Source organism: Symbiopectobacterium purcellii (assembly GCF_019797845.1).
GTDB lineage: Bacteria > Pseudomonadota > Gammaproteobacteria > Enterobacterales > Enterobacteriaceae > Symbiopectobacterium > Symbiopectobacterium purcellii.
This window is the reverse complement of record NZ_CP081864.1, coordinates 4,489,566-4,602,457: the sequence shown is the minus strand read 5'-3', so window position 1 is coordinate 4,602,457 and position 112,892 is coordinate 4,489,566. Positions and strand designations below refer to the sequence as shown.

Below are 112,892 nucleotides of genomic sequence, written 5' to 3'. Positions count from 1 at the left end.
CTGCGGCGTGATATAGGTAATGTAATCCTCCATGGAACGCACCACAGAATCCATCACGGCTTCACGCGAGTGACCGCGTTCGTTGATATCGCGCACCAGCTTTTGAATCCATTCCAGATTGACGATGGGAACCACACCGACCAGTAGGTCAACGTGCTGGGCAACATCGTACTGGTCAGTGACCACGGCACCGTGCAGCCCCTCATAAAACAGCATATCGGTAGGATGCTGCATCGGCTCCCACGGGGTAAAGGTGCCGGGCACCTGATTGTAGGGGATCGCCTCATCATAGATGTGCAGGTATTTGCGCGTTTTTCCGGTACCGTTGCGGCCATATTCGATAAACGCCTGCTCAAGCAGGCTGAAATCATTGGCCTCTGGGCCGAAATAGCTGATATGGCGGCCCAAATCTTTCGCTTTGCGAATCGCCATGTCCATCTCTGGCCGGGTATAACGGTGAAAGCTATCGCCTTCCAGTGAAGCGGCTTTTATCTGCAACTGCTGGAAGATCTTCCTGAACGCGAGGCTGGTCGTGGTGGTGCCTGCTCCACTGGAGCCGGTAACGGCAATGATCGGGTGTTGTTGCGACATGCGGTTGCACTCCGTCGGATTAGGCATTTGGCTAACATGGTTCTCACTGTATAACAGACCCGGTGACGCAAGACGACCCCCCGCACGTCAGGAAACGGTGATTTATCACGCTACGGCGTATTTTCATTTAGCTGGGTGCGAGGCATGATATTCAGCGTTTCATGCAGCTCTGACCACACCAGCACCACATCACCGGAGGCAAGCTGGCGGCGTATATCCCTGACTTTTTCCTCCAGTGAGCGCTCCTGTTCGCCGTAATCCGTGCCTTCACGTAACACAAAGGACTCAATGATATTTTGCAGGGTATCGCTATCAAGCTGCTGCCAGGGAATCATCATGCTATTGCCTCTGCGGTGTCCGCCGATAAAAAGCGCGTGAACCAGTCCGGAATGCGTTGTTCCAGCCACATTTCCGGTTTCAGTAATGTACCGCCGACAAACCCGACGTGTCCGCCGTGCGCTGTCAGTTGGTATTCGATAGTGTCGGGCAGGTGGCTGATGTTTGGGATCACCTCGGGTGTCATGAAAGGATCGTCCTGCGCATGGATGATAAGCGTTGGCGTGCGAATGGTGGGCAGCAACGCCAGTGCACTGCACTGATGGTAGTAGTCGGCAGCATCCTGAAAACCATGAATACGGGCGGTGATCGCATCATCAAACTCACGCAATCCCTTGATACGTTGCAACTGTGCCGGAATAATCGGTAACGAACCCGGGTAGCGCGCCAGCTTACGCCGGGCATTCTGTTTCAACTGTCCTACCAGATAACGCTGATAAATACGTGAAAAACCCTGTTCGATTCTGCGGCTACAGGCGTCGAGATGAAACGGCGCGGAGACAATCGCTGCAGCGCAGAGCAACCGGGCTTCTTCCCATTTAGCCAGCAGGCAAGCCAGCATATTGCCGCCCAGAGAAATGCCAATGGCAGCGGTTGGCACGTCGCCTAGCGTATCTCGCATCCAGCGTAGCAGATAGCTGCCATCGTCCGTTTCACCCGAATGGTAGATACGATTCAGACGGTTGGGACGGCCGCTGCAGCCGCGAAAATGCATAATCACCGCCAGCCAGCCTTGTTGACGGCACGCTTGCAACAAACCGTGCGCATAGGGACTGTGAAAGCTGCCTTCCAGACCGTGAAACAGCACCACGCGGGGTTTATGGCATGCGCCTTGCGGCGCTTCGCTCCAAGCCAGATCGACAAAATCGCCGTCAGGCAGATCGAGTTGTTGCCACACTGGCTGCAAGCGAGCACGACGGCGAATCAGGCGCGGCAACAGCGTTTGTACATGCGGGTTATCAGCCCCGCGTAACGGGCGAAATGTTGAGGACTGCATGGGAATCGGAACGACCTCGGGAAATAATTGTGCGATATTCATCACACTGCGCTAACCTGCTTGCGCCGCTCAGCGAGCATTGCGGTGTAACAGACGGGCTAACGCTCAGTCAGGTCAATAAATCATACCGTAACGGTGGGGACAAGGGGCAGTCAAGACGTGGAACAGGGCTTATTTTTATCGATGTTGGCGTTTCTCTGGGTGGCGGCGATCACGCCTGGCCCGAATAACATGCTGTTGACAACCTCCGGTGCGAACTTCGGCTTTATGCGATCGCTGTGGCTGATGGTGGGTATCATGCTCGGCATGCAGAGCATTTTACTGCTGGTGGCATTTGGTGTGGGCGGCATGATCCTGCTCTATCCTGCGTTGCACCTGATACTGAAAGTGCTCGGTAGTCTCTATTTGCTGTGGCTGGCGTGGAAAATTGCGACAGCGGCCTATGAACGGCTGGAAGCGAGCGCACCACCGCCGCAGCCGCTGCGACTGTATCAAGGCTGGCTGCTTCAATTTCTCAATCCCAAAGCCTGGCTGATGGCGCTGGGTTCAGTCGCCAGTTTCAGTCTGGCGGGCAGCGGCTATAACCACTCGGTGCTGCTGATAAGTTTTGGCATTGTGTTGGTTAATCTGATTTCTGGCGTTATTTGGCTGGGCTTCGGTACGGCGATTGGCCGTTTGTTGCGTAGCCGCAAAGCATGGGTGATTTTTAACGTCTCGATGGGCGTGCTTACCGCGGCCTGTGTACTGCTGATCTGGCACTGACGGGCTTGTTTTTCAATGTGAGTATCGCGAAGGTTTCGTGCGCGTAAACCAGCCTCTTTTTCTGCAACTGTTGCAGTGTGCGCCCGACACGGGGCGGCTCAATCGCCGTCGCCCCGTGACCCCTGGCTTGTCGCGAGAAATCACGCCGCTGCGCGGTGCCTTCGGCGTTCGTGCCCACTGTTCGGACCGCCTGCGACGCGTTCCTGACGCGGCGCAGGCTTTCGCGACATCCATGTCGCTCATCCGGCGGTCACGTCCACCTGAGCGTAATTTTTTACGCGCAGGAAATACAAAAAACCAAAAGGCGAAAACTAAACCCGCGCCATTTTTTCTGAGAATATCTTTACTACCCCTCATTCAGCATCTGTTCTAGCTGCTCTTGTGCGTCCAGCCAGGCCATTTCTGCCTCCTCCTGTTCGCCTTTGAGTGTGGCCTGCTGTTGCAGACATCCCGTCAGTTCAGCTTTGCGGCTTTGGTCGTACAGTTCGCTGTCTGATAAACGCGCTTCGACTTTTGCCAACGCCTCGGCGAGTTTCTCCATCTGCTGCTCATACTGAGCAATCTTTTTACGCAACGGCTGGGTTTGAGTGCGCAGCTCTGCTTCGCGCCGCTTTTGGTCCTTGCGCGCCTGTGCGTTGTTGGTTGAGGTGGGCTTATCGATGGATTCAGCGGCGCTGTTTTGGCGCTGCACGTCCGTCAGCCATTGCTGGTAATCCTCCAGATCGCCATCAAACGGCTCCACTTTGCGATCGTGCACCAGATAGAGATCGTCCGTGGTGGATCGGATCAGGTGTCGATCGTGGGAGACCACCACCAGCGCACCTTCGAAATCGATCAACGCTTCTGTCAGTGCCTGGCGCATGTCCAAATCGAGGTGGTTGGTCGGTTCATCGAGCAACAGCAGGTTAGGGCGTTGCCACACGACCAGTGCCAGTACCAGGCGGGCTTTTTCGCCACCCGAGAAACGCTCGGTCACTTCCGTCACTTTATCGCCTTGAAAACCGAAGCCGCCGAGATAATCGCGCAGTTGCTGCTCGGTTTCCCGTTCTGCCAAACGGACGAGGTGTTGCAACGGAGATTCATCCGCACGCAGAAACTCAAGCTGATGCTGGGCAAAATAGCCAAGTTTTACGCCCTTCGCCAGCCCGATTTCGCCGTGCAACGGGGCCAGTTCACCCGCTAACAGCTTGATCAACGTAGATTTACCGGCACCGTTGTGCCCTAGCAGACCAATGCGTGAGCCTGGCACCAGGTTGAGCTTGATGGATTCAAGAATCAGTTTGTCACCGTAGCCTGCGCTCACCTTCTCCATGCGCAGCAGCGGATTCGGCAGCGATTCTGGCGCGCGGAAACTGAAGCGGAACGGATTGTCGACGTGTGCCGGGGCGATAAGCTCCATGCGTTCTAGCATTTTAATCCGGCTTTGCGCCTGCTTGGCTTTGGTGGCCTGTGCACGGAAGCGGTCAATATAGTGTTGCAAGTGCGCCACGCGCTCTTGCTGGTGTTCATACAAAGCCTGCTGTTGTGCCAAACGTGTAGCGCGCTGACGTTCGAACGAGGAGTAGTTACCGGTGTATTCGAACAGCGTCTCTTGCTCAATGTGCAGGATCTTGTTAACGATAGGATCGAGGAAGTCGCGATCGTGGGAGATTAGCACCAGCGTGCCCGGATAGCTTTTCAGCCATTTCTCCAGCCAGATCACCGCGTCCAGATCGAGGTGGTTGGTCGGTTCGTCGAGCAGCAGCAGATCGGAACGGCAAATCAGTGCCTGGGCCAGGTTAAGGCGCATGCGCCATCCGCCGGAAAAATCACGTACCGGCTGCTGTAATTGGGTCTGGGTAAAGCCAAGTCCATCGAGCAAGCTGGCGGCACGCGCAGGAATGCTCCAGGCTTGAATCGCATCCAGTTTGCCGTGTGCACGGGCGATGGCATTACCATCGTTAATGTCGTTGGCGTGCTGAAGTTCAACTTCTAACTGGCGAAATTCACGATCGCCGTCAATAACATAGTCAATGGCAGGCACATCCAGCGCGGGCGTTTCCTGATTGACCCAGGCCAATGCCCAGTTACTCGGAAACATGGCGCTGCCGCCATCGGCACTCATCTCGCCTTTTAACAACGAGAGTAGCGTGGATTTGCCGCAGCCGTTTTTACCGACTAACCCGACCTTTTGGCCTGGATTGATGGTGGCGCTGGCGTTATCAAGCAAGACGCGCACGCCGCGCCGAATTTGCAAAGCGGAGAAAACAATCATAAAGCGTCACATCTTCAGAGTATGTTAAATTATCACGGTTATCTCGGGACCGCGAACGTCCTGTTTGTCGTATCGTTATCGCGCAGCATGGTAGCGGAAAACCGCGCTCATGACGACGCTTTGGAGGGGAATGATGTCGCAGCCACCGAAGATTTTGCTGCAACCGGCGCATCAGTTAGCCCATGTTACCGTACACGATCTGTACGCTCACTATCCGGACTTTTTTCTTGATATTCACTACGAGCAACAGTTGCTGCGCGAACATCAGGTGATTGTGTTTCAGCATCCACTCTATACCTACAGCTGTCCGGCGCTGCTAAAGGAGTGGTTTGATCGCGTGCTGTCACGCGGGTTTGCTAATGGCATTGGCGGTAATGCGCTGGCAGGTAAATATTGGCGTTCGGTGATCACCACGGGTGAGCCGGAAGAGAGCTATCACCTGGAGGGCAATAACCGCTACACCATGGAAGACGTGCTGCGTCCGTTTGAAATGACGGCGGCCATGTGTCGTATGCATTGGCTACCGCCGCTGATGGTCTATTGGGCGCGCAGACTGCCTGCCGATGTGCTGGCAAGCTATGCCGAAGCGTATAGCGAGTGGCTGGCGTCCCCGTTACCCAAAATGGAGGGTGAGTGATGGAGAGTTCCCCCCTGTTGAGTGCGGGTATTCTATTTTTATTTGTCGCGGTGTTGATGGTGCCCATTGCCAGTCGGTTGGGTATTGGTGCGGTATTGGGGTATTTGATTGCGGGTATCGCCATTGGTCCTTGGGGACTGGGCTTTATCCGCGATGTTGACGCTATCCTGCATTTCTCCGAGCTTGGCGTGGTGTTCCTGATGTTTATCATCGGGCTGGAGCTGAATCCGCAAAAGTTATGGACACTGCGGCGCTCCATTTTCGGGATTGGTGCCGCGCAGGTTGGGCTGAGTGCGGCGGTACTTGGCGGCTTGCTCTACCTGACCGGCTTTTCCTGGCAGTCGGCGCTAATTGGTGGCGTTGGGTTGGCGATGTCTTCCACCGCGATGGCGCTGCAACTGATGCGCGAGAAGGGAATGAACCGCAGCGAATCCGGTCAGTTGGGTTTCGCGGTGCTGCTGTTTCAGGACTTGGCGGTTATCCCCGCTTTGGCGCTGGTGCCGGTGTTGGCCGGTGTGCAGGGCGAAGTGACTGACTGGAAAGATGTTGCCATCAAGGTCGCGGCCTTTATCGGTATGTTGATCGGTGGACGCTATCTGGTGCGTCCGCTGTTCCGCTTTATCGCCGCTTCCGGCGTACGTGAGGTATTTACCGCGGCGGCGCTGCTGTTGGTGCTTGGCTCTGCGGTTTTTATGGATGCGCTGGGTTTCTCCATGGCACTGGGCACCTTTATCGCAGGCGTGTTGCTGGCGGAGAGTGAGTATCGCCACGAACTGGAAATTTCCATCGAGCCTTTTAAAGGGCTGCTGCTCGGGCTGTTTTTTATCTCCGTCGGCATGGCGCTCGATCTGGGCGTGCTGTTTACACACATCGATGAAGTGTTGCTGGGGGTCTTCCTTCTGGTCACGGTGAAGGGGGTTGTGCTGTACGTATTGGCACGGGTGAACCGGATGCGGCGCTCTGAACGGCTTCAGTTTGCCGGAGTGCTCAGCCAGGGCGGGGAGTTTGCCTTTGTACTGTTTTCTGCGGCAGCGGCGCACAAGGTGCTACAGGGTGAACAGCTCCCGTTGCTACTGGTCACGGTAACCCTCTCTATGATGACCACACCGCTGCTGATGCAGGGGATAGATCGCATTCTGGCGCACCGTTATAACGCCACGGAAGAACATGACGAAAAGCCCTATGTGCAAGATGATGAGCCGCAGGTGATTATTGTCGGGTTTGGACGTTTTGGGCAGGTGATAGGGCGTTTGCTGATGGCAAACAAAATGCGCATCACGGTACTTGAACGTGATATCAGCGCCGTCAGTTTGATGCGCAGCTATGGTTACAAAGTATACTACGGTGATGCCACTGAACTGGAACTGCTGCGGGCGGCTGGTGCTGAACAGGCGCGCGCGATTGTGGTGACCTGCAATGACCCGGAAGACACCATGGCCATTGTGCACCTGTGCCAAAAGCATTTTCCCAATCTGGAAATTCTGGCGCGGGCCCGCGGACGCGTTGAAGCCCATGAATTATTGCAGTCTGGTGTCAAACATTTCGCGCGTGAAACCTTTTCGAGTGCACTGGAGTTGGGGCGTAAAAAGTTGACGTCGGTGGGGATGCACCCTCATCAGGCTTACCGGGCACAGCAACATTTTCGGCGTTTGGATATGCGTATGCTGCGTGAATTGATGCCGATACGTCAGGGCGATGCCGATGTGGCGCAGGTTTCGCGCGTCAAGGAGGCACGACGGGAGCTGGAAGACATTTTCCAACGCGAAATGCAGCATGAGCGCCGTCGTCTGGATGACTGGGATGAGTACGAATAGCACGCACCGCGTGCAGCGAGGGAGGCAAGATGCAACGTAAACGGTTTATCGCGGGTGCTGTGTGTCCTCAGTGTCAGGCGCAGGATACGCTGGCCGTGGGGCAGGAAGATCAGGAAGATGTGGTCACCTGCGTCAAATGCGGCTATCGTCAGCGCCAGTCCGATCCACCGCCTGCTGCGCCAGAGCGGCAGGATGAGCATATCATCGGCATTTTTCATCCTGATTGATCGTTGGGTCATTTTTTTATCCCAGACGGTACATGGGGATTTTTTTCAGCTACAATTTGCGCCAGTTTTGATTTCCAACGGTAGGAGATGTCATGAAAGTTGCAAAAGATCTGGTGGTCAGCCTGGCCTACCAGGTACGTACAGAAGATGGTGTATTGGTTGATGAGTCTCCGGTGAGCGCGCCGTTGGACTACCTGCACGGTCAAGGTTCCCTGATTTCTGGTCTGGAAAAAGCGCTTGAAGGCCGCGAAGTGGGTGAGAAGTTTGACGTTGCTGTTGGCTCTAACGACGCCTACGGCGAGTACGACGAAAACCTGGTGCAACGCGTGCCGAAAGACGTCTTTATGGGCGTTGATGAACTGCAAGTGGGCATGCGCTTCCTGGCTGACACCGATCAGGGTCAGGTGCCGGTTGAGCTCACCGAAGTGGAAGATGACCACGTAGTGGTTGACGGTAACCACATGCTGGCAGGCCAAAACCTGAAGTTCAACGTGGAAGTGGTTGCTATCCGTGAAGCAACGGAAGAAGAACTGGCTCACGGCCATGTTCACGGCGAGCACGATCATCACCATGAGCACGGTGACGGTTGCTGTGGCGGTCATGGTCACGACCACGATCACGAACACGGTAAAGGCGGCTGCGGCGGTCACGGCGGCTGCGGTTGCCATTGATGTTCGGCGTATGCCTGTGAGGCGAAACCTCACCGTTAAAAACCCGGAGCGCCAGGCGCGGCCGGGTTTTTTTTCGTGCAATAATCCGCGCCATTAACGCTGAACGTGTTGATTTTACCCGTCTTTCATCGAGTTGTTTTCGTATCACGCTTTCCTGCTTTTCTCCCAACTAGGGATGTTCATCACATAACCGGTTAAAAGCCTCGAGGGGCTTATTGACACTTATCGGTGCTTTGGCGAACAATATGAAAACGTTCCCGATAACGTTATATTAATAAAATACACCCTAGAACATCCAGGAAATAGAACCTTTAACATGATCAACATGAATATCGAGTTACGTGGCCTGAACCCTACATTCTTCACGCCCCTTCATCGTGATGCTGAACTGCCGCGCGTTGGCTAATGGCATGCAGAGCCGCTGCGCAAGCGTATCGCGGCTAACACACTATCCTTGTTGGAGAACAAACTATGTCAACGCATGACATGAGTGCCGGTGTGATCAATGCAAACGCCAGTACTGTCACCGCTAGCGGGACATCCAATGCCGAATTGGTCGCCCGTCTTGAACGGATGCCGATCACGCGCCAACTGCTGACCATCCGCGTGGTGGTCGGTCTTTCTACCTTTTTTGATGCTTACACCGTACTGGCTATCGCCTTCGCCATGCCACAGCTCGCCGCGGAATGGGGGCTGAGTGCAGCAGATATCGGCCTGATTATTGCTGCCAGCTATGTTGGGCAACTGTTTGGTGCCGTTTTCTTCGGCTCTCTGGCCGAGAAAATCGGGCGTTTGGGTGTGTTGAAGATCACCATCATCCTGTTTGTGATCATGGATGCGGCCTGTCTGTTTGCCTGGAGTGGGCTGTCAATGATGGTCTTCCGCTTTTTACAAGGGGTGGGGATTGGTGCGGAAGTGCCCGTGGCAAGCTCCTATATCAATGAGTTTGTTGGTGCCAAAAAGCGTGGGCGTTTCTTCCTACTGTACGAGGTGATTTTCCCTATCGGTATGATGTTTGCGGGAATTGCAGGGTATTTTCTGGTCCCTGTTTATGGCTGGAAAGCCATGTTCATCGTCGGCCTTATCCCGTCAATAATCACCGTTCCCCTGCGTTGGTTAATGCCTGAATCGCCACGTTGGTTAGCCTCGAAAGGCCGTCTGGCCGAAGCCGATAAAGTGGTGAGTAAGCTGGAGAATGAGGTGCTACGTCGCGGAGGAACGTTACCCGAACCGGTTATTCGCACTGTAGAGAAAAAAACCGTCGCCAGTGAAGGGTGGCGTGAGCTGTTTACCGGTATCTACCGCAAGCGCACTTTCACCATTTGGGCGCTGTGGGTGTGTGGCTATATGATCAACAATGGTCTGGTGACCTGGCTGCCTACGCTCTACAAAAGTGTATTCGGCTTACCGATTCAAACGGCACTGGCTTACGGTTGGACGACATCGGCGTTTGGGGTGTTAGCCTCGATCGTTTGTGCATTGTCGATTGATAAAGTTGGGCGCAAAGCCTGGTATGCCATTGCCTTTCTGCTGGCGATTGTGCCACTGGTTACCCTAACGGTACTGGGCGCAACCAATCCGTTGCAAATTGTGGTATGTGCCACGGCGGCTTACGCCATATTGCAAACAATTACCTTCTCGCTTTATCTCTATTCTTCAGAGCTTTACCCAACTCGGTTGCGTGCGATTGGTACCGGTTTGGGCAGCGCCTGGCTGCGCGCCGGTTCTGCCGTGGGGCCGATCCTGGTTGGGTTTATTGTCGGCAACTTTGGTATTCGCTATGTGTTTATTGCTTTCGCGCTGATTGCCCTGATAGGAGCAGTAGTAACAATGCGTTATGCCATTGAAACAAAAGGCCAAGTGTTGGAGGAATTGTCACCGTAGCCGAAGGCGGGCGGATGAATTCCGAATTGGCGCTCGGAATATGCGTAGCCTGTGCTGCGCATGTTCCAGCAAGCTGTGCGCACTGTGTTTCACCGTTGAGGTATAAAATGAAATTAGCAAGTTTTAGGGTCGGCCAGAAAGAAACCTATGGTCTAAAGGTAGAAAAGGGGATTGTCGATTTAGGCAAAAGGTTAGGCGCGCGCTATCCCGATCTGCGGACATTGATTGAAGACGAGGGTATTGCGGATGCCCGACGTTTTTTGCAGGCCAAACCAGACTATCAAGAAGATGATGTGGTATTTCTTCCGGTGATACATAATCCAAGAAAAATTTTCTGTGTCGGAATGAACTATGCGGAGAAACGTGCCGAGTTTGGTGAAATGAATTCGGCCCCTACGTTATTTATTCGCTTTCCAGATTCTCAGGTCGGGCATAATTGCGATGTGGAAAAACCCGCCCAGTCAAACGAATTTGACTACGAAGGGGAATTGGCTGTCATCATCGGGAAACGAGGTAAGGAAATTTCAGCCTCTACCGCCTTCTCATATATTGCCGGATACAGTTGCTATATGGATGGCTCCGTACGAGACTGGCAGCATACCTGGTTTACCGCCGGTAAAAACTGGCAACATACCGGTGCATTTGGTCCTTGGCTGGTGACGAGCGATGACGTGCCGGAACCACAAAACCTGCATATAGAAACCCGGCTTAATGGCAACAGAGTGCAGAATGATACCACTGCCAGTATGATCCACCCCATTGAAGCGTTGATTGAATATATCAGCACTTTCAGCGAACTATCTCCCGGCGATGTCATTATTACAGGTTCTCCCGGTGGCGTGGGGAAAAAACGCACACCGCCGCTGTTTTTGCATGAAGGCGATATCGTTGAAGTTGAAATTGAACATATTGGCTGTTTGCATAACTGCATTACCACCCGAAAACGGGCTTGCAGCGCAGCGTAACGTCGCTCATTAAAAAACGATATTACTATTATTCTTAGCCGGATAAATACGGTGACATGCCTGTTATCCGGTTTGTCTCTTTTAGCTCGTATTCATCTTATGCATCGGTGACGGAAGACATTATTATCAGGATGAAAGAATGCGTGCGCTTTGGGAAAGAATGCTTCAAATCAGTATCGCAAAGAAACTTTATGGCGGTTTTTGTATTGTATTATCATTACTCATTTTCGCAGTGATCTTCAGTGCATTCCGTTTTTCTGAGATTCGTGATTTATATACCAAGACGGCATTGATCTCCGAGATAAACCACTATCTCGATCAGTCAAAAATTGCCCGAGTGAAACTCTTTTATACGTTGGATGCAGAGAACGCCAACAATATGATGAAATATGTTTCCCAGATAATTGCGCAGCAGGAAAAAGCACGCCAATTGCGTTGGCAAGAAAGCGATGTACAGCATTTCCAACGCCTGAGCGAACAACTGACGCAATATCAACATGAACTGGAGGAGATCGCGCTCGCCGTGTCTGCGTTGCGTGGACAGAAGCAGGCCGTTCCCGCCGGGGAGAGCATACAGAATACCGCACAGTGGCAACGCCTCAAGGCGGCCGATACGCAGTCCATTAAAACGGGGTTTGCTGTTACCGATACCCTTAGCCGTATCGCGAGCCAGCTTGATGAGAAAAACCAGCATGTTATCAACCGCTCAGTCGCGGAAATCGTTGTTATCGGGATTTGCGCCGTTTTGCTGGGAATGTTGATCGCCGTATCGGTGACTCGCCTGATAGCGCGATCGATACGCGGCAACCTTGAACTGGCGCAGCGCATTGCACAAGGCGATCTCTCTGTCGTGGTAGGCCAGGTTCGTCGTGACGAACTGGGGATGCTGACGCATGCCATGATGGAGATGACGCAAAAGCTGTGTGGGTTGATGGTGGACATTCGAGACAGTGCGCATCAGGTGGCGACGGCCTCTTCTGCCATTGCCGACGGTAACCGTCATTTGTCCTCACGTACCGATCAACAAGCAGCCGCAATGGTGGAAACCGCTGCCAGTATGGAAGAGTTGACCGCGACGGTGACCAACAATGCGGATAACGCGCGGCACGCTGGACAACTGGCGCGTCAGGCATCGGGCAACGCCAACCGCGGTGGTGAGATCATTAAGCAGGTGGTGACAACGATGTCGGATATTACCGGTAGCTCGCGAAAAATCGCGGATATCACGTCGGTTATCAACAGCATTGCTTTTCAAACCAACATATTGGCGCTCAATGCAGCGGTGGAAGCGGCACGGGCCGGAGAACAGGGACGTGGTTTTGCCGTGGTCGCCAGTGAAGTGCGTAATTTGGCGCAGCGCAGTTCACAAGCGGCCAGAGAGATTGAAGCCTTGATTGCAGAGTCAGTGACACGGGTGGATGAAGGTTCTGTGTTGGTAGAAAAAGCGGGGAGTGCCATGCATGACATTGTGACGTCAATTGGCGCTGTCGATCGCATCATGAACGATATTTCGGTGGCGTCAGACGAGCAGAGTCGCGGTATTGCGCAAATTGGTGATGCCGTGACGGACATGGATCGTACCATTCAGGAAAATGCAACGATGGTCAGTGATTCCACCTCAGCGGCTTTAGCGTTGGAAGCGCAGGTCGCACGGCTTGCCTCGTTGATTGCTGTATTCCGTTTGCCTGGGAATGATAGTTGCGAGCCAGAAACCGCACAGCGGCCGGCCCGTTTTGCGGCTTTGCCCGTTCAGGTAACGCAGGGCGAGTGGGTGTAACTCACCCCAAGCGCCTACATTAGCGGGCTGTGTTGGCCCGCTAATGCATCAGTGATTACCTGAGCGGTGCGCTGGAACTGCGTGGAATAAGGCTTGGCATCACGCGCCGGATGGTATCGACGGGTTCGGTGCCCGCCAGTAGCAATTCAACAGCAATCGAGGCAACGTGGTCGAACGGAATATGCACCGACGTGAGCGGAACCGGCAAACGGGCGGACAGCGGAATATCGTTATAGCCGACCAGTGATAACTCCTGGCCGATTGCCAGTCCCAATCGATGGGCCGCCGCCATAACGCCGAAGGCCAAATCGTCGTTGATGGCGAAAATGGCCGTGGGCCTGTGTGCTCCACTCAGCAGCGCCATCCCTTCACTTTCCCCTGACTCAATGTTGAAACCAGATTCCCGAATCCAGGCGGGATTGGGAGTGAGTCCGGCCTCGCGCATTGCGCGATGGAATCCTTCCCGGCTATAGGTCGCACCGGAAGAAAAGCTGGGTCCCGCGACCATACCGATATTGCGGTGCCCGAGATCGATAAGATGTCGGGTTGCCAGATAACCCCCCTGTTCATCGTCACCAATGGCAGAGCGGCTGACACCGTCGGTACGCAGCGCCAGAACGTGAGCAACATTTTGCTGACGCAGTTCCGCCGGCAAATGGTCATCCAGTCGGCTGGTGGCCAGAATCAGTCCATCAACGCGTCGATCGAGCAGGGAGGCTGCCGCCTGTTTTTCTTGCACCGGATCGTCGCCACAGGTCGCAACAATCGCGAAATAACCGTAGCGTTCTGCTACGCGGCAGATAGCCTCATACAACAGCGCCATCACCATATCGCTCAGCCGCGGCACCAGTACGCCGATGGTGCCCGTGCCGCCACGACGCAGGCTGGAGGCCATGATGTCGCGCCGGTAACCCAATTCTTGTGCAACCTGACGTACACGTTCCGCCGCTTTGCTGCGTGACGGAGGTAAACGTTCATCCAGAACGCGGGAAACGGTGGAAACGCTCACCCCGGCTGCCGTGGCGACATCCTGTAAGGTGACGGGTTTGCTTCCCAACTTACGGCTTGAACCGTTGGGCGGAAAGGTATTAGGGTCCATGTAATCCCTTGATTTTTATTTTTAAAAAAAGGCACAGTGTGTTGCCAATAACAGCCGCGCGGCGTTTACGAATTTATTATGTAATGGTTCCCAGGCTTTGGCTACACCTCGGAATTTTAAATCTGCGCCGCGGCAGAATAATCAGGGATTACTATGCAAAAGCATACAATAATGCGCAACATCTACGTTTGATTGCGCTAACAAGCGTGGGGAGTTGGATGCCGTTGAGATCGATAATACGCCCGCCGTTCAGGGTATGAAGGCGGGCGTACCCGTCATGTCAGCGTCAGTGTGGTGGTATTAGCCAACGAATGACAGCTCAGCAGCGCGAATAGCGGCGTTGATTTCTTCTTCCGCACCGGGTTCCAATGGCAGCAGCGGAGAACGCACTGTCGCGTGGTCCAGAATGCCACGCGCTACCAGCGCATGCTTCAGCGCTACCGTTCCTTCCATGTGCGAGCCACGGTGATACACGCTTTTGGTCACGGGCAGCAGGCGGTCATGGATCTCACGGGCTTTTTTGTAATCCTTCGCCTTGCCAGCTTTGATCATCTCTACCAGCAGCTCCGGCGCAATGTTGCCATAGCCCACCAGGAAACCGTCTACATCAAAGGCCGTCGAGAGCAGATATTCGTCATGGCAGCTCAGGATTTGCAGGTCCGGACGTTCACGACGGATTACCGGGATCTCAGTGTCCCAGCGACGCATATTGCGCACGCCGTTCTTCATGGCAAACACACCGGGTTGAGCGGAAATCTCCAGCAATGTTTCCAGGTTATAGGTGCACTTGGTGGCATCGGGATACTGGAACTGGATCAGCGGAAGGCCGCTTTCTTCATAGACCTGACGGTATTTATCCTGCGGTGCCCCTTTCTGATAGCCAAAACGCAGCCAGCCGTGAGAAGGATACAGCAGGCCCGCAGAGGCCCCCGCACTGATGGCGCGTTTGGCTTCTTCGGCTGCCACTTCTGTGCCTTCGAGCGTGATACCCGCGATGATTGGAATGGCACCGTTCACTGATTCCGCGAACGCTTCAATCACTTTCATCTGCTCGCTCTGAGACATAAAGGTGCCTTCACCGGCGTGGCCCAATACGGTCAGACTTTTAACGCCATCGATGCTGGCAAGCCAGGCACCCAGTTTTTTACACGCGGCGTAATCAACGGAACCATCGCGGTTGAAAGGTGTAACGGGGGCAGGGTTCAGGCCACGTAAATCGATATTAATTTTGGTCATGATGTTCTCTTTTAGTGTCATCGGAAAAATGAAAAGAACAATTAATAACGTTATCGGGAACGTTTGCATTTTTGGTTTTTCTAAAGGGACTGTCAAGAGCGATTTGCTATCAGGATTTTTGACTAACGGTAAGGGGTTTTCAGTTTAGATGATTAAAATCAATTTGTTATTTGTTATTCTGGCGAGTGTGAAGCCGTGCGGAACGCCTGGAATGATGTGATAAATGTGATCTGGCGCATCCGTGGCGGTACGGATGCGCCAGCATTATCGGTTAATAGTGTGGCGGTGGCGTCTCTTCGGACTGTGAGGCGAGAAGAGAAGGGGATGTTGCTTTCAATTTTTCGACTAACAGGCGCAGGTGCTCACGAATTTTCGCCATTTCCAATTCATGCTGGACGACCGTTTGGTTCAACTCATCAATGGTGAGCTCCTGAAAAGCCAGCTTGCTTTCAAGCATTTCAATACGTTGCTCGAGTTGCGTATGGGGCATTACGATTCCTCTGTATTTTGTCGTATCTAGCCGAATATTCGGAACCTCCGGACATCGACGAGGTCGGAAAATGGGCCTATGAATAATTCAGGGAATTTTATCAAAGGATTGTTGTGTGTGTCGTTGTGTTGTCTCGATACCCGCAGTTATAGTAGTCGCGCATTTACGATTAATGTTTCTGGAGCCTGTCGTTCCAGACCGGGAGATGATAGATGAGATCACTATTTAAAGTAACGCTGTTAGCGACGACGATGGCACTGACGCTGAATGCTAACCTGGTAATGGCAGCAGAAGCGGCGAAAGCGTCCGATGCGGCCCCAGCGGCAAAATTCAAGAGCGATGAGGATGCCGCCGCTTATGCGCTGGGTGCTTCCTTGGGGCGTTACATGGATAACTCCCTGAAAGAGCAAGAAAAACTGGGTATCACCTTAAACAAAGATCAGTTGATTGCTGGCGTTCAGGACGCGTTTGCTGACAAGAGCAAGCTGAGCGACGAAGAGATTGAGAAGACCCTGCAAGGTTTCGAAACGCGTGTGAAAACCGCAGCAGAAGCGAAAATGAAGCAGGATGCTAAAGAAAGCGCTGAAAAAGGCACTAAATTCCGTGATGCATTTGCCAAAGAAAAAGGCGTGAAGAAAACGGAATCTGGCCTGCTGTATCAGGTAGAGAAAGAGGGGACGGGTGCTGCGCCGAAAGAGAGCGATACCGTAGTGGTTAACTACAAAGGTACGCTGGTTGACGGTAGCGAGTTTGATAACTCTTACAAACGTGGCGAACCGCTCTCTTTCCGTCTTGATGGGGTTATTCCTGGTTGGACTGAAGGGCTGAAGCAGGTTAAAAAAGGCGGGAAAATCAAACTGGTTATTCCGCCTGAGTTAGCTTATGGCGAAAATGGCGTTCCGGGCATTCCGGCGAACTCTACGCTGGTGTTTGAAGTGGAACTGCTGGATATCAAGGCAGACGCTGATGCCAAACCGGCCGCTAAAGCAGAAAAACCTGCTGCCGAGAAAAGCGCTAAATAACTTGCGCTAGCGTTGTAGCCGTGGGGTAACCCGCGGCTTTTTTTATGAAAGTAGCGGCGGGAAGGTGACCTCCGCCAGCGTGCCGTTGCCCTCAGGTAGGTTGCTGAGCGTCAATGCGCCATGGTGCAGTTGCGCCACGCGGGTGACAATACTCAACCCAAGTCCGATGCTGCCGTAGCGTGTGTCCATACGGACAAACGCCTTACTCAATTCGCCGACTTTACTTTCATCAATGCCAGGCCCTTGGTCACGTACCTGCAAGGTGATTTGCGGGTCGGCGGTAAGCCGCACAGTGATCGTGCTCTCTGGGGGACTGTAACGGTGGGCATTCTCGATCAAATTACGCAGCAGCAGTTGCAGTAACGTGGCATCGCCCTGTATCGCCACCGCTCCCTCACTGATTTGCCAGTCGATGCGCTGGTTGCGCTGACTGGCCATCTCTTCCACCGTATCCTGTATGGGGACAATCACATCCTGAGCCAGCGAAACCTGTTGGTAGTGGCCGGAGGAAAACGCCACGGCGGCGCGCGCCAACTGAAGCAGCTGTTCAACGGTTCGTGTCATGGTATCAATGCGTGCAATCAGCGGCTGGCAATCGACCCCATGACGTTGCTGTTGGAGTTCCAGATGCAGCCGTATGCATGCCAGTGGGGTACGTAGTTCGTGTGCGACGTCAGCGGTAAATTGGCGCTCTCGTTCCAGCGTTTCATTCAGGCGCACAAAGAGCTGGTTCATGGAGCGTGTCACGGCGGCGATCTCTTCCACCTGCTGATAATCTGCGATAGGTTCCAAATTTTCCGCACTGCGGTTGCCTAATTCCGCAGCAAGGCGCGACAGGGGCCGCGTAATCCAGTTCACGGCCTGAATAGAAAGAAACAGGGAAGCCAGCACCATTACCAGACTGGGTATGCTGAGTGAGGCGATCGATTCGCGTATTTCCTTGGCGATATGCTCGTTGCGCGCGTGTTCACTCAGCGTTTTATCCACCAAAAACTCGATCTGTTCCTTACTTTCATGCCATAGCCAGGCGACGCTGATGAGCTGACACGTCAACAAAATACATCCCAGCGCGATGATAAGCCGCCAGCGCATGCTGGCCGCAGGGGGAGACATCGAGCTGAAAATGCGTTTCATGCGTCATCCTCGGTCGTGAACAGGTAGCCAAAGCCGCGCAAGGTACGGATGCGCGCTTTGCCGATTTTCTGTCGTAAATGATGGACGTGAACTTCAAGTGAGTTTGAGGCGGGATCGTCATTCCAACTGTAAATATCCTGATGCAGCAGTTCGCGGTGAACGGGCTGCCCGGCTTTCAATACCAGCCTTGCGAGAATCGCAAACTCTTTGGGCGTCAGAATAACCGATTCATGCTTCAGGCTCACCTGCTGCGTCGTGAGATCAAGGCAAAGATCGCCCACCACAACCAGGTTGTCGCTTGCGCCTTGGTGGCGGCGGATCAGGGCTCTGACCCGAGCCAGCAGCTCTGTCAGCGCAAACGGCTTGACCAGATAGTCATCGGCACCGGAGTCCAGCCCGCTGACGCGATCGTCGATGGTATCGCGGGCGGTCAGGATCAACACTGGCATATGCTGGTGCTGTTTGCGCCAGCGCGCCAGCAGCTGCAAACCATCACCATCCGGTAGACTGAGATCCAGGACCACCAGACTGTATGGCGCGCTGTTTAATAGCGCATCCGCCTGTTTGGCTCCGCCTGCGCAGTCGCAGGCGTATCCCTCCTGGCTGAGCGCCAGTAACAATCCCTCTTGCAGTAAGGCATCATCTTCTACAATCAACAATCTCATGCACGTCGATCCCGACATCCCTTGAGGATATCCCATTCAGGCTGATATTCGTTGGTAGTAACATTAAGCATTCCCAGTATGGTGTGAAACAGATTGTCTTGCGAATAACTTTGCGTTTGCGCGCGTTGTCGCAAACATGTCTCTTGTACGGCAAATTGCTGCTGGTAGTCGTGCGACAGCCACATCAACATTGGAATATGCGTTTGTTGTGAAGGAGCGACGGCATAGGGCATGCTGTGTAAATAAACGCCGTCTTCCCCCAATGATTCTCCATGATCGGAGAGATAAACCAATGCGGTGTTGAACTTATCCTGGTGGTGTTTCAGCAACTCTATCGCGTTGTTTACCGTGTTATCCAGATAAAGCAACGTGTTGTCATAGGTGTTGGTTAGCGCATCTCGGGAACAGTTCTGAATCTGGTTGGTGTCGCAGGTCGGGGTAAATTGTTTAAACGCGTCCGGATAACGTCTGTAATAGGCAGGTCCGTGACTGCCAATCATGTGCAGCACGATAATGGCATCGCTATTCAGTTGATTGATATGATCTTCCACACCGGTAAACAACGCCTCATCGTAGAATTCTCCGCCGCTGCATAAGCCCGGAGCCGCGATACTGGGAACGTCTTTGTTGGGAACCCGGTTACAGACGCCTTTGCATCCGCCGTCATTTTCCTGCCACAGCACATTGATGCCTGCGCGTTGAACAATATCCAACAGCCCTTCCTGATGGCTGGCCAGTGCGGCATCGTATTGTGTGCGTGGCATGTTAGAGAACATGCAAGGCACCGAAACGCCGGTTGAGGTGCCACACGACTGGGTATGGGGAAAATAGATTACATTGGCCTTTTTCAACTGCGGGTTTGTCTCTTTGCCATACCCACCCAGAGAGAAGTTTTCCGCGCGGGCGGTTTCTCCTACCACCAAAATGATCAGGTTTTTCTTACCATTAGCATTAGCAGGACGGGGGCCTTGATGTGCATCCAGGCCGATTTGCACTAACGGCTGGTTAGCCAGCGCCCGATGCTTGACGTAGGAAAGATTGGCGGCGATCACGTTGCTGGGGGTAATAGATTTCACCAACTCCTTGTTATTTCGCATTAATGACGCGTAATCTTTGTAAAATAGCGCGGCGACGAGCAATATTGTCAGCAGTGACAGTGCGATAATCAAAAAGCGCTGACCGATGCTGATCGCGGTTAATGCCGTCGGTTTTATTTTTACCCATAGCGCGAATCCGGCAGGCAAGACCCCGACGAGCAATACCCAAAGCGCCAGTTGCGGCGTAAACAGATCGACAGATTCCGACACGTTGGTTTCCATCACGTTCTGTATCATGGTGCGATCGATAATAATGCTGTAGTTCAGCATGAAATATTGTACTGAAGCACCCGCGATCAGCAGTGCAGCAATCGCCCATTGGCGCAGGTAGGGAATGGCGAACAGGGTAAAGACGATATTGAGTACGGCGAAAATCACCAATGGCATACTCAGGAAAAAAGGCAGCGTTGTACGCTGGCTGAAATCCAACAGGTGCAGCGTTTGACGATAGTAGGCAATGTTTTGCACCAGCGTGATAAAGGCGGAGAAAAACAGCACGTAGCCGATGCTTGTCCACTCGGGGCGGGAAAGGGTAAAACGAATTTTCATGGCTATCTCAATGAATAAAGACAAAATGAGTGATAGCGCGTGACGGTAAGCTATTAAAATTAAGCCAACCTTAAGACGGTGTTCAGATGTCGTGTAAAAGGGGGGTAGAACCGTGAAATGCGGGGACGGGAGAAGGGACATTTGGTAGACTACACCTTAAATAATTCACGTTGCAGGAAGGCGGCAAGGGAGTGATTCCCGATGAGCTTACTGAGGTAAGTGATTCGGGTGACAAATCTGCCGGGAGCAGATTTGAACGCTGCGTGCGGCGGCCTCGTAAGAGGTGAGGCCCAAGGATGGGCCGAATAACGAGCGTAGCCACCGTGTTTGCGACGTGAAGTATGACGGGTAATGTCCTGTGGATGGTGAGTGCCTAAACAGTTAAGGCAATTAAATAGATGATGTCGAGGATGGTGTCAGCCATGTCAAATTCGCTTGTGTCTGGCGAATCAAATGAAATTGATTTGCTGGAGGAACGGCCGTTTAACCCGACGGACCATGAGATCCTGAAATCTTACGAGGCGGTGGTAGACGGTCTGGCGATGCTGATCGGTGAACACTGTGAAATCGTGTTGCACGCGTTAGAAGATCTTAAATGCTCAGCGGTGCGCATTGCCAACGGCGAACACACTGGGCGTAAAATCGGTTCGCCGATTACCGATCTGGCGTTGCGTATGCTGCATGATATGGCGGGGGAGGACAGTAGCGTATCCAAAGCGTACTTCACTCGAGCCAAAAGTGGCGTGCTGATGAAATCGGTCACTATCGCCATTCGTAACCGCGAGCAGCGTGTGATCGGCCTGTTATGCATCAACATGAACCTTGATGTGCCTTTTTCCCAGATTGTGCAGACTTTTATTCCGCCGGAAACCCATGAAGTGGCTTCCTCGGTGAACTTCGCCTCCTCCGTGGACGATCTCGTTGCGCAGACGCTCGAGTTCTCTATTGAAGAAGTGAACGCGGATCGCAACGTTTCTAACAATGCCAAGAACCGGCAAATTGTGCTGAACCTCTATGAAAAGGGTATTTTCGATATCAAGGACGCGATCAATCAGGTGGCAGATCGCCTGAATATTTCCAAGCACACCGTTTACCTCTACATTCGCCAGTTTAAAAACGGTGACTTCAGCGGGCACGATCGCTGATGTTGCGTTATTGCCTCTTGGTGACAGGCCCGGCATACGGTACGCAGCAGGCGAGTAGCGCGCTGCTGTTTGCCCGGGCGTTGATTGCGCAAGGGCACAGCCTGGAAAGCGTTTTTTTTTATCGGGAAGGGGTGCTGAACGCCAGTCAACTGATGTCCCCCGCTAATGATGAGTTCGATTTGACGCGTGCGTGGCAGCAGTTGGGGGCAACGTATCAGGTGGCACTCAATGTCTGCGTGGCCGCTGCACTGCGTCGCGGCGTCACGGACAGCGAACAGGCAAGGCTGCTCGCACTGCCCACTGCCAATTTGCAATCGGGTTTTTCACTGAGCGGTTTAGGTGAACTGGCCCAGTCTGTATTGACGTGCGATCGCGTCGTACAATTTTAAGGAGCGATAATGAAGCGCATCGCTTTCTTGTTTATCCATGCTCCGCACGGTGACGCGTCAGGGCGAGAAGGGTTGGATGCCTTATTGGCAACTTCCGCGCTGACCGATGACATTGGCGTGTTTTTTATCGGTGACGGTGTGTTGCAACTGTTGCCCGGTCAGCAGCCTGACGTCATTCTGATGCGTAACTACATTGCCACGTTTGGCGTGTTGCCGCTGTACGACATTGAGCGCTGCTATCTGTGTGCGGTGTCTGCCGATCAGCGCGGCCTGCACGCGGATACCGCATGGGTGGTTGACGTTGAACGGCTCGCGCCGGATGCCCTGCGTGCAACGCTTGCCGACTATGACACTGTGCTTACGTTTTAATTTGAAAGTGTTTTATTTGAGAGTGCTACGCTTATGCAGCCTGTGACCCAACCTCTGAAAACGCGCTTGCACACGCTTTCCCGTTCGCCCTATCACACCGATATCGACGCGATGTTGCGTTGCGTGCTGCCACAGGATGCGCTGCTGCTGCTGCAAGACGGCGTTATTGCTGCGCTGAGACAGGGGCCTGTAGCGGCGCGCCTGCTGACGTTGGGCATTCCTGTCTACGCCTTGCATGAAGATGTGGTCGCTCGAGGCTTGGTAGAACAAATTTCAACCAGTATTCCACTGGTCGACTATACTGAATTTGTCCGGCTGACCGCCCAACACGCTGTGCAACTGGCGTGGTGATGCTGAAATTTTGACTATTTCTTGACTCCTTTCACTGTCAGCCCTAAAATTCTGCGTCCCCATATTTTACTCTGTAATATATGGGGCGATTTATCACGTGTTTACGAAGCGAAATAAAAACCAGGAGTTTTTAATGGCAACAATTAACCAGCTGGTTCGCAAACCGCGCTCTCTGAAGGTTGCAAAAAGCAACGTTCCTGCGCTGGAAGCGTGCCCGCAAAAACGTGGTGTATGTACTCGCGTATATACTACCACTCCGAAAAAACCAAACTCTGCACTGCGTAAAGTATGCCGTGTACGTTTGACTAACGGTTTTGAAGTGACTTCCTACATCGGTGGTGAAGGTCACAACCTGCAGGAGCACTCCGTGATCCTGATCCGTGGCGGTCGTGTTAAAGACCTCCCGGGTGTGCGTTACCACACCGTACGTGGTGCACTGGACTGCTCTGGTGTTAAAGATCGTAAGCAGAGCCGTTCCAAGTACGGCGTTAAGCGTCCCAAGGCTTAATGGTTCTCCGTTAAGTAAGGCCAAACGTTTTAACTTAAATGTCAAACTAAACTCGTAGAGTTTTGGACAATCCTGAATTAACAACGGAGTATTTCCATGCCACGTCGTCGCGTCATTGGTCAACGTAAAATTCTGCCGGATCCTAAGTTCGGATCTGAATTACTGGCCAAATTTGTAAACATTCTGATGGTAGACGGTAAAAAATCTACCGCAGAAGCAATCGTCTATACCGCGCTGGAAACCCTGGCACAGCGTTCTGGTAAAAACGAACTGGAAGCTTTCGAAGTCGCTCTGGACAACGTTCGTCCGACTGTCGAAGTTAAGTCCCGCCGTGTTGGTGGTTCAACTTACCAGGTTCCGGTTGAAGTCCGTTCGGTCCGTCGTAATGCCTTGGCAATGCGTTGGATCGTTGAAGCTGCTCGTAAACGCGGTGATAAATCGATGGCTTTGCGCCTGGCGAACGAACTTTCTGATGCAGCAGACAACAAAGGTACTGCTGTTAAGAAACGTGAAGACGTTCACCGCATGGCCGAAGCCAACAAGGCGTTCGCTCACTACCGCTGGTAATTCCCGCGGGCTAACCAGGCGGGCGTGCTTTACGGCCCGCCCGTTTGTGTTAACTGATGAATTGAACGTCCGAAGATATAGAGGAAACAAATGGCTCGTACAACACCCATTGCACGCTACCGTAACATCGGTATCAGTGCACACATCGACGCCGGTAAAACCACCACGACTGAACGTATTCTGTTCTACACAGGCGTAAACCACAAAATCGGTGAAGTTCACGACGGCGCCGCCACGATGGACTGGATGGAGCAGGAGCAAGAGCGTGGGATTACCATTACCTCCGCTGCGACTACTGCGTTCTGGTCTGGTATGGCGAAGCAGTTTGAGCCGCACCGCGTAAACATCATCGACACCCCGGGACACGTTGACTTCACTATTGAAGTAGAACGTTCCATGCGTGTTCTTGATGGTGCAGTCATGGTTTACTGTGCTGTTGGTGGTGTTCAGCCGCAGTCTGAAACCGTATGGCGTCAGGCTAACAAATACAAGGTTCCGCGCATCGCGTTCGTTAACAAAATGGACCGCATGGGCGCGAACTTCCTGAAGGTCGTTGGTCAGATCAAATCCCGTTTAGGCGCGAACCCGGTTCCGCTGCAATTGGCGATTGGTGCTGAAGAAGGTTTCACCGGTGTTGTTGACCTGGTGAAAATGAAAGCGATCAACTGGAACGAAGCCGACCAAGGCGTCACCTTCGAATACGAAGATATCCCTGCTGATATGCTGGAACTGGCTGACGAATGGCACCAGAACCTGATCGAATCCGCTGCGGAAGCTTCCGAAGAGCTGATGGAGAAATACCTGGGCGGTGAAGAACTGACTGAAGAAGAGATCAAAAAAGCTCTGCGTCAGCGCGTTCTGAACAACGAAATCATTCTGGTTACCTGTGGTTCAGCCTTTAAAAACAAAGGCGTACAGGCAATGCTGGATGCGGTAGTTGATTACCTGCCATCTCCGGTTGATGTACCGGCGATCAACGGTATGCTGGATGACGGTAAAGACACACCGGCTGAACGTCACGCAAGTGATGACGAGCCGTTTGCTGCGCTGGCATTCAAAATTGCTACCGACCCGTTTGTGGGTAACCTGACGTTCTTCCGCGTTTACTCCGGTGTGGTTAACTCCGGTGATACCGTGCTGAACTCCGTGAAAGCAGCGCGTGAGCGTTTTGGCCGTATCGTTCAGATGCACGCCAACAAACGTGAAGAGATCAAAGAAGTTCGCGCAGGCGACATCGCGGCAGCTATTGGTCTGAAAGACGTAACGACAGGTGATACCCTGTGTAACCCGGATGCTCCGATTATTCTGGAACGTATGGAATTCCCTGAGCCGGTTATCTCTATCTCCGTTGAACCGAAAACCAAAGCTGACCAGGAAAAAATGGGTCTGGCTCTGGGCCGTCTGGCGAAAGAAGACCCGTCGTTCCGCGTATGGACTGACGAAGAAACGAATCAGACCATCATCGCTGGTATGGGTGAACTGCACCTCGACATCATCGTTGACCGTATGAAGCGTGAATTCAACGTTGAAGCGAACGTGGGTAAACCTCAGGTTGCTTACCGTGAAGCGATTCGCGCGAAAGTTACCGATATCGAAGGTAAACACGCCAAGCAGTCTGGTGGTCGCGGTCAGTATGGTCACGTCGTTATCGACATGTACCCGCTGGAGCCGGGCTCAAATCCGAAAGGTTATGAGTTCATCAACGACATCAAGGGTGGTGTAATTCCTGGCGAATACATCCCTGCCGTTGATAAAGGCATTCAGGAACAGCTGAAAGCGGGCCCGCTGGCGGGTTACCCGGTGGTTGATCTCGGCGTGCGTCTGCACTTCGGTTCTTACCATGACGTTGACTCCTCTGAACTGGCGTTTAAACTGGCTGCGTCTATCGCCTTTAAAGATGGCTTCAAAAAAGCAAAACCTGTTCTGCTTGAGCCTATCATGAAGGTTGAAGTGGAAACGCCGGAAGAGAACACCGGTGACGTAATCGGTGACCTTAGCCGTCGTCGTGGTATGCTGCGTGGTCAGGAATCTAACGTCACTGGCGTTGTGATTCATGCTGAAGTTCCGCTGTCTGAAATGTTCGGATACGCAACTCAATTGCGTTCTCTGACCAAAGGCCGTGCTTCTTACTCCATGGAGTTCCTGAAGTACGATGATGCGCCGAACAACGTTGCTCAGGCCGTTATTGAAGCTCGTGGTAAATAATTACCAAGCCTAATACATTGATCCCATGCCCTCTCCTCAGGGGAGGTTATTTGAGTAAGGAATATAGCCGTGTTGAAAGAAATATTTGAACGTACTAAACTGCACGTTAACGTCGGTACTATCGGCCACGTTGACCATGGTAAAACCACGCTGACCGCAGCGATCACCACCGTACTGGCTAAAACCTACGGCGGTAGCGCGCGTGCATTCGATCAGATCGATAACGCACCGGAAGAAAAAGCACGTGGTATCACCATCAACACCTCTCACGTTGAATACGACACCCCGACCCGTCACTACGCACACGTTGACTGCCCGGGACACGCCGACTACGTGAAAAACATGATCACCGGTGCTGCCCAGATGGACGGCGCGATCCTGGTAGTTGCTGCGACTGACGGCCCGATGCCGCAGACCCGTGAGCACATCCTGCTGGGTCGCCAGGTAGGCGTTCCGTACATCATCGTGTTCCTGAACAAATGTGACATGGTTGATGACGAAGAGCTGCTGGAACTGGTTGAGATGGAAGTGCGTGAGCTGCTGTCTCAGTACGACTTCCCGGGTGATGATACGCCTATCGTTCGTGGTTCAGCGCTGAAAGCACTGGAAGGCGAAGCAGAGTGGGAAGCAAAAATCATCGAACTGGCTGGCTACCTGGATTCCTACATCCCAGAACCTGAGCGTGCGATTGACCGTCCGTTCCTGCTGCCTATCGAAGACGTATTCTCCATCTCCGGCCGTGGTACTGTAGTGACCGGTCGTGTAGAGCGCGGTATCGTTAAAGTCGGTGAAGAAGTTGAAATCGTTGGTATCAAAGATACGGCGAAATCAACGTGTACTGGCGTTGAAATGTTCCGCAAAATGCTGGACGAAGGCCGTGCGGGTGAGAACGTTGGTGTTCTGCTGCGTGGTATCAAGCGTGAAGAAATCGAACGTGGTCAGTTACTGGCTAAGCCGGGTTCCATCAAGCCGCACACCCAGTTCGAATCTGAAGTGTATATCCTGAGCAAAGATGAAGGTGGCCGTCATACGCCGTTCTTCAAAGGCTACCGTCCTCAGTTCTACTTCCGTACCACTGACGTAACGGGCACCATCGAACTGCCGGAAGGCGTTGAAATGGTAATGCCGGGCGACAACATCAAAATGGTTGTTACCCTGATCCACCCGATCGCGATGGACGAGGGCTTGCGTTTCGCTATCCGTGAAGGCGGCCGTACCGTTGGTGCAGGTGTTGTTGCTAAAGTTATCGCTTAATTGCCGACAACTTAGGTAACACAGCATTGCTGTGAAAAAGGACACTTCGGTGTCCTTTTTTTATGGGCGTTGACAAAACTGTAATTGAAATAAAAACCATTCTTATTTACACTCTCATTGACTATTTTATCGTCACTTTTGTGACTGCCGTGCGGAAGGTAGCAACGAAAGAGAGTGTGGGTCCGCGACTGAGAGAATGAGTTATCCTGTATGTATGTCTGCTTGTGTAATGCAATTTCCGATAAAGTTATTCGGCATGCCGTTCGCCAGTATCAACCCCGCTCGCTCAATCAACTGCGCCAGTTAATGCCGATTGGCAGTGACTGCGGCAAATGTATTCGCCAGGCTCGCCTGATTATGGAAGAAGAGCAGGCCATGTTGTCACCCATTTCTGACGTTGCGTAATCGCTGCCTTGATTGAAACCGCACAAAATGTAGGCGATTTCGTTGACTCTCCCCCCTCCAGTTCTACACTTTTAAGACCTGGAGCGAAGGAGCAATGTCATGAAAGGTGATAAAAAAGTCATAGCACATCTAAATAAGTTGCTGGGTAATGAACTGGTCGCGATCAACCAGTATTTTTTGCATGCCCGTATGTTTAAAAACTGGGGACTGACCCGCCTTGACTAGCACGAATACCACGAATCCATCGATGAAATGAAACATGCCGATCGTTATATCGAGCGTATTTTGTTTCTCGAAGGGATTCCTAATCTGCAAGATCTCGGCAAGCTCAACATTGGCGAGGATGTCGAGGAGATACTGCGTTCTGACCTGACGCTGGAGTTGGATGGCGCCAAGGGGTTGCGTGAGGGGATCGTGTACATGGATTCGGTGCGCGATTATGTCAGTCGCGATCTGCTGATTGAAATCCTGGCTGATGAAGAAGGGCACATCGACTGGATTGAGACAGAACTTGACCTGATAGCGCGCCTCGGGTTGCCTAATTATTTGCAAGCGCAGCTAAAACCGGCGTGATTGTGTAAAACACGGTTGCTTCCTGAACAGATTTACGTATAATGCGCGTGCCCGTCTGAATTAAGTCGGGCCTGTTTCGTTAAATGTGATGCACGTATATGCAGTACGTTTACGAACAGAGACGCCATGCAATAGGCATGGGTCAACAATACTCCCGATTTGGGAGTTATGGCCGAACGATTACACTCCCCCATCAATCGAAATGGGTGTGAGGAGTAATCATTTACGTTTATAAATAATTGGAGCTCTGGTCTCATGCAGAACCAAAGAATCCGTATCCGCCTGAAAGCGTTTGATCATCGCCTGATCGATCAAGCAACCGCGGAAATCGTTGAGACGGCCAAGCGCACTGGTGCGCAAGTACGTGGTCCGATCCCGCTGCCGACCCGCAAAGAGCGCTTTACCGTTCTGATCTCCCCGCACGTCAACAAAGACGCGCGCGATCAGTACGAAATTCGCACTCACAAGCGTCTGGTTGACATCGTTGAGCCAACCGAGAAAACCGTTGATGCTCTGATGCGTCTGGACCTGGCTGCCGGTGTAGACGTGCAGATCAGCCTGGGTTAATCAGGTCATCAAGCGATTGAGAGGTTGATACAATGATTGGTTTAGTCGGTAAAAAAGTGGGCATGACCCGCATCTTCACTGAAGACGGCGTTTCTATCCCTGTAACCGTTATCGAAATTGAAGCAAACCGCGTTACTCAGGTTAAAGACCTGGCTAATGACGGCTACCAGGCTGTACAGGTAACTACCGGTGCTAAAAAAGCAAACCGCGTTACCAAGCCTGAAGCAGGTCATTTTGCAAAAGCCGGTGTTGAAGCTGGTCGCGTACTGCGTGAATTCCGTCTGTCAGAAGGCGAAGAGTTCACCGTAGGCCAAAGCATCAGCGTTGAAATTTTCGCTGACGTGAAAAAAGTTGACGTTACTGGTACAGCCAAAGGTAAAGGTTTCGCGGGTACTGTTAAACGCTGGAACTTCCGTACTCAGGATGCTACCCACGGTAACTCCTTGTCTCACCGCGTTCCGGGTTCTATCGGTCAGAACCAGACTCCGGGCAAAGTGTTCAAAGGCAAGAAAATGGCTGGTCAGCTGGGCAACGAGCGTGTAACCGTTCAGAGTCTGGACGTAGTACGCGTTGACGCTGAGCGCAACCTGCTGCTGGTGAAAGGTGCTGTCCCGGGTGCAACCGGTAGCGACCTGATCGTTAAACCGGCTGTGAAGGCGTAAGGGGATAGCAATGGAATTAGTATTGAAAGACGCGCAAAGCGCGCTGACTGTTTCCGAAACTACCTTCGGTCGTGATTTCAACGAAGCGCTGGTACACCAGGTTGTTGTTGCTTATGCAGCTGGTGCCCGTCAAGGGACTCGTGCTCAGAAGACCCGTGCTGAAGTAACTGGTTCCGGTAAAAAACCGTGGCGTCAGAAAGGTACTGGCCGTGCGCGTTCAGGTTCTATCAAGAGCCCGATCTGGCGTTCCGGTGGTGTGACCTTTGCTGCCAAGCCTCAGGACCACAGTCAAAAAGTAAACAAAAAGATGTACCGCGGCGCGCTGAAAAGCATCCTGTCCGAGCTGGTACGTCAGGATCGTTTGATCGTTGTCGAGCAGTTCTCTGTTGAAGCACCGAAAACCAAGTTGCTGGCGCAGAAACTGAAAGACCTGGCGCTGGACGACGTGCTGATCATCACCGGTGAACTGGATGAAAATCTGTTCCTGGCTGCACGCAACCTGTACAAGGTTGACGTACGTGATGTAGCGGGTATCGATCCGGTTAGCCTGATCGCCTTCGACAAAGTCGTAATGACGGCTGACGCTGTTAAGCAAGTTGAGGAGATGCTGGCATGATCCGTGAAGAACGTCTGCTTAAGGTGCTGACTGCACCTCACGTTTCTGAAAAAGCGTCTACTGCGATGGAAAAACACAACACCATCGTGCTCAAAGTTGCTAAAGACGCGACCAAAGCAGAAATCAAAGCTGCTGTGCAGAAACTGTTTGAAGTCGAAGTCAATGAAGTTCGTACCCTGCTGGTTAAAGGGAAAACGAAACGTCATGGACAGCGTATCGGTCGTCGTAGCGACTGGAAAAAAGCTTACGTCACCCTGAAAGAAGGCCAGAATCTGGACTTCATCGGCGGCGCAGAGTAAGTCGGAGGAGTAAAGAACAATGGCAATTGTTAAATGTAAACCGACATCTCCGGGTCGTCGCCACGTTGTTAAAGTGGTTAACCCTGAGCTGCACAAGGGCAAACCTTATGCCCCGTTGCTGGAAAAAAACAGCAAATCCGGTGGCCGTAACAACAATGGCCGCATCACTACCCGTCATATCGGTGGTGGCCACAAACAGCAGTACCGTATTGTTGACTTCAAACGCAACAAAGATGGTATCCCTGCTGTTGTAGAACGTTTGGAATATGATCCGAACCGTTCCGCCAACATCGCTCTGGTTCTGTACAAAGACGGCGAACGCCGTTATATCCTGGCGCCGAAAGGCCTGAAAGCCGGTGATCAGATCCAGTCTGGCGTTGATGCAGCTATCAAGGCTGGCAACACGTTGCCGATGCGCAATATTCCGGTTGGTTCCACCGTACACAACGTGGAAATGAAACCGGGTAAAGGCGGTCAGTTGGCGCGTTCTGCTGGTACTTACGTGCAGATCGTTGCACGTGACGGTGCGTATGTGACCCTGCGTTTGCGTTCTGGCGAAATGCGTAAAGTCGAATCTGACTGCCGCGCTACGCTGGGCGAAGTAGGTAACTCTGAGCATATGCTGCGCGTTCTGGGTAAAGCAGGTGCTGCACGCTGGCGCGGTGTTCGTCCTACCGTTCGCGGTACGGCAATGAACCCAGTAGACCACCCGCACGGTGGTGGTGAAGGTCGTAACTTTGGTAAGCACCCGGTATCCCCGTGGGGCATTCAGACCAAAGGTAAGAAGACCCGCAGCAACAAGCGTACTGATAAATTCATCGTACGTCGCCGTACTAAATAATATTAGAGGATAAACCATGCCACGTTCTCTCAAGAAAGGTCCTTTTATTGACCTGCACTTGCTGAAGAAGGTAGAGAAAGCGGTGGAAAGCGGTGACAAGAAGCCTCTGCGCACTTGGTCCCGTCGTTCAACGATCTTTCCAACTATGATCGGTTTGACCATCGCTGTCCATAATGGTCGTCAGCACGTTCCAGTATTTGTTTCCGATGAAATGGTCGGTCACAAATTGGGTGAATTTGCTCCGACTCGTACTTATCGCGGTCACGCGGCTGATAAAAAAGCCAAGAAAAAATAAGGTAGGAGGAAGAGATGGAAACTTTAGCTAAACATCTTCATGCTCGTTCTTCTGCTCAAAAGGTTCGCCTGGTGGCTGACCTGATCCGCGGTAAGAAAGTGTCGCAAGCTCTGGAAATTCTGACCTACACCAACAAGAAAGCTGCTGGTCTGGTTAAAAAAGTACTGGAGTCTGCCATTGCCAACGCAGAGCACAACGATGGCGCTGACATTGATGAGCTGAAAGTTGCGAAAATCTTCGTAGACGAAGGCCCGAGCATGAAGCGCATTATGCCGCGTGCTAAAGGTCGTGCGGATCGCATCCTGAAGCGTACCAGCCACATTTCTGTGGTTGTGTCCGATCGCTGAGACTCTGGAGACTAGCAATGGGTCAGAAAGTACATCCTAATGGTATTCGCCTGGGTATTGTCAAACCTTGGAACTCTACCTGGTATGCGAATACCAAAGAATTCGCTGACAACCTGGATAGCGATTTTAAAGTTCGTAAATACCTGACGAAAGAACTGGAGAAAGCCTCCGTCTCTCGTATCGTTATCGAACGTCCGGCCAAGAGCATTCGTGTGACTATTCACACTGCGCGTCCGGGCATCGTTATCGGTAAAAAAGGTGAAGATGTTGAAAAACTGCGCAAAGTCGTAGCGGATATCGCTGGCGTACCTGCACAGATCAACATCGCAGAAGTTCGCAAGCCGGAACTGGACGCGAAACTGGTTGCTGACAGCATCACTTCTCAGCTGGAGCGTCGTGTGATGTTCCGTCGTGCTATGAAGCGTGCCGTTCAGAACGCCATGCGTCTGGGTGCCAAGGGCATTAAAGTTGAAGTCAGTGGCCGCCTGGGCGGTGCTGAAATCGCACGTACCGAATGGTACCGCGAAGGTCGCGTTCCGTTGCACACGCTGCGTGCGGATATCGACTACAACACGTCCGAAGCGCACACCACTTACGGTGTGATCGGTGTGAAAGTGTGGATCTTCAAAGGTGAGATCCTGGGTGGTATGGCTGCCGTTGAACAACCGGAAAAACCGGCTGCTCAACCTAAAAAGCAGCAGCGTAAAGGCCGCAAGTAAGGAGCGTCGCTGATGTTACAACCAAAGCGTACAAAATTCCGTAAGATGCACAAAGGCCGTAACCGCGGTCTGGCTGCCGGTACGGATGTCAGCTTCGGGACTTTCGGTCTGAAAGCTGTTGGCCGTGGTCGCCTGACTGCTCGCCAAATCGAAGCTGCACGTCGTGCCATGACCCGTGCTGTTAAGCGTCAAGGTAAGATTTGGATCCGAGTATTCCCGGACAAACCAATCACCGAGAAACCGCTTGAAGTGCGTATGGGTAAAGGTAAAGGTAACGTGGAATATTGGGTTGCCTTGATTCAGCCAGGTAAAGTCCTGTACGAAATGGACGGTGTGCCGGAAGAGTTAGCCCGTGAGGCATTCCAACTGGCAGCAGCGAAACTGCCGATCAAAACCACCTTTGTAACTAAGACGGTGATGTAATGAAAGCAAATGAGCTGCGTGAAAAGAGCGTTGAAGAGCTGAACACCGAGCTGCTCGAACTGCTGCGCGAGCAATTTAACTTGCGTATGCAAGCGGCCAGTGGTCAGTTGCAACAGACTCACCTGGTAAAACAAGTGCGTCGCAATATTGCACGTGTTAAGACTTTACTGACTCAGAAGGCGGGTGCGTAATGAGCGATAATATCCGTACTCTGCAAGGTCGTGTTGTGAGCGACAAAATGGAGAAATCCATGGTTGTTGCAATCGAACGTTTTGTGAAACACCCGCTGTATGGGAAATTCATCAAGCGTACGACCAAACTGCACGTACATGATGAGAACAACGAATGCGGTATCGGTGACGTGGTTGAAATCCGCGAATGCCGTCCGCTGTCCAAAACTAAGTCTTGGACGTTGGTTCGCGTTGTAGAGAAAGCGATTCTGTAATACAGTATTGCTCTTCTTGAAAACGATAAACGGCTCTGCAAAGGGCCGTTTATTTTTTCTACCCTTGCTCGAAAAGCGGTGTTATAATACTGCGCCCTCGATTCTGGGGTATTAATGACCCGTAAGGGGTCGAAAAACGACCCGTAAGGGTTTGAAAAGTAGTAGTTGACATTAGCGGAGCACTAAAATGATCCAAGAACAGACTATGCTGAACGTGGCCGATAACTCCGGTGCACGTCGCGTAATGTGTATCAAGGTTCTAGGTGGCTCGCACCGTCGCTACGCAGGCGTCGGCGATATCATCAAAATTACCATCAAGGAAGCAATTCCTCGCGGTAAGGTGAAGAAAGGCGATGTTCTGAAGGCGGTAGTGGTGCGCACCAAGAAGGGTGTTCGTCGCCCGGACGGTTCTGTCATTCGCTTCGATGGCAATGCATGCGTTATTCTGAACAATAACAGCGAGCAGCCTATCGGTACGCGTATTTTTGGGCCGGTAACTCGTGAACTGCGTTCTGAAAAGTTCATGAAAATTATCTCTCTGGCACCAGAAGTACTCTAAGGAGCGAACCATGGCAGCGAAAATCCGTCGTGATGACGAAGTTATCGTGCTGACCGGCAAAGATAAAGGTAAGCGCGGTAAAGTTAAAAATGTTCTGTCTTCCAGCAAGATCGTTGTTGAAGGTATCAACCTGGTTAAGAAACATCAGAAGCCGGTTCCGGCCCTGAACCAACCGGGTGGCATCGTTGAAAAAGAAGCTGCAATCCAGCTTTCCAACGTTGCACTGTTCAATGCGGCAACTGGCAAGGCTGACCGTGTAGGCTTTAGATTCGAAGACGGCAAAAAAGTCCGTTTCTTTAAATCTACTAGCGAAACTATCAAGTAATTTGGAGTAGTACGATGGCGAAACTGCATGATTACTACAAAGACGAAGTGGTTAGCAAACTGATGACTCAGTTTAGCTACAATTCTGTCATGCAAGTCCCTCGGGTCGAGAAGATCACCCTGAATATGGGTGTTGGTGAAGCGATCGCTGACAAGAAGCTGCTGGATAACGCCGCAGCCGATCTGGCAGCTATCTCCGGTCAAAAACCGTTGATCACCAAAGCACGCAAATCTGTTGCAGGCTTCAAAATCCGCCAGGGCTATCCGATCGGCTGTAAAGTAACTCTGCGTGGCGAACGCATGTGGGAGTTCCTTGAGCGCCTGATTTCCATTGCTGTACCGCGTATTCGTGACTTCCGCGGTCTGTCTGCCAAGTCCTTCGATGGCCGTGGCAACTACAGCATGGGCGTGCGTGAGCAGATCATCTTCCCGGAAATCGACTATGACAAAGTCGATCGCGTTCGTGGTTTGGACATTACCATTACCACCACTGCGAAATCCGATGATGAAGGCCGCGCGCTGCTGGCCGCCTTTAACTTCCCGTTCCGCAAGTAAGGTAGGGTTACTAATGGCTAAGCAATCCATGAAAGCACGCGAAGTCAAACGCGTGAAATTGGCTAACAAATTCTTTGCTAAACGCATTGAGTTGAAAGCTATCATCTCCAATGTGAACTCATCCGACGAAGATCGTTGGGATGCTGTTCTCAAGCTGCAGACTCTGCCGCGTGATTCCAGCCCGTCCCGTCAGCGTAACCGCTGCCGCCAGACAGGTCGTCCGCACGCTTTCCTGCGGAAGTTCGGGTTGAGCCGTATCAAGGTCCGTGAAGCCGCCATGCGCGGTGAAATTCCGGGTCTGAAAAAGGCTAGCTGGTAATTGTCACCAATTGAATCACGGGAGTAAAGACAGATGAGCATGCAAGATCCGATCGCGGACATGCTGACCCGTATACGCAACGGTCAGGCCGCGAACAAAGTTGCGATCACCATGCCTTCCTCCAAGCTGAAAGTGGCAATTGCCAAAGTGCTTAAGGAAGAAGGTTATATTCAAGATTACAAAATCGAAGGCGACACCAAGCCTGAACTGGAAATTTCTCTGAAATACTTCCAGGGCAAGGCAGTGGTAGAAAGCATTCAGCGTATCAGCCGCCCAAGTCTGCGCATCTATAAGAAAAAAGATGAGCTGCCTAAAGTTATGGCTGGTTTAGGAATCGCGGTTGTTTCTACCTCTAAAGGTGTTATGACTGATCGTGCAGCGCGCCAAGCTGGTCTTGGTGGCGAGATTATCTGCTACGTAGCTTAATCGGAGGAAAGAATGTCTCGTGTTGCTAAAGCACCCGTCGTCATTCCTGCCGGCGTAGAGGTAAAACTCAACGGTCAGGTTATTTCGATCAAGGGTAAAAACGGCGAGCTGACTCGCACCATCAACGACGCTGTTGAAGTTACTGTGGCTGACAACGCTCTGACTTTCGCTCCGCGCGAAGGTTTTTCAGACGGTTGGGCACAGGCAGGCACCGCGCGTGCACTGCTGAACGCAGTCGTTATCGGTGTTACCGAAGGCTTCACCAAGAAGCTTAAACTGGTTGGCGTAGGTTACCGTGCCGCAGTTAAAGGCAATGTCGTGAATTTGTCTCTTGGGTACTCACACCCGATTGACCACGCGCTGCCGGCTGGTATCACAGCTGAATGCCCGACTCAAACTGAAATCGTACTGAAATGTGCTGATAAGCAGGTTATCGGTCAGGTTGCAGCTGATCTGCGCGCTTACCGTCGTCCTGAGCCTTATAAAGGCAAGGGTGTCCGTTACGCCGACGAAGTCGTGCGTATCAAAGAGGCTAAGAAGAAGTAAGGTAACACTATGGATAAGAAATCAGCTCGTATCCGTCGTGCAACCCGCGCACGTCGCAAACTCCAGGAATTGGGAGCGACTCGCCTGGTGGTACATCGTACCCCTCGCCATATTTATGCGCAGGTTATCGCACCGAACGGTTCTGAAATCCTGGTAGCCGCTTCTACTGTAGAAAAAGCTATCGCAGAACAACTGAAGTACACCGGCAACAAAGATGCCGCTGCTGCTGTAGGTAAAGCAGTCGCTGAGCGCGCATTGGAAAAAGGCATTAAAGATGTGTCCTTTGACCGTTCCGGGTTCCAATATCATGGTCGCGTCCAGGCACTGGCAGATGCTGCTCGTGAAGCTGGCCTTCAGTTCTAAGGTAGAGGTGTAAGATGGCACACATCGAAAAACAAGCTGGCGAACTGCAGGAAAAGCTGATCGCGGTAAATCGCGTATCTAAAACCGTTAAAGGTGGTCGTATTTTCAGCTTCACCGCACTGACTGTAGTGGGTGATGGCAACGGCCGCGTTGGTTTTGGTTACGGGAAAGCGCGTGAAGTTCCGGCAGCAATCCAGAAAGCGATGGAAAAAGCCCGTCGCAACATGTTGAATGTCGCGCTGAATGGCGGCACCCTGCAGCACCCGGTTAAAGGTGCTCACACTGGGTCTCGCGTATTCATGCAGCCGGCTTCCGAAGGTACCGGTATCATTGCCGGTGGTGCAATGCGCGCCGTTCTGGAAGTTGCTGGGGTTCATAACGTATTGGCTAAAGCCTATGGTTCCACTAACCCGATTAACGTGGTTCGTGCAACTATCGATGGCCTGGCTAATATGAATTCCCCGGAAATGGTTGCTGCCAAGCGTGGCAAGTCCGTTGACGACATTCTGGGATAATTGACCATGGCTAAGACTATTAAAATTACTCAAACCCGTAGTGCAATCGGTCGTTTGCCGAAACATAAGGCAACGCTGCTTGGCCTGGGTCTGCGTCGTATTGGTCATACCGTTGAGCGTGAAGATACGCCTGCTGTACGTGGTATGGTCAACGCGGTTTACTACATGGTTAAAGTGGAGGAGTAACAGATGCGTTTGAATACTCTGTCTCCGGCCGAAGGCGCGAAGCACGCGCCGAAGCGTTTAGGTCGTGGTATCGGTTCTGGCCTCGGTAAAACCGGCGGTCGTGGTCACAAAGGTCAGAAATCTCGTTCTGGCGGTGGCGTACGTCGTGGGTTCGAAGGTGGTCAGATGCCGTTGTATCGTCGTCTGCCGAAATTCGGTTTTACCTCTCGCAAAGCGATGATCACAGCGGAAATCCGTCTGTCCGATCTGGCTCGCGTAGATGGCGACGTCGTTGACCTGAACACGCTGAAGGCTGCTAACGTTATTGGCGTTCAGATCGAGTTCGCGAAAGTGATCCTGTCTGGTGAAGTTTCCCGTCCGGTAACGATTCGTGGTCTGCGTGTGACCAAAGGCGTGCGTGCTGCTATCGAAGCTGCTGGCGGTAAAATTGAGGAATAAGTAGCAGATGGCTAAGCAACCAGGATTAGATTTTCAAAGTGCTAAGGGTGGCGTTGGCGAGCTGAAACGCAGACTGCTGTTTGTAATCGGCGCGCTTATCGTTTTCCGTATCGGCTCTTTTATTCCGATCCCTGGTATTGATGCCACTGTGCTTGCCAAATTGCTCGAACAACAGCGTGGCACCATCATTGAAATGTTTAACATGTTCTCTGGTGGTGCTCTCAGCCGTGCTTCTATCTTTGCGCTGGGTATTATGCCGTATATTTCGGCCTCTATTATTATCCAGCTGCTGACAGTGGTTCACCCCACGTTGGCGGAAATCAAGAAAGAAGGGGAGGCTGGCCGTCGCAAGATTAGCCAGTACACCCGTTACGGTACGTTGGTACTGGCCATATTCCAGTCAATCGGTATTGCTACCGGTTTGCCGAATATGCCAGGAATGCAGGGCCTGGTGATTAATCCGGGCTTTGCATTTTACTTTACGGCTGTTGTAAGTCTGGTGACCGGGACTATGTTCCTGATGTGGCTGGGCGAACAGATTACTGAGCGCGGTATCGGTAACGGTATCTCTATCTTGATCTTTGCGGGTATCGTAGCGGGTTTACCGCCGGCGATTGCCCACACTATCGAGCAAGCTCGGCAAGGCGACCTGCACTTCCTCGTGCTGCTGTTGGTTGCAGTTTTAGTGTTTGCAGTAACCTTCTTCGTTGTTTTCATTGAACGTGGCCAACGGCGTATCGTCGTTAACTACGCAAAGCGTCAACAGGGTCGTCGGGTTTATGCAGCACAGAGTACGCACTTACCGCTGAAAGTGAACATGGCAGGGGTTATCCCGGCAATTTTCGCCTCCAGCATCATCCTGTTCCCGGCGACGATTGCATCGTGGTTTGGGGGCGGTACCGGTTGGAACTGGCTGACAACTATTTCGATGTATTTGCAGCCCGGACAACCGCTTTATGTGCTACTCTATGCGACTGCAATCATCTTCTTCTGTTTCTTCTACACGGCGTTGGTTTTCAACCCGCGCGAAACAGCAGATAACCTGAAGAAGTCCGGTGCATTCGTGCCAGGAATTCGTCCGGGAGAGCAAACGGCGAAATACATCGATAAGGTGATGACCCGCCTGACTCTGGTCGGCGCAATGTACATTACCTTTATCTGCCTGATCCCGGAGTTCATGCGTGATGCGATGAAGGTCCCCTTCTATTTTGGGGGTACATCCCTGTTGATCGTCGTCGTGGTCATCATGGACTTTATGGCTCAAGTGCAAACTCTGATGATGTCGAGTCAGTATGAGTCTGCATTGAAGAAAGCGAATCTGAAAGGCTATAACCGCTAATTGGATTGCTTGAGAAGTTACGGAGAGTAAAAATGAAAGTTCGTGCTTCCGTCAAGAAATTATGTCGTAACTGCAAAATCGTTAAGCGTAACGGTGTCGTTCGTGTGATTTGCAGCGCCGAGCCGAAGCATAAACAGCGCCAAGGCTGATTATCTCGCATATTTTTCTTGCAAAGTTGGATTGAGCTGTCTAGATTAGCCAGCCAATCTTTTGTATGTCTGTGCGTTTCCATTTGAGTATCCTGAAAACGGGCTTTTCAGCATGGAGCGTACATATTGAATAATAGGAGTGCATAGTGGCCCGTATAGCAGGCATTAACATTCCTGATCAGAAACATGCCGTGATCGCGTTAACCTCGATCTATGGCGTCGGTAAGACTCGTTCCAAGGCCATTTGTGCTGCGGCGGGTATTGCTGAAGATGTTAAGATCAGTGAGCTGTCTGAAGAGCAAATCGAAACGCTGCGTGTAGAAGTTGCCAAATTCGTTGTCGAAGGTGATCTGCGCCGTGAAATCAGCATGAGCATCAAGCGTCTGATGGACCTTGGTTGCTATCGCGGTTTGCGTCATCGTCGTGGTCTGCCAGTGCGCGGTCAGCGTACTAAGACCAACGCCCGTACCCGTAAGGGGCCGCGCAAACCGATCAAGAAATAATCGGGGTGATTGAATAATGGCAAAAGCACCTATTCGTGCACGTAAGCGTGTAAGAAAACAAGTTTCTGACGGTGTGGCTCATATCCATGCTTCTTTTAACAACACCATCGTGACCATTACCGATCGTCAGGGTAACGCGCTGGGTTGGGCAACAGCCGGTGGTTCCGGTTTCCGTGGTTCTCGTAAATCTACGCCGTTCGCTGCTCAGGTTGCTGCTGAACGTTGCGCTGAAGCCGTGAAAGAATACGGTATCAAGAACTTGGAAGTTATGGTTAAAGGACCTGGTCCGGGCCGTGAGTCTACTATCCGCGCTCTGAACGCGGCTGGTTTCCGCATCACTAATATTACTGATGTGACTCCGATCCCCCATAACGGTTGTCGTCCGCCGAAAAAGCGTCGCGTATAACGCCGCTTTTAGGATAGTTGGAGAAAGAAAATGGCTAGATATTTGGGTCCTAAGCTCAAGCTGAGCCGTCGTGAAGGCACCGACCTGTTCCTTAAGTCCGGTGTTCGCGCGATCGATTCCAAGTGTAAGATCGAACAAGGCCCTGGTCAGCACGGTGCGCGTAAACCGCGTCTGTCTGATTACGGCGTGCAGTTGCGTGAGAAACAAAAAGTTCGCCGTATCTACGGTGTTCTGGAGCGTCAATTCCGTAACTACTATAAAGAAGCTGCTCGTCTGAAAGGCAACACAGGTGCAAACCTGCTGCAACTGCTTGAAGGGCGTCTGGATAACGTGGTTTATCGTATGGGCTTCGGCGCCACTCGTGCGGAAGCGCGTCAGTTGGTAAGCCACAAAGCTGTTATGGTAAACGGTCGCGTTGTCAGCATCGCTTCTTATCAGGTATCACCGAGTGATGTCGTCAGCATCCGTGAGAAAGCTAAAAAGCAATCTCGCGTGAAAGCAGCATTGGAGCTGGCTGAACAGCGTGAAAAGCCGACTTGGCTGGAAGTTGATGCTGCCAAGATGGAAGGTGTGTTCAAACGTATTCCTGAACGTACCGATCTGTCTGCGGACATTAATGAACACCTGATCGTCGAGCTTTACTCCAAGTAAAGCTTAGTACCAAAGAGAGGACACAATGCAGGGTTCTGTGACAGAGTTTCTAAAACCGCGCCTGGTCGATATCGAGCAAGTAAGTTCGACGCACGCCAAGGTGACCCTTGAGCCGTTAGAGCGTGGTTTCGGCCATACGCTTGGCAACGCACTGCGCCGTATTCTGCTTTCATCCATGCCAGGTTGCGCGGTGACCGAGGTTGAGATTGATGGTGTACTGCATGAGTACAGCACCAAAGAAGGCGTACAGGAAGATATACTGGAAATCCTGCTCAACCTGAAAGGGCTGGCGGTGAAAGTTCAGGGCAAAGATGAAGTTATCCTTTCCCTGAATAAATCTGGCATTGGCCCTGTGACTGCAGCAGACATCACCCATGATGGTGATGTCGAAATCGTCAAGCCGCAGCACGTGATCTGCCATCTGACCGATGAAAACGCAGCTATTAGCATGCGTATCAAAGTTCAACGTGGTCGTGGTTATGTGCCGGCTTCTGCCCGTATTCATACGGAAGAAGATGAGCGCCCGATTGGCCGTTTGTTGGTCGATGCTTGCTACAGCCCGGTAGAGCGTATTGCCTACAATGTTGAAGCAGCTCGTGTTGAACAACGTACCGACCTGGACAAGCTGGTCATCGAAATTGAAACCAATGGCACGATCGATCCTGAAGAGGCGATCCGCCGTGCGGCAACCATTCTGGCTGAACAACTGGAAGCTTTTGTTGATTTACGTGATGTACGTCAGCCTGAAGTGAAAGAAGAGAAGCCAGAATTCGATCCGATCCTGCTGCGCCCTGTTGACGATCTGGAATTGACTGTCCGCTCTGCTAACTGCCTCAAGGCAGAAGCTATCCACTACATCGGTGATCTGGTACAGCGTACCGAGGTTGAATTGCTGAAAACGCCTAACCTGGGTAAAAAATCTCTTACCGAGATTAAAGATGTGCTCGCCTCACGTGGTCTTTCTCTGGGCATGCGCCTGGAAAACTGGCCGCCGGCAAGCATTGCTGATGAATAACCCGGTCACAGGTTAAGGTTTTACTGAGAAGGATAAGGTCATGCGCCATCGTAAGAGTGGTCGTCAACTGAACCGTAACAGCAGCCATCGTCAGGCTATGTTCCGTAACATGGCTGGTTCTTTGGTTCGTCATGAGATCATCAAGACGACCCTGCCAAAAGCAAAAGAGCTGCGCCGTGTTGTTGAACCGCTGATTACTCTTGCCAAGACCGACAGCGTTGCTAATCGTCGTCTGGCATTCGCCCGTACTCGTGATAACGAGATCGTGGCAAAACTGTTTAATGAACTGGGCCAGCGTTTCGCGAGCCGTGCCGGTGGTTACACTCGCATTCTGAAGTGTGGCTTCCGTGCAGGCGACAACGCGCCGATGGCTTACATCGAGCTGGTTGATCGTTCAGTTGCACAAGCAGAAGAAACCGCTGCTGCTGAGTAATCATCAGCGGTGGGTTAAAAAAACCGGGGCAACCCGGTTTTTTTACGTCTATTGTTTAGCAAATGACGGTTTTGTTAACGTATGACATTTACCACCAGCACCGTTTGCCTGAGACGTTTTGAAGGAGGGAACATGGAGTTGCTTGATGCCATGTGTGAGCGGCACATCCAGACTGCACAACGAGCGGGTGAGTTCGATAATCTGCCCGGAGCAGGAAAACCGCTGCAACTGGATGATGACAGCGCCGTACCTGAAGCACTGCGCACGGGATACCGCCTGTTGAAAAACGCCGGTTACCTGCCGCCAGAATTAGCACTGCGCAAAGATGCGCTGACGCTACGCGATCTGCTCGCCAACACGATTCCCGAATCGGAAGCGCATGAAAACCTGCGCCGTCGGCTACGCATGCTGGAACTTAACCTGCAACAGAAAGGAATGAGTATCGATTTTTTACACGGTGAATATGCCGATCGCTTGCACAGTGCGTTTTCTGGTGAAAGAATAGCGCCCGAAAAATAGGCTAACGTGGTAAGCGTTGGTGCGCGGCGATGAATCGGATTAACAATCTAACCAAGAGAGATGTGATGAGCACTTATCAGCACAAGAAAGGCAAGATCCAAGACAATGCGCTGGAAGCATTGTTGCATGACCCCTTGTTCAGACAACGCGTTGAGAAGAACAAGAAAGGTAAAGGCAGCTACTGTCGCAAAGACAAACAGGATAAAGGCCAGAACTGGGAGGCCAGTGGTAAATCATCAAAGGATGCTTTACCACTGGCCTCTCACTTTATGGCTGTTCTGGGTTTTGTTAAACAGCGCTACGCTTTCGGCTGCTGATCTTTTAGCAAATCGCGAATCTCAGTTAGCAACGTCGCTTCAGCGCTCGGTTTCGCAGGTGCTGGCGCTTTCTCTTCTTTACGGCGCAGGTTATTCATCAGCTTGATTGCCATAAAAATGGCAAAGGCGACGAGGACGAAATCAAAAATATTTTGCAGGAAAAGGCCGTAGCGCAGCACCACAGCAGGGATATCCCCTTGTGGGTCTCGCAGCACCAGTTCGAAATGTTTAAAATCGATGCCCCCCAGCAGTAACCCCAAGGGCGGCATAATGATATCGGCCACAAGCGAGGAGACGATCTTGCCAAATGCTGCGCCGATGATGACACCCACTGCCAAATCTACCACGTTGCCGCGCATCGCGAATTCGCGAAACTCTTTTAGCATACTCATGATCCAACTCCTTGATAAAATGAACATCTAAATTTTAACAAAGCGTTACATAATTGCCAGCGGTGATAGCCAGTGAGCCGGAAAAGAAAGTGCCGCCGAGGCGGCCAGGTTCTGCGTTGTTAGAGGAAGAACGGGCTGGGTTGGAACAGTCGCTCCACTTCAGGGACAAACTTTTTGTCCGTCAGGAACATGATCACATGATCCCCTTGCTCTATCTTCATATTGTCATTAGCGATAATCACATCATCACCGCGCACAATGGCGCCGATCAAGGTGCCTGGCGGCAATTTGATATCTTCAATCATACGGCCAACCACTTTTGACGTGCCTTCATCCCCGTGAGCAATGGCTTCAATCGCTTCTGCCACGCCGCGGCGTAATGAGGAAACGCTGACAATATCCGCTTTACGCACATGACCCAGCAGTGCGGAAATCGTTGCCTGCTGGGGTGAGATGGCCACATCGATAACGCTGCCCTGAACCAAGTCGACATAGGCGCGTCGTTGGATCAACACCATGGCTTTTTTTGCCCCCATGCGTTTGGCCAGCATGGCGGACATGATATTCGCTTCATCGTCGTTGGTAATGGCAATAAACACATCGATTTGTTCGACATGTTCGTGCGCCAGCAGCTCCTGATCGGACGCATCGCCATGAAACACAATGGTGTCTTGCAGCAGTTCAGCCAGGGCGATCGCACGCTCTTCGTTCTTTTCGATCAGTTTGACGCTGTAGTCTTTCTCCAGCTTATGCGCCAACCCCGCGCCAACGTTACCACCGCCGACAATCATGATGCGCTTGTAGGGCTTTTCCAAGCGCTGGAGTTCGCTCATTACGGCGCGGATGTGTTGGGAAGCGGCAACAAAGAACACTTCATCGCCCGCTTCAATAATGGTTGAACCCTGGGGACGTATCGGTCTGTCGTGGCGAAAGATAGCGGCTACACGAGTTTCGATGTGCGGCATATGCTCACGCAGCGCGGAAAGCGCATTACCGATCAGCGGACCACCGTAGTAAGCGTTCACTGCGGCGATACTTACTTTCCCTTCGGCGAAGTTCACCACCTGTAGCGCCCCGGGATACTCGATCAACTTGTAGATATTGTCGATGACCAGCTGTTCCGGTGAGATCAAATGATCGATAGGCACCGCTTCGGCCTGAAACAGTTGCTCACCGGCACGCACGTATTCTGCGGAACGGATACGTGCAATGCGGTTTGGTGTATTGAACAGCGAGTAGGCGACCTGACAGGCCACCATATTGGTTTCATCCGAGTTAGTGACGGCAACCAGCATGTCTGCATCTTCGGCTCCGGCTTCGCGCAGTACGCGCGGGTGGGAGGCGTAGCCAGCAACGACGCGCAAATCGAATTTATCCTGCAACTGCCGCAGCCGCGCGGTGTCAGTATCAACGACGGTAATGTCGTTGTTTTCTCCGGAGAGCGTTTCCGCCAGCGTACCGCCCACCTGACCTGCACCAAGAATAATGATTTTCATGATCTGTGCCCGTTGCCGTTGCTATCAATCAATGCTCTTAACCAACTTAGCATAAAAGAATCCATCGCCATCCTCTGCCGCCGGTAACTTTTGCAAACCGGGGTGCTGCGCATCACCGGTTTCCACCAGTTTGGCATCCGCATGGCGTGTTAGAAAGGCCCGCATTTGCTGCTGATTCTCTTCCGGCAGGATAGAGCAGGTGGCATAAACCAACGTCCCGCCGGCTTTCAGCCGTGGCCAGATGGCTTCCAGAATCTCCTGCTGTAACAGTGCCAGCTCGGGGATGTCGCTGTCGCGCCGCAGCCATTTGATATCAGGATGACGGCGAATTACGCCGGTGGCAGAGCAGGGGGCATCGAGCAGAATACGATCGAACTGTTGCTCACCGCACCAGGCCCCAGGTTCGCGCCCGTCGCCTTGTCTTACGTCTGCATGGAGATTAAGGCGTTGCAGATTCTCGTTGACCCGGGCGAGCCGCTGCGGGTCCACATCGATCGCCAATACCTTAGCGTGAGGCGCAGCTTCCAGAATATGGGTCGTTTTCCCACCCGGTGCCGCACACAGATCGAGAATATGTTCATTGTCCTGCGGTGCTAACCAGCGTACGCAGCCCTGTGCAGAGACGTCCTGCACAGTTACCCAGCCTTGCGCGAAGCCGGGCAGCAGGCTTACGGCACAAGGCTCACTTAGCATGATGGCTTCATCCTCTTCAGGATGTGGCTGCGCAGCTATACCTGCTTCAGTCAGCAGTGCTAAATAGTGTTCTCGTGTGTGGTGCAAACGGTTGACGCGCAGCCACATCGGAGGGCGCTGGTTATTGGCCTCAACAATCTGCTGCCACTGCTGCGGATAAGCTTTCTTGAGGCGCGCTAACAGCCATTCGGGGTGAGCGAAGCGCGACGTATGATGAGCGGCGCGCTCATCCAGCTCGGCCTGTTGGCGTTGAAATTGGCGTAGCACGCCGTTGATCAACCCTTTAAGCTGCGGGCGCTTGAGTGCAATAGCACCGTTAACCGTTTCAGACAGCGCGGCATGGGCCGGGATGCGCGTGTGAGCGAGTTGATAGATACCCACCATGATCAGGTAGTGCAACGTGCGCTGCTTCCCGGTCAGTGTTTTTGCCATCAACTGCTGAATTATCCACTCTACCTGTGGCAACACGCGCAATACGCCGAAGCACAGCTCTTGCAGCAGGGCACGATCTTTTTCTGAGATATCACGCTGATACTGTGGTAGCAGTGAACTTAGCGACTGGCCTTTATCGAGCACCTGGCTGATAACGTTCGCGGCGATGGCGCGCAGATTGTATGTTGTTTTCATGGATAGTGATTGTCTGAAACGGTAACGCGCCTGCCATAACAGCAGACGCGATGCCTTTTAATGGATGAGTCTATTATGCCAGTACGTTGCCTGGAGTGAACCATTCGCGACGCGAATTGAGCAGATCCTGCACCGACATCGGTTTTTTGCCCGCAGGTTGCAGTTGCAGCAGGTTCAGTACCCCTTGCGCGGTGGCGACCTGTATACCCTGCTTGTCTGCACTGACGATCGTACCAGGTTGTGCGCTATGGGTAGTGTCCAATGCGCTGGCTTTCCACACTTTAACGGGCTGTTCGTCAATGGTGATATAGCTGACAGGCCAGGGATTGAACGCACGAATGCAGCGTTCCAACTGCTCGGCACTGAGTGACCAGTCAAGCTTAGCTTCTTCTTTGCTCAGCTTTTCGGCGTACGTCGCCAGACTGTCATCTTGTTTTTCTGCAACGGCCGTTCCCTGCGCCAGGGAGGCGAGCGTCATCAGCAATCCTTGCGGTCCCAACTCAGCCAGACGATCGTACAGCGAGGCGCTGGTGTCTTGCGGTGTTATCGGGCATGACAGCTTATGCAACATGGCACCGGTATCCAACCCTGCATCCATTTGCATGATGGTGACACCGGTTTCAGCGTCTCCGGCCCAAAGCGAGCGTTGTATCGGTGCCGCACCGCGCCAGCGCGGTAGCAGCGAGCCGTGCACATTGATACAGCCCAAACGGGGCATATCCAACACCGCTTGTGGCAGGATTAAGCCATAGGCCACCACCACCATAATATCCGCCTGTAAATCAGCGACCAATTGCTGATTTTCTGCCGGTCGCAGCGATTTGGGCTGAAGCACCGGCACATCGTGCTGCTCTGCCAATACCTTGACCGGGCTGGGCGTCAGTTTGTTACCTCGACCTGCCGGACGATCGGGTTGGGTGAAAACACCCACCACCTGATGCGGTGAAGCCAGCAGCGCGTCAAGGTGACGCGCTGCGAAGTCAGGTGTACCCGCGAAAATAATGCGTAGGGAGCTCTCGGACACGACGTTTCCTGCGGTAGTGATAAGATTATGGACGACTGTTCAGTCGTGCCATTTTTTCCAGCTTCTGACGAATTCTCTGGCGTTTTAACGGCGAGAGATAATCAATAAACAGCTTGCCAACCAGATGGTCCATTTCGTGTTGGATACAGATTGCCAACAGGCCATCAGCTTCCAGCTCAAAGGGGTTACCTTCCCGGTCCAGCGCTTTGACCTTCACGCGCTCAGCGCGCGGCACCAGCGCACGGGTTTCCGGAATGGACAGACACCCCTCTTCAATACCGGTATCGCCGTCTTTTTCCAGCAGTTCTGGGTTGATCAACACCAAACGCTGATCGCGTTCTTCGGAAACATCAATCACGATAATGCGCTGATGTACGTCCACCTGACTCGCTGCAAGGCCGATGCCTTCTTCTTCGTACATGGTGTCGAACATATCATCGACGATGCGCTGAATTTCTGCATTAACCTCTGCGACAGGTTTCGCGATAGTGCGAAGCCGCTCGTCTGGAAAATGTAATACCTGCAAAACTGCCATAGTTGATTTCGATCTTTATCCGGTTGATGAAAGCGTATCTGGATCTATTCTAAACATTTCCGGTTCTGATTGACAGCATTTGCCCTGTAAAGCGCAATGGCACAAGGATGAACGCATGCAGGACGTGGAACTGTGGCTGCGGTTAATGAACGTGCGGCGCCTCAACGCGGTGAAAACGGTGCAATTGGCGGAGCAATTGCGTCTGCTGGCAGAGATAACTGCCGAGGCACTGTCTGCGCTGGCCTTGTCGGAAGAGCAGGTCGCGCAATTTCTCACACAGGATGAAAGGGAGTATGAAGCGGTATTACGCTGGCTGGATGAACCGGCTCACCATCTACTTACGTATGCAGATTCACGTTACCCCCCCTTATTGCGGCAGATCCCCGCTTCGCCTCGGGCACTGTTTGTGCGTGGTAACCCTCAGCTTCTCTGTGCCCCTCAACTTGCTATGGTCGGCAGCCGTCACCCTTCTGCGTATGGCGCGCAGTGGGGACACTATTTTGCGCAGGAACTGGCGTTGAATGGTTTTGTTATCACCAGCGGTTTAGCATTGGGGGTCGATGGCGTGGCGCATCAGGCGGCGCTGGATGCAGGAGGGAAAAGCGTGGCGGTGCTGGGCAACGGATTACAGCAGACGTATCCCCGTCGCCATCGTGCGCTGGCAGAACGGTTGGTGGAGCAAGGGGGAGCGCTTGTCTCTGAATTTCCCCTGAATGAGCCCCGAGGGCAATCAATTTTCCCCGGCGTAATCGCATTATCAGTGGGATAAGCCTCGGTGTACTGATTGTCGAGGCTTCCCTGCGTAGCGGTTCTTTAGTCACAGCGCGCTGTGCGTTGGAGCAGAATCGCGATCTCTTCGCGCTACCGGGCGCGCTGGATAACCCCATGACACAAGGTACGCACTGGCTAATCCAACAGGGAGCCTATCTGGTTACCTGCCCCAAAGACATCATTGAACAGATGGGCAGTGGGTTATCATGGCTACCCCTTGGTGAAAATGAAACTATTTCTGCTCAGGACGCCGATGTGGAATTGCCATTTGCCGACGTGTTGGCTAACGTAGGAGATGAGGTTACACCTGTTGATGTTGTCGCTGAACGTGCGGGCCAACCTGTGCCAGAGGTAGTAGGTAAGTTGCTGGATCTGGAGTTAGCAGGATGGATAGAAGCAGTACCCGGCGGCTATGTCCGATTGAGGAGGGCTGGCCATGTTCGACGTACTCATGTACTTGTTTGAAACTTACATCCACAACGAAACGGAACTACGCGTTGATCATGATGCGTTAACTGATGACCTCACGCGGGCGGGGTTCGATCGTGCTGATATCTATAGCGCATTGAACTGGCTGGAGCGCCTGGCGGATTTGCAGGAAGGCAAAGAAGTGCCTTTTGCTTTGGCAAACGATCCCCATGCACTGCGTATTTATACGCAGGAAGAGGAGCAGCGCTTCGACACCGAGTGCCGGGGCTTTTTGTTGTTCCTGGAGCAAATCAACGTGTTGAATCTTGAAACGCGTGAAATGGTGATCTATCGCGTGATGGCGCTGGATACCTTATCGTTCGATCTGGACGATCTTAAATGGGTGATCCTCATGGTGTTGTTCAATCTACCCGGATGTGAAAACGCCTACCAGCAAATGGAAGATCTGCTGTTTGAAGCAGATGAGGAGTATTTGCATTAAACCGATAAGTCAGCATAAACCATGGTAATCCCTGCGCTTATAGCAGATAAAAAGGCGGAGTGCTGCCCTGAGTGCGGCGCGCCGCTGGTGATTCGCTCCAGCCGCCGCGGCCCCTTTTTGGGCTGCTCTCGCTACCCGGAGTGCGAATTTGTTCGTCCGCTGAAAGCCAATGCGGATGGCCATATTGTGAAGGAGCTGTCTGGGCAACTCTGCCCACACTGTCAGGGGACGCTGGTGTTGCGGCAGGGGCGTTATGGCATGTTTATTGGCTGTAGCAACTACCCGGCGTGTGACCATACTGAGGTCATCGACCGGCCAGATGAAACCGCATTAACCTGTCCACAATGTGGCAAAGGCAAGCTGCTGCAACGTAAATCGCGCTTTGGCAAAGTGTTCCACGCCTGTGAGCGTTACCCGGAGTGCCAATTTGCGCTCAACCATAAACCGGTGGCGGGGACGTGCCCAACCTGCCACTATCCGCTCTTGTTCGAAAAGAAAACGGCGCAGGGCGTCAAACGTTTTTGCGCCAGTAAAGCCTGTGGAAAGCCGGTAACGGCAGAAGTTGATACCAATGAGTAATGTAGTGAAACAACCGGTTTCTGTCATTCAGGAACTGATAAAGCAGAATGTCATCGCCTATCCTACCGAAGCGGTTTTCGGCTTGGGGTGCGATCCTGACAGCGAAGCCGCCGTGATGCGACTGCTGGCCTTGAAACAACGGCCTGTCGAAAATGGGCTTATCCTGATCGCGGCTGATTATCAACAGCTCACCCCCTATATTGATGACAGCCAGCTCAGCGCTGAGCAAAAGGCAGTGATGTTTGCCTCCTGGCCCGGACCGGTAACGTGGGTGATGCCCGCCAGACCGAGTACACCACGCTGGTTGACCGGGCAATTCTCATCGTTGGCGGTGCGCGTCAGTGCGCATCCTCTTGTACGTGAACTCTGCCTGGCGTTTGGCAAGCCCATCGTGTCAACCAGCGCCAATCTGACCGGGTTGCCGCCGTGCCGTACGGCACAAGAGGTTATGACCCAGTTTGGTGAGACTTTTCCTGTTCTGCACGGAGAAACATCCGGGCGACAGAATCCGTCTGAAATTCGGGATGTCTTGACGGGCAACCTGATACGACAAGGTTAACAAGTGGAGATAACGGTGTCTGAAGTAACGTCATTCGCGGTTTTTGGTCATCCTATTGCGCACAGCAAATCGCCGCAGATACATGCGCTGTTTTCTGAGCAAACCGGGATCCCTTTGACGTATGAACGCCTGTTGGCACCGCTGGACAGTTTTGAACAAACGCTGCGTGATTTTTTTCACGCAGGGGCGTTGGGGGCGAATATCACCATGCCTTTCAAGGAGCGCGCCTATCAGGAAGTCGATGAGCTGAGCCAACGCGCCTCGTTAGCCGGCGCGGTCAATACCGTGAAGCGGCTCGAAGACGGCCGGCTGCTGGGGGATAATACCGACGGTATTGGGCTGCTGAGTGATTTGCAGCGTCTCGCGCTGGTGACGCCGCAGGATCGGGGGCTGTTGATCGGTGCGGGCGGTGCCAGCCGTGGCGTTATTCAGCCGCTATTGAGCCATGGCTGTTCGCTGGTGGTGACCAATCGGACGTTTGCCAAGGCAGAAGCGCTCGCGACACTGTTTCAGCCAGTGGGGCCGATTGACGCGTTGCCGCTGGATGGGCTGGAAGGCGAAAACTTCGATCTGATCATCAATGCCACCTCGTCAGGGATCGCTGGCGATATTCCCGATCTGCCTGCCTCATTGATCACGGCCTCTACGCGCTGTTATGACATGTTCTATCAGGCCAGCCTGACGCCGTTTTTGCGGTGGTGCCAGCAGCAGGGAGCATCACAGTTGGCGGATGGTTTTGGTATGTTGATCAATCAGGCAGCACATGCGTTTTTCCTCTGGCATGGCGTGATGCCAGAGACCACCCCGGTGATCGAACAGATGAAAAAAGCACTTAACGCATGAACCAGGCGATCCAGTTTCCCGACCGCGAAGCGTGGAGCGAAGAGGATCGTATGGTCTACTTCCCTGTGCTGATCGGCGGTTTTCAGCGTGAATGCCATATCAGTGCCGCACAGCTTCAGGCGCGTTTTGGTGGAACCGATGCGGATAGTTGGCTGGTGTTGTTCAGAGAGCACCGCTGGGATATCGAAGATCTTTTCGAAGCGCGGGTGCTCAATGAACAGGATGACAGTGAGGGTTATTACTCGCTGTCCTGAGCCAGGTAGTCGTTCTTCCAAGTGGCGTAGTTATTGGCGGAGTAGCGCAGCCCCTCGATCTCTTCGGCTGTCAGCGGACGGATTTGTTTCACTGGGCTGCCAAGATAGAGATAACCACTCTGCAAGCGCTTACCGGGCGGTACCAGACTGCCCGCACCAATCATTACGTCATCTTCTACGATAGCGCCATCAAGCAGGATCGATCCCATACCGACCAATACACGGTTGCCAATGGTGCAACCGTGTAGAATGGCCTTGTGGCCTACGGTGACCTCTTCACCAATGATCAACGGATTACCCTGTGGATTGCTCGCTGAGCGGTGGGTGACATGCAATACGCTGCCATCCTGAATATTGGTGCGTGCGCCGATATGGATTTCATGTACGTCGCCACGGATCGTGACTAATGGCCAGATGCTGACATCATCGCCAAGCGTCGTATTGCCGATCACAACGCTGGATCGATCGATCATCACGTTTTTCCCGACAGTAGGGAATGCATCCTTATTAAGGACGCAATGCGTGGGAGCCCATATTTACCTCTCAATACATTCGAAAAGAGTAACTTACCCTAATTATGGCCTTGCTGCTGCCAGAAGCAGCAAAGGTTGGTTGAAAATAGCGCGGGTTGAGCAGGATCTCAACGATGGGGGTAAAAAACGCGCGAACGGAAAAAAAGATCCAAAAAAGGGGTTGTGTAAATTATTGGGATCCCTATAATGCGCCTCCGTTGACACGACACGAAGCGATTCAAAGCGAGGTCAGCAAGAGAAAAACGATTCACTTTCAAATGAAAATAATCGTTGACTCTGAAAGAGGAAAGCGTAGTATACGCCACCTCGCGACAGCAGGCTGTAAGCCGCGTCGCAACGCTCTTTAACAATTAATCAGACAATCTGTGTGGGCACTCACAGGACTTTATCGTAAAGCCTACGGGCTTAAAAAAATAAAAGTCTTGAAGAGTGAACAAAAGTTAATTCATTACGAACTAACAGTAATAATTCTTTGAGCATCGCTTCTCTTGCAGAAGCAAATCAAACTTTAAATTGAAGAGTTTGATCATGGCTCAGATTGAACGCTGGCGGCAGGCCTAACACATGCAAGTCGAGCGGTAGCACAGGAGAGCTTGCTCTTTGGGTGACGAGCGGCGGACGGGTGAGTAATGTCTGGGAAACTGCCTGATGGAGGGGGATAACTACTGGAAACGGTAGCTAATACCGCATAACGTCGCAAGACCAAAGCGGGGGACCTTCGGGCCTCGCGCCATCAGATGTGCCCAGATGGGATTAGCTAGTAGGTGGGGTAATGGCTCACCTAGGCGACGATCCCTAGCTGGTCTGAGAGGATGACCAGCCACACTGGAACTGAGACACGGTCCAGACTCCTACGGGAGGCAGCAGTGGGGAATATTGCACAATGGGCGCAAGCCTGATGCAGCCATGCCGCGTGTGTGAAGAAGGCCTTCGGGTTGTAAAGCACTTTCAGCGAGGAGGAAGGCAGTAAGGTTAATAACCTTGCTTATTGACGTTACTCGCAGAAGAAGCACCGGCTAACTCCGTGCCAGCAGCCGCGGTAATACGGAGGGTGCAAGCGTTAATCGGAATGACTGGGCGTAAAGCGCACGCAGGCGGTTTGTTAAGTTGGATGTGAAATCCCCGGGCTTAACCTGGGAACTGCATTCAAAACTGGCAAGCTAGAGTCTCGTAGAGGGGGGTAGAATTCCAGGTGTAGCGGTGAAATGCGTAGAGATCTGGAGGAATACCGGTGGCGAAGGCGGCCCCCTGGACGAAGACTGACGCTCAGGTGCGAAAGCGTGGGGAGCAAACAGGATTAGATACCCTGGTAGTCCACGCTGTAAACGATGTCGATTTGGAGGTTGTGCCCTTGAGGCGTGGCTTCCGGAGCTAACGCGTTAAATCGACCGCCTGGGGAGTACGGCCGCAAGGTTAAAACTCAAATGAATTGACGGGGGCCCGCACAAGCGGTGGAGCATGTGGTTTAATTCGATGCAACGCGAAGAACCTTACCTACTCTTGACATCCAGAGAATTTAGCAGAGATGCTTTAGTGCCTTCGGGAACTCTGAGACAGGTGCTGCATGGCTGTCGTCAGCTCGTGTTGTGAAATGTTGGGTTAAGTCCCGCAACGAGCGCAACCCTTATCCTTTGTTGCCAGCGGTTCGGCCGGGAACTCAAAGGAGACTGCCAGTGATAAACTGGAGGAAGGTGGGGATGACGTCAAGTCATCATGGCCCTTACGAGTAGGGCTACACACGTGCTACAATGGCGTATACAAAGAGAAGCGACCTCGCGAGAGCAAGCGGACCTCATAAAGTACGTCGTAGTCCGGATTGGAGTCTGCAACTCGACTCCATGAAGTCGGAATCGCTAGTAATCGTAGATCAGAATGCTACGGTGAATACGTTCCCGGGCCTTGTACACACCGCCCGTCACACCATGGGAGTGGGTTGCAAAAGAAGTAGGTAGCTTAACCTTCGGGAGGGCGCTTACCACTTTGTGATTCATGACTGGGGTGAAGTCGTAACAAGGTAACCGTAGGGGAACCTGCGGTTGGATCACCTCCTTACCTAATGATACTGATTCTGTGAAGTGTTCACACAGATTGTCTGATGAAAATGCTGAGCAAAAAGCACCTGTTGATGAATGAGTCTCTGACTCATGCTGATACGAACCGATTAGAGCTGTTGTGTTAATCGGGTTTTCGTGTCCCCATCGTCTAGAGGCCTAGGACACTGCCCTTTCACGGCTGTAACAGGGGTTCGAATCCCCTTGGGGACGCCATACCGATAATGAGTGAAAGACATTATCACCGGTTCTGCGGAACCGACAATAACGTAAAGATGACTTACGAGTCGTGTTTACGATATTTGCTCTTTAACAATCTGGAACAAGCTGAAAATTGAAACGAGCAATAGTGGCTCACTACTACTATTGTGATTCTCTCAAGCTTTCACACCTGAAACATTTTCGGGTTGTGAGGTTAAGTGAATAAGCGTACACGGTGGATGCCTAGGCAGTCAGAGGCGATGAAGGGCGTGCTAATCTGCGAAAAGCGTCGGTAAGCTGATATGAAGCGTTACAACCGACGATACCCGAATGGGGAAACCCAGTGCAATTCGTTGCACTATCATGTCATGAATACATAGTGGCATGAGGCGAACCGGGGGAACTGAAACATCTCAGTACCCCGAGGAAAAGAAATCAACCGAGATTCCCCCAGTAGCGGCGAGCGAACGGGGAAAAGCCCAGAGTCTGAATCAGCTTGTGTGTCAGTGGAAGCGTCTGGAAAGTCGCACAGTAAAGGGTGATAGTCCCGTACACGAAGATGCACAGGTTGTGAGCTCGATGAGTAGGGCGGGACACGTGACATCCTGTCTGAATATGGGGGGACCATCCTCCAAGGCTAAATACTCCTGACTGACCGATAGTGAACCAGTACCGTGAGGGAAAGGCGAAAAGAACCCCGGCGAGGGGAGTGAAATAGAACCTGAAACCGTGTACGTACAAGCAGTGGGAGCACTCTTTATGGGTGTGACTGCGTACCTTTTGTATAATGGGTCAGCGACTTATATTCTGTAGCAAGGTTAACCGTATAGGGGAGCCGCAGGGAAACCGAGTCTTAACTGGGCGTTAAGTTGCAGGGTATAGACCCGAAACCCGGTGATCTAGCCATGGGCAGGTTGAAGGTTGGGTAACACTAACTGGAGGACCGAACCGACTAATGTTGAAAAATTAGCGGATGACTTGTGGCTGGGGGTGAAAGGCCAATCAAACCGGGAGATAGCTGGTTCTCCCCGAAAGCTATTTAGGTAGCGCCTCGTGAATTCATCTTCGGGGGTAGAGCACTGTTTCGGCTAGGGGGTCATCCCGACTTACCAACCCGATGCAAACTACGAATACCGAAGAATGTTATCACGGGAGACACACGGCGGGTGCTAACGTTCGTCGTGAAGAGGGAAACAACCCAGACCGCCAGCTAAGGTCCCAAAGTCATGGTTAAGTGGGAAACGATGTGGGAAGGCATAGACAGCCAGGATGTTGGCTTAGAAGCAGCCATCATTTAAAGAAAGCGTAATAGCTCACTGGTCGAGTCGGCCTGCGCGGAAGATGTAACGGGGCTAAACCATGCACCGAAGCTGCGGCAGCGACACTTAGGCGTTGTTGGGTAGGGGAGCGTTCTGTAAGCCGTTGAAGGTGAACTGTGAGGTTTGCTGGAGGTATCAGAAGTGCGAATGCTGACATAAGTAACGATAAAGCGGGTGAAAAGCCCGCTCGCCGGAAGACCAAGGGTTCCTGTCCAACGTTAATCGGGGCAGGGTGAGTCGACCCCTAAGGCGAGGCCGAAAGGCGTAGTCGATGGGAAACAGGTTAATATTCCTGTACTTGGTGTTACTGCGAAGGGGGGACGGAGAAGGCTATGTCATCCGGGCGACGGTTGTCCCGGTTTAAGCGTGTAGGTGGGTGACTTTGATAAATCCGGGTCACTGTTAACACTGAGGCGTGATGACGAGGTACTACGGTACTGAAGTGACAGATGCCCAGCTTCCAGGAAAAGCCTCTAAGCATCAGGTAACATTGAATCGTACCCCAAACCGACACAGGTGGTCAGGTAGAGAATACCAAGGCGCTTGAGAGAACTCGGGTGAAGGAACTAGGCAAAATGGTGCCGTAACTTCGGGAGAAGGCACGCTGTGCGAGGTGTAGGGATTTACTCCTGAAGCTTTGCGCAGTCGCAGATACCAGCTGGCTGCAACTGTTTAATAAAAACACAGCACTGTGCAAACACGAAAGTGGACGTATACGGTGTGACGCCTGCCCGGTGCTGGAAGGTTAATTGATGGGGTTATCCGCAAGGAGAAGCTCTTGATCGAAGCCCCAGTAAACGGCGGCCGTAACTATAACGGTCCTAAGGTAGCGAAATTCCTTGTCGGGTAAGTTCCGACCTGCACGAATGGCGTAATGATGGCCAGGCTGTCTCCACCCGAGACTCAGTGAAATTGAACTCGCTGTGAAGATGCAGTGTACCCGCGGCAAGACGGAAAGACCCCGTGAACCTTTACTATAGCTTGACACTGAACCTTGAGCCTTGATGTGTAGGATAGGTGGGAGGCTTTGAAGTGTGGACGCCAGTCTGCATGGAGCCAACCTTGAAATACCACCCTTTAATGTTTGATGTTCTAACCTGGGCCCATGATCTGGGCTGGGGACAGTGTCTGGTGGGTAGTTTGACTGGGGCGGTCTCCTCCCAAAGAGTAACGGAGGAGCACGAAGGTTAGCTAATCCTGGTCGGACATCAGGAGGTTAGTGCAAAGGCATAAGCTAGCTTGACTGCGAGAGTGACGGCTCGAGCAGGTACGAAAGTAGGTCTTAGTGATCCGGTGGTTCTGAATGGAAGGGCCATCGCTCAACGGATAAAAGGTACTCCGGGGATAACAGGCTGATACCGCCCAAGAGTTCATATCGACGGCGGTGTTTGGCACCTCGATGTCGGCTCATCACATCCTGGGGCTGAAGTAGGTCCCAAGGGTATGGCTGTTCGCCATTTAAAGTGGTACGCGAGCTGGGTTTAGAACGTCGTGAGACAGTTCGGTCCCTATCTGCCGTGGGCGTTGGAGAATTGAGGGGGGTTGCTCCTAGTACGAGAGGACCGGAGTGAACGCACCACTGGTGTTCGGGTTGTCATGCCAATGGCATTGCCCGGTAGCTACGTGCGGAAGAGATAAGTGCTGAAAGCATCTAAGCACGAAACTTGCCCCGAGATGAGTTCTCCCTTGTCCCTAGAGGACGCTAAAAGGCCGTTGAAGACGACGACGTAGATAGGCTGGGTGTGTAAGTGCAGCGATGCATTGAGCTAACCAGTACTAATGACCTGTGAGGCTTAACCTTACAACGCCGAAGATGTTTTGGTGGTTGTGAGTGGTGATGAAGAGAATCGTTACTCGTAATTCAGCTTGTTGACAGATTGGTCTTGCTGGCTCGAAAGGACGGGTGAGATGAAACAGAATATGCCTGGCGGCGATAGCGCGGTGGTCCCACCTGACCCCATGCCGAACTCAGAAGTGAAACGCCGTAGCGCCGATGGTAGTGTGGGGCTTCCCCATGTGAGAGTAGGGAACTGCCAGGTTTTTATATCGATTATCAGACGATGTCTGATGATAAAAAGTAGCGAAAGGGCTGTCCGAAAGGACAGCCCTTTTTGCTGTGCGTAATGTTTGGCGCCATAGGGTTTTATATCATCAGGAGTAGGGTAATACGGGCGTTTTACCCGCGGACCCAGCCTTCAATGAAGTCGGCAACCTGGTTAGGATCGTTTATATCCAGCCAGGGTAAGGACAGTTGTCGATCTGCATCATCATCACTGGCAATCGCAACCGCATAGCTATCCAACAAATCGTGCGCGTTCTTGCTCAACCCTCTGCGTGAGAGAACGATCTTCGGCACCTTTTCGTGTCGAAATCCTTCAACCAGCACTACATCCAGCGTATCCACATCCATTTTGCTCACCATCTCATAGAGATTCACCTCTTCGGCCTTCGCTGTTTCCGTCATCAACGCCCAGCGTTGGTTACTGGCAACAAGCGTCTGCTCGGCCCCCGCCTTACGCAGCTCATAACTGTCTTTACCGGGTTTATCGATATCCATATCATGGTGAGTATGCTTTATCACACCAATGCGTAGCCCTTTCTTTTTAAGAAGCGGGATCACGTGGGTGAGTAAGGTGGTTTTCCCGGTACCGCTATACGCGCTAACGGCAAGCAGGCGTGGGTGATGCCGCTCAGTCATGGTTGGCCTCTTGCCAATTGGAGAGATCGTCTGGGGTGTTCAGGTTTTGGAATGCCAAAGGGCAGTCCGCGAAAAGTACCGGAGTCGCCTCGATTTCTGCCAGAAAAAGCATCAGCTTACGATCGCCACGTTCAAGGTAGGTTTCAAGCATTGGCATCAGGGAACGGTGGATAAGCAACAAGGTTGGATGCTCTCGCTGGCCATCGTTTACGTAGGCGGCCTGCCCTTGCTGTTTGCCGTGCCACAGTCTCGCTACCAGATCGGTGGGTAAATTCGGTACATCACAGGGCGCGAAAACGGCCCATTCTGTCTCAATGGTTTTCAGGCTGGATAATATGCCGGCCAAGGGGCCTGAAAAGCCATTCGGTAAATCGCTAAAAACGGTGCAGCCACTTTCCTGATAAACCGCCTGGTTACGATTGGCATTGATGTACACGCGGTCTACTTGAGGTTTTAGGCGGGATAGAACGTGCTGATAGAGCGGTATGTCGCGCAGCAGTAATAGTCCTTTATCCTGCCCGCCCATTCGGCTGGCCTGGCCACCAGCCAGAATGATGCCTGTGATCATGTGATCCCTCGTTGTCGCGCCGCAGAGGCTCTATTCTGGGCAAAATAATTCCTGACGCCAAGCGCTTTCCACCCGAGATTAAGGCTGTTAAGGTGATATCAACGTTTATACCCGTCATACTTCAAGCTGCAGGTACGTTGGCCGCGTTCTCTCACCCGAATCACTTACCGGAATAAGCTCATCGGGATTCGTTCGCTTGCCGCGTTACGAGACGCATAAAGGCGTCTCGCCCTCAAGGGCCAGCGCAAGCGCTGTTCAAAACGTAAACGTTTTGTCCTGCAACTCGAATTATTTAGGGTATGCATATATACAGTATAAGAGGATTAAATCATGAAATGTCATCGCGTTAACGAGTTGGTCGAATTACTGCATCCTGCCTGGCAAAAAGATCCGGACCTGAATCTGGTCCAATTTTTACAAAAACTTGCACAGGAGGCGGGGTTCCAGGGGCAGCTAAGTGAGCTGACAGATGATATCCTGATCTACCATTTGAAAATGCGTGACTCGGATAAAGAGCAGGTCATTCCTGGCTTGAAAAAGGACTATGAGGAAGATTTCAAAACAGCACTGCTGCGTGCTCGGGGTGTTATCAAGGACTGATGCCTTTATCAATAGGCACTGCTTTTCCGCGCTTATTTTGATTCCTATTGCGAGTAATGATGACGGCTATGCAAAGTTCAGTGTTTAATTTTCAGACGTTGTTTCCCTCGCTGATCCTCGATGCGCTTTTCGCGGTAGGTATTCGGGTTGATTCCGGTTTGACGGCGCTCAACAGCTATGAAAACCGGGTTTATCAATTTATGGATGAAGACCGGCACCGTTTTGTCGTTAAATTCTACCGTCCTGAGCGGTGGACGCAGGCGCAGATTCAGGAAGAACACGATTTCGCCCTCGCATTGGTTGATGATGAAGTGACGGTCGTTGCACCTTTGAAACTCAATGGTCAAACCCTGCATTGTTATGAGGGCTTTTATTTTGCCGTTTTCCCAAGCGTAGGGGGGCGGCAATATGAAATGGATAATGACGATCAGTTGGAAGGTGTTGGCCGTTTTCTGGGGCGTTGGCATCAGACGGGGCAAAAAGCGCTTTTTCTTGCTCGTCCTACCATCGGGGTTGAGGAATATCTCGACAAGCCTTATCAGTTATTGACGCAAACGCAACGTATTCCTGCCGTGTGCCGAGATTCCTTTTTGCTGTCCACCCAGCAACTTATCGAAATGGTAAAACGCTATTGGACATTGGATGCTTCCTTTCTCCGATTGCATGGCGATTGCCACCCCGGAAATATTCTCTGGCGCGACGGCCCCCTATTTGTCGATTTAGATGATGCCCGCAATGGACCCGCAGTGCAGGATTTGTGGATGTTGCTTCATGGCGAGCGTCAGGAACAGAGAATTCAGCTCGATATTCTGCTGGAAGCCTATAGTGAGTTTATGACGTTTCAGGAGAAAGAGCTGGCGTTAATTGAGCCGCTACGTGCGATGCGAATGGTGCATTATTTAGCGTGGATTATTCGCCGTTGGGAAGATCCGGCATTTCCCCCGAGCTTTCCCTGGATAAAAGATGATGATTTCTGGTTCAGGCAAACAGCAATATTTACTGAACAGGTTAAGCTGTTACAGGAGCCTCCTTTACAGCTATTGTCCATGTACTGATGTTTAACGGAGAGACGTGTTATATGAAGAGTGTATTTGCGGCATTATTGGGCCTCATGCTGGCTTTCGGTGCATCAGCGGCAGATTTTTCTGATGGCAAACAGTACGTTGAAGTGAATAAACCGGTACCTCAATTACCTCAAGTGCTGGAGTTTTTCTCTTTCTATTGCCCGCATTGCTATCAGTTTGCTGAGGTTTACCATATTCCTGAAGCTGTCAGTAAGGTGCTGCCAGCGGATACTAAAATTACGCGTTACCACGTCGATTTCCTCGGTCCTTTGGGCAAAGAGCTGACGCAAGCCTGGGCGGTTGCTATCGCTTTGGGGGTAGAAGATAAAGTCACCCCGTTAATGTTTGATGCGGTGCAAAAAAGCCAAACGCTGAAAACCACAGATGATATTCGTAAGGTGTTTGTGGCGGCGGGTGTTAAAGCTGAAGATTATGACGCTGCATTGAATAGCTTCGTGGTTAAGTCGCTGGTTGCTCAGCAAGAAAAAGCAGCTGCTGATTTGCAATTGCGCGGTGTGCCAGCCATGTTGGTTAATGGCAAATATATGGTGAAAAGCGATGGTTTGGATACCAGCTCGATGGATGCATATGTGAAGCAATATGCTGAAGTTGTGAAATTCCTCATCGAGAAAAAATAGCGCTTGTCGTATAACTGCGCCTGATAATCGGCGCAGTTATACCCCATATATATCCTTTATCCTCTACGACACTTTCGCCCCAGCGACGTTTAATTAGCGTTTAACTAATATCTATCCACAAAAAAGATGTTTTTTGTATTACGGGTATTCACCGGGAACCTTTTTTTATCTTGCTGAAAAAAATCCATAATATGTGAATCACTTTTTGATATGACATCAGCATCATTCTCATTTTCTCTTTCTATGCACAAAGTTATCCACAAGGCTTTTGCTTTGCATGTGGCAGATTTGCGGTTTTCTATGCGTTAACGTTCGTCTCTTGCTGTGAGCTATGGCATGCTTAGCGCCATGATGGACGACATAGGTCATGACAGAACATGGTGCAGATTCCGCAAAACCCGTTAATTTTGGTCGATGGCTCGTCGTATTTATACCGTGCCTACCACGCATTCCCTCCTTTGACAAACAACGCCGGTGAGCCGACAGGTGCCATGTATGGCGTGCTGAATATGCTGCGCAGCCTGCTGCTTCAGTTCTCTCCCAGCCACGTCGCTGTGGTCTTTGATGCCAAAGGAAAAACGTTCCGCGACGAACTGTTCGAAAACTACAAGGCGCATCGCCCACCGATGCCGGACGATCTGCGCGCGCAGATTGAGCCGTTGCACGCTATGGTGCGTGCCATGGGCCTGCCTTTGTTGGCCGTAAGCGGTGTGGAAGCGGATGACGTGATCGGTACGCTGGCGCGTCAGGCAGAAAGCGCAGGTACGCCAGTACTGATCAACACCGGTGATAAAGACATGGCGCAACTGGTGTCACCAACGATCACGCTTATCAACACCATGAACAATACAGTGCTTGGGCCGCAAGAAGTCTGCGACAAATACGGTATTCCGCCGGAGCTGATTATCGATTTTCTGGCCCTGATGGGGGATGCATCGGATAACATTCCGGGCGTACCTGGCGTGGGTGAAAAAACGGCACAGGCGTTACTTCAGGGGCTGGGGGGATTAGATACCCTGTACGGTAATCTGGATAAGATTGCCACGCTGTCGTTTCGCGGCGCAAAGACCATGGCGCAAAAGCTGGAACAGCATAAAGAAGCGGCGTATCTCTCTTATCAACTGGCGACCATTAAAACTGACGTCGAGTTGGAGCAGACCTGCACCGAACTGACGGTGAATGAACCGGATGTGGATGCACTGCACGGGCTGTTTAAGCGTTATGATTTCAAACGCTGGATCGCCGATGTGGAAAGCGGCACCTGGATGCAAGGTCGCAAGGGGCACTCTGCGGTTTCGCAGTCAGCTCCGGCGCTACAAGCGCAGCCCCCAGAGCAAGCAACCGTTGCCTTGAGCCGCGAAGGCTATGTCACTATTCAGGATGAAGAGACCCTACTGTCATGGATTACCCGTATCCAAAAGGCAGGGGCGTTTGCGTTTGATACCGAAACGGACGGCTTGGATACGCTGAGCGCCAACCTGATTGGTATGTCATTCGCGGTGACGCCGGGGGAAGCGGCATATCTGCCACTGGCGCATGATTATCTGGATGCGCCAGATCAAATCGACAGAGCTCGCGCTTTGGAATTGCTAAAACCCCTGCTGGAAGACAGCGCGCTGCGCAAAATAGGGCAGAACCTGAAGTTCGATCAGGGCGTGATGAAGCGCTATGACATTGAGCTACGTGGTATCGCCTATGACACCATGGTGGAGTCTTACGTGTTAAACAGCGTGGCGGGTCGTCATGACATGGACAGCCTTGCCGACCGCTATCTGCAACATAAAACCATTTCGTTTGAAGAGATTGCGGGTAAGGGTAAGAACCAACTTACCTTTAATCAGATTCCTGTCGAACAGGCCAGTACCTATGCCGCAGAAGATGCGGATGTCACTTTGCATTTGCATCAAACCCTGTGGGAAAAGCTGCAACAGCATGGGGAGCTGGTGACGGTGTTCCGTGATATCGATATGCCGTTGGTACCGGTGCTGTCTCGTATTGAACGCCAGGGCGTGTTGATTGATGCTGGCATTTTGGCGCAACATTCTCAGGAATTGACGGCGCGCCTGGCCGAGCTTGAAACTGAAGTGCATGAAATGGCCGGTGAGGCGTTTAATCTTGCTTCCACCAAGCAGCTGCAGGGGATCTTGTACGATAAGCTGAAGCTGCCGGTGTTAAAGAAAACGCCGAAAGGTGCCCCTTCTACTAATGAAGAAGTATTGGAAGAGTTGGCACATGACTATCCGCTGCCCAAACGCATTCTGGAATATCGTGGGCTGGCGAAACTGAAATCGACGTACACCGATAAGCTGCCGCTGATGATCAATCCGCTGACCCAGCGGGTGCACACGTCATACCATCAAGCGGTCACGGCAACGGGGCGTCTTTCCTCCAGCGATCCCAATCTGCAAAACATCCCGGTACGCAACGATGAAGGGCGACGTATCCGTCAGGCGTTTATTGCGCCAGAAGGCTACCGCATTGTGGCGGCGGACTACTCGCAGATCGAACTGCGTATTATGGCGCACCTTTCCGGTGATGCCGGGTTGCTCAACGCGTTTGCCGAAGGGCTGGATATTCACCGTGCCACCGCCGCAGAAGTTTTTGGCTTGCCGCTGGAAAACGTTACGGGAGAGCAGCGCCGCAGTGCGAAAGCCATCAACTTTGGTTTGATTTATGGCATGAGTGCCTTCGGCCTGTCGCGCCAGTTGGGTATCCCGCGCGCCGAGTCGCAGCGCTATATGAACCTCTATTTCGAGCGCTATCCTGGCGTGCAGGACTACATGGAAAGAACCCGTCAGGAAGCCGCCGAGAAAGGGTACGTGCAGACGCTGGATGGACGCCGCCTCTATTTGCCGGATATCCACTCACGCAATGCGATGAGCCGCAAGGCGGCGGAACGTGCAGCCATTAACGCCCCGATGCAGGGCACGGCCGCTGATATCATCAAGAAGGCGATGATTGCCATCGATAGTTGGCTACAGCAAGAGCAGCCGCAGGTGAATATGATCATGCAGGTACACGATGAATTGGTGTTTGAAGTACATGCGTCGGTGCTGGATGCGGCAAAACAAAAGATCGTTACCCTGATGGAAGGTTGTATGTCACTAAATATTCCGTTACGTGTGGATGTAGGCGAAGGTAAAAACTGGGATGAGGCGCATTAATATACAGAAAAACAGGATGTTGCAACTGAACGTTTAATGCGCATTACGTTATTCATTTCTGTAATTAAACTACAGGATTGGGTGACTTGCTTGACTTTGTGTGACCCATAGCCATTTTTTATGAAACTAAACAACAAAAAAACCTTTGTTCTGGCGAAAAAATAGGGTAGAGTTAACGACGTAGGGTACAGAGGTAAGATGTTCTATCTTTCAGACCTTTTACTTCACGTAATCGGATTTGGCTGAATATTAGCCGCCCCGGTCACTTCGGTGACTGGGGCGTTTTTTATTGGGCGAAAGTCAGAAAAACGCCGCAAGATCGCTAACGATCGCGGCGGTTGATCTCAATTATCGACGTCTTCTTGCACTGAAGGGCGGGTGTTGAACCACAGATCGAGTTTTTGCCGCACTTTATCCACCCCTTCTTTTTTTAAGGAGGAGAAGGCTTCAACCTGAATATCTCCGCCAAACGCGAGCACGGCTTCACGCACGGCATTCAGTTGCGCTTTGCGCGCACCGGAAGCCAGTTTGTCGGATTTGGTGAGTAGAATGAGCACCGGCAGATCCACATCCACTGCCCATTCAATCATTTGCTGATCGAGATCTTTCAACGGATGACGGATATCCATCAACACCACCAGTCCTTGCAGACAGGCTCGTTTTTGCAGATATTCCCCCAGCGCTTTCTGCCATTTCCGCTTCATCTCTTCCGGCACTTCGGCATAGCCATAGCCGGGGAGGTCAACCAGACGTACGCCGTCTGTGACTTCAAACAGGTTGATAAGTTGGGTCCGTCCCGGTGTTTTACTGGTACGCGCCAGACTTTTTTGGTTGGTCAGTGTGTTCAGGGCGCTGGATTTTCCCGCGTTCGAGCGTCCGGCAAACGCCACTTCAATACCGCTATCGGCAGGCAGGTGACGAATATCGGGCGCGCTGGTGACAAAATGCGTCACATTGTAGTTATGCGTCACGTTCGGGTTCTGTTGTTCGGTCACAATGGTTATCTCTGTCTGGATAGGGGGTTTTGGGTCTATTATACCTATAACTGGCCCGAAACGCGGGGTTATCGGTCGCTGCTTGTAAAGCACAAGGCGAATTCGCCCAGTTAGCCGCACCAACCCTTTTTTATTGCTGGCCTTTCTGCTAGATTCCGCCGCAATTGTCTTCTGTTTACCTGAGAGTGTTGTTATGAAACAGCCGGTGAAAAATTCGGGCACCAAAGCCCCAGGCGCGAAGGCGTCGACATCGAAAGCAAAGAAAAAGACGCGCGCCGAGCTTAACAGCGAAGGCTGGGAGCGTAAACGTCAGAAAAAACACAGTGGTCGTGCGGCCGGTAGCCGCGCGCACCCAGAGATGCTGGATGCAGGAAAATCCGGTCAGAGTAAGAAACGTGATCCTCGTCTTGGGAGTAAAAAACCGGTCGCACTGATTGTCAGTGATGACACGCCGAAAAGCGCAAAGTCCGCGAAAGCGGCCGTACCGGCTAAACCAGAAACGCAGGTTGAAACACGGCTAACCCCTGAGCAGGAATTGGCGCTGCTGGAAAATGACGATCGTCTCGATGCGCTGCTGGAACGTCTGGATAACGGCGAAACGCTGAGTAAAGACGAGCAAAAATGGGTGGACAGCACGCTCGATCGTATCAATGCCCTGATGGATGAACTGGGCATTGAAATGGATGACGAGGAAGAGGACGCGCAGCAGGAAGACATGATGCAGCTCCTCAAGCGTAATAACCCGAAAGACGTATTCTGATAGATGAAAGGGCTACTGTCTCTCATCTTGGTGTTGGTTGTCTGTTATCTGCTGTGTCTGTTGGGTAAACTGTGGCTGCTTTCCCGGCGTAAAACGCGAATACAGCGCACCGTGTTCGTGACAGCGCAGCGTAAGCTGCCGCTGAAAAGCGCTGTCGGGAAATACAAGCGGAAGGAGTAACAGCATGCAAGATCAACACGTCGATTGGGATTTAGCCCTGATTCAAAAATACAACTATTCTGGGCCGCGTTACACCTCGTATCCCACGGCGCTCGAGTTTAACGAACAGTATGACGATGCGGCATTCCGCCAGGCGATAGCACGTTACCCAGAGCGACCGTTGTCGCTTTATGTCCATATCCCGTTTTGTCATCGCCTGTGCTATTTCTGCGGTTGCAATAAGCTGGTGACGCGCCAGCAGCATAAAGCAGAAGAATACCTTGATGTGTTGGCCGTGGAGATTCGCCAGCGTGCGCCACTGTTCGCCGGACGCATCGTCACGCAGCTGCACTGGGGCGGCGGCACGCCGACCTACCTCAATCAAGATCAAATCAGCCGACTGATGGCGCTGTTGCGCGAGAATTTCCAGTTCGCGGATGAAGCGGAAATCTCTCTGGAGGTCGATCCCCGTGAAATCGAGCTGGATATTCTCGATCACCTGCGTGCGGAAGGCTTTAATCGCCTGAGCATGGGGGTGCAGGATTTCAACAAGGAAGTGCAGCGTCTGGTGAACCGTGAGCAGGATGAGGCGTTTATCTTTGCGCTGATTGAACGCGCCAAGGCGCTTGGCTTTACCTCCACCAATATCGACCTTATTTACGGCTTGCCGAAACAGACGCCGGAAAGCTTTGCTTTTACCCTGCAACGCGTTGCTGAGTTAAGCCCACACCGCCTCAGCGTGTTCAACTACGCCCATTTGCCGACGCTGTTTGCTGCCCAGCGTAAAATCAAAGATGCGGATTTGCCGAGCCCTGCGCAAAAGCTGGAGATTCTGCGCCAAACCATTACCACGCTTACCCAATCGGGCTATCAGTTTATCGGTATGGATCACTTTGCTCGTCCAGACGATGAACTGGCGCTGGCGCAACGTGCCGGTAAATTGCACCGTAACTTTCAGGGCTACACCACGCAGGGTGACACCGACCTGCTGGGCATGGGCGTGTCGGCGATTAGCATGATTGGCGACAGCTACGCGCAAAATGAAAAGGTGCTGAAAAACTACTACGAGAAGGTGGGGGAGCAGGGCAATGCGCTGTGGCGCGGCCTGCGCTTGACGCACGATGACTGCATCCGTCGCGATGTGATCAAAAGTCTCATCTGTAATTTCCGTCTCGACTACGCGACGATTGAAGCGGACTATGGCATCGATTGTCGCCTCTATTTTGCGGAAGATTTACGCCTGCTGGCACCGCTGGTGCAAGATGGCCTGGCTGAATTGCACCCTACGGGGATCGTGGTGACGCCGAAAGGCCGCTTGTTGATTCGCAATATCTGCATGTGCTTTGACAGCTATCTGCGTGCCAAGGTAAGGACACAACAGTTCTCGCGAGTGATTTGATGGTGTGTGCTGATCGTTGTCTACGTTGACGGCTATGGCGGGTTCTGTTACATACCGCGTTGTGGGATATCAAAAAAGTTGTGCGCTTTTAATTCTGCGCTCACCTCGCCATCTGTACATCTTGCGGTTATTACGTTTGTTTCACCTTATTTAACTGATTTAGTCGTGTGAAAATCAACGATCCGATCTGGTGTTGTTGGTGGGTAGGCTAACGATTTATTCTTACAAGCAGAGTAATAGCAATGCGATGATGTAATGCGTTAGCCACGACACTGAAACCTGAACACCCTCAATTAATATTTATACTGAGGGTGTGTATTCCCTGGTGTTTAGCTATCGGTCTTTTTAACCCTTTGTATTCGGGGTTTTTAGTCACGTACAGTAATAAGTACCTCATTACTTTCCATAGAATAATACAAATGTCTGGAAAAATAATCTGACCATAAGTACAGTTCACTTGCTGTACCTTATACCTGTCCCAAAACTGATACCAAGGTAGTCATAGATTCCCATAGGCGATATCTTATTGAAGACATGATATTCGCACTCACAAGGATGTTGAAATGTTAATGAGAAATGAAAGTAATGTTGAGAAAATTATAAAAAATCAGCTTGAAGCAACGTTAAACTCCCTAGAGGCATTCACATGGGCATACGTGGTTTTATCCAAAAAAGATATGTCATGCATCTTTGGTGTAACAAACTATCCAGAAGAATGGGTCAGACATTACCGAGAGAATGGGCTTCAGTATACGGATCCTGTGGTAATCACTGCACTGAAAAGCTTAACCCCTTTTCCTTGGAATGAAAAACTGATGACCCATTCAGGGTATGATTTTGCTGAACTTTTCAATCAAGCCAGTGAATATGAAGTGGTTAATGGTTATACGTTCGTATTGCACGACTATAACAATAATCTTGTGACCTTGTCTTTTATTATTCCTGCTGAACGCAAGTCAGAGATAATGCAAACGCTTTTACAGAATAAAGGTGACATCTCAATATTATTGGCATCAGTACATGAAACGTACCTGATGTTGACATCATTTTCTGAAAAAAAACCGGAGGACATCAACAAAACTAACCGGCTCACCAAAAGAGAAAATGAAATTCTCTATTGGACGAGTGTCGGTAAAACATATCAAGAAACGGGGATGATTCTTGGTATAAAAGTGCGTACTGTTAAGTTCCATATGTTAAATATTGTTAAAAAAATGGGCGTCGCCAATGCCCGGCATGCTGTGCGTCTTGGCGTGGAGCTTCAGCTGATTCAACCGATTGAGTGATGATTACTCAGCGATAAACGACAGTGGCCAATCGTTCAGTACATTTTCAATCTGAATGTTGTCCCTACGTAATATCCTGTCTTTTAGCTCTTTCTGACTCATTAGATCGATATGGCCCAATAGCAGATAGACAGGTTCATCTTTCTCAGAAACCCCGGTTTCCAGCACTGTAACATTCCAGCCTGATTTTCGGATGATGCTCATCATTGGGTGACTTGCAACAGCCAATATACCGTCATAATGGTGGCGCTGGGCATAATTAATTAATGAAAGAAATAAGGCCAGAGTAACGGGGTATTTGTTACCAAGGAGTGAGATAACCCTATCTTTATCAACAAAAAAACGGGTTGACTCAATGAACTTTCCTTCGGGTAAATTTACTTTTTTAAAGAAAGATGAAAACGTATCATTCAGCATGTTATGGTATTTAGTATCTATAATTCTTGTGCCACAAATAATGACTCCATTTTTAACTCCAAATATATAATTTGTTTTTTCATTATCAAATTCATCAAACTCCTTTCCATTAGAGCAATTGACATCCCATTGTAGACGATCTTTAAATATATTTTTTCGTAAAATGAAAAAATCTTCTGATTTTTCATTGCTTAGAGACAAGTAATTAACACTGTAAATATTAAACATAATGTCACCTGTATTAATGTGTGGAATGATTAAATTCGGTAACATCAGTGAAGCTTTCCAGTAGCATGCCGGGACTGAGCAATAATAGTTTTTTTGGTTTTTTATTCCCACTCAAATAATCACGAGGAATAAATAAAATCTAAATAATTGACTTTCATATCTTCTGATTCATTTGTCCTCTTTTTTTTCGAGTTTTTCTCTAAGAAAATAATCTTATTTGTTTTTTTATAATCTTTACACTTGGGGTGTCAAAGCGTTGAGCCTGAATAAGGAATGGTTAAATTGCGTAATGTCCATATTCATAATGTATACAAGAGGTAAGATAGCATTAAGGTAATAAAAAATATGCTTATGGATGAGGGGCATGGAATGATATGTTCGACAGGTGCGTAATGACGTGTTGATTCGCAATATCTGCATGCCAAGGCAAGGACACAACAGTTCTCGCGAGTGATTTGACGGTGTTTGTGACGGTAATTGCCTGTCGCTGCGGCAATTACCGATTATGTCATTAACGCATTGCGCGTCGGAACGTTAACGTATCGCTATCGGTTATCTCTCCGCATACTGCTCACCTGTAAGAAAAATATCAAATCCATGTCATATTGAAAGGATTGCACCAAAAAACCTCCAATAATGAAAAAATAATAACATAAGTGTAAACAAATTTAAATATGCGCTCTCTATAGTGGCCGCTTTGCTTTGGCAGCTAACCATTCCGTGGTGGCTGCCATCTTTGGGGACCCAATCATCCTTGTGCGTCATCGTCATACGCCAACGATGGGAAGAGAGAAAATGCGAAACTGGAACGAACCAAAAAGAAACAAAGCCCATATCGAGTTGATCCCAATGATCGACGTTATGATGTTTTTACTGGTGTTTTTCGTCCTGATCAGTATCAACGTCCTTCCTGCTACGGGGCTGAAAACCCAGCTTCCCTCTGCCAGCAGCGCCCAACAGCTAAAACCGCAGAAAAAAGCCATCGTCACCTTAGGTGAACAAGATCAACTGCAACTGGACGGTTCACCTATCCAGATTACCGATTTGGTCAGCACCTTAAAACAGTAGCAACAAACCGGAGAGACCACCACCATTATCGTCAACAGCGATAAGCAGGTAGCGGTTGAGCGTCTGGTCGCGGTGATGGATACCCTGCGTCAAGGTGGGTTTACCTCGGTTTCAATCGCAACGCGGAAGCAGTGACATGTATTGGCTTTATCGTTCACGTCATGCCATCAGCTGGTTGCCGCTGCCCATGGTGGCTGCATGTTTGATGGTGCTGACCCAGCAAAGCGCGCTCAAAGTACAACCTCAGTATGACGATAGCGTCATGGAACTGTCGCTCGCCGATCTCACACCGCCGGCACCGCCAGATGCGGTGGTTCCTCCAGAGCCTGAAACGCCTCCCGAGGAGACGTTGCCAGAGCCGGAACCAGAGCCCGTCGAGACGCCTGAACCGATCGTTGAGGCACCGCCACCGAAGCCCGAACCGAAGCCGGAACCCAAACCCAAACCGGCACCCAAGCCAAAGCCTGATACGCGTCCGGCCCCCGTTGCTGCGCCGGTGAAAGCGGCCAGCATGCTGCTCAACCGGGCGGCAACCAGCACGTTACAGAGCATCACGCAGGTCAGGGCGTTTCCGGCAGAGGCGTTTGCCGGGCAAAACACCAAACGTTTTTTAGCCACATTCCATTATCAAGCGCAGTGAGCGCCTATACACAACATTGAATCAGGGTGATTAACACAATGAAATTATTATCAGTTTCAAGGATATCTCTCTCTGTCGCGGCCGCATTGTGGTCGGGAACCGTGCTGGCAAACGATGCAACAGACATCGGCGCCATTCAGGTTAAAGGGGCGCCATTGGGCGGGGGAATGATGATTCAGGAGGAGAGTGCAAAATCCCGCTCGACGGTGACCAAAGAAGCGATGGATAAGATGTCCGCCACCGGTAACGCCATCGATAAGTTGAAATATACCGCTGGTCTGAATGTCAGCAGTAATGACTCTACTGGCCTGAGCGGTATCGATTACACCATGCGCGGTATGAGCAATGATCAGATCGGCCTTTCGGTTGATGGCATCCCGATGAACGATTCGGGCAGTTACAGCGTGTATGCCAACCAACTGGGCGATGCGGCAAACCTTGAGCAGATTTTTGTGACCCAGGGTTCTTCAGAAATGAACGGCCCGCATATCGGCTCCAGCGGCGGTAATATCGGTATGGTCACAAAACGCCCAGCCAAAGAGTTTGGCGGATTTATCGAACAGACCTTTGGCAGCAACAACCTGAGCAAGTCCCTGATCCGTTTGGAAACCGGATTGCATGACGGCTTTAGCAGTTGGTTATCCTACTCATACACTGATGCCGATAAGTGGCGTGGCAAAGGGGCTACTCGTTCCAATAAGTTGGAATGGAACGGCCTGTATGAAGATGACAACGGTAACAGCAGTAACCTGCTGGTTAAGTACAACAAGCAGGACATGAATAACTACAACACGCTGAGCAAAAGCACTTTCCTGAACCAAGGGCGTTATGTCGATTACCCGACCACGCCGGAATATAACAGCCGCGGCCAACTCTCGCGTTACTACAAGATTAACCGCAACCCGTTTGAAAGCCTGAACCTCACGTTCACGCAGAAACTGCAACTGCGCGATAACCTGTCGCTGACGCTGCAACCCTATTACTACTGGGGCAACGGCGGCAGTTTCAGCGGTCAATCAGCCTATACGCTTTCTTCCACCACCAACGATAAATCGGGCAGTTACGATCTCAGTAACCTAAGCAGCAATACTTACTACCGCCCTTCATGGACGGAAACCTGGCGTCCGGGTATCACCAACACCCTGAAATGGGATCTTAATGACCAACACAGTCTGGATATAGGCTACTGGTTTGAACGCGCACGCCAGCGTCAGACACAGCCCTACATCGGTATTCAAGCCGACGGTAACCCGATCGATCTTTCTGGCAAACCAAACGGTTCGCACTTGGTGAAAGATGCCAACGGCAAAGTGATCCAGGGGCGCAACCAGTTCACCGTGACACCCGTGCATAAGTTCTGGTTACAGGACACCTGGTTTGTCTCCCCCGATTGGACGCTTAACGGTGGTCTGGCCTGGCAGCACGTGAAACGTGACGGGCACGATCTGGGCAGCTTGAGTTCTGTGGAAGAGAAAAAGGCCCGCACCTATAGAGAGTTCCTGCCTAGCTTTAGCGCGACGTACAAAGTTAACCCTGAGAATCAGGTATTTTACAGCCTGACGCGCAATATGCGCACGCCGCCTAACTACGTGCTTTATAACCTGGGTGATTCCATCAATACCAAGCCTGAATTGAGCTGGAACCACGAACTGGGCTGGCACTTCCAGGGGCAAGACGTGATGTTGAGCACTTCGCTGTTCTACATCGCATTTACCGATCGTCAGATCTCAAGTCGTAACGTTGATGGTGAATACGAGATGATCAACGCCGGTAAGGTCGAGAACAAAGGTATCGAGACCGAGTTAAGCGGAAAACTGCCACATAATTTCAATTACTTTGCCTCTTACACCTACACCGATTCCAAGCAGAGAGACGATATCTCCACTAACGGCTCAACGCTGCCAATGACGGGAAAACGTTCCGCCAACACGCCGAAGAACATGCTTAATCTGGGCGTGGGTTATGACGATAGCCGCTACTACGCAGGCGTCAATGGCCGTTATACCGGCGCGTTTTACGGTGACATGACTAACGATGAGAAAATTGGTGGTCGCACCGTCGTCGATCTCAATGCGGGTATTCACTTGCCGGTGGATAAGAAGATCATCAAAAGCGCCACACTGCGCTTCAACGTTAACAACGTATTTTATAAGGAATACCTGGATTCCGCACGGACAGTGGTATTCAACGCCGCTGCGCACAACGGCGTTCGTGCCAGCACGCCTTATTACAACGTGGGTGAAGAGCGCACCTTTAGCGTGTCGCTGGACGCCACCTTCTAATTGCACGCAAACCTGATATCCCCTGAGGGAATTTATCCGCAGGGGAGTGACTTATTCCCGTCACGCGCCAGCAGGGGCGTGACTCGCACCGAAGGAACATCGGACTCTTATGAACGCAAACGACCTGCACGATATTATTTTTTATGCAATGTATGCCTCGCTGGTGGCGGCACTGATCATCATCATTGAACGCGGGCTGTTCTTTGCCTATACGCGCCGTCAGACCATGCGCTTGCTGCGGACGTTAACCGCCGATATTCGCCATCTCCACGAACTCCCCGCGGAGTTCAGTCAGCGCAACAGTTTGCCAGCAACACTGATTGCGCCATTGTTACCGCAGGCGGCCAATCGCAGCCGTGATGAGATCAACGATGTAATCGATACCCAATATCTGCAAAGCAAACCGCACATGATGCGAGGACTGTGGCTGTTGGAAACCATTGTGACGGCAGCTCCGCTGCTCGGGCTGCTGGGCACCATTATGGGGATTATTGAGACCTTTAAGGCGCTTTCAGCTGCCGGGATTTCTGACCCAAGTCAGGTCTCCGCTGGGATGGGTACGGCGTTGTACGCCACGGGGCTGGGGATTGCCATCGCGCTGGTGTGCCTGCTGGGAAACAACTTTCTGCAAAGCCGCATGGAGCACATCAATGAAGCACTGAAAGTGCTGTTACTGCGGGCCGGAATGCCACATACCCGCCAGCCCATAAAGCCTGCGGCGGTGCAGGAAAATGGGGAAAAGCGTTATGCGTAGCGCATGGGCTATCAAACGCGCTGGGCAGCGTTGGGCGGCGAGTGTCGGGCTCGGGCTGTGTGTGGTAACGTCCTCGGCGCTGGCGGATTTCAGCATTCCCGGTTATGAATTGGTGTATACCGCGCCGGTAGAAACCGCGCTACAGGCCCCGGATCTGCGTGCACCGGATGCCGTTTGGAGTGCGCTGTTTGATGAAGCGCAACAGCGTCTGTCATTGGGAGAGTTCTACGTTGCCAATCAGCGCGGCTCGCGACTGGATAACGTGTTGCAACATCTGCGCAGCGCGGGAGAGCGCGGTGTACGCATTCGCTTTCTGCTAGAAGAGAAGGGCATTGTACTGTCAACACCGGAAACGCTGGCGCAGTTGAAGGCGATTCCCAATCTGGAACTGCGGGTCATCCCTTACGCTAAGCTCACCGGCGGCATTCTGCATGCGAAATACCTGCTGGTGGATGGCAAACGGGCTTATGTCGGCAGCCAAAATTTTGACTGGCGTTCGCTTGAGCATATTCATGAAACCGGGCTGCTTATCGACGACCCCAGCGTGCTCAAACAGCTCAATGCGGTGTTCGAGCAGGACTGGCAGGCGCAGGAAGCACTGGTGCAAGGTATCGCGGTCAAGCCTGTGATACAAACGGTTGTGCAGGATGACTCGCGCCCGGATAACTATCTGGTTGCCAGCCCCAAAGCGTTCAACCCTCCGGGCGTACTGGATTCTGAAGCGGAATTGCCACGCTTATTGGGGCAGGCGAAAACCCGCGTGCGCATTCAGGTGATGGACTACGCGCCGCTCTCATATGGCCCGAATCGCACTCGTCCCTATTATGCGGTGATAGATAATGCATTACGCAGTGCGGCGGCACGCGGGGTAAAGGTCGAGTTAATGGTAGCGAACTGGAGCACCAAAAAGCCGAACATTGCTTATCTCAAAAGTTTGGCGGTACTGCCGAACGTTGAAGTGAAAATCGTGACATTGCCTGAGGCCAGCAATGGGTTCATCCCCTTCGCTCGCGTGATTCATAGCAAGGTAATGACCATTGATCAGCAAAAATCCTGGGTGGGCACCAGTAACTGGAGCGGGGGTTATCTTGATAACTCGCGCAATCTGGAGATTGTAATGCAAAGCCCGGCGATGACTGCGCGCATTGATGCGTTGTACGCCCAGTTGTGGAACAGTGAGTACGCGCAACCCATTCAAGGGGATAAAGACTATCCAGCGCCACGCCCCGGTGGGGGACATTGAGCCAAGGTAAAAAAAACACCCCGACGATAGCGAGGCGTTTTCAGATTAAAACTTTATTATATTCAAACAGTGTCATCATCGAGATGATGGGGATGTTATTGTGATATAGGACATCAGCCCGATGGCCTGTCGGTCAAGCCTAAATAAAGAAATTGATCAATGCAGCACACAGGATTGCAGCAATGGCGGTTTGCGGTGAGTGACTCGCCGCTACGCCAAGCTCCGCGCCGTGTGTCGCCGCAGAAATAAGTGAATCTAGCATGGTAAGTTCTCCTGAATCAGCGACACGATCATACTGCCGGCTTGTTTTATGTAAAGAACAAAATATCGACAATTTTGTGCGCTGGCTTGTAATTCCTGGCGATACCTGCGGGAGCACGGTAAACGGAGCGTAAGCGTCACGCTTGTTATCGTTCTGAGTGTTGGCTGGGAGCTAATAACGTTGAGGAAATGATACCACAGAGGGAGCGGCGCAAGGTGGCTGACAAACAGCACTACCCCACTGTCATTCCCACGAAGGCGGGGATGACGAGGAGTAATGTGACATGGCCGTCGGTAATGTGTGTTGCAGCTATTCCATACCGAGTTCTTTGAGCTTGCGCGTCAGGGTGTTACGTCCCCATCCCAACAGGCGGGCGGCTTCTTGCTTATGGCCCTGCGTATGGCGTAACGCGGTAGTGAGCAGCGTTCTTTCCATCTCCGGTTGCGCTTCGGAGAGCAGGTTTTGATGACCGGAACGCAGCGCCCGATCGGCCCATTGCGCCAGCAGGGTTGCCCAACTGTCCGGTAGCATGTGCACCGTGGCATCGGGTGCCGTGGTTTCAAACAGCTCTGGCGGCAGATCCTGAATCAACACCTCTTGTCCGGCGGCCATCACGGTCAGCCAGCGGCAGGTGTTTTCCAACTGACGCACGTTGCCCTGCCAGGGCAGGCGCGTTAACGCCGTTTCCGTTTCCGGGTGCAGATTTTTGGGTTCTACCCCCAGTTCTTTGGCCGTTGCTTGCAAGAAATAGCGGGCCAGCCGTGGAATATCCTCGCGTCGTTCGCGCAGTGGAGGCAGATGGACGAGAATCACATTGAGACGGTGAAACAGGTCTTCGCGAAATTTGCCTTCCTGAACGCGCAGTTCCAGATTTTGGTGGGTTGCGGCGATAATACGCACATCCACTTTCACCGCCGCGTAGCCACCGACGCGGTAGAACTGCCCGTCAGCCAACACGCGCAACAGCCGCGTTTGCACATCCAGCGGCATATCGCCGATTTCATCCAGAAACAGGGTGCCGCCGTCGGCCTGTTCAAAGCGTCCCTGGCGAATCTGGTTCGCGCCGGTAAACGCCCCTTTTTCATGACCAAACAGCTCTGATTCGATCAGATCCTTGGGGATGGCCGCCATATTCAAAGCGATAAACGGTGCTTTGGCGCGCGGACTGTGGCGATGCAGCGCATGTGCCACCAGCTCTTTACCGGTTCCCGATTCCCCGTTGATCAGCACGCTGATGGATGAACGGGAGAGCCGGCCAATAATGCGAAACACATCCTGCATGGCCGGTGCTTCACCAATGATATCGGTGGTGGGGCCATTGAGCGGTTGCGCGCGGACCGGTTGCTGCTGTTCCAGATAGTGACTGATCGCGCGCTCAACCAAAGCGACGGCTTCGTCGATATCGAACGGCTTGGGCAGATAATCAAACGCGCCCTGTTGGTAAGCGCTTACCGCCGCATCCAGATCGGAGTGCGCGGTCATAATGATCACCGGCAGCATCGGATGACGCTGTTTGATCTGTTGCAGTAGAGCCAGACCGTCCATGCCCGGCATGCGAATATCGGACAGCAGCACATCCGGCGTTTGGGTTGCCAGCGCGTGCAGCGCCTGATTTCCGTTATCAAAGGTGGCACAGGTTAACCCCGCCCCAGTGAGCGCGCGCTCCAGCACCCAACGGATGGAGCTATCGTCATCGACAATCCAGACTATCCCTCGTTGCATCGTGAACCTCACTGGCGAATGGGCAGGTAAACCGAGAATTCGGTATGGCCTGGCCAACTGTTAAATTCAATTTTTCCCGAATGCTGATCGATCAGGCTGCGTGCGATCGATAATCCCAGCCCAGTCCCCCCTTCACGACCGCTTACCATCGGGTAAAACAGCGTGTCTTGCAGCTGAGCGGGGACGCCAGGACCATCGTCTTCGATATCAATACGCGCCGCCAGGCGATAGCGCACGCCGTGCAGCGTGAGTTGGAAGGCGGTACGCGTGCGCAGCGTAATGGTACCGCCTTCTTTACCCAGCGCCTGGAGCGCATTGCGGGTAATGTTCAGCAGCACTTGTTCAATCTGGTCTGGGTCGTGGGTCAGCTCAGGCAGGCTGGGATCGTAATCTTTCACCAGCGTCACGTTGTCAGGTTTTTCCAACGAGACCAACTTGCAGACGCGCTCAACGACCTGATGAATACTTTGCGTTACGTGTAAACCCGGCTGCTGTGGCCCTAACAGCCTGTCCACCAGATTGCGCAGGCGATCGGCCTGCTCAATGATCACCTTGGTGTATTCTGTCAGCGCGGGGTCGGGCAGCGCTTTGGCCAGCAACTGTGCCGCGCCGCGCAATCCGCCGAGCGGATTCTTGATTTCATGCGCCAGACCGCGCACCAAATCACGCGCTGCCTGCTGCTGGGAATGCTGTAATTGTTCCTGGCTGAGGCGGCGCTGGTTGTCCATCGGCGCCATCTCCAACAGGATAAAACTGTGTTGAATGCGTTGTGCGGTGAGCGACATGATGTGTGCTCTGCCATCGACAACGATAGTCACTTCGTTATCCGTAAATCCTTGACCCGCGTTGAGGCTTTCGCGCATCAGCTCAATATTTAGCGAAAAATAGCTGAGCAGATCCGGCAACGGTGTTCCCGCCAATTTGCGTGAACTTTGCGCCAGCAACTGCTGGGCTGCCGGATTGGAATAGTGGATTGCCAGGTCGTTATCCAGCAATAAAATACTATTGATCAAAGAATTGAGGATCTGCCCAGCATCGGGCAGCGTGCCTGTTGCCATAACGCAGACTCCTGCACCCTCGCGGTGCATTGTAGTGTAGATGATGGATGTTACGTCGCAACGGCCAATATTGATGATAAAGAAATAAGGCCGATGGTGAAAAAAGCCCATCCGAAGATGGGCTGAAAAGTTTCCACGGCAACAAAAACAAACTTCTTATAATTCTGTTGATGCTCGGTCATGGCAGGGTTCAGCACGCCCACCACGCCGAGGTAAATCCTGGGTACGCAGTCGTTGATTAAACGCTGTAGTACAGTTCGAACTCAACCGGGTGCGGCGTCATGCGAACGCGATCGTTCTCTTCACGGCGCAGACCGATGTAAGCATCGATAGCGTCGTCAGTGAACACGCCGCCTGCCGTCAGGAATGCACGGTCAGCGTCCAGCGCGTTCAGTGCTTCTTCCAGAGAGCCTGCAACCTGCGGGATTTCATTCGCTTCTTCCGGCGGCAGATCGTACAGGTTTTTGTCCATGGCATCGCCAGGGTGGATCTTGTTCTTGATACCATCCAGACCGGCCATCAACAGTGCGGCGAAGCACAGGTACGGGTTAGCCGCCGGGTCCGGGAAGCGCACTTCGATACGTGCTGCTTTCGGGCTGGAGACGAACGGGATACGGATCGAAGCAGAACGGTTACGTGCGGAGTAAGCCAGCATTACCGGAGCTTCATAACCCGGGACCAGACGCTTGTAAGAGTTGGTGGTCGGGTTGGACAGGGCGTTGATCGCTTTAGCGTGCTTGATGACACCGCCGATGTAGAACAGCGCTTCTTCAGACAGGCCTGCGTATTTGTCGCCGGAGAATTTGTTGGTGCCGCCTTTGGACAAGGACATGTGGCAGTGCATGCCAGAACCGTTGTCACCGAACATTGGTTTCGGCATAAAGGTGGCGGTTTTGCCGTAAGCGTGCGCTACGTTGTGAACAACGTATTTGTAGATCTGAATTTCGTCCGCTTTTTTGGTCATGGTGTTGAAGCGGGTGGCCACTTCGTTCTGACCCGCTGTTGCCACTTCGTGGTGGTGAGCTTCAACAACCAGGCCCATTTGTTCCATTACCTGGCACATCTGAGAACGGATGTCTTGTGCGGAGTCAACCGGCGGAACCGGGAAGTAACCGCCTTTCACTGCCGGACGGTGGCCTTTGTTGCCGCCTTCGTATTTGGTGCCGGAGTTCCACGCGCCTTCGATATCATCGATAGCAACGTGAGAGCCGGAGATGCTGCTGCCGAAACGAATGTCGTCAAACAGGAAGAATTCAGGTTCTGGTCCAAACAGAACGGTATCCGCGATACCGGTGGAACGCAGGTACTCTTCAGCGCGTTTCGCGATGGAACGCGGGTCGCGATCGTAACCTTGCATGGTGTTTGGTTCCAGAATGTCACAACGAATGATCAGCGTCGTGTCTTCATAGAACGGGTCCAGTACTGCGGTGCTTGCGTCAGGCATCAGCACCATGTCGGATTCGTTGATACCTTTCCAGCCACCAATAGAGGAGCCGTCGAACATTTTGCCTTCTTCGAAGAAGTCAGCGCTAACCTGGTGAGCTGGAATGGTGACGTGCTGCTCTTTACCCTTGGTATCGGTAAAGCGTAAGTCGACGAATTTTACTTCGTGCTCGTTCAGCATCGTCAAAACATGTTCTGCGGACATACTTGGATCTCCCGATTTGTCATTTATCGTCGTGGAACGAATATCGTTATGGAATGATGTTTGTTACCGTAATAAGGTTTAAGCTAAAATCATGCCAACTCTACGCGTGGGGTTGGGAGGCGTTGTTTTCAGGCTTTCGTTGAAGGCAGTGCCTGCACCATTAGCGTTCGTTGCACTATTATGGTTCATAATCACCAAAATAGTGCACTGTTTGTGTGCGTTTGTTTACTTTCTCTGCGCCGTTGCACCGTGAAAGGGATCACAAAGCAAGCACCCCTGGGTTGTTTATCGCTTAGGAGTGTGATCTTGTTTGGTCCCTCGCTTAATCCGTGTACAATAGCGCGCTATTTCTAAATGCCTGAGGCAAAGCTGTGATCGAGAATTTGCGTAACATTGCTATTATTGCGCACGTTGACCATGGGAAAACAACCCTGGTTGACAAGCTGCTACAACAATCTGGAACATTGGGTGAACGAAATGACGCCACTGAGCGCGTTATGGACTCCAACGATCTGGAAAAAGAACGCGGTATCACCATTCTGGCGAAAAACACCGCCATTAACTGGAGAGATTACCGTATCAATATCGTTGACACCCCAGGACACGCCGATTTCGGTGGTGAAGTGGAGCGTGTAATGTCCATGGTCGATTCAGTGCTGCTGCTGGTAGACGCAATGGACGGCCCGATGCCCCAGACTCGTTTCGTTACCCAAAAAGCTTTTGCCTATGGCCTGAAACCGATTGTGGTCATCAACAAAGTTGACCGTCCGGGCGCGCGCCCTGACTGGGTCGTCGATCAGGTGTTCGATCTGTTCGTCAACCTGGGTGCCACCGACGAACAACTGGATTTCCCTATCGTTTACGCGTCTGCGTTGATGGGTATCGCCGGTTTGGATCACGAAGACATGGCGGAAGACATGACGCCGCTGTTTGAAGCGATCGTCAAACACGTTGAAGCACCGAGCGTCGATCTGGACGGTCCGCTGCAAATGCAAATCTCCCAGCTGGACTACAACAGCTATGTGGGTGTTATCGGTATCGGCCGTATCAAACGTGGCCGTATCAAACCGAACCAGCAAGTGACGATTATCGATGCGGAAGGTAAACGCCGTAACGGTAAAGTGGGTCAGGTGTTGGGCCATTTGGGTTTGCAACGTATCGAAGCTGACGTGGCGGAAGCGGGCGACATCATCGCTATCACCGGTCTGGGTGAACTGAACATCTCTGACACCATCTGTGATACTGCTAACGTAGAAGCCCTGCCGCCGCTGTCCGTGGATGAGCCGACGGTAACCATGTCCTTCGGGGTGAACACCTCGCCGTTCTGCGGTAAAGAAGGCAAATTCGTGACCTCTCGTCAGATCCTGGATCGTCTGAAGAAAGAGCTGGTGCACAACGTGGCGTTGCGTGTTGAAGAAACCGAAGACCCGGATACCTTCCGTGTGTCTGGCCGTGGCGAATTGCACCTGTCCGTGCTGATCGAAAACATGCGTCGTGAAGGTTTTGAACTGGCCGTGTCTCGTCCGAAAGTTATCTTCCGTGACATCGACGGTCGTCGTCAGGAACCGTTCGAAACAGTGACGCTGGATATCGAAGATCAGCATCAGGGTTCCGTGATGGAAGCGCTGGGTCTGCGTAAAGGTGAACTGCGCGATATGAACCCGGACGGTAAAGGTCGTGTGCGTCTGGATTACATTATCCCAAGCCGTGGTTTGATTGGCTTCCGTACGGATTTCTTGACCATGACTTCCGGTACTGGCTTGCTGTACTCCACCTTTAGCCATTACGACGATGTGCGTCCGGGCGATATCGGCCAGCGTCAGAATGGCGTGCTGATCTCTAACGGTCAGGGTAAAGCAGTAGCCTATGCGCTGTTCAGCTTGCAGGAGCGCGGTAAGCTGTTCCTGGGACACGGTGCAGAAGTGTATGAAGGCCAGGTTATCGGTATTCACACCCGTTCCAATGACCTGACGGTCAACTGCCTGACGGGTAAAAAACTGACCAACATGCGTGCTTCTGGTACTGATGAAGCCACGGTGCTGGTGCCAGCGGTGAAAATGTCGCTGGAGCAAGCGTTGGAATTTATCGATGACGATGAATTGGTTGAAGTGACTCCGCAGTCTATCCGTCTGCGTAAACGTCACCTGACCGAAAACGATCGCCGTCGCGCCAACCGCGGGCCGAAAGAGGGCTAATCCGCCGCTCTTTACAAAACCGTTCCAGGGCGCTTTCAGGCGCCCTGCCTTTTTTCTCATCGTGTTATTTCCTTCCTGCCTGACCCTGATGATGTGCTTATTAACGCTCAAGACGTCGCGTCTGGCTGACGTAATGTCACAAGACATACCACAGCGGTGAGTGCCGCGAGTATCGCCAATACCGCAAAGATGCTGTGGAAAGCCGACGTGTAGGCATGATTTGCCAGCTCGATAATGATTCCGTCCCCCATGCTATCCGTATTGGAAACCGTACCGTGTCCGGCGCTAGCCCCCATTTGATTTGCCATCGCGGTGGCATTCTTCGGTAATGTCAGTGACGCAACCTCGGCCGCTGCGTGCAGATTTGCTGCCGTCAAACTCATCAACATAGCTCCGATGATGGTAATGGCGAGGGCTTCTCCGGTTACGCGCATGGTGGTAAAGATACCGGCAGCCATCCCCGCGCGTGCTTTGGGAACGACACTGACCGACAGGGCATCCATCAAGCCCCAAGGCAGTCCGTTGCCGATGCCAACCAGCAGCATCGGGAGTGCCATTGACCATAAGCCTCCGTCCGCCGACAAGCGTGTCAACAGCCAGGTACCGAGCGCGGAGATGAGAAAACCAACGCCCGACAGTAAACCGGGTGATACGTACCGGGCCGCACACCCTGCCAGCAACGGAACTACCAGCATCGGCGCTGTCAGCGGCACGATAGCCAGACCTGCTGTAAATGCATCGCGCCCTTGTACGGCAATGAACCAAATAGGGACGTAGACGATCAGCGCGATAAAACTGAAACCGGTCGCCACGGGCAACAACTGGACGCCGATGAAGCGCGGGTAGCGAAACAAAAGGAGGTCCAGCATGGGATATTGACGCCGACGCTCCACGACAATAAACGCGCCTAGCAGGAAAAGGGTGCTGCCCAACAGCGACAGTACGCGCAGGCTCGTCCAGCCGTCTTGCGGCCCGCGTGCGATGCTGAACGTCAGCGACACCAATGCCGCAGTGAACAGCACCGTGCCTGGCCAATCAATGCCTTTTGCCTCTGGATCACGCGACTCCCTGATCCGCCGCGTCCCCAGCACCAGAACCAAGGCGGCGATCAGTGCGATGGCAAAATACAGTGAGCGCCAACCCAACCGTTCTATCATAAACCCTGAAGCCATGGGGCCGAATGCAAGACCAACACCGAACGCTGTCCCGAGGAAGCTGAAAGCCCGTGTGCGCTCCGCTCCCTCAAACTCCTGCGCCAGTAGCGAGGTGGCGGAGGTTAGTACCAAGGCTCCACCAACGCCTTCGGCGGCGCGCATCAGATTGAGCAGTAGCAGATTTGGGGTCAAGCCGATCAACAGTGACATCGTGATGAATATCCAAATCCCTACCATGAAGCAACGTTTGCGACCGATTTGGTCGCCGATGGCACCCGCCGCCATAACGCAACTGCCAAACGCGATGGCGTAGGCATTCACAATCCAACTCAAGCTAGAGTGATCCCCACCCAAGTCGTGGCCAACCGCGGGTATTGATATTGCCGGACCAGTGAATACCAGTGGGATGATAGTTGCACAGACGCAGATCGCCGCCAGTACCTTGTAGCGGTCGCCGGTTGCTACCGGTATTTGTGTTTTGCTCATTCCTGCTCCAATGTGTCCTCCAGTCTGGGCATCAGGCTGAAGACGTAATGATTTCCTCACAGCTTAATTGATTCGTTTTTATCTGATAATATGATGTAAAAGAACATTACCTCTGCAAAAAATGCATATATGAACGGAACCGAGTTTGAGCAGATTACGGCCTTTGTTGCTGCCGTTGAGCATGGTGGTTTCACTGCGGCTAGTCAGGCATTGGGCAGAGATGGCTCCATCCTTTCGCGGCGCGTTACGGCATTGGAAAAGCGCCTGGGCGTGCGTCTTATGGAACGCACTACGCGGCGACTGGCATTGACGGAAGCCGGTGAGCGCTTTTACCAACGCATGCGCGGTGCTCTGCAGGTTTTGCGGGATATCGAGCAGGACACGGCCGCGGCGGCGGTGAGTGTGCGCGGCACGCTGCGCATCGCCTTGCCCGCCTCCTTTGGTCGGATGTGGATCACTCCCAGGCTTCCGGCGTTCCTCGCTACCTATCCCGATCTTTTCGTAGAAACCGCGTTGGAAGACCGCTATGTCGATCTGGTGGCGGAGTCCTTTGATGCGGCTGTTCGCATCGGAACCTTGGCTGATAGCCGGTTAGTGGCTCGCAGGTTAGCACCCTCGCGGCGTATGCTCTGTGCATCACCAGCCTATTTGCACAAGCACGGTGCGCCTGCTCGGCCGGTTGATCTTGGTCAACACGCCTGCCTGGGATTCTCTCGTCTGGCCTCGCATCCCCTTTGGACGCTGTGTGATGGCGATAAAATAACGACGGTGCGGATAGCCGGGCCGTTGGTGACGGATGACGCAAGTAGCCTTGTACAGGCTGCTGTCTCTGGTTTAGGTATCGCGATGGTCTCCGACTGGCTAGCGGGACCGGAACTGTGCAGCGGTCGATTGGTGCCTGTGCTACCCGACTATCCCGTGGAAAACGACGAGGCTATCTATCTGGTGCATCCCTCCGCGCGACTGGTTCCCGCTAAAACGCGGGCGTTCGGCAGTTGGATTGCACAGGTGCTGGCTACGCGGCCATGGCTGCATCCGTAAATCACAGACTAACGGGCCTCCTCAGGCCTGTTCAATAGCGCCATGCAGGGTTGCCGTTTTTGGTTGGTCATCGCTATCCCCTTACTGCCCGCCGTGAGTATTTCGTATACGTTTTAGTTATGTTCTTCCCTATTCAGCCGTCATTTTTCCCGCTACAGTGAAAAAACAACCATGACGTCTGGAGGGCGAAATGCTTTATATCTTTGATTTGGGTAACGTTGTCATTGATATCGATTTCAACCGCGTGTTGGGAGTGTGGAGTAAGCTGAGTGGTGTGCCACTAGCCACGCTGAAAGAGCGCTTTACCATGGATGAAGCCTTTGAACTGCATGAGCGGGGCGAGATCAGTGATGAAGAATTTGGTGCCCGACTGAGCCAGGAAATGGGCATGCTGCTGAGCTACGAGCAGTTTACGGCGGGCTGGCAGGCTATTTTTGTTGCGCTGCGTCCTGAAGTACTGGATGTGATGCAGCAACTGCGCCAGCAAGGGCATCGCGCCGTTATTTTATCCAACACCAATCGCCTGCACTGTGCGCATTGGCCCGCTCTGTTTCCAGACGTGGCCGAGGCTGCCGATCGTCTCTATTTGTCACAGGATATTGGGATGCGCAAACCGGAGGCGAGAGTTTATCAGTATGTGCTGACGCAAGAGCAGGCAACGCCGGCGCAAACGGTATTTTTCGATGATAACGAACAGAATATTGCCGCCGCGCAAGCGCTGGGGATCCACAGCGTTTTGGTGACCGATCGCGATACGGTGCCACAATTTTTTGCCGAACACCCGGTTTCTCCTGCACACATTACCGTCGCTAACGCGGGTAAGCTGTGATAAAAACGGTTGGCATTTTTGCTAAAAAATCGATTAAAAGAACAGCGGTTCAGGAGTGGTTGTCGTTTATGATTGCGTTAATTCAGCGTGTTACCCGCGCCAGTGTGACGGTGGACAATGCCATCGTTGGGGAGATTGCAGGCGGATTGCTGGTGCTGTTAGGCGTCGAACAAGGGGATGATGAACGTAAGGCGGCGCGCCTGTGTGAGCGCGTGCTCGGCTATCGTATTTTCAGCGATGAGCAGGGCAAGATGAACCTTAACGTGCAGCAGACCGGAGGCAGTGTGTTGGTGGTATCGCAGTTTACGCTGGCGGCGGATACGCAAAAAGGCATGCGCCCCAGTTTTTCCCGCGGTGCGGAACCTGCCGAGGCGGATCGGCTGTATCAGTATTTTGCCGCCCAGTGTCGTGAACGCGGCACCCACGTGGAAACCGGCCGCTTTGCGGCTGATATGCAGGTTGCGTTGGTTAACGATGGGCCAGTCACGTTCTGGCTTCAGGTGTGACAATGCCATGCGCGTCAGCGCGCCCATTGTCACCGATGCGCAGTACAGCCAATCGGAAGGAGGGGGAGGGAATGTATCACCTGAGAGTGCCTGAAACCGCTGAACAGATGGACGCCTACTATCAGTTCCGTTGGGAGATGCTGCGTAAGCCATTACACCAGCCGTTAGGTTCAGAGCGGGATGCCTATGACGCGCTGGCGCATCACCAGACCGTGGTGGATTAACAAGGGCGGTTGGTGGCGATTGGACGCCTCTCCATTAATGCCGATAACGAAGCCGCTATCCGCTTTATGGCGGTGCATCCAAGCGTTCGGTGCAAAGGGTTGGGCACGCTGGTGGCGATGACGCTGGAATCCGTCGCGCGTCAGGAAGGGGTAAAGCGCGTGGTATGCGGTGCGCGTGAAGATGCTGTGCCGTTTTTTACCAAGCTGGGTTTTTCCCTTCAAGGAGAGATCAGCGCACCGCAAACGACGCCTGTGCGTCATTATCTGATGACCAAACCCATTGCCTCTCTAGATGATATCTTGCATCGCCCTGATTGGTGTGCGCAGTTGCAGCAAGCCTGGCATGAGCATATCCCGCTCAGTGAAAAAATGGGTGTGCGAATCAACCAATATACCGGGCAAAAATTTATTACCACCATGCCGGAAACGGGTAATCAGAATTCGCACCATACGCTGTTTGCCGGTAGCCTGTTTTCATTGGCGACGCTGACCGGATGGGGGCTGATTTGGCTATTACTGCGTGAACGACATCTGGGGGGCACCATTATTCTGGCCGATGCGCATATTCGTTACAGCTCGCCGATCACCGGTCGCCCCAGTGCAGTGGCTGATTTAGGCTCGTTGAGCGGCAACCTGACGCGTCTGGCGCGCGGACTTAAAGCGCGTGTGCAACTGAACGTCGAGCTGTTTGGCGATGATAAATCCGGCGCGGTGTTTGAAGGGGTGTATATCGTGCTACCCGCGCAGCCTGCCGATCCCTTGGAACAAGGCGGCTCGGAAGCGGGGTAGCGGTACGGCCATTAATGCGCGGTGCTGACTTCACCGTGTTGAATCTGCTGCCTTACGCCGGTGCCATCGCTGGTGGTCCCCTGTAACAGACCGCTCAGCGTCGGTTTCAGCGGCGTGTTGGCGGCCAGATTTCCCGTTAAACGCAGTTGCAGATTGCTGTCGGCGCTGGGCAGGGCCTCAGACCCTTGCCAGCCCCAGTGTGTCAGGGTATCCATCGGCACTGAACGTCCGTTTAATGACAGCGTGAACGCCCGACCAGGTTGCTGCTCAATCGTGGCTTGCGCCTCAAGCAGACCACGTTGCGTAAACGCACTCAGTTCGGTAATGGCTATTTGCGCATCACTCGCGTTTAGCGCGAGAGAAGGACGGCGCACATCGAGTTTGTTGAAGGTGGCATCGCTGGCGTTAAGATTCAGCGTACCCTGCCAAACGCCCCACTGGTGCTGACGCGCCAGCAAAAGATTATTGCCGTAGCCATCCAGCGCGGTGAGCTGGAACGGAAAATCAGGGTTGATATCGATGAGCAGGTTACGGTTAGCGCGGAACTTCTTCACCTCAACATCGCTGAGCCAGTCCGGTAATGTCTTCTGCCAGCGCTCACGCCAATCCGTGGGCAGGGTATACTCCATCCCTGCGACCACGACTTCATTCAAAGTCAGACGGTGGTTATCGCGCGTCCACATGCCATCGGTGCGCATCAAACCACCTTCCCAGCGGGTAGTAAACTGTTTGATGGCCACTCCTTGCGGCGAAACGGCAAGGTTAACAATAGGATCAATCAGGTGCATGCTACCGTTGACGATGTCGCTGGCATTAAACGACAGCGTGCCGTCGTCGCTTTCCCAACTGTGCTGGCGGAACGTAATATTTTGCAGGGTGACGTCGAGATCGCTAAACGCCCAGCCGGGCCCTTCAATGCGGGCATCCACCATATCAAAGCGCGAAACGGCTACCGAAGGCAGTTCAGCCACGGGCTGCCAGAAATCTTCCAGCGATTTCGTGGTTTGTAAACGCACGTTACTCAGTCGCAGGCTATCCACCTGCCAACTGCCATCTTCTGCACGTCGCGCATTACCGGTTAACTGACCGCCCGCAACGTCTGCACCAAAGTTGGTTAACGTAAGTTGGTTATTGTTGATTTCCCCCTGAATCAGTACCTGACTGGCGGGGACCTCATTGAGGCGCAGCGAGCGCGCGCTGAGTTGAAAATTACCTTGCGTACCGAGCAGATGCCCCTGCTCTGGCTGCCAGGGGGTGATGCCACCGTTAATTTGCTGCCCGTTCAGCGACCAATCACCGTCTTGCGATTGGAGCGCCATGGTGCGCAATTGCAGCACATCGGCCATGAACGGAACGGCAATGTTGCTGCCAGGCAGCAGATTCAAGGTACCGCCTTCCAGTTCAAGACTGGCAAAGTGGCTCGGTTCTGTCAGCTGCCGTGCGCTTACACCAAAGGACATTTTACGTGCCGCAAGGGTCAACGGCTGCCCTTTGACGCCAAAGGTGACATCGTTAAACACGATATGGTCGGCTTCTGACCAGTTATGCTCTATTTTTCCGAGCGTTAGCTGGTAGTCAGTATTGTCATTCACCCAAGAAGTGACGCGGCTGGCGGCCCAGTGGGTTTGCAACACAACGTAAACGATGACCAATGCCAACAGGGCTAGCAACAGCAAGGTGAGCAGTAGTTTCCCGAGAAATTTCATCGTATCAGTCCATGCCTTGTCATCGTGAGCACTTGTGTTATGCCGCAATTCTTCCTGCGTCTCAATACTTAACCGTGGTTACAGACAATAAAAAACGGCCAGTGTTTCCACACTGGCCGTTTTATCATACCCAAGTTAGACGCTATTGCCTCTGCCTGGTTTTATTTTTCTTCTGCGGGAAGACAAGATTCAGAACAATCGCGGTAATCCCCCCTGCGGCAATGCCGGAGGAAAGCAGGGTTTTCAGCCAATCCGGCGCGAATTGCAGAATCAACGGCTGCTGTGAGACGCCCAGGCCGACAGCCAGCGACAGCGCAATGATCATGATGGCGCGGCGATTAAGCGGCTCGCGTGAAACAATGCGCACGCCAGAGGCTGCAATGGTGCCGAACATCACGATGGTTGCGCCGCCCAGTACTGGTTCAGGAATGTGCTGCACAAAGCCGCTGACTGCCGGGAACAGGCCCAGTACGATCAGCATCAGTGCTACCACAAAACCCACGTAGCGGCTGGCGACGCCGGTCAGCTGAATAACGCCGTTGTTCTGGCCGAAGCAGGAGTTAGGGAAGGTGTTGAAGATGGCGGACAGGCAGGAGTTCATACCGTTAGCCAACACGCCGCCTTTCAGGCGTTTCATGTACAGCGGGCCGCTAACCGGCTGCTCGGAAACGTCGGAGGTGGCGGTGATATCACCGATGGTTTCCAGTGAGGTCACCATAAACACCAGCATCAACGGGATTAACAGGTTCCAGTCGAAGCCGAGGCCGTAATAGAGCGGTGTCGGGATCATGATCGCCGAGGTGTGTGTGGCCGAGGTGTCTTGCGGCAGCATCCCCATCGCCCAGGCGGCAAAGTACCCGACCGCCATAGCAATCACCAGAGAGGCGACGCGCAGATAGGGGTTGCGTTGGCGGTTCAGCAGGATGATGACTAGCAGTACGATAGCGGCCAGTGCCAGATTTTTAGGGGCGCCGAAGGTGTGATCGTTCATGGCGGCGAAGCCGCCGCCGATTGATGTTAATCCCACCTGAATCAGCGACAGACCGATGATCATCACGACCACGCCGGAGACCAGCGGCGTGATGATGCGGCGCGCCAGATGCAGGAAGCGGGAAAGGATGATTTCAGTGAAAGAGGCCACCATCAGGGTTCCGAACAGTGCGGCCATCATGGTGGGCACATCGGCACCGCCATTTTTCAGCGCCAGACCACCCATGATTAACGGGGTGACAAAGTTAAAGCTGGTGCCCTGAATAGAAAGCAATCCCGATCCTACCGGACCCCAGGTTTTAATTTGCAGAATGGACGCCAGGCCGGAAGCGAACAGCGACATGCTGATGATGTGTTGGGTATCCTGCGCGGGCAAACCGAGTGCCTGGCAGATCAACAGGGCTGGGGTAATCACCGCCACAAACATAGCCAGAAGATGCTGGCTGGCGGCAAACAACGTTTGCGCTAACGGCGGTCTGTCTTCCAGACGATAAATCAGTTCACTGTTACGGGGCGCAGCGGTTGGCGTCTCCGTTTGGGGCAGTTCCGTGGTGGTGGTAGTCATGATCAAGGGCGTCCTGAAACGGCAAAGAGGGCATTTTAATGATCTGCTTTGCAAAAGCAATCGTTTGCGGAGCGATTACAAAACAATCTTGTGTTATGCCGGATGACGGTCGGGATTTTTTGAATGCCGCGTTATCAATGTGTGAAAAAACATCGATTATTTTATCGTGGTAACGCGCAATTTAACGTTTCGCGAAGGTGGAGGGCTTTACATACACATGCAGTGCGACAAGGGCTATCCGCGCCCCTTTTCTGCGCCTCGCCTATGGCGTTAGGCATTGGTATAGCGCACCCGCTCCGGTAACCAGCGTTCAATCAGCGCTTTGGCATGTTCGGGATAATGGGCATGAAGATGGCGCGCTACGCGCTGTACTTCGGGGATCAGTGCCTGATCGCGCAGTAAATCCGCCACTTTAAATTCGGCGCTGCCGGTTTGTCGCGTTCCCAGCAGTTCGCCGGGACCGCGAATCTCTAAATCCCGTTGCGCAATAACAAAACCGTCGTTGCTGTCGCGCATCACCTGCAAGCGCTGCTGCGCCGTTTTACTCAGCGGCGTCTTATAAAGCAACACGCAGTGAGACGCGATGGCACCGCGTCCGACGCGACCGCGCAACTGGTGCAGTTGTGCCAAGCCCAGCCGCTCTGGGTTTTCGACGATCATCAGGCTGGCATTGGGCACATCTACGCCCACTTCGATAACCGTGGTCGCCACCAGCAGTTGCAGTTCGCCCTGTTTGAATGCCTGCATCACCGCCTGCTTCTCTTGTGCTTTCATCCGGCCATGTACCAATCCGATGCGCAGATCTGGCAGCGCGACTTTCAGCCCTTCGCAGGTGGCTTCAGCCGCTTTTGCTTCCAGCAGGTCGGACTCTTCAATCAGCGTGCAGACCCAGTAGGCCTGTCGTCCTTCTTCCCGGCAGGCACGATCGACGCGGGTGATAATATCCTCACGACGAGAATCGGGGATGGCGACCGTGGTTACCGGCGTTCTGCCTGGCGGCAGCTCATCGATGACTGACGTGTCCAGATCGGCATAGGCCGTCATTGCCAGCGTGCGTGGTATCGGTGTTGCCGTCATGATTAACTGGTGAGGATGGAAGCCTTGTTCCACCCCTTTTTCCCACAGCGCTAACCGTTGATGTACACCGAAGCGGTGCTGTTCATCAATAATCACCAGCGCTAACCCACTAAATTGCACCTGTTGCTGAAAAATAGCGTGCGTGCCCACGATCATACTGACCTGACCATTGGCGATGGCCTCTTGTTGCGCAACGCGGGCTTTGCCCTTTTGCTTGCCAGCCAGCCAGCCGACCTCAATGCCAAGGGGCTCAAACCAATGACGAAAGTTGATGACGTGTTGTTCCGCGAGCAGCTCGGTGGGTGCCATTAAGGCCACCTGTTTGCCGTTGGCGATAGCGCGCAATGCCGCCATGGCTGCCACCAGCGTTTTTCCCGAGCCGACATCCCCTTGTACCAGACGCATCATGGGGAACGGCTTCTCCATGTCGGCTTCAATGTCGTTGATGACGCGGGTTTGTGCCTGGGTAAGCGCAAACGGGAGGGCGGCCAACAACTGCGTTTTTATGGCGTCCTGCGCATGCAGTGAAAGGGCTCGGTGACGCTGCGCACCGGCGCGTACCGCCAGCATGCTTAAGTGATGCGCCAGCAGCTCTTCCATGATTAAACGCACTTGCGCCGGGTGTTTGCCGTGCTCAAGCTCACTCAGTTGCGTACCCGCCGGGGGACGATGCAGCGTATGTAACGCTTCAGACAGCCCCATCATGCCGCGGCTTAGCTCCTGCGGCAGCAGCTCTTCTATCGGCTGTGCATCCAGACGCTCCAGCGCCTGATCGGTCAATTTGCGCAGTGTTGCCTGACGCACCCCTTCCGTGGTTGGGTAAACCGGCGTCAGGGAGGCTTGTAATTCTACCGGTTGCTGGGCGTCACCCTGCACGCGGTATTCGGGATGGATAATCTCAGCCCCGTTCTTACCACGTTTGATTTCACCGTAGGCGATAACGTGCTGGCCCGGTGCCAGGCTGTTTTTCATTGCGGCATTGAAATTGAAGAAGCGCATCGTCAGCACGCCACTGCCGTCACTGATCTGGCAGGTCAGCATGCGTTTGCGGCCAAAGACGATGTCGTTGCGCAGCACCTCACCTTCCACCGTGGCATAGATGCCGGGCAGCAAGTCGCCAATAGCGTAGAGATGGGTGCGATCTTCATAACGCAGCGGCAGGTGCAGCAGCACGTCCTGTACGGTTTCCAACCCAAGGCGTGCGAGTTTAGCCGCCTGACTGGCACCGACCCCCGTGAGGGTGTTCAACGGTTGGTTATTCAGCAGGTGACTTTTCATGGGGATGTCTCGCTATTCGGCGGCGGATTGCATCGCTGCCCACCATGCCGTGTCGGCAATGATCTGGCCCTGATGGTCGATGTGCGGACGGGGAAGTTTTTTCCGCATCGCTACGCGCGCCAGCATCGGATAACCCCCTTCGAACAGCAAGCGTTGCTGCTCATCGTCATCGAGCATGCCTGTGTCACGTTGGTACATACCCGCGTTTTGACGTTGGCGCTGGGCTTCGTACAGGATCAGCGCAGAAGCGACCGACACGTTGAGGGATTGCACCATACCGATCATCGGAATAATGATGTCCTGATCGGCCAGCGCGAGTGCTTCCTGAGTGATGCCGGTTTTTTCCTGACCGAGCAGGATGCAGGTTGGTCGCATGTAATCGACCTCACGAAAATCGACCGCCTTGGCAGACAGATTGGTCGCCAGAATCTGCATGCCTTGCGTTTTTAAATGCGAGACGGCATCGGTGATAGTGCGGTGTGTTTTGACCTGTACCCAACTGTTGCTGCCTGCCGCCGATGACACCAGTGTACGCATGCGGCTGGTGGGCCAAACGGCATGGACTTCGTGTACGCCAACGGCATCAGCGGTACGAATCACAGCGGAAATATTGTGGGGTTTGTGCACCTGCTCCATACACACCGTCAAATCGGGTTGACGGCTGGTCAGCATCTCTTGGATGCGGGCGTAGCGTTCTGGTGTCATACGATGTCTCTTGCGTTATCCCGGTGCCATGTGTGCGACCGGGATCGTCAGGGCTATCACTGGTACGGTGGCAATCAGTTGCGATTACGGGTCACTTTGATGACATCCGGCATCACGCGGATTTTGCGCATGACGTTAGCCAGATGTACCCGATCGCGCGTGGTCAAACGGATAAAGGCGCTATACACGCGACCATCCCTTTCTTCCGTATTGATGCTCTGAATATTGGAGTTGGCGGCATTAATCGCTGCGGTCAGGTTGGCCAATGCCCCCTGATGGTTGAACATGTCGACCTTAATCTCAGCGATAAACTCTTGTTCGGTAACCTTATCCCACTCGACCGCCATGAATTTTTCTGGCTCTTTCTGGTAGCCGCGAATATTTCGGCAAGACTCATGGTGAATCACCAAACCTTTACCGGGACTGACGTGCGCCACAATCGGGTCACCGGGGATCGGGCGGCAGCATTTGGCAAACGTAATCAATACGCCATCTGCACCTTTGATCGGCAGCTTGCGCAAACCGGTGTGTTCTTGCTGTAACGGTTGCTCATCCAACAGGTTTTTCGCCACGACGATGCTCATGGCGTTACCGAGGCCAATCTCAGCCAGCAGGTCATCCAGCGAGGTGAGTTTCATGCGATCCAGCTCAAGCTGGATGCTGGTTTGTGGAATATCGCTGAGTTTTCTGCCACTGCCTAACGCGTGATTCAATAAACGGCGACCCAGACTCACCGAATCGTCACGTTTGAGGTTCTTCAGCATTTGGCGAATTTTGGCGCGAGCGCGCGAACTGACGACAAAGTTTAACCATGCCGCATTGGGGCGCGCGCCGGGTGCGGTAATGATTTCTACCGTCTGCCCACTGTTGAGCGATTGGGAGAGCGGGTAGGGCTGTCTGTCGACGCGTGCGCCGACGCAGGCATGCCCGATATCCGTATGCACCGCGTAGGCAAAATCGACCGGCGTCGCGCCAGCCGGTAGCTCGATGATGCGCCCTTCCGGGGTGAACACGTACATTTCGTCGGGGAAGAGATCGGATTTGACGCTCTCGATAAACTCGAACGAACTGCCCGCACTTTGTTGCAGTTCCAGCAGGCTCTGCATCCAGCGCTGAGCGCGAACTTGTGCCGTGGTGCTGCTTTCACCTTCTTTATAAGCCCAGTGCGCTGCCACACCCATTTCGGCCATCTGGTCCATGTCTTCGGTGCGGATCTGTACCTCGACTGGCACGCCGTGCGGCCCAATCAACGAGGTATGCAGCGATTGGTAGCCGTTCGCCTTCGGAATAGCGATGTAATCTTTGACGCGGCCGGGACGCGGTTTGTACAGGCTATGCACCTGCCCGAGTACGCGATAGCAGGTATCCAGCTCTTTAACGATCACCCGAAACGCGTAGATATCCATGATGGAATGGAAACGCTGCTCTTTCAGGTGCATTTTGCAGTAGATGGAATAGAGGTGTTTTTCGCGTCCGCTGACGCGACAGGGAATACCGGCTTCGTTCAACCGCCCTTCAATTTCGGAAAGGATTTTTTGGATCATTTCCTTGCGGTTGCCGCGCGCGGCTTTGACCACATCTTTAATGACCCGATAACGGTTTGGATACAGCGCCTCAAAACCCAGCTCTTCCAACTCGGTTTTCAGATGATGAATACCCAAACGGTGCGCCAGCGGGCTGTAAATCTCCAGCGTTTCACGCGCGATGCGGCGACGCTTATCAGGGCGCAGTGAACCCAGCGTGCGCATGTTATGCGTGCGGTCAGCCAGTTTGATGAGAATGACGCGGATGTCTTGCACCATCGCCATAATCATCTTGCGGAAGTTCTCCGCCTTCGCTTCTTTCTTATCGCGGAATTTCAGCTTGTCCAGCTTCGAGACGCCATCTACCAGTTCGGCGACACTCTTGCCGAATTGTTGTTCAATATCCTGGTAAGTGGTCGGGGTATCTTCGATGGTGTCATGCAACAGCGCGGCCATCAGCGTCTCATAGTCAAGACGCATCTCCGCCAAAATACCGGCTACGGCGACGGGGTGGGTGATGTAAGGTTCACCGCTGGAGCGAGTCTGCCCCTCGTGAGCATCACGTGCAACAATATAAGCCTGCTGAAGGCGCTTGATCTGGTCTTCCGGCAGATAGCGCTGAATCAGCAGATTGAGGCTTTCGAAGATATACAAGGGCGACCCGTAGCGAGATTAACGACGACCTTCAGCAATCGCGGTGACCGCCTGGATCTCTGCGGCTTCTTGCTCTTGCTGTTCCTGACGCTCACGCACATCCAGAATCTGGTTGTTGATCAGGCCTTCTTCGATCTCGCGCAGTGCGATCACGGTGTATTTGTCGTTCTCTTCAGGGACCAGCGGATCTTTTCCGCCGGCTTGCATCTGGCGGGCGCGGCGAGCAGCGACCAACACCAGGTCAAAACGGTTACCAATTTTCTCAACAGCGTCTTGAACAGTTACGCGTGCCATAATGTGCTACTCCACAGGAAATAAAATGACTGCGCATCATACTGAAAGTGATGTCAGTCTGCCAATAGTTTGGTGATTAATGCATCATGCCGCAATGCCTGACGGCTCAGCAATAGGCGTTCAGCGCGGATGATGGTTTTCAGATCGGACAGCGCCAGATCGAAATCATCGTTGACGATCAGATAATCGTATTCCGCGTAGTGTGTCATTTCTGCCACCGCTTGCGCCATACGTCGCGCAATCACCTCATCGCTGTCTTGACCGCGTCCGCGCAAACGGCGCCCCAACTCTTCTTTGGACGGCGGCAGAATAAAGATACTGCGCGCCTGCGGCATCCGGCGGCGGATTTGCTCTGCGCCCTGCCAATCGATATCCAGAAAAATATCTACGCCGGTTGCCAGCACCTGCTCAATGGCGGCTTTGGACGTACCGTAGTAGTTGCCAAACACCTCGGCGTACTCAAGGAAAGCATCTTCCTGAATCATACGCTTAAATTCATCCACAGAAACGAAGAAATAGTGTTCTGCGTGGTTTTCGCCCGGGCGTTTGGCGCGGGTGGTGTGGGAAATCGACACCTGGGTGTCATACAACGGCTGCGTTTTCAGTAACGCATTTATTAAACTGGATTTTCCCGCGCCGCTGGGGGCGGAAACAATGTATAACGTACCTTGAGCCATAGTGATGAACGTAATATATCGTGAATGTGATGGAATCGGTTGACTGTCGCAGTTGTGCGAATTTTGCATTATACACGCACTCATCTTTACCGTCGCGTTACCTGATGGCACATCGTGTGATGACCTGATTCGTGATCCCTTTCGATAGTTTGCTTAAATTTTTATGTGTTATGCATTTTTCGCGCGTTTTTTTGGTTTCTGAGGCGTTTTGGTGTGTGCCAGCATAATGGCAGAAACGTAAAGGATGCGCTTATGAGACAATCCGTTCTCCAATACGGCACCGTGCTGTTTTTCCTGGTGCTGTTGCAATCATTGACGATGCTGGTGCGAACATCAATTTCCGACTCCAACGTGCGGGCCGTAACGTATGTGGCTCAGGAAAAGCGTTTTTCTGTGTGCTGGGATCGTTATTCCTGGTGGCATCGGCTGGAAAAGAGACTTGAATCCGCGCCGGATAGGACAAAAAAACCAATACCTCACCAGCACTCTTTGCAAGTGGTGAAAATAATAACGCGCTGGATTAAGCAAGGAACGAAAACTATCCGCTGTATTCATAAAATTTCATTGCGGCGGTAAATGGCTACCCCCAGTCTCGTCTTATCACGGGTGCAGCGTGTTATACGCTAATCTATGCCTCTAATAAAAACATTAGCGCTGTTTACGTTTAACAACTTGCCGTTTGTGAAAATCAAAGTAAGCGTTAAAAAAGTATATTATTCATGAACTCATCAATTATTTCTGTGTCCTAATTTTTTTAAAGAAGCCTTGGTTTATGCTGGAGCCACAGTAAGATGTCGGTGATTACCTCTTTTTCGCAGTCTGCTTTGTCATTGTTTCTTGCCGTGTATATTGGATTGTTTCTTAACGTCTCCGTCTATTACCGCCGCTTTGATGATGTCGCTTCCCCTTCTGGAACTGCTCTTGCCAAATACCTGCCTGCGTTGATTGAATTATCGCTCAGTGTGATGTTCACCTTTTTTCTGATGCGATTGATCTCACTGGGTGGTCGTTATTTCTACCGACTTATCGCCTCATTGTTAGTGTTGGTTTCTGTGGCCGCCAGTTACTACATGACGTTTTTTAATGTGGTTATTGGCTACGGGATAATTGCGTCCGTGATGACAACGGATATTGATTTGTCAAAGGAGGTGATCGGCTGGCAATTTATCGTCTGGACGCTGTGCGTCAGCGCAATGCCTTTGGCGATCATCTGGAAAGCCGATTTGCGCAATACCCTTATCGAACAATTAAAAACGCCTGGGAAACGCATTAAACCTGTAGCGATCCTGCTGGCTGTTGTCGCGCTGGTATGGGGCACCATGGAGTATATGGGGACCGAGCAAAAGCGCATGGAAAAAAGAACCAACATCGATTTGCCCAGCTACGGCGGTGTTATTGCTCACTCATATTTGCCATCCAACTGGATCTCGGCGTTGGGGTTATTCGCTTACACGCAATATGATGAAAGTCAGGATGCGGCGGAGTTGTTCGATCCCGCCAAAAATTTTACCTATGTAGCCCCTGCTGGCATTGAGGATACCTATGTGGTTTTTATCCTGGGGGAGACGGCCCGCTGGGATCATATGGGACTGCTCGGTTATCAGCGTGATACCACACCGCAACTGTCAAAAGAGCGCAATCTGGTGGCGTTCCGGGGTCAGTCTTGTGATACCTCAACCAAACTTTCCATGCGCTGCATGTTCGTGCGTGAAGGCGGGGCTGAAAACAACCCGCAACGTACCTTGAAAGAACAAAATATTTTCAATGTGCTGCGTTCACTGGGTTTCACCTCAGAACTGTTCGCGATGCAAAGTGAGGTCTGGTTTTATAACAGCATTAATGCCAATAACTACTCATTCCGCGAAATGATCGCTTCCGAAGAACGTAATGAAGGCAAATCGGTTGACGACATGCTATTGGTCGATGAGGTGAAGGGGTCATTAGCGCGTTATCCTAAGGGTAAACATTTGATTGTGCTGCACACCAAAGGCTCCCATTACCTCTATTCGATGCGCTATCCGCGCAGTTTTGCGCGTTATCAGCCTGAATGTATGGGGGTTGACGCCTCCTGCTCACGTGAGCAACTGATTAACGCGTTTGATAACAGCGTGTTGTATACCGACACCTTTATTAAAAAGGTGTTGGATCAGGTGCGTGACAAGAAAGCGCTGGTGTTTTATGCCTCAGATCACGGTGAGTCGATTGATGAAAACTACCATTTGCACGGCACACCGCGCGATGTTGCACCGCCGGAACAGTTCCGCTCGCCAATGCTGGTGTGGGCGTCAGACAAGTTCCTGGCACAACCGCAAAATACACAGCTGTTTGAACAACTGAAAGCACAGCAGCGTGTGGGGGCACCCCATCGTCATGAAGCGTTGTTTGATTCCATATTGGGCTGCCTGGGTTATCGTTCGACCGACGGCGGCATTAACGCCAGCAATAACTGGTGTGCATTACCGTCGCGTTGATGGATAGGCGATTGTGCATTTTCGCGCCAACCACGCGCCGAGCGTGCTCTTTTATCAAAAAGGGATTGACGCTTTTTTGAGGGCGCAGTAAGATGCGCCCCGCATTCGGCGAGTAGCGCAGCCTGGTAGCGCAACACGTTCGGGACGTGTGGGTCGGAGGTTCAAATCCTCTCTTGCCGACCAAATTATCCCGTTTTGTCTGAACCTTTCAGACGAAACCATAAGAAAACGGTAGATGACATCATCTGCCGTTTTTTTTCGTCTGCGCTTTTGTTTAGATAGATTCTGTTTACTTTCTACAATATCTTATTGTGTTATTCATTTATTTGAAAAACAACAATGTACCTAAAAAGATAATAAAAATACATCTTATAACGTGTTGATAATAAATGAGTTAACTCTGAGGCAAGGTATTTCACTGATTTACATGCAAGGCGTCAACTGACATTTTACGCTCTGTCTTTGGAATGTTATATATCATAAAAGGAGCGTGTGAAAGTGAATATAAATAAAAAGCTATTGGCATTATCTATGGTATTAGCTGCAATGAGTGGGGGGGCTATCGCTCAAGCGGATACGCATACCATCAGTCTGGGCTATTCTCATGGAAAGGTGACTGATTTTAATAATCTCCACGGCGTCACAGCGAAATATCACTATCAACCCGACGGTTCATTGGGCTTTATCAGCTCGCTGACCTATATGGGGGGAGAGGAAAAATATAATGCTGGTGCGAATAAGGCAAAGGTTCAGCTGAAATATTATTCGCTGTTAGTGGGCCCCTCTTATCGCGTCAATGAATTCGTGAGCCTTTATGGATTAGCGGGCGTCGCGCAGGGTAAAGGAAAAATTTCTGGAGCTGACGCTGGCGGCAATAATCTCCCTTATAAAGATAAAAAATCAGGTTTTGCTTATGGAGCCGGTATTCAGATCGCTCCAGCAGCAAACTGGAGTATCGATCTGGGTTATGAAGGCTCGACAGTCAAAAATATAAAAATCAACGGATTCAATATCGGCCTTGGCTATCGCTTCTGATACTGAATAGCATGATTACGCCGAAGAAGACTTCGGCGTTTCCTTTCCCTCCAGAGAATCTGCCATGGCATGCTCGTCGACGGGCGTTAACTGACGTTTGGCGTGGTAATGCTGCCACACGGTAAAATTTTCATTATCCATAGGTTTGGCATACAAAAATCCCTGAATGTAGCCCACGTCGTGTTGTGTCAGGTAGTGAAGCTGACGCGCGGTTTCCACCCCTTCTGCTACGATCTTCAAATTAAGGCGGTGAGCGAGACTGATAATGGTATCTAAAATCGGCGTCTCTTCTTCCTGTGATGAAATGGTGCGAACAAACCCCTGATCGATTTTCAAATAGTCGAGCGGGAAGCTTTGCAGATAAGACAGAGAACAATGGCCGGTGCCAAAATCATCAATCGCGACATGTATGCCCTCCTGACGTAGCTGTTGCAAGCGCTGCGCCACTTCTGGCCCTTCGCTAATGAGGCTGCGCTCGGTCAGTTCTAACGTTATCAAAAAGCGATGGGCCGCCACATTCGCCGCAAACTGGCGGATATCGGCGATAAATTCGCTGTCTTGCAGATGTTCAGCCGACACGTTCAAGCCCAGATGAAAATTTGGCTCAATGTGCCAACTGGCAACGTCTTCCTCCACCAGTTTCAACAAATGTCGTGTCAGCGGGATAATCATATTTTCCGCTTCAGCGGCAGCAATAAACACATCCGGGCGAATCCACTGCCCGTCGGCGCGCCGCCAGCGCAATAACGCTTCTGCGCCAGTGCAGCGTTGCGCCGCGGTGCCGTAAACCGGCTGATAGTAGACAGAAAACTCATTGTTGGTGATGCCGCGGCGTAATTCGTCCTGAAAGGAGAGCTTGCGTTTTTGCCAATACAGCGCGGCCAGAATAAACAGCGCAGAAAGTACCAGTGTGAGCGGCAACAGCGTAAGAAAGGCAAACTGCCAGGCTTTGCCCATTTCTGTCGCGGGGGCGGTAATGGAGACCACAATGGGGAAACGTTCCGATGTGATGTGATATTCCACACCAGAAAGCCATTCAGGTTGATGCGGCACGGTGGTGGCACTGGGATGAATTAAATCACCATCCCCCACCCTGATATTCAGTTGAAAGCCGCGCAGCTTGTTGACAGCATTCATTAACGTCACCAAATATTGCGCATCCACCAAGCCAAAAGCGCCCCAGCCATCGTCCGGCGTGCGAATAAAAATGAGCGTTGGGCTAATGTCGGCGTCTTTGATCTGATCGACGGAGAGGCTCCAGGCGGGAGGCAGTTTTGCCGGAAGCGGCATCATGATCACGTCGCTGATGTCCAGCGCGTTATGGGAAAACAGCGAGGAGCAGTAAATGCTCTTGTCATAGGTCAGACCTATAGCGCGAAAATAAGCGAACTGCGCGCTGAGCCGTTGGAGATCGTCTCTGATATCCTCACAGAGTTTTCCTTGCAGCGGTTGCAGGGTTTCTAGCAGTGACCAGGCGCGGGTGGTAATGCTTTCCGCCTGATCGAGCGCCAGGTTCGCCGTGGATTGCAGATCGCGCTGCACGATTTGTCGTGATTCGACAAAGGTAAAAAGTAATACCAATAGCAATGGAAATACCCCGGCGCAGAGAATCAGCCAGCGGCCCCGTTGTTGCGCGCGTTTATGCTGTGGACTCACGTCACTACTCCTTGGTACCACGTAGATATGACTCTGCCTGTCGTGGTGTATATACCCTTCATGCGTCAAGTTGCATGTGCGTTGGCTGCACTCGCTCACCCGAATCACTGACTTATGTAAGCTCATCGGAATTCGCTCCCTTGCCGTGTGACGAGACTCATGAACGAACCTCGCCCTAAAGGGCCAGCGCAAACGCTATTCAAAACGTAAACGTTCTGTCCTGCAACTCGAATGATTTAGGGTATAGCAATGTGAAGAACCAGGCAGCCAGCGCACCCTGAAACGCGTCGCGACATAAATGTGTCTGCGCGCTATTTAAGTATATCAATCCGCTGTAAATCGATCGGAAATTGTTTTGAAAGCAAAGGATGAAAAAAAGGGAGCCACGAGAGGGCTCCCTGAAGGGGTCGGCAAGCGTTAGCCTTCGTTGAGAATAAACATGCCGTAAGGGTGAATATGCAAGTAGAGATCGTCGCCCACGTTCGGTTGTAACTGAGTGGCATTCACTTGTAACAGCAGGGATTGTCCGTGCCAGATGACGCTTACTTCATACTGTGAACCCATGTAAGCCACATGGTGTACAGAACAACGCTGGCTTTCATCACCCTGCGTATTCAGCGTAATGGCTTCGGGACGGATGCCCACGGTGCATGCCCCGTTTTCTGCGCCGAAGTGGTTCGGTTTAGGAATACGGTAGCCGAAAATCTCTACGCTATCGGCCTGTCGCTGTGCCGGGAAAATATTGGCCTCACCCATAAAACTTGCCATGAAGCGTGACGCAGGCTGACGATACAACGCTTGCGGCGAGCCCATCTGCATGATGTGACCTTTATTCATCACCAGTACGCTGTCAGACACGGCGAAGGCTTCGCTTTGGTCGTGGGTGACGTAGAGTGAGGTGATGTTGAACTGCTGCTGCAATTCGCGGATTTTTTCCCGCATGCTGCGCCGCAGGTTGGCATCCAGGTTGCTCAGTGGTTCATCGAACAGCAATACTTTGGGCTTTAGAATCAACGCGCGCGCCAACGCGACGCGCTGCTGCTGGCCGCCAGAGATCTGATCGACATAACGATCGGCAAACCCTTCCAAATCCACCAGCGCCAGTGCTTCATTGACCCGATCGCGGATCTCACTTTTGGGCCGACCGAGCATCTTCAGACCGTAGCCAATATTCTCCCCCAGTGACATATGGGGGAACAATGCGTAGGACTGAAACACCATACAGATATCACGTTGCTGGATGGAACGATCGGTCACGTCTTCGCCGTCGATATAGATGCGGCCTTCACTGGGTTTTTCCAGCCCGGCCACCAGTCGTAGCACGGTGGTCTTGCCACAGCCGGATGGGCCGAGCAGTGTCACCATGTGACCCTGAGGAATTGCCAGATCGAGATTTTCCAGCACGGTGTTGGTGCCAAAGCGTTTTGTCACGCCTTTGAGCTCAACGAAATTTTTACGCGGTGCCTGCTCCGCTTCAGCGGTGGCGTGTTGGGTTAATACAGTATTCACGATAGTCACCTTCTGATTATTGTGCGTTTTTGGCTTTGGAGCGGGCGGTACGAGATTCGCCAACCAAATAGTCAAACAGGAAAATGATCGCCAGCATCACTACGATCAGGATAGAGCCGTAGGCGATAGCCACCCCATATTCGCCGTCTTCAACGCGGTTCAGGATATAGGCGGTAGCGACGCGTGTGTCCGGTGTCACCAGGAACACGATAGCGCTGACGGTGGTAATGGCGCGCACAAAGCTGTAGATCAACGCGGAAAGGATGGCCGGGCGCAGTAGCGGCAGTAAAATGTAGACGATAGTGCGCATTGCACCGGCACGCAGGCTGAGGGAGGCTTCGTCCAGCGATTTATCCAGTTGGCCCAAGCCTGCTATACCTGCGCGAATCCCCACTGGCACGTTGCGCATCACCATCGAAATGATGACGATGGCGGCGGTGCCTGTCAGATAAATGGGCGCGCTGTTGAAGGCCAAAATATAAGAGATACCTGCCACTGTGCCCGGTACGGCAAAGCAGAGCATGGTGGTGAACTCGATGGTTTTTTTGCCGCGGAACTGTTGGCGCACCACGATATAGGCGATCAACAGACCAAACAGCGCGGTGATAGGCGCGGCAATCCCGGCGTAGAGCAGTGTATCGAGCAGTGAAGGCCATGCGCCGTCGCTAAAACCTTGCCCGAACAGGGTAATAAAGTTTTGTAGCGTCAGCGTGTAATCCACGCCCCAGTTCACGGTGAAACTGCCGTAGAAAATGCTGCCGTACAGCAGACCGTTAAATGCCACCCAGACTATGAGGATAGCGGTGACACCCCACACCATCAGGCGCGGCAGCGGTTGCACATCGCCTCGGCTGAATTTGCCGGAAATGGTGACGTAAGAGCGTTTCCCTATCCACAGATATTGGATACAAAATACCACCAGCGAGAACACCAGCAGAATCACGCCCAGCGTACTGGCAGCCTGATAATCCAACTGTGCACCGGTGATATAGAAGTAAATCTGCGTCGCCAACACGTCGAAGTTGCCCCCCAGCACCAGCGGGTTACTGAAATCGGCCAGAGACTGCACAATGACGATCAGGAAAGCGTTCGCCAGCGCCGGTTTCAGCAGTGGCAGGAAGATGCGGTTAAAGGTTTGATAGCGGTTGGCGCGCAGCGTATAGGACGCCTCTTCCAGCGACGGATGAATGCTCTTTATTGCACCGTCGAGGATCATAAACGCCATCGGGGTAAAGGCCAGCACCTGTGCAATCCAGATGCCCGTGAAGCCGTACAGCCAGTTGGTGTTGGTCAGCCCGAACCAGGACACCATCAGTTCGGTCACATAGCCGGAACGGCCCATCATCAGCGTTACGCCCAGCCCGACGATAAAGGGCGGCGTGACAATCGGCAGAATGGAAAACACGCGCCCAACAATGGCGGTACGCTTGGCAATGCGTGAGGTGTAAATCGCCAGCACCAGCCCAAAAAAAGTACAACCAAAGCCCACGGCCATAGCGAGCAGGAAGGAGTTCCAGATCACCCGGAGAATATGCGATTGCCCTAACACCGTCATAAAACCTAACGGCACGAATTCGCCCGCGCTGTTGGTGAACATGGGAATGAAAATGGCAATGCTGGGGTAGAGAATAAAGATACCGATCAGCACAATGATGGTTATCAGTGAGCCGATGACAAAGCGATCGCCGCCCAGCCATTCAAGGCGCGCCATCGCCAGCGTCATGATGGCGCCTAACGCGATAAAGATACCGATGGTGGCATATCCCATGCCCTGCTGAACCACGGTAGCACTGAGCAGCATAAACAGCATGCAAAACAGGGCATAGCCGGCATCAAACAGGTGACGACCTCGCTGTTTACGCGAGGCGGGGGTGCGAGGACGCAGTAACAGCGCGCAGGGTAACAGCAGCCACAGCAGGCTGATGTTGATGCCAGACCAGCCATAAGCGTGCAGCACCTCTTCCCGGGTGGCACCGAACAGGCCGTAGTCCAAACTCCAGGCGGGCAGCAGCGCAAACGAGAGCGGGATAACGGCGAGCCAGAGAAAGATGGCGTCCAGTGCCTGCGGGCGTTGAGCCGAGGCGAGTGAGTGAGACATGGGTTTCCCTCTGAGTAGACGAAAAGTCACAATGGTGACGAATGACCGAGACTGAAGACAACGTCACTCCGCCGACGCGTCATTCTCCGCGTAGACGGAGAATCTCCCACAGAAAGCTCGTGTTGCCTCTGAAGGAGATGCTCGCCTGCGCAGGAATAACGGTGTTGGCGTCAGTCGGTCAGCAATCTGTGCCCCGGCGTATGCCGGGGCGGTGAGCTTATTTGCCCATCTTGACTTCATTCACCCATTTGGTGATAAGTGCTTTACGCACATCTTCTGCGCCGTATTTATCCATGTCGTAATTGATCAATTTCAGCTCTTCGAGCTTGAGCGACAGCGGTGATGCTTCGGCCTTGGTGTTGGTCAGGATCTGGTAGGACTGGCCCTTCTGCCAGGAGAGTTCTTGGGCTTCTTTTGACAGCGCCCAATCGACGAACAGTTTGGCATTCTCCAGGTTACGCGCATTTTTCAGGATGCTGACGCCACCGACTTCATAGCCGGTGCCTTCGCACGGTGATACCAGTTGCAGCGGTGCGCCATTCTCTTTTTCCTGTGAATAATCGTGCAGGAAGCCGATGCCGATGGCGCTTTCGCCACGGGCGGCGTTACGTGCCGGGGCAATACCCGATTTGGTGTACTGCGACACGTTGGCATTGAGTTTTTTCAGGTAATCAAACGCCTGATCTTCACCCCACAGCTGCGAAAAAGTCGCCAATGCGGTGTAGGCGGTGCCAGAACTTTGCGGGTCGGCAATCTGGATTTCGCCTTTGTAGATAGGGTCGATGAGATCTTTCCAACATTGCGGTACTGGCAGGTTTTTCTCTTTCAACCGTTCGGTGTTGACGCCAAAACCGAGAATCCCGATGTAGACTGCAGAGGAGTAATTGCCTTTGCGTTTCGCCGGATCGCGGAACTGCGGCATGATATTCGCCAATTCAGGGGAGACATACGGTTGCAGCAGATCCATTTCACCCGCTTGTGACTGCGGATCGAGCGTGCCGCCGTACCAGACATCGGCTTGCGGGTTACGTTTTTCCGCTTCTACTTTTGCCAGCGTGCTGCCAGAACCGTTGCGGATGAAGGAGGTTTGTACGTCATATTTTTCGCCAAACGCTTTGGTTTCCGCTTCGCAAAACGCGTTGGTAGCACTGCAATACACCACGAGGCGGCCTTTGGCTTGTGCCACACTGGACAGCGTGGTGGCTGCGATCCCGGTAACGATAAGGGCAGAGAGAAGAGAAAGTTTCATGATGCTTCCTTATTATCAGTGGTTAACAGCGTCAGGGCGGGCCTGAAGCGTTTGGCCCCCGAGACGGATGCATGTGCGATCGACTGGTGCCTGCCATCATCAACGGCATCAGCAACAGCCCGACACAGGCTGCCGCCAGTGTCAGTAAGGCAAAGAAACCGGACCAGCCGTAGAATTGCATCCACTGCGCCAGCGGCCACCCTGCCAATGCGGCTCCAAGATAAGCGAACAGGCCAAGAAATCCGGTAACGGTTCCTGCTGCTTCCTTATGGACGTACTCCGTGGCCGCCAGACCGATAAGCATCTGAGGGCCAAAAACAAAAAAGCCGATAATGAAAAAATTCACCGCCAGCAGCGCGTAATGATGAATAGGCACCAGCCAGATGGCGGTTACGCTGAGAAACAAACCCAGCGAGAACAGCAAAATCATCGGTGCACGCTGACCGCGAAACAGCAGGTCTGAGCCCCATCCGGCAAACAGCGCGCCGAACAATCCCCCCAACTCGAACAGCATCACCGTGGCATTGGCGCTGAGAAGCTGCACGCCGTGGCTCTCTGTCAGCCATAAATTACCCCAGTCATTCAGTGCGATGCGGATCAAGTGCACCAGCACATAAGAGAGCGCGAGGATCCAGATAATGCCGTTACGCAAAATGGTGCGGCTCAGCATTTGCCCCAGACTCATGGGCGCACTCTGTTGCTCCTGGCGCAACTCCAGCGGATCGCGCCGCCATTGCCCCACGGTGGGCAACCCCTCTTCCCGCGGCGTGCCGCACAGTTGGCGGCAAAGTAGGCCGCCCAACACAATCGCTACCGCGCCCGGTATCAGCAGTGCGGCTTGCCACCCCTGGCTGGCGGCCAGTACGCCGGAAAGCAGAGGGACGGCGGCACCACCAATATTGATCGACGTGTTCCAACATCCCCACCACAATCCGCGCTCATTGCGGGAATACCAGTGGGTCAGTAGCCTGGCACACGGTGGCCATCCCCATCCCTGAAAGAACCCGTTTAACGTCCAAATCAGCAGAAGTGCGGGTAAGGAGGCGCTGAACGCGAAAGCAATATTCAGCACACCGGTCATCAGCAGGCCAACGCCCATAAACCAGCGTGCGCCTATGCGATCATGCACCATGCCGGACACAAATTTTGAACCGCCATACGCTAGATAAAACAACGTACCGAGCAGACCGATATCCGCTTTATCCAGTCCCAGCTCCACCTGCATGACAGGCATGGCGAAGGTGACACTGCGCCGGGTGAGATAAAACGCCGCGTAACCGACCACCATGGAAATCAGCAAACGTCCGCGCCAATAGCGGTAGTGCGCGGTGATACTGATAGGGTCTGCGCTCATGAGGTTCTCCAGCGGTTGAGGGGAGTGTAGGAAAGCCGTGCTGTTCGCGGATGAGATAAGGTAGTAACCCGATAAGAATTATTCCTAGTTCAAGCCCCCTTTAAGGCAAATTTGTGGGCAACTTAACAATTATGCGTGTTCCTTTACGTCGTTGTAACATCCATTCGCCACCCAGCGCATGCACGCGTTCTTCAATGCCGCGTAAGCCGAAGCCTTCCTGTACCTGTTCCGGTATGCCAATGCCGTTATCTTTGACTTCCAACATCAGCATGCCGGGCAGTGGGGTCAGGCGAACGCGCACCCGGCGTGCGTTGGCATGTTTGCTGATGTTATTGAGCAGTTCCTGCACCAATCGATAAAGGGTGAATACCACGGTATCGTCCGTTGGCGGCTGCGGTAGGCGATAATCGAGCCGGAAATCGATGCCGCGTTGCGCAAACGCAAACTCATCCGCCAGATGGTGTAGCGCCTTTTCCAGTGACATCTCGTTTAGCACCGGTGGGCGCAATTGACGTAACAGTTGGCGCGTGGTGTGGTGCACACGTTGCGCCAGTTGGGTAATTTGCGCGGCGGCCTGCGTGGTCAGCAGCGGTTCTGGTCGGCGGGTAATCATCGCCGCTTGTATCTGAATTGCCGTGATATTTTGTCCGATATCATCATGCAACTCGCGGGCGATATCCTTGCGAATCTCTTCTTCGGTAGACACCAGACGCTGCATCAACTGACGCCGCCTGTTCAGCTCTTGTTCCAGACGTTGACGATAGCGGTTCAGGCGCTGGGCGAGTTGCTGCTGGCGGCTGATGGCAATACCCAGACCAATGCCGAGCAGCGCCTGCGTGGAGAGAAACAGCTCCAGTTCGAGAATGTCATGAAACGCGCCGCTCATCTGGCGGGTGATGGTAATCAGCAGGCTGCCCAATATCGCCGCCAGCACCCCGCCTTGCCAGCCAAAGGCATAGGCCATCACCACGTTAGGCAGGAATACCACAATCAGCAGTAAGCGCTCGACATCCGGCGACAACGAGATTTGCACGCCCACCGCGAGTGAGAAAAACAGCGAACACCAGACCAGCAGCGAGGTACGTAACGGCGGGTTGGAGAGGTTTTGCGCCAGCAGGTTTTGCAGGTGTTGCTGCTTGAGATACTCATAGATCAGGTAGATAAACGGGATCAGCAGCACGCCGCCGGTCAGGCTTGCCAGCAACGTATGGGTTAGCGGCGAAGGCAAACCGGCACCGGGCAGTGCCATTTGCAACAGACTGTTGAGAGAAACTGCGATCAGCAGCAGCAAGAGCCGCTGCCAGTACAACGTGTAGCGATGCCATTGGCTGTGGGTCAGCCAGGCGGGCAGAAGACTGACCCACACCGATGCCAGAATGACCCACTGGGTTTGCAACTGCTGGGTGTGCAGCCAGAACAGCAGGGCGGTTTCTACCCCGATGATCACGGGCCAGTAGCGGCGTGTCAGCAGAATCAACAACGCCAGACGTAGCCCCTGGGGCAATAACAATGCCGCCTGCTGACCGTTATCATTGAGGTAGAAGCTGATGGTCCACAGCGCCAGCCAGCTCAAGCCATAAAACAGCGCCAGAAACAGCATCAATCCGCAGCGCCGCAGTGCAGACATGGCAGTATTACGCTTTATTAATCAGATGGTGTTGCAACGCAAAGTGCACCAGCTCAATGGTGGATTCGCATTGCAGTTTGCCAAGCACGTTAGCGCGGTGTACGTGCACGGTTTTATGGCTTAGCGCCAGGCGCTCGGCAATGGCTTTGACGCTGACACCCGCTACCAGCAGATCGAACACCTCGCGCTCACGCGGGGTGAGTTCATGCAAGGCATCTGATCGTTGCGGCGGATGGCGCAGGGCGCGCATCGCATCGGCGCACAGGTAGGTCCCGCCCGCGTGCACCGCGCGTAGCGCCTGCACCAACTCCTCCGGGCCACAGCGTTTGGTGAGATAACCGCGCGCGCCCGCATCCAGCGCGCTTTGCACAAACGCTGAAGTGTCATAAATGCTGAGGATAATGGCACGAAAATCCGGGCGTTTTTGCCGCAAACGCGCCAGCAGGTTTAGCCCGCTCTCGTCGGGCATATCAATATCCATCACCGCCACATCGATATTCATGCGCAACAGTGATGACCAGGCGCTGGCGGCCGAGGCATACTGCCCGACCACCTGCATATCAGGCTCGAGTGAAAGCAATTGGGCGAAACCGGAACGTACCACTACGTGGTCGTCAATCAAGGCTACATTAATCATGTTGCTGTAACAGTCATGAAAACTTTCTGCATCATGCGCAGGAAAAAACCGTTACAGCAACCAGCAATCGATAAATTGTCGGGGGGTTAACACTATTTGTCGGGCGATGGGTTAGCAGCCGCACAGCAAAGGGCGTTCTGCCTGCCCCTGATTGCCTTCTGTGGGGTAGCCATCCCGTTTCCACCAGTCCAGTCCGCCAATCAGTTCTTTGACTTCGAACCCCAGCATTAACAGCTTGAGCGCGGTTTGCGTCGAGCCATTGCAGCCAAGACCGTCACAGTAGCAAATGTAGAGCGCCGATTTGTCCAATGCCGTGGTGGTGTCAAACGAAAGCGTTCGATGAGGCAGATTGACGGCACCGGGAATATGTTCGATCTGATAATAACTGTGTTGCCGACCATCAACCACCACCAGGTTCCGGCCTTGCTGGCGCGCCGCGTGCAGATCGGCGGCGTCCATTTCAAACGTCAATTTTTGCTGGTAGTAGTCAATTTGCGCAGTAATGGACATGATTTCCCCTTGTATGACGTGATGTAGCACAGCTCGCGTGGATAGACGCCCTGGCCGTAAGGAGAAAATAGCAGGTCTGTTAATGCGGTAAATTCAATTGTTTTTCAGGCATATGAAGTTTTTTTTGAGGACGCTTGCCAACGTCTTCACGGCAATCTCCAGTTCATAGGGCGTATGGGCGGCGAACCCCATCAGAAAGCCGGTACGGTGTTGATGCAAGACGGAGAGCGTTGAGAGCCCGAGCAGGTCAACACCCGCCTGACGAGCGTACTCAACCGCCTCTCGTTCGGGAATATCGCGGATAAACACGCAGGGCATCTGCATGCCGCCGCTGGGCACCAACGGCTCCACGATATCGGCCAGATGCTGTCGTACCAACCGCGCCAACGCATCGCGGCGCTCGGCATACAGCGGGCGCATGGTGCGCACATGGGCACCAAAGTGGCCATCTTCGATAAAGCGCGCCAGTGTGAGTTGGGGGATGGGGGCACTGTGGCCGTCCAGCAGGGTGCGTGCCACGGTCATCGGGGCCACCAGCGACGGTGGCAGCACCATATAGCCAATACGCAGGCCGGGAAACAGTGATTTGGTGAAGGTACCGATGTAGATCGTGCGTTCGTGCAGGTCCAGCCCCTGTACGCAGGCGGTGGGCTTGCCCGCATAGTGGAACTCGCTGTCGTAATCGTCCTCGATGATCCAGCTCTGATGCTGTCTGGCCCACTCAATAACGGCCAGCCGTCGGTCCAAAGACAGCGTTGCACCGGATGGAAACTGGTGCGATGGCGTGAGAAACACCGCTCTGGGCGCGGTTTCCGACGCGGCAGCGGCGGTAAACAGTTGGTCCACTCTGACGCCATCGGCATCCAGCGGCACCGGTACGCTGATGAGGCCCGCCGCATCGAACGCTTTGCGCGCGCCGTGATAGGCCGGGTCTTCGAGGAGGATTTTATCGCCCACATCAAGCAAGACCTGGGCGCACAGCGTCAATGCCTGCTGGGAACTGGTCAGTATCAGCACTCGCTCGGGCGTTGCGCGTGCGCCGCGCTCCAGATTAACGTGATTAGCAATGGCCCGACGCAGAGGCTCCATGCCCTGCGGTGGGCTGTGCAGTAATGCCCGCGTGCCATATTCTTTCAGTACCTGCCGTTCCAGACGTTCCCAGACGGCAAGTGGGAAATTGCGCGTTTCCGGCACGCCCGGGGCAAAAGGGCGCGAGATAAGAAAATCGCGCACGCCGCCGCCCTGAAACATGGCGCTACCACGCTGGCTCAGGCGCGGTGCCTCGCTATCTGCCTCTGCACGCCGAGGTTTACCGCGACCCGGCAAACGCCGTGTCCGTTCAGAGACAAAGCTGCCACTGCCGACACGCCGCTCAATAAATCCTTCTGCATGCAATTGCACGTAAGCCGCTTCGATGGTGTCGCGGGATACGCCCAGCGATGTGGCTAGCGTGCGCGATGCCGGTAATGGCTTGCCCACATCCAATACGCCATCAAGGATCAACTGGCGTACCGCCCGCTGTATGCGCACGTGCAGCGGCAGGGCGCGCTGCGCCGGATCGCCGATCCAGGCTTTGACCGATTCAAGCTGAGCGTATTTGAACAATTGGTCTGTATCTCTTCGGGTAATTGGCTGGGTGAATCAGGCCATTTTAGCGCTATAAATAACGGGTACAACCGCTACGCGCGACAACCCGTTTTTTTCCTTTTTCAGGAGTTAACGTCAGGCCATGTCATCTTCCATTACACCTTCATCGGGTCTTGAGAGCACGCAGACCCATCACGATCGCCACGGTCTTTATCCTGAGGCGGTGTCTGTTGAGGATTTCCGACACAACCTGGCGGCGGTGCAAGCGCGTATCGC

Annotated in this window: 117 protein-coding genes, 2 tRNA genes, 3 rRNA genes and 4 pseudogenes (2 of these 126 cut by a window edge); 84 read left to right on the top strand and 42 right to left on the bottom strand. The window is 52.6% G+C overall.

From position 1 onward, the window contains the following. The 3 genes from K6K13_RS21470 to K6K13_RS21460 form a co-directional block, all read right to left on the bottom strand. On the bottom strand, positions 1-591 hold the 5' portion of the coding sequence (locus K6K13_RS21470; RefSeq protein WP_222158762.1) for a phosphoribulokinase. 279 nt of this gene lie to the left of the window's left edge; 591 of the gene's 870 nt are visible here — the first part of the coding sequence; its start codon is at positions 589-591; its stop codon lies off the left edge, out of view. 110 nt (positions 592-701) lie between these two features. Beyond that, positions 702-929: a YheU family protein gene (locus K6K13_RS21465; protein ID WP_196908059.1), complete on the bottom strand. Its 228-nt coding sequence runs from the start codon at positions 927-929 to the stop codon at positions 702-704. Then, positions 926-1,924: a hydrolase gene (locus K6K13_RS21460; protein ID WP_222158761.1), complete on the bottom strand. Its 999-nt coding sequence runs from the start codon at positions 1,922-1,924 to the stop codon at positions 926-928. Before K6K13_RS21460 ends, K6K13_RS21465 begins: the two co-directional genes overlap by 4 nt. Positions 1,925-2,083: 159 nt before the next feature. Between K6K13_RS21460 and K6K13_RS21455 the strand changes: the two genes are divergently transcribed. Continuing rightward, entirely contained in the window at positions 2,084-2,686 is a 603-nt protein-coding gene (locus tag K6K13_RS21455) for a LysE family translocator (RefSeq protein WP_222158760.1), read from the top strand. Positions 2,687-3,032: 346 nt separating this feature from the next. On the opposite strand, the gene K6K13_RS21450 is transcribed toward K6K13_RS21455, so the two are convergent. After that, positions 3,033-4,940 carry an ABC transporter ATP-binding protein gene (locus K6K13_RS21450; RefSeq protein ID WP_222158759.1) on the bottom strand — a complete coding sequence of 636 codons (1,908 nt, stop codon included), beginning with the start codon at positions 4,938-4,940 and terminating at the stop codon, positions 3,033-3,035. Positions 4,941-5,073: 133 nt separating this feature from the next. Between K6K13_RS21450 and kefG the strand changes: the two genes are divergently transcribed. The 7 genes from kefG to K6K13_RS21415 all read left to right on the top strand — a co-directional run bounded on the left by kefG (position 5,074) and on the right by K6K13_RS21415 (position 12,915). Further along, positions 5,074-5,577: a glutathione-regulated potassium-efflux system ancillary protein KefG gene (gene kefG / locus K6K13_RS21445; protein ID WP_434064623.1), complete on the top strand. Its 504-nt coding sequence runs from the start codon at positions 5,074-5,076 to the stop codon at positions 5,575-5,577. After that, positions 5,577-7,391 (top strand): glutathione-regulated potassium-efflux system protein KefB, encoded by a 1,815-nt coding sequence (gene kefB, locus K6K13_RS21440; protein WP_222158757.1) that lies wholly within the window; start codon positions 5,577-5,579, stop codon positions 7,389-7,391. The genes kefG and kefB overlap by 1 nt, the downstream gene beginning before the upstream one ends. Positions 7,392-7,420: 29 nt before the next feature. Beyond that, entirely contained in the window at positions 7,421-7,618 is a 198-nt protein-coding gene (locus tag K6K13_RS21435) for a YheV family putative zinc ribbon protein (RefSeq protein WP_222158756.1), read from the top strand. Between the two features lie 92 nt (positions 7,619-7,710). After that, the gene (gene slyD / locus K6K13_RS21430) at positions 7,711-8,289 is read left to right on the top strand and encodes a peptidylprolyl isomerase (RefSeq protein ID WP_222158755.1); all 579 of its coding nucleotides are present in this window, start codon (positions 7,711-7,713) and stop codon (positions 8,287-8,289) included. Positions 8,290-8,760: 471 nt separating this feature from the next. Then, positions 8,761-10,173: an MFS transporter gene (locus K6K13_RS21425; RefSeq protein WP_222158754.1), complete on the top strand. Its 1,413-nt coding sequence runs from the start codon at positions 8,761-8,763 to the stop codon at positions 10,171-10,173. Positions 10,174-10,280: 107 nt separating this feature from the next. Continuing rightward, complete coding sequence (locus K6K13_RS21420) at positions 10,281-11,138, top strand: fumarylacetoacetate hydrolase family protein (protein ID WP_222158753.1); 858 nt, start codon at positions 10,281-10,283, stop codon at positions 11,136-11,138. Between the two features lie 139 nt (positions 11,139-11,277). Then, on the top strand, positions 11,278-12,915 hold the full coding sequence (locus K6K13_RS21415) for a methyl-accepting chemotaxis protein (RefSeq protein ID WP_222158752.1): 1,638 nt from the start codon (positions 11,278-11,280) through the stop codon (positions 12,913-12,915). A gap of 55 nt (positions 12,916-12,970) precedes the next feature. Here the strand turns inward: K6K13_RS21415 and K6K13_RS21410 are convergent, their stop codons facing one another. From K6K13_RS21410 to K6K13_RS21400, 3 genes are all read right to left on the bottom strand, one after another. After that, the gene (locus K6K13_RS21410) at positions 12,971-14,014 is read right to left on the bottom strand and encodes a LacI family DNA-binding transcriptional regulator (protein WP_222158751.1); all 1,044 of its coding nucleotides are present in this window, start codon (positions 14,012-14,014) and stop codon (positions 12,971-12,973) included. Positions 14,015-14,314: 300 nt separating this feature from the next. After that, positions 14,315-15,250, bottom strand: coding sequence for a dihydrodipicolinate synthase family protein (locus tag K6K13_RS21405; RefSeq protein ID WP_222158750.1), 936 nt, complete (start codon positions 15,248-15,250; stop codon positions 14,315-14,317). A gap of 271 nt (positions 15,251-15,521) precedes the next feature. Continuing rightward, on the bottom strand, positions 15,522-15,740 hold the full coding sequence (locus tag K6K13_RS21400) for a protein SlyX (RefSeq protein WP_222158749.1): 219 nt from the start codon (positions 15,738-15,740) through the stop codon (positions 15,522-15,524). 212 nt (positions 15,741-15,952) lie between these two features. Between K6K13_RS21400 and fkpA the strand changes: the two genes are divergently transcribed. Beyond that, complete coding sequence (gene fkpA / locus K6K13_RS21395) at positions 15,953-16,762, top strand: FKBP-type peptidyl-prolyl cis-trans isomerase (RefSeq protein WP_222158748.1); 810 nt, start codon at positions 15,953-15,955, stop codon at positions 16,760-16,762. A 42-nt stretch (positions 16,763-16,804) separates the two neighbouring features. On the opposite strand, the gene pmrB is transcribed toward fkpA, so the two are convergent. The 3 genes from pmrB to eptA are packed head-to-tail and all read right to left on the bottom strand — an operon-like array spanning position 16,805 to position 20,207. Continuing rightward, positions 16,805-17,896: a two-component system sensor histidine kinase PmrB gene (gene pmrB / locus K6K13_RS21390; RefSeq protein WP_252120374.1), complete on the bottom strand. Its 1,092-nt coding sequence runs from the start codon at positions 17,894-17,896 to the stop codon at positions 16,805-16,807. Continuing rightward, entirely contained in the window at positions 17,893-18,561 is a 669-nt protein-coding gene (pmrA, locus tag K6K13_RS21385) for a two-component system response regulator PmrA (protein ID WP_222158747.1), read from the bottom strand. Before pmrA ends, pmrB begins: the two co-directional genes overlap by 4 nt. Next, the gene (eptA, locus tag K6K13_RS21380) at positions 18,558-20,207 is read right to left on the bottom strand and encodes a phosphoethanolamine transferase EptA (RefSeq protein ID WP_222158746.1); all 1,650 of its coding nucleotides are present in this window, start codon (positions 20,205-20,207) and stop codon (positions 18,558-18,560) included. Before eptA ends, pmrA begins: the two co-directional genes overlap by 4 nt. A 422-nt stretch (positions 20,208-20,629) precedes the next feature. Here eptA and K6K13_RS21375 point away from each other — a divergent pair, with 422 nt between their 5' ends. From K6K13_RS21375 to K6K13_RS21180, 40 genes and pseudogenes are all read left to right on the top strand, one after another. After that, on the top strand, positions 20,630-21,352 hold the full coding sequence (locus K6K13_RS21375; RefSeq protein WP_222158745.1) for a helix-turn-helix transcriptional regulator: 723 nt from the start codon (positions 20,630-20,632) through the stop codon (positions 21,350-21,352). Then, positions 21,352-21,741 carry a sulfurtransferase complex subunit TusD gene (gene tusD, locus K6K13_RS21370; RefSeq protein WP_222158744.1) on the top strand — a complete coding sequence of 130 codons (390 nt, stop codon included), beginning with the start codon at positions 21,352-21,354 and terminating at the stop codon, positions 21,739-21,741. Before K6K13_RS21375 ends, tusD begins: the two co-directional genes overlap by 1 nt. Positions 21,742-21,750: 9 nt before the next feature. Then, positions 21,751-22,110 (top strand): sulfurtransferase complex subunit TusC, encoded by a 360-nt coding sequence (tusC, locus tag K6K13_RS21365; RefSeq protein WP_222158743.1) that lies wholly within the window; start codon positions 21,751-21,753, stop codon positions 22,108-22,110. Between the two features lie 33 nt (positions 22,111-22,143). Beyond that, positions 22,144-22,461 carry a sulfurtransferase complex subunit TusB gene (tusB, locus tag K6K13_RS21360; RefSeq protein WP_222158742.1) on the top strand — a complete coding sequence of 106 codons (318 nt, stop codon included), beginning with the start codon at positions 22,144-22,146 and terminating at the stop codon, positions 22,459-22,461. 133 nt (positions 22,462-22,594) lie between these two features. Further along, a complete protein-coding gene (gene rpsL / locus K6K13_RS21355; protein ID WP_195315730.1) occupies positions 22,595-22,969 on the top strand; it encodes a 30S ribosomal protein S12 in 375 nt (124 codons plus the stop codon). A 96-nt stretch (positions 22,970-23,065) separates the two neighbouring features. Continuing rightward, entirely contained in the window at positions 23,066-23,536 is a 471-nt protein-coding gene (gene rpsG, locus K6K13_RS21350) for a 30S ribosomal protein S7 (RefSeq protein ID WP_222158741.1), read from the top strand. 90 nt (positions 23,537-23,626) lie between these two features. Further along, positions 23,627-25,741, top strand: a complete 2,115-nt coding sequence (gene fusA / locus K6K13_RS21345) for an elongation factor G (protein ID WP_222158740.1) — start codon at positions 23,627-23,629, stop codon at positions 25,739-25,741. A gap of 69 nt (positions 25,742-25,810) precedes the next feature. After that, complete coding sequence (gene tuf, locus K6K13_RS21340) at positions 25,811-26,995, top strand: elongation factor Tu (RefSeq protein ID WP_222158739.1); 1,185 nt, start codon at positions 25,811-25,813, stop codon at positions 26,993-26,995. Between the two features lie 210 nt (positions 26,996-27,205). Then, the gene (gene bfd, locus K6K13_RS21335) at positions 27,206-27,400 is read left to right on the top strand and encodes a bacterioferritin-associated ferredoxin (RefSeq protein ID WP_222158738.1); all 195 of its coding nucleotides are present in this window, start codon (positions 27,206-27,208) and stop codon (positions 27,398-27,400) included. A gap of 99 nt (positions 27,401-27,499) precedes the next feature. After that, positions 27,500-27,973: pseudogene (gene bfr, locus K6K13_RS21330) on the top strand (bacterioferritin). A gap of 255 nt (positions 27,974-28,228) precedes the next feature. Then, the gene (rpsJ, locus tag K6K13_RS21325) at positions 28,229-28,540 is read left to right on the top strand and encodes a 30S ribosomal protein S10 (RefSeq protein ID WP_140554275.1); all 312 of its coding nucleotides are present in this window, start codon (positions 28,229-28,231) and stop codon (positions 28,538-28,540) included. A 32-nt stretch (positions 28,541-28,572) separates the two neighbouring features. Then, positions 28,573-29,202: a 50S ribosomal protein L3 gene (gene rplC / locus K6K13_RS21320; protein WP_222158737.1), complete on the top strand. Its 630-nt coding sequence runs from the start codon at positions 28,573-28,575 to the stop codon at positions 29,200-29,202. Between the two features lie 10 nt (positions 29,203-29,212). Further along, positions 29,213-29,818 carry a 50S ribosomal protein L4 gene (rplD, locus tag K6K13_RS21315; RefSeq protein ID WP_222158736.1) on the top strand — a complete coding sequence of 202 codons (606 nt, stop codon included), beginning with the start codon at positions 29,213-29,215 and terminating at the stop codon, positions 29,816-29,818. After that, a complete protein-coding gene (rplW, locus tag K6K13_RS21310; protein WP_195316357.1) occupies positions 29,815-30,117 on the top strand; it encodes a 50S ribosomal protein L23 in 303 nt (100 codons plus the stop codon). Before rplD ends, rplW begins: the two co-directional genes overlap by 4 nt. Before the next feature lie 19 nt (positions 30,118-30,136). Beyond that, positions 30,137-30,958 (top strand): 50S ribosomal protein L2, encoded by an 822-nt coding sequence (gene rplB, locus K6K13_RS21305; RefSeq protein ID WP_222158735.1) that lies wholly within the window; start codon positions 30,137-30,139, stop codon positions 30,956-30,958. Between the two features lie 16 nt (positions 30,959-30,974). Beyond that, complete coding sequence (gene rpsS / locus K6K13_RS21300; protein ID WP_161133058.1) at positions 30,975-31,253, top strand: 30S ribosomal protein S19; 279 nt, start codon at positions 30,975-30,977, stop codon at positions 31,251-31,253. A 14-nt stretch (positions 31,254-31,267) separates the two neighbouring features. Further along, positions 31,268-31,600, top strand: coding sequence for a 50S ribosomal protein L22 (rplV, locus tag K6K13_RS21295; protein WP_222158734.1), 333 nt, complete (start codon positions 31,268-31,270; stop codon positions 31,598-31,600). 17 nt (positions 31,601-31,617) lie between these two features. Continuing rightward, complete coding sequence (gene rpsC, locus K6K13_RS21290; protein ID WP_005970274.1) at positions 31,618-32,319, top strand: 30S ribosomal protein S3; 702 nt, start codon at positions 31,618-31,620, stop codon at positions 32,317-32,319. Between the two features lie 12 nt (positions 32,320-32,331). After that, the gene (gene rplP / locus K6K13_RS21285; RefSeq protein ID WP_009111208.1) at positions 32,332-32,742 is read left to right on the top strand and encodes a 50S ribosomal protein L16; all 411 of its coding nucleotides are present in this window, start codon (positions 32,332-32,334) and stop codon (positions 32,740-32,742) included. Continuing rightward, entirely contained in the window at positions 32,742-32,933 is a 192-nt protein-coding gene (rpmC, locus tag K6K13_RS21280) for a 50S ribosomal protein L29 (RefSeq protein WP_024107517.1), read from the top strand. The genes rplP and rpmC overlap by 1 nt, the downstream gene beginning before the upstream one ends. Then, on the top strand, positions 32,933-33,187 hold the full coding sequence (gene rpsQ / locus K6K13_RS21275) for a 30S ribosomal protein S17 (RefSeq protein ID WP_195316360.1): 255 nt from the start codon (positions 32,933-32,935) through the stop codon (positions 33,185-33,187). The genes rpmC and rpsQ overlap by 1 nt, the downstream gene beginning before the upstream one ends. A gap of 187 nt (positions 33,188-33,374) precedes the next feature. Continuing rightward, on the top strand, positions 33,375-33,746 hold the full coding sequence (gene rplN / locus K6K13_RS21270; protein WP_023479426.1) for a 50S ribosomal protein L14: 372 nt from the start codon (positions 33,375-33,377) through the stop codon (positions 33,744-33,746). A gap of 10 nt (positions 33,747-33,756) precedes the next feature. After that, complete coding sequence (rplX, locus tag K6K13_RS21265) at positions 33,757-34,071, top strand: 50S ribosomal protein L24 (protein ID WP_222158733.1); 315 nt, start codon at positions 33,757-33,759, stop codon at positions 34,069-34,071. Positions 34,072-34,085: 14 nt separating this feature from the next. Then, on the top strand, positions 34,086-34,625 hold the full coding sequence (gene rplE / locus K6K13_RS21260) for a 50S ribosomal protein L5 (RefSeq protein ID WP_222158732.1): 540 nt from the start codon (positions 34,086-34,088) through the stop codon (positions 34,623-34,625). 13 nt (positions 34,626-34,638) lie between these two features. Next, on the top strand, positions 34,639-34,944 hold the full coding sequence (gene rpsN / locus K6K13_RS21255; protein ID WP_222158731.1) for a 30S ribosomal protein S14: 306 nt from the start codon (positions 34,639-34,641) through the stop codon (positions 34,942-34,944). Between the two features lie 33 nt (positions 34,945-34,977). Continuing rightward, positions 34,978-35,370 (top strand): 30S ribosomal protein S8, encoded by a 393-nt coding sequence (gene rpsH, locus K6K13_RS21250; RefSeq protein ID WP_222158730.1) that lies wholly within the window; start codon positions 34,978-34,980, stop codon positions 35,368-35,370. Between the two features lie 12 nt (positions 35,371-35,382). Further along, complete coding sequence (gene rplF, locus K6K13_RS21245; RefSeq protein WP_222158729.1) at positions 35,383-35,916, top strand: 50S ribosomal protein L6; 534 nt, start codon at positions 35,383-35,385, stop codon at positions 35,914-35,916. Between the two features lie 9 nt (positions 35,917-35,925). Beyond that, entirely contained in the window at positions 35,926-36,279 is a 354-nt protein-coding gene (gene rplR, locus K6K13_RS21240) for a 50S ribosomal protein L18 (protein WP_080884204.1), read from the top strand. Between the two features lie 14 nt (positions 36,280-36,293). Continuing rightward, positions 36,294-36,794 (top strand): 30S ribosomal protein S5, encoded by a 501-nt coding sequence (rpsE, locus tag K6K13_RS21235; protein ID WP_222158728.1) that lies wholly within the window; start codon positions 36,294-36,296, stop codon positions 36,792-36,794. A 6-nt stretch (positions 36,795-36,800) separates the two neighbouring features. Further along, positions 36,801-36,980, top strand: coding sequence for a 50S ribosomal protein L30 (gene rpmD / locus K6K13_RS21230; protein WP_038016616.1), 180 nt, complete (start codon positions 36,801-36,803; stop codon positions 36,978-36,980). Positions 36,981-36,983: 3 nt separating this feature from the next. Next, positions 36,984-37,418 carry a 50S ribosomal protein L15 gene (rplO, locus tag K6K13_RS21225; RefSeq protein WP_222158727.1) on the top strand — a complete coding sequence of 145 codons (435 nt, stop codon included), beginning with the start codon at positions 36,984-36,986 and terminating at the stop codon, positions 37,416-37,418. Positions 37,419-37,425: 7 nt separating this feature from the next. After that, on the top strand, positions 37,426-38,757 hold the full coding sequence (gene secY, locus K6K13_RS21220) for a preprotein translocase subunit SecY (RefSeq protein ID WP_222158726.1): 1,332 nt from the start codon (positions 37,426-37,428) through the stop codon (positions 38,755-38,757). A gap of 32 nt (positions 38,758-38,789) precedes the next feature. After that, a complete protein-coding gene (rpmJ, locus tag K6K13_RS21215) occupies positions 38,790-38,906 on the top strand; it encodes a 50S ribosomal protein L36 (RefSeq protein WP_002227352.1) in 117 nt (38 codons plus the stop codon). Positions 38,907-39,052: 146 nt separating this feature from the next. Continuing rightward, positions 39,053-39,409 (top strand): 30S ribosomal protein S13, encoded by a 357-nt coding sequence (gene rpsM / locus K6K13_RS21210; RefSeq protein ID WP_222158725.1) that lies wholly within the window; start codon positions 39,053-39,055, stop codon positions 39,407-39,409. 16 nt (positions 39,410-39,425) lie between these two features. Continuing rightward, positions 39,426-39,815, top strand: coding sequence for a 30S ribosomal protein S11 (gene rpsK / locus K6K13_RS21205; protein WP_002919257.1), 390 nt, complete (start codon positions 39,426-39,428; stop codon positions 39,813-39,815). Positions 39,816-39,845: 30 nt separating this feature from the next. Then, positions 39,846-40,466, top strand: coding sequence for a 30S ribosomal protein S4 (gene rpsD, locus K6K13_RS21200; RefSeq protein ID WP_222158724.1), 621 nt, complete (start codon positions 39,846-39,848; stop codon positions 40,464-40,466). A 25-nt stretch (positions 40,467-40,491) separates the two neighbouring features. After that, positions 40,492-41,481 carry a DNA-directed RNA polymerase subunit alpha gene (locus K6K13_RS21195; RefSeq protein WP_222158723.1) on the top strand — a complete coding sequence of 330 codons (990 nt, stop codon included), beginning with the start codon at positions 40,492-40,494 and terminating at the stop codon, positions 41,479-41,481. A 40-nt stretch (positions 41,482-41,521) separates the two neighbouring features. Beyond that, positions 41,522-41,914: a 50S ribosomal protein L17 gene (gene rplQ, locus K6K13_RS21190; RefSeq protein ID WP_222158722.1), complete on the top strand. Its 393-nt coding sequence runs from the start codon at positions 41,522-41,524 to the stop codon at positions 41,912-41,914. A 132-nt stretch (positions 41,915-42,046) separates the two neighbouring features. Continuing rightward, positions 42,047-42,433, top strand: coding sequence for a DnaJ family domain-containing protein (locus tag K6K13_RS21185; RefSeq protein ID WP_222158721.1), 387 nt, complete (start codon positions 42,047-42,049; stop codon positions 42,431-42,433). Positions 42,434-42,498: 65 nt separating this feature from the next. Further along, positions 42,499-42,750 (top strand): alternative ribosome-rescue factor A, encoded by a 252-nt coding sequence (locus K6K13_RS21180; RefSeq protein WP_222158720.1) that lies wholly within the window; start codon positions 42,499-42,501, stop codon positions 42,748-42,750. On the opposite strand, the gene mscL is transcribed toward K6K13_RS21180, so the two are convergent. From mscL to def, 5 genes are all read right to left on the bottom strand, one after another. Further along, positions 42,732-43,142, bottom strand: coding sequence for a large-conductance mechanosensitive channel protein MscL (mscL, locus tag K6K13_RS21175; protein WP_222158719.1), 411 nt, complete (start codon positions 43,140-43,142; stop codon positions 42,732-42,734). The genes K6K13_RS21180 and mscL overlap by 19 nt on opposite strands. A gap of 119 nt (positions 43,143-43,261) precedes the next feature. Further along, the gene (trkA, locus tag K6K13_RS21170; RefSeq protein ID WP_222158718.1) at positions 43,262-44,638 is read right to left on the bottom strand and encodes a Trk system potassium transporter TrkA; all 1,377 of its coding nucleotides are present in this window, start codon (positions 44,636-44,638) and stop codon (positions 43,262-43,264) included. Between the two features lie 24 nt (positions 44,639-44,662). Then, entirely contained in the window at positions 44,663-45,958 is a 1,296-nt protein-coding gene (gene rsmB, locus K6K13_RS21165) for a 16S rRNA (cytosine(967)-C(5))-methyltransferase RsmB (RefSeq protein WP_222158717.1), read from the bottom strand. Between the two features lie 73 nt (positions 45,959-46,031). Then, complete coding sequence (gene fmt, locus K6K13_RS21160; RefSeq protein WP_222158716.1) at positions 46,032-46,982, bottom strand: methionyl-tRNA formyltransferase; 951 nt, start codon at positions 46,980-46,982, stop codon at positions 46,032-46,034. A gap of 25 nt (positions 46,983-47,007) precedes the next feature. Then, positions 47,008-47,517, bottom strand: coding sequence for a peptide deformylase (gene def, locus K6K13_RS21155; RefSeq protein WP_222158715.1), 510 nt, complete (start codon positions 47,515-47,517; stop codon positions 47,008-47,010). A 115-nt stretch (positions 47,518-47,632) separates the two neighbouring features. Here def and dprA point away from each other — a divergent pair. The 7 genes and pseudogenes from dprA to K6K13_RS21125 form a co-directional block, all read left to right on the top strand. Then, positions 47,633-48,420: pseudogene (gene dprA / locus K6K13_RS21150) on the top strand (DNA-processing protein DprA); the annotation flags it as partial. Beyond that, on the top strand, positions 48,403-48,753 hold the full coding sequence (locus tag K6K13_RS23660; RefSeq protein WP_350338162.1) for a DprA-like winged helix domain-containing protein: 351 nt from the start codon (positions 48,403-48,405) through the stop codon (positions 48,751-48,753). The pseudogene dprA and the gene K6K13_RS23660, both read left to right, overlap by 18 nt. Next, positions 48,725-49,198: a DUF494 family protein gene (locus K6K13_RS21145; RefSeq protein ID WP_222158714.1), complete on the top strand. Its 474-nt coding sequence runs from the start codon at positions 48,725-48,727 to the stop codon at positions 49,196-49,198. Before K6K13_RS23660 ends, K6K13_RS21145 begins: the two co-directional genes overlap by 29 nt. Positions 49,199-49,219: 21 nt before the next feature. Further along, on the top strand, positions 49,220-49,777 hold the full coding sequence (locus K6K13_RS21140; RefSeq protein WP_222158713.1) for a DNA topoisomerase family protein: 558 nt from the start codon (positions 49,220-49,222) through the stop codon (positions 49,775-49,777). Then, positions 49,770-50,336 (top strand): L-threonylcarbamoyladenylate synthase type 1 TsaC, encoded by a 567-nt coding sequence (gene tsaC / locus K6K13_RS21135; protein ID WP_222158712.1) that lies wholly within the window; start codon positions 49,770-49,772, stop codon positions 50,334-50,336. The genes K6K13_RS21140 and tsaC overlap by 8 nt, the downstream gene beginning before the upstream one ends. A gap of 15 nt (positions 50,337-50,351) precedes the next feature. Then, positions 50,352-51,179 carry a shikimate dehydrogenase gene (aroE, locus tag K6K13_RS21130; protein ID WP_222158711.1) on the top strand — a complete coding sequence of 276 codons (828 nt, stop codon included), beginning with the start codon at positions 50,352-50,354 and terminating at the stop codon, positions 51,177-51,179. Next, positions 51,176-51,433 carry a DUF1488 family protein gene (locus K6K13_RS21125; RefSeq protein WP_222158710.1) on the top strand — a complete coding sequence of 86 codons (258 nt, stop codon included), beginning with the start codon at positions 51,176-51,178 and terminating at the stop codon, positions 51,431-51,433. The genes aroE and K6K13_RS21125 overlap by 4 nt, the downstream gene beginning before the upstream one ends. Here K6K13_RS21125 and K6K13_RS21120 read toward each other — a convergent pair. After that, positions 51,418-51,906, bottom strand: coding sequence for a gamma carbonic anhydrase family protein (locus tag K6K13_RS21120; protein ID WP_222158709.1), 489 nt, complete (start codon positions 51,904-51,906; stop codon positions 51,418-51,420). The genes K6K13_RS21125 and K6K13_RS21120 overlap by 16 nt on opposite strands. A gap of 570 nt (positions 51,907-52,476) precedes the next feature. Here K6K13_RS21120 and K6K13_RS21115 point away from each other — a divergent pair. From K6K13_RS21115 to rrf, 4 genes are all read left to right on the top strand, one after another. Then, positions 52,477-54,018 (top strand): 16S ribosomal RNA (locus K6K13_RS21115). Between the two features lie 139 nt (positions 54,019-54,157). Then, positions 54,158-54,233 (top strand) — tRNA-Glu (locus K6K13_RS21110). A 197-nt stretch (positions 54,234-54,430) separates the two neighbouring features. After that, positions 54,431-57,338, top strand: a 23S ribosomal RNA gene (locus tag K6K13_RS21105). A 122-nt stretch (positions 57,339-57,460) separates the two neighbouring features. Further along, a 5S ribosomal RNA gene (gene rrf / locus K6K13_RS21100) occupies positions 57,461-57,576 on the top strand. The 16S, 23S and 5S rRNA genes sit together here with 1 tRNA gene alongside, the layout of an rRNA operon. A gap of 137 nt (positions 57,577-57,713) precedes the next feature. Here the strand turns inward: rrf and mobB are convergent. Continuing rightward, complete coding sequence (gene mobB / locus K6K13_RS21095; protein WP_222158708.1) at positions 57,714-58,235, bottom strand: molybdopterin-guanine dinucleotide biosynthesis protein MobB; 522 nt, start codon at positions 58,233-58,235, stop codon at positions 57,714-57,716. Next, a complete protein-coding gene (gene mobA, locus K6K13_RS21090; RefSeq protein ID WP_222158707.1) occupies positions 58,228-58,803 on the bottom strand; it encodes a molybdenum cofactor guanylyltransferase MobA in 576 nt (191 codons plus the stop codon). Before mobA ends, mobB begins: the two co-directional genes overlap by 8 nt. A gap of 330 nt (positions 58,804-59,133) precedes the next feature. Here mobA and K6K13_RS21085 point away from each other — a divergent pair, with 330 nt between their 5' ends. From K6K13_RS21085 to spfP, 5 genes are all read left to right on the top strand, one after another. Continuing rightward, positions 59,134-59,403 carry a YihD family protein gene (locus K6K13_RS21085; RefSeq protein ID WP_222158706.1) on the top strand — a complete coding sequence of 90 codons (270 nt, stop codon included), beginning with the start codon at positions 59,134-59,136 and terminating at the stop codon, positions 59,401-59,403. Between the two features lie 68 nt (positions 59,404-59,471). Further along, positions 59,472-60,458, top strand: coding sequence for a serine/threonine protein kinase (locus K6K13_RS21080; RefSeq protein ID WP_222158705.1), 987 nt, complete (start codon positions 59,472-59,474; stop codon positions 60,456-60,458). Positions 60,459-60,481: 23 nt separating this feature from the next. Next, positions 60,482-61,105 carry a thiol:disulfide interchange protein DsbA gene (dsbA, locus tag K6K13_RS21075; RefSeq protein ID WP_222161215.1) on the top strand — a complete coding sequence of 208 codons (624 nt, stop codon included), beginning with the start codon at positions 60,482-60,484 and terminating at the stop codon, positions 61,103-61,105. Between the two features lie 377 nt (positions 61,106-61,482). Then, a complete protein-coding gene (gene polA / locus K6K13_RS21070) occupies positions 61,483-64,269 on the top strand; it encodes a DNA polymerase I (protein WP_222158704.1) in 2,787 nt (928 codons plus the stop codon). Between the two features lie 198 nt (positions 64,270-64,467). Continuing rightward, positions 64,468-64,515 carry a small protein SpfP gene (gene spfP / locus K6K13_RS23795; RefSeq protein WP_071892919.1) on the top strand — a complete coding sequence of 16 codons (48 nt, stop codon included), beginning with the start codon at positions 64,468-64,470 and terminating at the stop codon, positions 64,513-64,515. Between the two features lie 98 nt (positions 64,516-64,613). On the opposite strand, the gene yihA is transcribed toward spfP, so the two are convergent. Then, on the bottom strand, positions 64,614-65,264 hold the full coding sequence (yihA, locus tag K6K13_RS21065; protein ID WP_434064587.1) for a ribosome biogenesis GTP-binding protein YihA/YsxC: 651 nt from the start codon (positions 65,262-65,264) through the stop codon (positions 64,614-64,616). A gap of 193 nt (positions 65,265-65,457) precedes the next feature. Here yihA and yihI point away from each other — a divergent pair, with 193 nt between their 5' ends. The 4 genes from yihI (at position 65,458) to K6K13_RS21045 (ending at position 68,868) form a co-directional block, all read left to right on the top strand. Continuing rightward, positions 65,458-66,024, top strand: a complete 567-nt coding sequence (gene yihI / locus K6K13_RS21060; protein ID WP_222158703.1) for a Der GTPase-activating protein YihI — start codon at positions 65,458-65,460, stop codon at positions 66,022-66,024. A gap of 3 nt (positions 66,025-66,027) precedes the next feature. Then, the gene (locus K6K13_RS21055) at positions 66,028-66,204 is read left to right on the top strand and encodes a high mobility group protein Z (protein ID WP_222158702.1); all 177 of its coding nucleotides are present in this window, start codon (positions 66,028-66,030) and stop codon (positions 66,202-66,204) included. Positions 66,205-66,208: 4 nt separating this feature from the next. Then, complete coding sequence (hemN, locus tag K6K13_RS21050) at positions 66,209-67,582, top strand: oxygen-independent coproporphyrinogen III oxidase (protein WP_222158701.1); 1,374 nt, start codon at positions 66,209-66,211, stop codon at positions 67,580-67,582. Positions 67,583-68,145: 563 nt separating this feature from the next. Next, positions 68,146-68,868: a helix-turn-helix transcriptional regulator gene (locus K6K13_RS21045; protein WP_350338142.1), complete on the top strand. Its 723-nt coding sequence runs from the start codon at positions 68,146-68,148 to the stop codon at positions 68,866-68,868. A gap of 3 nt (positions 68,869-68,871) precedes the next feature. On the opposite strand, the gene K6K13_RS21040 is transcribed toward K6K13_RS21045, so the two are convergent. Further along, positions 68,872-69,513, bottom strand: coding sequence for an acyl-homoserine-lactone synthase (locus K6K13_RS21040; RefSeq protein WP_222158700.1), 642 nt, complete (start codon positions 69,511-69,513; stop codon positions 68,872-68,874). 795 nt (positions 69,514-70,308) lie between these two features. On the opposite strand from K6K13_RS21040, the pseudogene K6K13_RS21035 reads away from it, so the two are divergent. The 5 genes and pseudogenes from K6K13_RS21035 to K6K13_RS21015 all read left to right on the top strand — a co-directional run bounded on the left by K6K13_RS21035 (position 70,309) and on the right by K6K13_RS21015 (position 75,500). Continuing rightward, a pseudogene (locus tag K6K13_RS21035) lies at positions 70,309-70,716 on the top strand (ExbD/TolR family protein). A gap of 1 nt (position 70,717) precedes the next feature. Continuing rightward, a complete protein-coding gene (locus tag K6K13_RS21030) occupies positions 70,718-71,221 on the top strand; it encodes a hypothetical protein (protein ID WP_222158699.1) in 504 nt (167 codons plus the stop codon). A gap of 38 nt (positions 71,222-71,259) precedes the next feature. Beyond that, complete coding sequence (locus tag K6K13_RS21025; RefSeq protein ID WP_222158698.1) at positions 71,260-73,503, top strand: TonB-dependent receptor; 2,244 nt, start codon at positions 71,260-71,262, stop codon at positions 73,501-73,503. 109 nt (positions 73,504-73,612) lie between these two features. Next, a complete protein-coding gene (locus K6K13_RS21020; RefSeq protein WP_222158697.1) occupies positions 73,613-74,257 on the top strand; it encodes a MotA/TolQ/ExbB proton channel family protein in 645 nt (214 codons plus the stop codon). Between the two features lie 61 nt (positions 74,258-74,318). Next, the gene (locus K6K13_RS21015; protein ID WP_434064622.1) at positions 74,319-75,500 is read left to right on the top strand and encodes a phospholipase D-like domain-containing protein; all 1,182 of its coding nucleotides are present in this window, start codon (positions 74,319-74,321) and stop codon (positions 75,498-75,500) included. A 139-nt stretch (positions 75,501-75,639) separates the two neighbouring features. On the opposite strand, the gene K6K13_RS21010 is transcribed toward K6K13_RS21015, so the two are convergent. The 5 genes from K6K13_RS21010 to glnA all read right to left on the bottom strand — a co-directional run bounded on the left by K6K13_RS21010 (position 75,640) and on the right by glnA (position 80,190). Next, a complete protein-coding gene (locus K6K13_RS21010) occupies positions 75,640-75,762 on the bottom strand; it encodes a YshB family small membrane protein (RefSeq protein WP_222158695.1) in 123 nt (40 codons plus the stop codon). Positions 75,763-76,071: 309 nt separating this feature from the next. Next, a complete protein-coding gene (gene glnG, locus K6K13_RS21005) occupies positions 76,072-77,484 on the bottom strand; it encodes a nitrogen regulation protein NR(I) (RefSeq protein WP_222158694.1) in 1,413 nt (470 codons plus the stop codon). Between the two features lie 8 nt (positions 77,485-77,492). Next, the gene (glnL, locus tag K6K13_RS21000; protein WP_222158693.1) at positions 77,493-78,542 is read right to left on the bottom strand and encodes a nitrogen regulation protein NR(II); all 1,050 of its coding nucleotides are present in this window, start codon (positions 78,540-78,542) and stop codon (positions 77,493-77,495) included. Between the two features lie 50 nt (positions 78,543-78,592). Then, the gene (locus K6K13_RS20995; RefSeq protein WP_222158692.1) at positions 78,593-78,748 is read right to left on the bottom strand and encodes a hypothetical protein; all 156 of its coding nucleotides are present in this window, start codon (positions 78,746-78,748) and stop codon (positions 78,593-78,595) included. A 32-nt stretch (positions 78,749-78,780) separates the two neighbouring features. After that, positions 78,781-80,190, bottom strand: a complete 1,410-nt coding sequence (gene glnA, locus K6K13_RS20990; protein WP_222158691.1) for a glutamate--ammonia ligase — start codon at positions 80,188-80,190, stop codon at positions 78,781-78,783. 371 nt (positions 80,191-80,561) lie between these two features. On the opposite strand from glnA, the gene typA reads away from it, so the two are divergent. Further along, a complete protein-coding gene (gene typA / locus K6K13_RS20985) occupies positions 80,562-82,385 on the top strand; it encodes a ribosome-dependent GTPase TypA (protein WP_222158690.1) in 1,824 nt (607 codons plus the stop codon). A gap of 107 nt (positions 82,386-82,492) precedes the next feature. Here typA and K6K13_RS20980 read toward each other — a convergent pair whose 3' ends face one another. After that, positions 82,493-84,025, bottom strand: a complete 1,533-nt coding sequence (locus K6K13_RS20980; protein WP_222158689.1) for an MFS transporter — start codon at positions 84,023-84,025, stop codon at positions 82,493-82,495. A gap of 129 nt (positions 84,026-84,154) precedes the next feature. Between K6K13_RS20980 and K6K13_RS20975 the strand changes: the two genes are divergently transcribed. The 4 genes and pseudogenes from K6K13_RS20975 (at position 84,155) to fabY (ending at position 87,414) form a co-directional block, all read left to right on the top strand. Then, complete coding sequence (locus K6K13_RS20975) at positions 84,155-85,066, top strand: LysR family transcriptional regulator (RefSeq protein ID WP_252120373.1); 912 nt, start codon at positions 84,155-84,157, stop codon at positions 85,064-85,066. 190 nt (positions 85,067-85,256) lie between these two features. After that, positions 85,257-85,895 carry a glucose-1-phosphatase gene (gene yihX / locus K6K13_RS20970; protein ID WP_222158688.1) on the top strand — a complete coding sequence of 213 codons (639 nt, stop codon included), beginning with the start codon at positions 85,257-85,259 and terminating at the stop codon, positions 85,893-85,895. 68 nt (positions 85,896-85,963) lie between these two features. Then, the gene (gene dtd / locus K6K13_RS20965) at positions 85,964-86,401 is read left to right on the top strand and encodes a D-aminoacyl-tRNA deacylase (RefSeq protein WP_222158687.1); all 438 of its coding nucleotides are present in this window, start codon (positions 85,964-85,966) and stop codon (positions 86,399-86,401) included. A 71-nt stretch (positions 86,402-86,472) separates the two neighbouring features. Beyond that, positions 86,473-87,414: pseudogene (gene fabY, locus K6K13_RS20960) on the top strand (fatty acid biosynthesis protein FabY). A gap of 11 nt (positions 87,415-87,425) precedes the next feature. Here fabY and K6K13_RS20955 read toward each other — a convergent pair. The 7 genes from K6K13_RS20955 to gmk all read right to left on the bottom strand — a co-directional run bounded on the left by K6K13_RS20955 (position 87,426) and on the right by gmk (position 96,883). After that, positions 87,426-89,120, bottom strand: coding sequence for an AsmA family protein (locus K6K13_RS20955; RefSeq protein WP_222158686.1), 1,695 nt, complete (start codon positions 89,118-89,120; stop codon positions 87,426-87,428). Between the two features lie 142 nt (positions 89,121-89,262). Beyond that, positions 89,263-90,675 carry a nucleobase:cation symporter-2 family protein gene (locus K6K13_RS20950; protein ID WP_222158685.1) on the bottom strand — a complete coding sequence of 471 codons (1,413 nt, stop codon included), beginning with the start codon at positions 90,673-90,675 and terminating at the stop codon, positions 89,263-89,265. A 270-nt stretch (positions 90,676-90,945) separates the two neighbouring features. Next, a complete protein-coding gene (gene recG / locus K6K13_RS20945) occupies positions 90,946-93,030 on the bottom strand; it encodes an ATP-dependent DNA helicase RecG (protein ID WP_222158684.1) in 2,085 nt (694 codons plus the stop codon). A 12-nt stretch (positions 93,031-93,042) separates the two neighbouring features. Beyond that, complete coding sequence (gene trmH, locus K6K13_RS20940; RefSeq protein ID WP_222158683.1) at positions 93,043-93,735, bottom strand: tRNA (guanosine(18)-2'-O)-methyltransferase TrmH; 693 nt, start codon at positions 93,733-93,735, stop codon at positions 93,043-93,045. A gap of 74 nt (positions 93,736-93,809) precedes the next feature. After that, positions 93,810-95,912 (bottom strand): bifunctional GTP diphosphokinase/guanosine-3',5'-bis pyrophosphate 3'-pyrophosphohydrolase, encoded by a 2,103-nt coding sequence (gene spoT / locus K6K13_RS20935; protein WP_222158682.1) that lies wholly within the window; start codon positions 95,910-95,912, stop codon positions 93,810-93,812. A gap of 18 nt (positions 95,913-95,930) precedes the next feature. Further along, a complete protein-coding gene (gene rpoZ / locus K6K13_RS20930) occupies positions 95,931-96,206 on the bottom strand; it encodes a DNA-directed RNA polymerase subunit omega (RefSeq protein WP_195316190.1) in 276 nt (91 codons plus the stop codon). Between the two features lie 53 nt (positions 96,207-96,259). After that, positions 96,260-96,883, bottom strand: a complete 624-nt coding sequence (gene gmk, locus K6K13_RS20925; RefSeq protein WP_222158681.1) for a guanylate kinase — start codon at positions 96,881-96,883, stop codon at positions 96,260-96,262. A gap of 252 nt (positions 96,884-97,135) precedes the next feature. On the opposite strand from gmk, the gene K6K13_RS20920 reads away from it, so the two are divergent. The 4 genes from K6K13_RS20920 (at position 97,136) to K6K13_RS20905 (ending at position 100,389) form a co-directional block, all read left to right on the top strand. Then, positions 97,136-97,459: a hypothetical protein gene (locus tag K6K13_RS20920; protein ID WP_222158680.1), complete on the top strand. Its 324-nt coding sequence runs from the start codon at positions 97,136-97,138 to the stop codon at positions 97,457-97,459. Between the two features lie 215 nt (positions 97,460-97,674). Continuing rightward, positions 97,675-99,354, top strand: a complete 1,680-nt coding sequence (gene eptB, locus K6K13_RS20915) for a kdo(2)-lipid A phosphoethanolamine 7''-transferase (protein ID WP_222158679.1) — start codon at positions 97,675-97,677, stop codon at positions 99,352-99,354. 106 nt (positions 99,355-99,460) lie between these two features. Further along, a tRNA-Pro gene (locus K6K13_RS20910) sits at positions 99,461-99,537 on the top strand. A gap of 315 nt (positions 99,538-99,852) precedes the next feature. Continuing rightward, positions 99,853-100,389: an Ail/Lom family outer membrane beta-barrel protein gene (locus K6K13_RS20905; protein WP_252120372.1), complete on the top strand. Its 537-nt coding sequence runs from the start codon at positions 99,853-99,855 to the stop codon at positions 100,387-100,389. Between the two features lie 15 nt (positions 100,390-100,404). On the opposite strand, the gene K6K13_RS20900 is transcribed toward K6K13_RS20905, so the two are convergent. The 9 genes from K6K13_RS20900 to pdxR form a co-directional block, all read right to left on the bottom strand. Then, complete coding sequence (locus K6K13_RS20900) at positions 100,405-102,045, bottom strand: EAL domain-containing protein (RefSeq protein ID WP_252120371.1); 1,641 nt, start codon at positions 102,043-102,045, stop codon at positions 100,405-100,407. A 417-nt stretch (positions 102,046-102,462) separates the two neighbouring features. Further along, positions 102,463-103,554 (bottom strand): ferric ABC transporter ATP-binding protein, encoded by a 1,092-nt coding sequence (gene fbpC / locus K6K13_RS20895; protein ID WP_222158677.1) that lies wholly within the window; start codon positions 103,552-103,554, stop codon positions 102,463-102,465. A 16-nt stretch (positions 103,555-103,570) separates the two neighbouring features. Beyond that, positions 103,571-105,652, bottom strand: a complete 2,082-nt coding sequence (locus K6K13_RS20890) for an ABC transporter permease (protein WP_222158676.1) — start codon at positions 105,650-105,652, stop codon at positions 103,571-103,573. Between the two features lie 217 nt (positions 105,653-105,869). After that, positions 105,870-106,901, bottom strand: a complete 1,032-nt coding sequence (locus tag K6K13_RS20885; protein WP_222158675.1) for an ABC transporter substrate-binding protein — start codon at positions 106,899-106,901, stop codon at positions 105,870-105,872. Between the two features lie 31 nt (positions 106,902-106,932). Beyond that, on the bottom strand, positions 106,933-108,255 hold the full coding sequence (uhpC, locus tag K6K13_RS20880; protein WP_222158674.1) for an MFS transporter family glucose-6-phosphate receptor UhpC: 1,323 nt from the start codon (positions 108,253-108,255) through the stop codon (positions 106,933-106,935). A 100-nt stretch (positions 108,256-108,355) separates the two neighbouring features. Further along, positions 108,356-109,882, bottom strand: a complete 1,527-nt coding sequence (locus tag K6K13_RS20875) for an MASE1 domain-containing sensor histidine kinase (protein ID WP_222158673.1) — start codon at positions 109,880-109,882, stop codon at positions 108,356-108,358. Positions 109,883-109,889: 7 nt separating this feature from the next. Further along, on the bottom strand, positions 109,890-110,519 hold the full coding sequence (locus K6K13_RS20870; protein WP_222158672.1) for a response regulator transcription factor: 630 nt from the start codon (positions 110,517-110,519) through the stop codon (positions 109,890-109,892). Positions 110,520-110,630: 111 nt separating this feature from the next. Next, positions 110,631-111,029 (bottom strand): rhodanese-like domain-containing protein, encoded by a 399-nt coding sequence (locus K6K13_RS20865; protein ID WP_222158671.1) that lies wholly within the window; start codon positions 111,027-111,029, stop codon positions 110,631-110,633. Between the two features lie 93 nt (positions 111,030-111,122). Continuing rightward, on the bottom strand, positions 111,123-112,634 hold the full coding sequence (pdxR, locus tag K6K13_RS20860) for a MocR-like pyridoxine biosynthesis transcription factor PdxR (protein WP_222158670.1): 1,512 nt from the start codon (positions 112,632-112,634) through the stop codon (positions 111,123-111,125). Positions 112,635-112,758: 124 nt separating this feature from the next. On the opposite strand from pdxR, the gene K6K13_RS20855 reads away from it, so the two are divergent. Then, a protein-coding gene (locus K6K13_RS20855; protein ID WP_222158669.1) for a YggS family pyridoxal phosphate-dependent enzyme crosses the window boundary here: on the top strand, positions 112,759-112,892 show its beginning. It continues 688 nt past the right edge of the window; the window shows 134 of its 822 coding nt (coding positions 1-134); the start codon lies at positions 112,759-112,761; its stop codon lies beyond the right edge, outside the window.

What these genes read in the sequence shown, in the direction of transcription:
- K6K13_RS21465 (WP_196908059.1), bottom strand. Translation starts at nt 929, where the DNA reads ATGATGATTCCCTGGCAGCAGCTTGATAGCGATACCCTGCAAAATATC.
- K6K13_RS21460 (WP_222158761.1), bottom strand. Translation starts at nt 1,924, where the DNA reads ATGCAGTCCTCAACATTTCGCCCGTTACGCGGGGCTGATAACCCGCAT.
- K6K13_RS21450 (WP_222158759.1), bottom strand. Translation starts at nt 4,940, where the DNA reads ATGATTGTTTTCTCCGCTTTGCAAATTCGGCGCGGCGTGCGCGTCTTG.
- kefG (WP_434064623.1), top strand. Translation starts at nt 5,074, where the DNA reads ATGTCGCAGCCACCGAAGATTTTGCTGCAACCGGCGCATCAGTTAGCC.
- kefB (WP_222158757.1), top strand. Translation starts at nt 5,577, where the DNA reads ATGGAGAGTTCCCCCCTGTTGAGTGCGGGTATTCTATTTTTATTTGTC.
- K6K13_RS21435 (WP_222158756.1), top strand. Translation starts at nt 7,421, where the DNA reads ATGCAACGTAAACGGTTTATCGCGGGTGCTGTGTGTCCTCAGTGTCAG.
- slyD (WP_222158755.1), top strand. Translation starts at nt 7,711, where the DNA reads ATGAAAGTTGCAAAAGATCTGGTGGTCAGCCTGGCCTACCAGGTACGT.
- K6K13_RS21425 (WP_222158754.1), top strand. Translation starts at nt 8,761, where the DNA reads ATGTCAACGCATGACATGAGTGCCGGTGTGATCAATGCAAACGCCAGT.
- K6K13_RS21420 (WP_222158753.1), top strand. Translation starts at nt 10,281, where the DNA reads ATGAAATTAGCAAGTTTTAGGGTCGGCCAGAAAGAAACCTATGGTCTA.
- K6K13_RS21415 (WP_222158752.1), top strand. Translation starts at nt 11,278, where the DNA reads ATGCGTGCGCTTTGGGAAAGAATGCTTCAAATCAGTATCGCAAAGAAA.
- K6K13_RS21410 (WP_222158751.1), bottom strand. Translation starts at nt 14,014, where the DNA reads ATGGACCCTAATACCTTTCCGCCCAACGGTTCAAGCCGTAAGTTGGGA.
- K6K13_RS21405 (WP_222158750.1), bottom strand. Translation starts at nt 15,250, where the DNA reads ATGACCAAAATTAATATCGATTTACGTGGCCTGAACCCTGCCCCCGTT.
- K6K13_RS21400 (WP_222158749.1), bottom strand. Translation starts at nt 15,740, where the DNA reads ATGCCCCATACGCAACTCGAGCAACGTATTGAAATGCTTGAAAGCAAG.
- fkpA (WP_222158748.1), top strand. Translation starts at nt 15,953, where the DNA reads ATGAGATCACTATTTAAAGTAACGCTGTTAGCGACGACGATGGCACTG.
- pmrB (WP_252120374.1), bottom strand. Translation starts at nt 17,896, where the DNA reads ATGAAACGCATTTTCAGCTCGATGTCTCCCCCTGCGGCCAGCATGCGC.
- pmrA (WP_222158747.1), bottom strand. Translation starts at nt 18,561, where the DNA reads ATGAGATTGTTGATTGTAGAAGATGATGCCTTACTGCAAGAGGGATTG.
- eptA (WP_222158746.1), bottom strand. Translation starts at nt 20,207, where the DNA reads ATGAAAATTCGTTTTACCCTTTCCCGCCCCGAGTGGACAAGCATCGGC.
- K6K13_RS21375 (WP_222158745.1), top strand. Translation starts at nt 20,630, where the DNA reads ATGTCAAATTCGCTTGTGTCTGGCGAATCAAATGAAATTGATTTGCTG.
- tusD (WP_222158744.1), top strand. Translation starts at nt 21,352, where the DNA reads ATGTTGCGTTATTGCCTCTTGGTGACAGGCCCGGCATACGGTACGCAG.
- tusC (WP_222158743.1), top strand. Translation starts at nt 21,751, where the DNA reads ATGAAGCGCATCGCTTTCTTGTTTATCCATGCTCCGCACGGTGACGCG.
- tusB (WP_222158742.1), top strand. Translation starts at nt 22,144, where the DNA reads ATGCAGCCTGTGACCCAACCTCTGAAAACGCGCTTGCACACGCTTTCC.
- rpsL (WP_195315730.1), top strand. Translation starts at nt 22,595, where the DNA reads ATGGCAACAATTAACCAGCTGGTTCGCAAACCGCGCTCTCTGAAGGTT.
- rpsG (WP_222158741.1), top strand. Translation starts at nt 23,066, where the DNA reads ATGCCACGTCGTCGCGTCATTGGTCAACGTAAAATTCTGCCGGATCCT.
- fusA (WP_222158740.1), top strand. Translation starts at nt 23,627, where the DNA reads ATGGCTCGTACAACACCCATTGCACGCTACCGTAACATCGGTATCAGT.
- bfd (WP_222158738.1), top strand. Translation starts at nt 27,206, where the DNA reads ATGTATGTCTGCTTGTGTAATGCAATTTCCGATAAAGTTATTCGGCAT.
- rpsJ (WP_140554275.1), top strand. Translation starts at nt 28,229, where the DNA reads ATGCAGAACCAAAGAATCCGTATCCGCCTGAAAGCGTTTGATCATCGC.
- rplC (WP_222158737.1), top strand. Translation starts at nt 28,573, where the DNA reads ATGATTGGTTTAGTCGGTAAAAAAGTGGGCATGACCCGCATCTTCACT.
- rplD (WP_222158736.1), top strand. Translation starts at nt 29,213, where the DNA reads ATGGAATTAGTATTGAAAGACGCGCAAAGCGCGCTGACTGTTTCCGAA.
- rplW (WP_195316357.1), top strand. Translation starts at nt 29,815, where the DNA reads ATGATCCGTGAAGAACGTCTGCTTAAGGTGCTGACTGCACCTCACGTT.
- rplB (WP_222158735.1), top strand. Translation starts at nt 30,137, where the DNA reads ATGGCAATTGTTAAATGTAAACCGACATCTCCGGGTCGTCGCCACGTT.
- rpsS (WP_161133058.1), top strand. Translation starts at nt 30,975, where the DNA reads ATGCCACGTTCTCTCAAGAAAGGTCCTTTTATTGACCTGCACTTGCTG.
- rplV (WP_222158734.1), top strand. Translation starts at nt 31,268, where the DNA reads ATGGAAACTTTAGCTAAACATCTTCATGCTCGTTCTTCTGCTCAAAAG.
- rpsC (WP_005970274.1), top strand. Translation starts at nt 31,618, where the DNA reads ATGGGTCAGAAAGTACATCCTAATGGTATTCGCCTGGGTATTGTCAAA.
- rplP (WP_009111208.1), top strand. Translation starts at nt 32,332, where the DNA reads ATGTTACAACCAAAGCGTACAAAATTCCGTAAGATGCACAAAGGCCGT.
- rpmC (WP_024107517.1), top strand. Translation starts at nt 32,742, where the DNA reads ATGAAAGCAAATGAGCTGCGTGAAAAGAGCGTTGAAGAGCTGAACACC.
- rpsQ (WP_195316360.1), top strand. Translation starts at nt 32,933, where the DNA reads ATGAGCGATAATATCCGTACTCTGCAAGGTCGTGTTGTGAGCGACAAA.
- rplN (WP_023479426.1), top strand. Translation starts at nt 33,375, where the DNA reads ATGATCCAAGAACAGACTATGCTGAACGTGGCCGATAACTCCGGTGCA.
- rplX (WP_222158733.1), top strand. Translation starts at nt 33,757, where the DNA reads ATGGCAGCGAAAATCCGTCGTGATGACGAAGTTATCGTGCTGACCGGC.
- rplE (WP_222158732.1), top strand. Translation starts at nt 34,086, where the DNA reads ATGGCGAAACTGCATGATTACTACAAAGACGAAGTGGTTAGCAAACTG.
- rpsN (WP_222158731.1), top strand. Translation starts at nt 34,639, where the DNA reads ATGGCTAAGCAATCCATGAAAGCACGCGAAGTCAAACGCGTGAAATTG.
- rpsH (WP_222158730.1), top strand. Translation starts at nt 34,978, where the DNA reads ATGAGCATGCAAGATCCGATCGCGGACATGCTGACCCGTATACGCAAC.
- rplF (WP_222158729.1), top strand. Translation starts at nt 35,383, where the DNA reads ATGTCTCGTGTTGCTAAAGCACCCGTCGTCATTCCTGCCGGCGTAGAG.
- rplR (WP_080884204.1), top strand. Translation starts at nt 35,926, where the DNA reads ATGGATAAGAAATCAGCTCGTATCCGTCGTGCAACCCGCGCACGTCGC.
- rpsE (WP_222158728.1), top strand. Translation starts at nt 36,294, where the DNA reads ATGGCACACATCGAAAAACAAGCTGGCGAACTGCAGGAAAAGCTGATC.
- rpmD (WP_038016616.1), top strand. Translation starts at nt 36,801, where the DNA reads ATGGCTAAGACTATTAAAATTACTCAAACCCGTAGTGCAATCGGTCGT.
- rplO (WP_222158727.1), top strand. Translation starts at nt 36,984, where the DNA reads ATGCGTTTGAATACTCTGTCTCCGGCCGAAGGCGCGAAGCACGCGCCG.
- secY (WP_222158726.1), top strand. Translation starts at nt 37,426, where the DNA reads ATGGCTAAGCAACCAGGATTAGATTTTCAAAGTGCTAAGGGTGGCGTT.
- rpmJ (WP_002227352.1), top strand. Translation starts at nt 38,790, where the DNA reads ATGAAAGTTCGTGCTTCCGTCAAGAAATTATGTCGTAACTGCAAAATC.
- rpsK (WP_002919257.1), top strand. Translation starts at nt 39,426, where the DNA reads ATGGCAAAAGCACCTATTCGTGCACGTAAGCGTGTAAGAAAACAAGTT.
- rpsD (WP_222158724.1), top strand. Translation starts at nt 39,846, where the DNA reads ATGGCTAGATATTTGGGTCCTAAGCTCAAGCTGAGCCGTCGTGAAGGC.
- K6K13_RS21195 (WP_222158723.1), top strand. Translation starts at nt 40,492, where the DNA reads ATGCAGGGTTCTGTGACAGAGTTTCTAAAACCGCGCCTGGTCGATATC.
- rplQ (WP_222158722.1), top strand. Translation starts at nt 41,522, where the DNA reads ATGCGCCATCGTAAGAGTGGTCGTCAACTGAACCGTAACAGCAGCCAT.
- K6K13_RS21185 (WP_222158721.1), top strand. Translation starts at nt 42,047, where the DNA reads ATGGAGTTGCTTGATGCCATGTGTGAGCGGCACATCCAGACTGCACAA.
- K6K13_RS21180 (WP_222158720.1), top strand. Translation starts at nt 42,499, where the DNA reads ATGAGCACTTATCAGCACAAGAAAGGCAAGATCCAAGACAATGCGCTG.
- mscL (WP_222158719.1), bottom strand. Translation starts at nt 43,142, where the DNA reads ATGAGTATGCTAAAAGAGTTTCGCGAATTCGCGATGCGCGGCAACGTG.
- trkA (WP_222158718.1), bottom strand. Translation starts at nt 44,638, where the DNA reads ATGAAAATCATTATTCTTGGTGCAGGTCAGGTGGGCGGTACGCTGGCG.
- rsmB (WP_222158717.1), bottom strand. Translation starts at nt 45,958, where the DNA reads ATGAAAACAACATACAATCTGCGCGCCATCGCCGCGAACGTTATCAGC.
- def (WP_222158715.1), bottom strand. Translation starts at nt 47,517, where the DNA reads ATGGCAGTTTTGCAGGTATTACATTTTCCAGACGAGCGGCTTCGCACT.
- K6K13_RS23660 (WP_350338162.1), top strand. Translation starts at nt 48,403, where the DNA reads ATGACACAAGGTACGCACTGGCTAATCCAACAGGGAGCCTATCTGGTT.
- K6K13_RS21145 (WP_222158714.1), top strand. Translation starts at nt 48,725, where the DNA reads ATGTTCGACGTACTCATGTACTTGTTTGAAACTTACATCCACAACGAA.
- K6K13_RS21140 (WP_222158713.1), top strand. Translation starts at nt 49,220, where the DNA reads ATGGTAATCCCTGCGCTTATAGCAGATAAAAAGGCGGAGTGCTGCCCT.
- tsaC (WP_222158712.1), top strand. Translation starts at nt 49,770, where the DNA reads ATGAGTAATGTAGTGAAACAACCGGTTTCTGTCATTCAGGAACTGATA.
- K6K13_RS21125 (WP_222158710.1), top strand. Translation starts at nt 51,176, where the DNA reads ATGAACCAGGCGATCCAGTTTCCCGACCGCGAAGCGTGGAGCGAAGAG.
- K6K13_RS21120 (WP_222158709.1), bottom strand. Translation starts at nt 51,906, where the DNA reads ATGATCGATCGATCCAGCGTTGTGATCGGCAATACGACGCTTGGCGAT.
- mobB (WP_222158708.1), bottom strand. Translation starts at nt 58,235, where the DNA reads ATGACTGAGCGGCATCACCCACGCCTGCTTGCCGTTAGCGCGTATAGC.
- mobA (WP_222158707.1), bottom strand. Translation starts at nt 58,803, where the DNA reads ATGATCACAGGCATCATTCTGGCTGGTGGCCAGGCCAGCCGAATGGGC.
- K6K13_RS21085 (WP_222158706.1), top strand. Translation starts at nt 59,134, where the DNA reads ATGAAATGTCATCGCGTTAACGAGTTGGTCGAATTACTGCATCCTGCC.
- K6K13_RS21080 (WP_222158705.1), top strand. Translation starts at nt 59,472, where the DNA reads ATGCAAAGTTCAGTGTTTAATTTTCAGACGTTGTTTCCCTCGCTGATC.
- dsbA (WP_222161215.1), top strand. Translation starts at nt 60,482, where the DNA reads ATGAAGAGTGTATTTGCGGCATTATTGGGCCTCATGCTGGCTTTCGGT.
- polA (WP_222158704.1), top strand. Translation starts at nt 61,483, where the DNA reads ATGGTGCAGATTCCGCAAAACCCGTTAATTTTGGTCGATGGCTCGTCG.
- yihI (WP_222158703.1), top strand. Translation starts at nt 65,458, where the DNA reads ATGAAACAGCCGGTGAAAAATTCGGGCACCAAAGCCCCAGGCGCGAAG.
- K6K13_RS21055 (WP_222158702.1), top strand. Translation starts at nt 66,028, where the DNA reads ATGAAAGGGCTACTGTCTCTCATCTTGGTGTTGGTTGTCTGTTATCTG.
- hemN (WP_222158701.1), top strand. Translation starts at nt 66,209, where the DNA reads ATGCAAGATCAACACGTCGATTGGGATTTAGCCCTGATTCAAAAATAC.
- K6K13_RS21045 (WP_350338142.1), top strand. Translation starts at nt 68,146, where the DNA reads ATGTTAATGAGAAATGAAAGTAATGTTGAGAAAATTATAAAAAATCAG.
- K6K13_RS21040 (WP_222158700.1), bottom strand. Translation starts at nt 69,513, where the DNA reads ATGTTTAATATTTACAGTGTTAATTACTTGTCTCTAAGCAATGAAAAA.
- K6K13_RS21030 (WP_222158699.1), top strand. Translation starts at nt 70,718, where the DNA reads ATGTATTGGCTTTATCGTTCACGTCATGCCATCAGCTGGTTGCCGCTG.
- K6K13_RS21025 (WP_222158698.1), top strand. Translation starts at nt 71,260, where the DNA reads ATGAAATTATTATCAGTTTCAAGGATATCTCTCTCTGTCGCGGCCGCA.
- K6K13_RS21020 (WP_222158697.1), top strand. Translation starts at nt 73,613, where the DNA reads ATGAACGCAAACGACCTGCACGATATTATTTTTTATGCAATGTATGCC.
- K6K13_RS21010 (WP_222158695.1), bottom strand. Translation starts at nt 75,762, where the DNA reads ATGCTAGATTCACTTATTTCTGCGGCGACACACGGCGCGGAGCTTGGC.
- glnG (WP_222158694.1), bottom strand. Translation starts at nt 77,484, where the DNA reads ATGCAACGAGGGATAGTCTGGATTGTCGATGACGATAGCTCCATCCGT.
- glnL (WP_222158693.1), bottom strand. Translation starts at nt 78,542, where the DNA reads ATGGCAACAGGCACGCTGCCCGATGCTGGGCAGATCCTCAATTCTTTG.
- glnA (WP_222158691.1), bottom strand. Translation starts at nt 80,190, where the DNA reads ATGTCCGCAGAACATGTTTTGACGATGCTGAACGAGCACGAAGTAAAA.
- K6K13_RS20980 (WP_222158689.1), bottom strand. Translation starts at nt 84,025, where the DNA reads ATGAGCAAAACACAAATACCGGTAGCAACCGGCGACCGCTACAAGGTA.
- K6K13_RS20975 (WP_252120373.1), top strand. Translation starts at nt 84,155, where the DNA reads ATGAACGGAACCGAGTTTGAGCAGATTACGGCCTTTGTTGCTGCCGTT.
- yihX (WP_222158688.1), top strand. Translation starts at nt 85,257, where the DNA reads ATGCTTTATATCTTTGATTTGGGTAACGTTGTCATTGATATCGATTTC.
- dtd (WP_222158687.1), top strand. Translation starts at nt 85,964, where the DNA reads ATGATTGCGTTAATTCAGCGTGTTACCCGCGCCAGTGTGACGGTGGAC.
- K6K13_RS20955 (WP_222158686.1), bottom strand. Translation starts at nt 89,120, where the DNA reads ATGAAATTTCTCGGGAAACTACTGCTCACCTTGCTGTTGCTAGCCCTG.
- K6K13_RS20950 (WP_222158685.1), bottom strand. Translation starts at nt 90,675, where the DNA reads ATGACTACCACCACCACGGAACTGCCCCAAACGGAGACGCCAACCGCT.
- recG (WP_222158684.1), bottom strand. Translation starts at nt 93,030, where the DNA reads ATGAAAAGTCACCTGCTGAATAACCAACCGTTGAACACCCTCACGGGG.
- trmH (WP_222158683.1), bottom strand. Translation starts at nt 93,735, where the DNA reads ATGACACCAGAACGCTACGCCCGCATCCAAGAGATGCTGACCAGCCGT.
- rpoZ (WP_195316190.1), bottom strand. Translation starts at nt 96,206, where the DNA reads ATGGCACGCGTAACTGTTCAAGACGCTGTTGAGAAAATTGGTAACCGT.
- gmk (WP_222158681.1), bottom strand. Translation starts at nt 96,883, where the DNA reads ATGGCTCAAGGTACGTTATACATTGTTTCCGCCCCCAGCGGCGCGGGA.
- K6K13_RS20920 (WP_222158680.1), top strand. Translation starts at nt 97,136, where the DNA reads ATGAGACAATCCGTTCTCCAATACGGCACCGTGCTGTTTTTCCTGGTG.
- eptB (WP_222158679.1), top strand. Translation starts at nt 97,675, where the DNA reads ATGTCGGTGATTACCTCTTTTTCGCAGTCTGCTTTGTCATTGTTTCTT.
- K6K13_RS20890 (WP_222158676.1), bottom strand. Translation starts at nt 105,652, where the DNA reads ATGTCTCACTCACTCGCCTCGGCTCAACGCCCGCAGGCACTGGACGCC.
- K6K13_RS20885 (WP_222158675.1), bottom strand. Translation starts at nt 106,901, where the DNA reads ATGAAACTTTCTCTTCTCTCTGCCCTTATCGTTACCGGGATCGCAGCC.
- uhpC (WP_222158674.1), bottom strand. Translation starts at nt 108,255, where the DNA reads ATGAGCGCAGACCCTATCAGTATCACCGCGCACTACCGCTATTGGCGC.
- K6K13_RS20875 (WP_222158673.1), bottom strand. Translation starts at nt 109,882, where the DNA reads ATGTCTGCACTGCGGCGCTGCGGATTGATGCTGTTTCTGGCGCTGTTT.
- K6K13_RS20870 (WP_222158672.1), bottom strand. Translation starts at nt 110,519, where the DNA reads ATGATTAATGTAGCCTTGATTGACGACCACGTAGTGGTACGTTCCGGT.
- K6K13_RS20865 (WP_222158671.1), bottom strand. Translation starts at nt 111,029, where the DNA reads ATGTCCATTACTGCGCAAATTGACTACTACCAGCAAAAATTGACGTTT.